The organism is Pseudomonas sp. LBUM1679 (genome assembly GCF_059695565.1).
The window spans coordinates 4420023-4535365 of sequence record NZ_CP166774.1; the positions used below are offsets into that span (position 1 = coordinate 4420023).

At 60.3% G+C, this 115343-nt stretch carries 106 protein-coding genes and 2 pseudogenes (1 of these 108 only partly in view); 51 read left to right on the forward strand and 57 right to left on the reverse strand.

Annotation, left to right across the window (positions count from 1 at the left end; translation table 11 throughout):
• Nucleotides 1–446: 446 nt before the first annotated feature.
• Complete coding sequence (locus ACA062_RS20100; RefSeq protein ID WP_497457459.1) at nucleotides 447–1697, reverse strand: MFS transporter; 1251 nt, start codon at nucleotides 1695–1697, stop codon at nucleotides 447–449.
• Nucleotides 1698–1796: 99 nt separating this feature from the next.
• Between ACA062_RS20100 and ACA062_RS20105 the strand changes: the two genes are divergently transcribed.
• The 3 genes and pseudogenes from ACA062_RS20105 to ACA062_RS20115 all read left to right on the forward strand — a co-directional run.
• A complete protein-coding gene (locus tag ACA062_RS20105; RefSeq protein WP_497457460.1) occupies nucleotides 1797–2768 on the forward strand; it encodes a cupin domain-containing protein in 972 nt (323 codons plus the stop codon).
• Nucleotides 2769–2879: 111 nt separating this feature from the next.
• Complete coding sequence (locus tag ACA062_RS20110) at nucleotides 2880–3185, forward strand: DUF6966 domain-containing protein (RefSeq protein ID WP_497452663.1); 306 nt, start codon at nucleotides 2880–2882, stop codon at nucleotides 3183–3185.
• Nucleotides 3186–3300: 115 nt separating this feature from the next.
• A pseudogene (locus tag ACA062_RS20115) lies at nucleotides 3301–3480 on the forward strand (nucleotidyltransferase domain-containing protein); the annotation flags it as partial.
• A gap of 71 nt (nucleotides 3481–3551) precedes the next feature.
• On the opposite strand, the gene ACA062_RS20120 reads toward ACA062_RS20115, so the two are convergent.
• From ACA062_RS20120 to ACA062_RS20140, 5 genes are all read right to left on the reverse strand, one after another.
• On the reverse strand, nucleotides 3552–4871 hold the full coding sequence (locus tag ACA062_RS20120; protein WP_497452664.1) for an outer membrane protein transport protein: 1320 nt from the start codon (nucleotides 4869–4871) through the stop codon (nucleotides 3552–3554).
• Between the two features lie 159 nt (nucleotides 4872–5030).
• Entirely contained in the window at nucleotides 5031–6932 is a 1902-nt protein-coding gene (locus ACA062_RS20125) for an acyl-CoA synthetase (RefSeq protein ID WP_497452665.1), read from the reverse strand.
• Nucleotides 6932–7888 carry a fumarylacetoacetate hydrolase family protein gene (locus ACA062_RS20130; protein WP_497457461.1) on the reverse strand — a complete coding sequence of 319 codons (957 nt, stop codon included), beginning with the start codon at nucleotides 7886–7888 and terminating at the stop codon, nucleotides 6932–6934. Before ACA062_RS20130 ends, ACA062_RS20125 begins: the two co-directional genes overlap by 1 nt.
• A 175-nt stretch (nucleotides 7889–8063) precedes the next feature.
• Nucleotides 8064–9155 (reverse strand): VOC family protein, encoded by a 1092-nt coding sequence (locus ACA062_RS20135; RefSeq protein ID WP_497452666.1) that lies wholly within the window; start codon nucleotides 9153–9155, stop codon nucleotides 8064–8066.
• Between the two features lie 85 nt (nucleotides 9156–9240).
• Complete coding sequence (locus tag ACA062_RS20140; protein WP_497452667.1) at nucleotides 9241–9855, reverse strand: TetR/AcrR family transcriptional regulator; 615 nt, start codon at nucleotides 9853–9855, stop codon at nucleotides 9241–9243.
• Between the two features lie 227 nt (nucleotides 9856–10082).
• Between ACA062_RS20140 and ACA062_RS20145 the strand changes: the two genes are divergently transcribed.
• On the forward strand, nucleotides 10083–11321 hold the full coding sequence (locus tag ACA062_RS20145; RefSeq protein ID WP_497452668.1) for an NADH:flavin oxidoreductase/NADH oxidase family protein: 1239 nt from the start codon (nucleotides 10083–10085) through the stop codon (nucleotides 11319–11321).
• Between the two features lie 4 nt (nucleotides 11322–11325).
• On the opposite strand, the gene ACA062_RS20150 is transcribed toward ACA062_RS20145, so the two are convergent.
• Together ACA062_RS20150 and mhpA are read right to left on the reverse strand one after the other, a co-directional pair.
• Complete coding sequence (locus ACA062_RS20150) at nucleotides 11326–11973, reverse strand: TetR/AcrR family transcriptional regulator (RefSeq protein ID WP_497452669.1); 648 nt, start codon at nucleotides 11971–11973, stop codon at nucleotides 11326–11328.
• Between the two features lie 2 nt (nucleotides 11974–11975).
• Nucleotides 11976–13634, reverse strand: coding sequence for a bifunctional 3-(3-hydroxy-phenyl)propionate/3-hydroxycinnamic acid hydroxylase MhpA (gene mhpA, locus ACA062_RS20155; RefSeq protein ID WP_497452670.1), 1659 nt, complete (start codon nucleotides 13632–13634; stop codon nucleotides 11976–11978).
• 455 nt (nucleotides 13635–14089) lie between these two features.
• Here mhpA and ACA062_RS20160 point away from each other — a divergent pair, with 455 nt between their 5' ends.
• The 5 genes from ACA062_RS20160 to ACA062_RS20180 all read left to right on the forward strand — a co-directional run bounded on the left by ACA062_RS20160 (nucleotide 14090) and on the right by ACA062_RS20180 (nucleotide 23258).
• Nucleotides 14090–16987, forward strand: a complete 2898-nt coding sequence (locus ACA062_RS20160) for an AAA family ATPase (protein ID WP_497452671.1) — start codon at nucleotides 14090–14092, stop codon at nucleotides 16985–16987.
• A gap of 183 nt (nucleotides 16988–17170) precedes the next feature.
• Entirely contained in the window at nucleotides 17171–17386 is a 216-nt protein-coding gene (locus tag ACA062_RS20165) for a hypothetical protein (RefSeq protein WP_497452672.1), read from the forward strand.
• 119 nt (nucleotides 17387–17505) lie between these two features.
• Nucleotides 17506–19023: an efflux transporter outer membrane subunit gene (locus ACA062_RS20170; protein ID WP_497457462.1), complete on the forward strand. Its 1518-nt coding sequence runs from the start codon at nucleotides 17506–17508 to the stop codon at nucleotides 19021–19023.
• Between the two features lie 30 nt (nucleotides 19024–19053).
• Nucleotides 19054–20166 carry an efflux RND transporter periplasmic adaptor subunit gene (locus ACA062_RS20175; protein WP_497452673.1) on the forward strand — a complete coding sequence of 371 codons (1113 nt, stop codon included), beginning with the start codon at nucleotides 19054–19056 and terminating at the stop codon, nucleotides 20164–20166.
• The gene (locus ACA062_RS20180) at nucleotides 20163–23258 is read left to right on the forward strand and encodes an efflux RND transporter permease subunit (RefSeq protein ID WP_497452674.1); all 3096 of its coding nucleotides are present in this window, start codon (nucleotides 20163–20165) and stop codon (nucleotides 23256–23258) included. The genes ACA062_RS20175 and ACA062_RS20180 overlap by 4 nt, the downstream gene beginning before the upstream one ends.
• A gap of 364 nt (nucleotides 23259–23622) precedes the next feature.
• Here the strand turns inward: ACA062_RS20180 and ACA062_RS20185 are convergent, their stop codons facing one another.
• From ACA062_RS20185 to ACA062_RS20225, 9 genes are all read right to left on the reverse strand, one after another.
• On the reverse strand, nucleotides 23623–23949 hold the full coding sequence (locus ACA062_RS20185; protein ID WP_497452675.1) for an AzlD domain-containing protein: 327 nt from the start codon (nucleotides 23947–23949) through the stop codon (nucleotides 23623–23625).
• Nucleotides 23946–24686 carry an AzlC family ABC transporter permease gene (locus ACA062_RS20190; protein ID WP_497452676.1) on the reverse strand — a complete coding sequence of 247 codons (741 nt, stop codon included), beginning with the start codon at nucleotides 24684–24686 and terminating at the stop codon, nucleotides 23946–23948. Before ACA062_RS20190 ends, ACA062_RS20185 begins: the two co-directional genes overlap by 4 nt.
• Before the next feature lie 286 nt (nucleotides 24687–24972).
• A complete protein-coding gene (locus ACA062_RS20195) occupies nucleotides 24973–25884 on the reverse strand; it encodes an ABC transporter permease subunit (RefSeq protein ID WP_497452677.1) in 912 nt (303 codons plus the stop codon).
• Nucleotides 25881–26762 carry an ABC transporter permease subunit gene (locus ACA062_RS20200; RefSeq protein ID WP_497457463.1) on the reverse strand — a complete coding sequence of 294 codons (882 nt, stop codon included), beginning with the start codon at nucleotides 26760–26762 and terminating at the stop codon, nucleotides 25881–25883. Before ACA062_RS20200 ends, ACA062_RS20195 begins: the two co-directional genes overlap by 4 nt.
• Nucleotides 26763–26797: 35 nt before the next feature.
• On the reverse strand, nucleotides 26798–27940 hold the full coding sequence (locus tag ACA062_RS20205; RefSeq protein WP_497452678.1) for an ABC transporter ATP-binding protein: 1143 nt from the start codon (nucleotides 27938–27940) through the stop codon (nucleotides 26798–26800).
• 81 nt (nucleotides 27941–28021) lie between these two features.
• Complete coding sequence (locus ACA062_RS20210; RefSeq protein ID WP_497452679.1) at nucleotides 28022–28873, reverse strand: helix-turn-helix transcriptional regulator; 852 nt, start codon at nucleotides 28871–28873, stop codon at nucleotides 28022–28024.
• A 53-nt stretch (nucleotides 28874–28926) separates the two neighbouring features.
• A complete protein-coding gene (locus ACA062_RS20215; RefSeq protein ID WP_497452680.1) occupies nucleotides 28927–30345 on the reverse strand; it encodes an aminotransferase in 1419 nt (472 codons plus the stop codon).
• 30 nt (nucleotides 30346–30375) lie between these two features.
• Complete coding sequence (locus tag ACA062_RS20220; RefSeq protein WP_497452681.1) at nucleotides 30376–31479, reverse strand: polyamine ABC transporter substrate-binding protein; 1104 nt, start codon at nucleotides 31477–31479, stop codon at nucleotides 30376–30378.
• A 162-nt stretch (nucleotides 31480–31641) separates the two neighbouring features.
• Nucleotides 31642–32427 carry a FadR/GntR family transcriptional regulator gene (locus ACA062_RS20225; protein ID WP_497452682.1) on the reverse strand — a complete coding sequence of 262 codons (786 nt, stop codon included), beginning with the start codon at nucleotides 32425–32427 and terminating at the stop codon, nucleotides 31642–31644.
• Nucleotides 32428–32588: 161 nt separating this feature from the next.
• On the opposite strand from ACA062_RS20225, the gene ACA062_RS20230 reads away from it, so the two are divergent.
• From ACA062_RS20230 to ACA062_RS20255, 6 genes and pseudogenes are all read left to right on the forward strand, one after another.
• A complete protein-coding gene (locus ACA062_RS20230) occupies nucleotides 32589–33899 on the forward strand; it encodes an MFS transporter (RefSeq protein ID WP_497452683.1) in 1311 nt (436 codons plus the stop codon).
• A gap of 15 nt (nucleotides 33900–33914) precedes the next feature.
• Nucleotides 33915–34889 (forward strand): D-erythronate dehydrogenase, encoded by a 975-nt coding sequence (gene denD, locus ACA062_RS20235; protein WP_497452684.1) that lies wholly within the window; start codon nucleotides 33915–33917, stop codon nucleotides 34887–34889.
• Between the two features lie 32 nt (nucleotides 34890–34921).
• Entirely contained in the window at nucleotides 34922–35719 is a 798-nt protein-coding gene (gene otnI, locus ACA062_RS20240) for a 2-oxo-tetronate isomerase (RefSeq protein ID WP_497452685.1), read from the forward strand.
• Between the two features lie 265 nt (nucleotides 35720–35984).
• Nucleotides 35985–36161, forward strand: a pseudogene (locus ACA062_RS20245) (isopenicillin N synthase family oxygenase); the annotation flags it as partial.
• Between the two features lie 45 nt (nucleotides 36162–36206).
• The gene (locus tag ACA062_RS20250) at nucleotides 36207–37001 is read left to right on the forward strand and encodes an ABC transporter substrate-binding protein (RefSeq protein ID WP_497452686.1); all 795 of its coding nucleotides are present in this window, start codon (nucleotides 36207–36209) and stop codon (nucleotides 36999–37001) included.
• A gap of 64 nt (nucleotides 37002–37065) precedes the next feature.
• Complete coding sequence (locus ACA062_RS20255; protein ID WP_497452687.1) at nucleotides 37066–38613, forward strand: amino acid ABC transporter permease/ATP-binding protein; 1548 nt, start codon at nucleotides 37066–37068, stop codon at nucleotides 38611–38613.
• Between the two features lie 63 nt (nucleotides 38614–38676).
• On the opposite strand, the gene ACA062_RS20260 is transcribed toward ACA062_RS20255, so the two are convergent.
• Together ACA062_RS20260 and ACA062_RS20265 are read right to left on the reverse strand one after the other, a co-directional pair.
• On the reverse strand, nucleotides 38677–39012 hold the full coding sequence (locus ACA062_RS20260) for a hypothetical protein (RefSeq protein ID WP_497452688.1): 336 nt from the start codon (nucleotides 39010–39012) through the stop codon (nucleotides 38677–38679).
• 71 nt (nucleotides 39013–39083) lie between these two features.
• Nucleotides 39084–39917, reverse strand: a complete 834-nt coding sequence (locus ACA062_RS20265; protein WP_497452689.1) for an SDR family NAD(P)-dependent oxidoreductase — start codon at nucleotides 39915–39917, stop codon at nucleotides 39084–39086.
• Nucleotides 39918–40311: 394 nt separating this feature from the next.
• Between ACA062_RS20265 and ACA062_RS20270 the strand changes: the two genes are divergently transcribed.
• From ACA062_RS20270 to ACA062_RS20300, 7 genes are all read left to right on the forward strand, one after another.
• Nucleotides 40312–41001 carry a GntR family transcriptional regulator gene (locus ACA062_RS20270; RefSeq protein WP_497452690.1) on the forward strand — a complete coding sequence of 230 codons (690 nt, stop codon included), beginning with the start codon at nucleotides 40312–40314 and terminating at the stop codon, nucleotides 40999–41001.
• Nucleotides 41002–41023: 22 nt separating this feature from the next.
• Nucleotides 41024–41701 (forward strand): DUF2848 domain-containing protein, encoded by a 678-nt coding sequence (locus ACA062_RS20275; protein ID WP_497452691.1) that lies wholly within the window; start codon nucleotides 41024–41026, stop codon nucleotides 41699–41701.
• Between the two features lie 7 nt (nucleotides 41702–41708).
• Nucleotides 41709–43049 (forward strand): amidase, encoded by a 1341-nt coding sequence (locus ACA062_RS20280; RefSeq protein ID WP_497452692.1) that lies wholly within the window; start codon nucleotides 41709–41711, stop codon nucleotides 43047–43049.
• A gap of 151 nt (nucleotides 43050–43200) precedes the next feature.
• Entirely contained in the window at nucleotides 43201–44535 is a 1335-nt protein-coding gene (locus ACA062_RS20285) for an MFS transporter (RefSeq protein ID WP_497452693.1), read from the forward strand.
• Between the two features lie 325 nt (nucleotides 44536–44860).
• The gene (locus tag ACA062_RS20290; protein WP_497452694.1) at nucleotides 44861–45421 is read left to right on the forward strand and encodes a lipid-binding SYLF domain-containing protein; all 561 of its coding nucleotides are present in this window, start codon (nucleotides 44861–44863) and stop codon (nucleotides 45419–45421) included.
• Between the two features lie 281 nt (nucleotides 45422–45702).
• A complete protein-coding gene (locus ACA062_RS20295; protein WP_497452695.1) occupies nucleotides 45703–46107 on the forward strand; it encodes a hypothetical protein in 405 nt (134 codons plus the stop codon).
• Nucleotides 46101–46820 (forward strand): RES family NAD+ phosphorylase, encoded by a 720-nt coding sequence (locus ACA062_RS20300; protein WP_497452696.1) that lies wholly within the window; start codon nucleotides 46101–46103, stop codon nucleotides 46818–46820. The genes ACA062_RS20295 and ACA062_RS20300 overlap by 7 nt, the downstream gene beginning before the upstream one ends.
• Before the next feature lie 97 nt (nucleotides 46821–46917).
• Here the strand turns inward: ACA062_RS20300 and ACA062_RS20305 are convergent, their stop codons facing one another.
• Nucleotides 46918–47394 carry a hypothetical protein gene (locus ACA062_RS20305; protein ID WP_497452697.1) on the reverse strand — a complete coding sequence of 159 codons (477 nt, stop codon included), beginning with the start codon at nucleotides 47392–47394 and terminating at the stop codon, nucleotides 46918–46920.
• Between the two features lie 64 nt (nucleotides 47395–47458).
• Between ACA062_RS20305 and ACA062_RS20310 the strand changes: the two genes are divergently transcribed.
• Nucleotides 47459–47983: a cupin gene (locus ACA062_RS20310; protein ID WP_497452698.1), complete on the forward strand. Its 525-nt coding sequence runs from the start codon at nucleotides 47459–47461 to the stop codon at nucleotides 47981–47983.
• Nucleotides 47984–48027: 44 nt separating this feature from the next.
• Here ACA062_RS20310 and ACA062_RS20315 read toward each other — a convergent pair whose 3' ends face one another.
• On the reverse strand, nucleotides 48028–48984 hold the full coding sequence (locus ACA062_RS20315; RefSeq protein ID WP_497452699.1) for a GlxA family transcriptional regulator: 957 nt from the start codon (nucleotides 48982–48984) through the stop codon (nucleotides 48028–48030).
• 192 nt (nucleotides 48985–49176) lie between these two features.
• On the opposite strand from ACA062_RS20315, the gene ACA062_RS20320 reads away from it, so the two are divergent.
• The 7 genes from ACA062_RS20320 to ACA062_RS20350 all read left to right on the forward strand — a co-directional run bounded on the left by ACA062_RS20320 (nucleotide 49177) and on the right by ACA062_RS20350 (nucleotide 55044).
• Nucleotides 49177–50229 (forward strand): ABC transporter substrate-binding protein, encoded by a 1053-nt coding sequence (locus tag ACA062_RS20320; RefSeq protein ID WP_497452700.1) that lies wholly within the window; start codon nucleotides 49177–49179, stop codon nucleotides 50227–50229.
• Between the two features lie 15 nt (nucleotides 50230–50244).
• Nucleotides 50245–51312, forward strand: coding sequence for an ABC transporter ATP-binding protein (locus ACA062_RS20325; protein WP_497452701.1), 1068 nt, complete (start codon nucleotides 50245–50247; stop codon nucleotides 51310–51312).
• Nucleotides 51309–52151, forward strand: coding sequence for an ABC transporter permease (locus tag ACA062_RS20330; RefSeq protein ID WP_497452702.1), 843 nt, complete (start codon nucleotides 51309–51311; stop codon nucleotides 52149–52151). Before ACA062_RS20325 ends, ACA062_RS20330 begins: the two co-directional genes overlap by 4 nt.
• Nucleotides 52148–52936: an ABC transporter permease gene (locus ACA062_RS20335; RefSeq protein WP_497452703.1), complete on the forward strand. Its 789-nt coding sequence runs from the start codon at nucleotides 52148–52150 to the stop codon at nucleotides 52934–52936. Before ACA062_RS20330 ends, ACA062_RS20335 begins: the two co-directional genes overlap by 4 nt.
• Before the next feature lie 37 nt (nucleotides 52937–52973).
• Nucleotides 52974–53987: a proline racemase family protein gene (locus ACA062_RS20340; RefSeq protein WP_497452704.1), complete on the forward strand. Its 1014-nt coding sequence runs from the start codon at nucleotides 52974–52976 to the stop codon at nucleotides 53985–53987.
• A gap of 164 nt (nucleotides 53988–54151) precedes the next feature.
• Nucleotides 54152–54601, forward strand: a complete 450-nt coding sequence (locus ACA062_RS20345) for an Xre family toxin-antitoxin system antitoxin (RefSeq protein ID WP_497452705.1) — start codon at nucleotides 54152–54154, stop codon at nucleotides 54599–54601.
• On the forward strand, nucleotides 54598–55044 hold the full coding sequence (locus ACA062_RS20350; RefSeq protein WP_497452706.1) for an RES family NAD+ phosphorylase: 447 nt from the start codon (nucleotides 54598–54600) through the stop codon (nucleotides 55042–55044). The genes ACA062_RS20345 and ACA062_RS20350 overlap by 4 nt, the downstream gene beginning before the upstream one ends.
• Before the next feature lie 207 nt (nucleotides 55045–55251).
• Here ACA062_RS20350 and ACA062_RS20355 read toward each other — a convergent pair whose 3' ends face one another.
• From ACA062_RS20355 to ACA062_RS20395, 9 genes are all read right to left on the reverse strand, one after another.
• Nucleotides 55252–55602, reverse strand: coding sequence for a RidA family protein (locus ACA062_RS20355; RefSeq protein ID WP_497457464.1), 351 nt, complete (start codon nucleotides 55600–55602; stop codon nucleotides 55252–55254).
• 12 nt (nucleotides 55603–55614) lie between these two features.
• Nucleotides 55615–56793, reverse strand: a complete 1179-nt coding sequence (locus tag ACA062_RS20360; protein ID WP_497452707.1) for an NAD(P)/FAD-dependent oxidoreductase — start codon at nucleotides 56791–56793, stop codon at nucleotides 55615–55617.
• Nucleotides 56786–58162: an FAD/NAD(P)-dependent oxidoreductase gene (locus ACA062_RS20365; RefSeq protein ID WP_497452708.1), complete on the reverse strand. Its 1377-nt coding sequence runs from the start codon at nucleotides 58160–58162 to the stop codon at nucleotides 56786–56788. Before ACA062_RS20365 ends, ACA062_RS20360 begins: the two co-directional genes overlap by 8 nt.
• On the reverse strand, nucleotides 58159–58512 hold the full coding sequence (locus tag ACA062_RS20370; RefSeq protein WP_497452709.1) for a (2Fe-2S)-binding protein: 354 nt from the start codon (nucleotides 58510–58512) through the stop codon (nucleotides 58159–58161). Before ACA062_RS20370 ends, ACA062_RS20365 begins: the two co-directional genes overlap by 4 nt.
• Nucleotides 58502–59644 carry an NAD(P)/FAD-dependent oxidoreductase gene (locus ACA062_RS20375; protein WP_497452710.1) on the reverse strand — a complete coding sequence of 381 codons (1143 nt, stop codon included), beginning with the start codon at nucleotides 59642–59644 and terminating at the stop codon, nucleotides 58502–58504. The genes ACA062_RS20370 and ACA062_RS20375 overlap by 11 nt, the downstream gene beginning before the upstream one ends.
• Nucleotides 59641–60438: an ABC transporter permease gene (locus ACA062_RS20380; protein WP_307333209.1), complete on the reverse strand. Its 798-nt coding sequence runs from the start codon at nucleotides 60436–60438 to the stop codon at nucleotides 59641–59643. The genes ACA062_RS20375 and ACA062_RS20380 overlap by 4 nt, the downstream gene beginning before the upstream one ends.
• A gap of 6 nt (nucleotides 60439–60444) precedes the next feature.
• On the reverse strand, nucleotides 60445–61317 hold the full coding sequence (locus ACA062_RS20385) for an ABC transporter permease (protein WP_497452711.1): 873 nt from the start codon (nucleotides 61315–61317) through the stop codon (nucleotides 60445–60447).
• Complete coding sequence (locus ACA062_RS20390; protein WP_497452712.1) at nucleotides 61304–62377, reverse strand: ABC transporter ATP-binding protein; 1074 nt, start codon at nucleotides 62375–62377, stop codon at nucleotides 61304–61306. Before ACA062_RS20390 ends, ACA062_RS20385 begins: the two co-directional genes overlap by 14 nt.
• Before the next feature lie 69 nt (nucleotides 62378–62446).
• Nucleotides 62447–63523: an ABC transporter substrate-binding protein gene (locus tag ACA062_RS20395; RefSeq protein ID WP_497452713.1), complete on the reverse strand. Its 1077-nt coding sequence runs from the start codon at nucleotides 63521–63523 to the stop codon at nucleotides 62447–62449.
• Between the two features lie 222 nt (nucleotides 63524–63745).
• On the opposite strand from ACA062_RS20395, the gene ACA062_RS20400 reads away from it, so the two are divergent.
• Nucleotides 63746–64642, forward strand: coding sequence for a LysR substrate-binding domain-containing protein (locus ACA062_RS20400; RefSeq protein ID WP_497452714.1), 897 nt, complete (start codon nucleotides 63746–63748; stop codon nucleotides 64640–64642).
• A 124-nt stretch (nucleotides 64643–64766) separates the two neighbouring features.
• Here the strand turns inward: ACA062_RS20400 and ACA062_RS20405 are convergent, their stop codons facing one another.
• Nucleotides 64767–65939 (reverse strand): AraC family transcriptional regulator, encoded by a 1173-nt coding sequence (locus ACA062_RS20405; protein WP_497452715.1) that lies wholly within the window; start codon nucleotides 65937–65939, stop codon nucleotides 64767–64769.
• Nucleotides 65940–66296: 357 nt separating this feature from the next.
• Nucleotides 66297–66986: a winged helix-turn-helix transcriptional regulator gene (locus ACA062_RS20410; protein ID WP_497452716.1), complete on the reverse strand. Its 690-nt coding sequence runs from the start codon at nucleotides 66984–66986 to the stop codon at nucleotides 66297–66299.
• A 104-nt stretch (nucleotides 66987–67090) separates the two neighbouring features.
• Between ACA062_RS20410 and ACA062_RS20415 the strand changes: the two genes are divergently transcribed.
• From ACA062_RS20415 to ACA062_RS20430, 4 genes are all read left to right on the forward strand, one after another.
• Nucleotides 67091–68032, forward strand: coding sequence for a carbon-nitrogen hydrolase family protein (locus tag ACA062_RS20415; RefSeq protein WP_497457465.1), 942 nt, complete (start codon nucleotides 67091–67093; stop codon nucleotides 68030–68032).
• Between the two features lie 72 nt (nucleotides 68033–68104).
• Nucleotides 68105–68539: a GFA family protein gene (locus ACA062_RS20420; protein ID WP_497452717.1), complete on the forward strand. Its 435-nt coding sequence runs from the start codon at nucleotides 68105–68107 to the stop codon at nucleotides 68537–68539.
• Nucleotides 68540–68709: 170 nt separating this feature from the next.
• Nucleotides 68710–70299 carry a DUF3300 domain-containing protein gene (locus tag ACA062_RS20425; RefSeq protein ID WP_497452718.1) on the forward strand — a complete coding sequence of 530 codons (1590 nt, stop codon included), beginning with the start codon at nucleotides 68710–68712 and terminating at the stop codon, nucleotides 70297–70299.
• Between the two features lie 13 nt (nucleotides 70300–70312).
• Entirely contained in the window at nucleotides 70313–71203 is an 891-nt protein-coding gene (locus tag ACA062_RS20430; protein WP_497452719.1) for a DUF2950 domain-containing protein, read from the forward strand.
• Between the two features lie 97 nt (nucleotides 71204–71300).
• On the opposite strand, the gene ACA062_RS20435 is transcribed toward ACA062_RS20430, so the two are convergent.
• The 5 genes from ACA062_RS20435 to ACA062_RS20455 all read right to left on the reverse strand — a co-directional run bounded on the left by ACA062_RS20435 (nucleotide 71301) and on the right by ACA062_RS20455 (nucleotide 74293).
• Complete coding sequence (locus ACA062_RS20435) at nucleotides 71301–71606, reverse strand: panthothenate synthetase (RefSeq protein WP_497452720.1); 306 nt, start codon at nucleotides 71604–71606, stop codon at nucleotides 71301–71303.
• A 343-nt stretch (nucleotides 71607–71949) separates the two neighbouring features.
• Nucleotides 71950–72165: a hypothetical protein gene (locus tag ACA062_RS20440; protein ID WP_497452721.1), complete on the reverse strand. Its 216-nt coding sequence runs from the start codon at nucleotides 72163–72165 to the stop codon at nucleotides 71950–71952.
• Between the two features lie 166 nt (nucleotides 72166–72331).
• A complete protein-coding gene (locus ACA062_RS20445; RefSeq protein WP_497452722.1) occupies nucleotides 72332–72724 on the reverse strand; it encodes a GFA family protein in 393 nt (130 codons plus the stop codon).
• A 101-nt stretch (nucleotides 72725–72825) separates the two neighbouring features.
• The gene (locus tag ACA062_RS20450; RefSeq protein ID WP_128873179.1) at nucleotides 72826–73305 is read right to left on the reverse strand and encodes a VOC family protein; all 480 of its coding nucleotides are present in this window, start codon (nucleotides 73303–73305) and stop codon (nucleotides 72826–72828) included.
• Between the two features lie 211 nt (nucleotides 73306–73516).
• Nucleotides 73517–74293, reverse strand: coding sequence for a DNA-binding transcriptional regulator (locus tag ACA062_RS20455; protein ID WP_497452723.1), 777 nt, complete (start codon nucleotides 74291–74293; stop codon nucleotides 73517–73519).
• A gap of 134 nt (nucleotides 74294–74427) precedes the next feature.
• On the opposite strand from ACA062_RS20455, the gene ACA062_RS20460 reads away from it, so the two are divergent.
• From ACA062_RS20460 to ACA062_RS20495, 8 genes are all read left to right on the forward strand, one after another.
• On the forward strand, nucleotides 74428–76086 hold the full coding sequence (locus ACA062_RS20460; RefSeq protein WP_497452724.1) for a bifunctional 3-(3-hydroxy-phenyl)propionate/3-hydroxycinnamic acid hydroxylase: 1659 nt from the start codon (nucleotides 74428–74430) through the stop codon (nucleotides 76084–76086).
• A 1-nt stretch (nucleotide 76087) separates the two neighbouring features.
• Nucleotides 76088–77041 (forward strand): 3-carboxyethylcatechol 2,3-dioxygenase, encoded by a 954-nt coding sequence (gene mhpB / locus ACA062_RS20465; RefSeq protein WP_497452725.1) that lies wholly within the window; start codon nucleotides 76088–76090, stop codon nucleotides 77039–77041.
• A gap of 17 nt (nucleotides 77042–77058) precedes the next feature.
• Entirely contained in the window at nucleotides 77059–77928 is an 870-nt protein-coding gene (locus ACA062_RS20470) for an alpha/beta fold hydrolase (RefSeq protein ID WP_497452726.1), read from the forward strand.
• A gap of 14 nt (nucleotides 77929–77942) precedes the next feature.
• A complete protein-coding gene (mhpD, locus tag ACA062_RS20475; RefSeq protein ID WP_497452727.1) occupies nucleotides 77943–78737 on the forward strand; it encodes a 2-keto-4-pentenoate hydratase in 795 nt (264 codons plus the stop codon).
• 32 nt (nucleotides 78738–78769) lie between these two features.
• Nucleotides 78770–79705 carry an acetaldehyde dehydrogenase (acetylating) gene (locus tag ACA062_RS20480; protein WP_497452728.1) on the forward strand — a complete coding sequence of 312 codons (936 nt, stop codon included), beginning with the start codon at nucleotides 78770–78772 and terminating at the stop codon, nucleotides 79703–79705.
• Between the two features lie 10 nt (nucleotides 79706–79715).
• Nucleotides 79716–80738: a 4-hydroxy-2-oxovalerate aldolase gene (gene dmpG, locus ACA062_RS20485; protein WP_150762896.1), complete on the forward strand. Its 1023-nt coding sequence runs from the start codon at nucleotides 79716–79718 to the stop codon at nucleotides 80736–80738.
• 182 nt (nucleotides 80739–80920) lie between these two features.
• Nucleotides 80921–82126 carry a 3-(3-hydroxy-phenyl)propionate transporter MhpT gene (gene mhpT / locus ACA062_RS20490; protein ID WP_497452729.1) on the forward strand — a complete coding sequence of 402 codons (1206 nt, stop codon included), beginning with the start codon at nucleotides 80921–80923 and terminating at the stop codon, nucleotides 82124–82126.
• A gap of 72 nt (nucleotides 82127–82198) precedes the next feature.
• On the forward strand, nucleotides 82199–83470 hold the full coding sequence (locus ACA062_RS20495) for an OprD family porin (RefSeq protein ID WP_497452730.1): 1272 nt from the start codon (nucleotides 82199–82201) through the stop codon (nucleotides 83468–83470).
• 74 nt (nucleotides 83471–83544) lie between these two features.
• Here ACA062_RS20495 and ACA062_RS20500 read toward each other — a convergent pair whose 3' ends face one another.
• The 7 genes from ACA062_RS20500 to ACA062_RS20530 all read right to left on the reverse strand — a co-directional run bounded on the left by ACA062_RS20500 (nucleotide 83545) and on the right by ACA062_RS20530 (nucleotide 91290).
• Nucleotides 83545–84312 carry a class II aldolase/adducin family protein gene (locus tag ACA062_RS20500; RefSeq protein ID WP_497452731.1) on the reverse strand — a complete coding sequence of 256 codons (768 nt, stop codon included), beginning with the start codon at nucleotides 84310–84312 and terminating at the stop codon, nucleotides 83545–83547.
• Nucleotides 84313–84426: 114 nt separating this feature from the next.
• A complete protein-coding gene (locus ACA062_RS20505) occupies nucleotides 84427–85137 on the reverse strand; it encodes a GntR family transcriptional regulator (protein WP_497452732.1) in 711 nt (236 codons plus the stop codon).
• 179 nt (nucleotides 85138–85316) lie between these two features.
• Nucleotides 85317–86654, reverse strand: a complete 1338-nt coding sequence (locus ACA062_RS20510; RefSeq protein ID WP_497452733.1) for a purine-cytosine permease family protein — start codon at nucleotides 86652–86654, stop codon at nucleotides 85317–85319.
• Between the two features lie 102 nt (nucleotides 86655–86756).
• Nucleotides 86757–87314: an HD domain-containing protein gene (locus tag ACA062_RS20515; protein WP_497452734.1), complete on the reverse strand. Its 558-nt coding sequence runs from the start codon at nucleotides 87312–87314 to the stop codon at nucleotides 86757–86759.
• Between the two features lie 51 nt (nucleotides 87315–87365).
• Entirely contained in the window at nucleotides 87366–87542 is a 177-nt protein-coding gene (locus tag ACA062_RS20520) for a hypothetical protein (protein WP_161599979.1), read from the reverse strand.
• Nucleotides 87543–87544: 2 nt separating this feature from the next.
• A complete protein-coding gene (locus tag ACA062_RS20525) occupies nucleotides 87545–89242 on the reverse strand; it encodes a hydantoinase B/oxoprolinase family protein (protein ID WP_497452735.1) in 1698 nt (565 codons plus the stop codon).
• Nucleotides 89242–91290, reverse strand: a complete 2049-nt coding sequence (locus ACA062_RS20530) for a hydantoinase/oxoprolinase family protein (RefSeq protein WP_497452736.1) — start codon at nucleotides 91288–91290, stop codon at nucleotides 89242–89244. Before ACA062_RS20530 ends, ACA062_RS20525 begins: the two co-directional genes overlap by 1 nt.
• A 450-nt stretch (nucleotides 91291–91740) precedes the next feature.
• Here ACA062_RS20530 and capB point away from each other — a divergent pair, with 450 nt between their 5' ends.
• The 5 genes from capB to ACA062_RS20555 all read left to right on the forward strand — a co-directional run bounded on the left by capB (nucleotide 91741) and on the right by ACA062_RS20555 (nucleotide 98059).
• The gene (gene capB / locus ACA062_RS20535; protein ID WP_497452737.1) at nucleotides 91741–93486 is read left to right on the forward strand and encodes a caprolactamase subunit beta; all 1746 of its coding nucleotides are present in this window, start codon (nucleotides 91741–91743) and stop codon (nucleotides 93484–93486) included.
• A 39-nt stretch (nucleotides 93487–93525) separates the two neighbouring features.
• The gene (gene capA, locus ACA062_RS20540; RefSeq protein ID WP_497452738.1) at nucleotides 93526–95616 is read left to right on the forward strand and encodes a caprolactamase subunit alpha; all 2091 of its coding nucleotides are present in this window, start codon (nucleotides 93526–93528) and stop codon (nucleotides 95614–95616) included.
• 96 nt (nucleotides 95617–95712) lie between these two features.
• Nucleotides 95713–96696, forward strand: coding sequence for an AraC-like ligand-binding domain-containing protein (locus ACA062_RS20545; RefSeq protein WP_497452739.1), 984 nt, complete (start codon nucleotides 95713–95715; stop codon nucleotides 96694–96696).
• A 73-nt stretch (nucleotides 96697–96769) separates the two neighbouring features.
• Nucleotides 96770–97441, forward strand: coding sequence for a class I SAM-dependent methyltransferase (locus ACA062_RS20550; protein WP_497452740.1), 672 nt, complete (start codon nucleotides 96770–96772; stop codon nucleotides 97439–97441).
• Nucleotides 97442–97606: 165 nt separating this feature from the next.
• Nucleotides 97607–98059 (forward strand): hypothetical protein, encoded by a 453-nt coding sequence (locus tag ACA062_RS20555; protein WP_497452741.1) that lies wholly within the window; start codon nucleotides 97607–97609, stop codon nucleotides 98057–98059.
• A gap of 93 nt (nucleotides 98060–98152) precedes the next feature.
• On the opposite strand, the gene ACA062_RS20560 is transcribed toward ACA062_RS20555, so the two are convergent.
• Nucleotides 98153–98515: a histone-like nucleoid-structuring protein, MvaT/MvaU family gene (locus ACA062_RS20560; protein WP_497452742.1), complete on the reverse strand. Its 363-nt coding sequence runs from the start codon at nucleotides 98513–98515 to the stop codon at nucleotides 98153–98155.
• 551 nt (nucleotides 98516–99066) lie between these two features.
• Here ACA062_RS20560 and ACA062_RS20565 point away from each other — a divergent pair.
• The 3 genes from ACA062_RS20565 (at nucleotide 99067) to ACA062_RS20575 (ending at nucleotide 102322) form a co-directional block, all read left to right on the forward strand.
• A complete protein-coding gene (locus ACA062_RS20565; RefSeq protein WP_497452743.1) occupies nucleotides 99067–99840 on the forward strand; it encodes a ParA family protein in 774 nt (257 codons plus the stop codon).
• A 194-nt stretch (nucleotides 99841–100034) separates the two neighbouring features.
• Entirely contained in the window at nucleotides 100035–101537 is a 1503-nt protein-coding gene (gene proP, locus ACA062_RS20570; RefSeq protein WP_497452744.1) for a glycine betaine/L-proline transporter ProP, read from the forward strand.
• A 113-nt stretch (nucleotides 101538–101650) separates the two neighbouring features.
• On the forward strand, nucleotides 101651–102322 hold the full coding sequence (locus ACA062_RS20575; protein ID WP_497452745.1) for an NADPH-dependent F420 reductase: 672 nt from the start codon (nucleotides 101651–101653) through the stop codon (nucleotides 102320–102322).
• Nucleotides 102323–102328: 6 nt separating this feature from the next.
• On the opposite strand, the gene tcuA is transcribed toward ACA062_RS20575, so the two are convergent.
• From tcuA to ACA062_RS20635, 12 genes are all read right to left on the reverse strand, one after another.
• On the reverse strand, nucleotides 102329–103798 hold the full coding sequence (tcuA, locus tag ACA062_RS20580) for an FAD-dependent tricarballylate dehydrogenase TcuA (RefSeq protein ID WP_497452746.1): 1470 nt from the start codon (nucleotides 103796–103798) through the stop codon (nucleotides 102329–102331).
• A 113-nt stretch (nucleotides 103799–103911) separates the two neighbouring features.
• On the reverse strand, nucleotides 103912–104988 hold the full coding sequence (locus tag ACA062_RS20585; protein ID WP_497452747.1) for an SMP-30/gluconolactonase/LRE family protein: 1077 nt from the start codon (nucleotides 104986–104988) through the stop codon (nucleotides 103912–103914).
• Nucleotides 104989–105088: 100 nt separating this feature from the next.
• Nucleotides 105089–105934 carry an alpha/beta fold hydrolase gene (locus tag ACA062_RS20590; RefSeq protein ID WP_497452748.1) on the reverse strand — a complete coding sequence of 282 codons (846 nt, stop codon included), beginning with the start codon at nucleotides 105932–105934 and terminating at the stop codon, nucleotides 105089–105091.
• Between the two features lie 15 nt (nucleotides 105935–105949).
• Nucleotides 105950–106105, reverse strand: a complete 156-nt coding sequence (locus ACA062_RS20595) for a hypothetical protein (protein ID WP_497452749.1) — start codon at nucleotides 106103–106105, stop codon at nucleotides 105950–105952.
• A 485-nt stretch (nucleotides 106106–106590) separates the two neighbouring features.
• Nucleotides 106591–107613 (reverse strand): 4-hydroxy-2-oxovalerate aldolase, encoded by a 1023-nt coding sequence (dmpG, locus tag ACA062_RS20600; RefSeq protein ID WP_497452750.1) that lies wholly within the window; start codon nucleotides 107611–107613, stop codon nucleotides 106591–106593.
• Between the two features lie 10 nt (nucleotides 107614–107623).
• Nucleotides 107624–108562 carry an acetaldehyde dehydrogenase (acetylating) gene (locus tag ACA062_RS20605; protein WP_497452751.1) on the reverse strand — a complete coding sequence of 313 codons (939 nt, stop codon included), beginning with the start codon at nucleotides 108560–108562 and terminating at the stop codon, nucleotides 107624–107626.
• Nucleotides 108563–108576: 14 nt separating this feature from the next.
• Nucleotides 108577–109365, reverse strand: coding sequence for a 2-oxopent-4-enoate hydratase (gene dmpE, locus ACA062_RS20610; RefSeq protein ID WP_497452752.1), 789 nt, complete (start codon nucleotides 109363–109365; stop codon nucleotides 108577–108579).
• Between the two features lie 27 nt (nucleotides 109366–109392).
• Nucleotides 109393–109848 (reverse strand): GlcG/HbpS family heme-binding protein, encoded by a 456-nt coding sequence (locus ACA062_RS20615; protein WP_497452753.1) that lies wholly within the window; start codon nucleotides 109846–109848, stop codon nucleotides 109393–109395.
• Nucleotides 109845–112265: an efflux RND transporter permease subunit gene (locus tag ACA062_RS20620; protein WP_497452754.1), complete on the reverse strand. Its 2421-nt coding sequence runs from the start codon at nucleotides 112263–112265 to the stop codon at nucleotides 109845–109847. The genes ACA062_RS20615 and ACA062_RS20620 overlap by 4 nt, the downstream gene beginning before the upstream one ends.
• A gap of 27 nt (nucleotides 112266–112292) precedes the next feature.
• A complete protein-coding gene (locus ACA062_RS20625; protein WP_497452755.1) occupies nucleotides 112293–113357 on the reverse strand; it encodes a WD40/YVTN/BNR-like repeat-containing protein in 1065 nt (354 codons plus the stop codon).
• A gap of 58 nt (nucleotides 113358–113415) precedes the next feature.
• The gene (locus ACA062_RS20630; protein ID WP_497452756.1) at nucleotides 113416–114783 is read right to left on the reverse strand and encodes a DUF1329 domain-containing protein; all 1368 of its coding nucleotides are present in this window, start codon (nucleotides 114781–114783) and stop codon (nucleotides 113416–113418) included.
• Between the two features lie 9 nt (nucleotides 114784–114792).
• On the reverse strand, nucleotides 114793–115343 hold the end of the coding sequence (locus tag ACA062_RS20635; protein WP_497452757.1) for a DUF1302 domain-containing protein. It continues 1126 nt past the right edge of the window; the window shows 551 of its 1677 coding nt (coding positions 1127–1677); its start codon lies off the right edge, out of view — the gene reads right to left on this strand; it ends in the stop codon at nucleotides 114793–114795.

Consider the following 115343-nt stretch of genomic DNA (forward strand, 5'->3'; position numbering starts at 1 on the left):
GCCTCAATGGGCGCCCGTTTTTCTGCAATTGCGATCTGTACGTAAACGCGGCTGACCGATCAAGTTGTGAACCCATTGACCAAAGCCACTTCACAAAAAAAATGTGAAATAAAATGTGCAGATAATTTGGTTTTTATGAGCCTACAAATCCTCTGAAGTCCAACAAATTAGCGCTTCTTCATCAAGTCAGCATGTGCAAAAAAAATGTGAAGACTTTCATACGGTACAGACCGGTATGTCGCCCGTTTTATTTTCGGTTGAGCTCTGCGGACTTGCGACACTTTCCCCCGGCAGCACGATAGACGCTTCACAAACCCTGCAGGGGTTGCTCTTAACTGAACCTGGTCGGTTAAACCCGTCGAACCCGTTTCCTCTTCATTGGCTACGACCGAGTCGTACCTGTCACCCATGTGGATCAAGCGGTAGCAATACAGCGACCATGCATCTTAAAGATGCAGCACCGGACCAGCCTCGGCGTCATGCCCTGGTGCTTCGACCTTGACCCGCATCCCGATCAGCAGCGCTGCGAGCAGCATCAGGATGCCGGCGGCGACAAATACGCCGGCGATGCCACTGAAACTGAACATGGCGCCCCCCGCAGCGGCACCCGCAGCGATCGCGGACTGCACCGAGGCCACCACCATTCCTCCCGCGCTTTCCGCCTGATCGGGCACGGCACGGGCTACCCAATTCGACCACGCCACTGGCACGCCGCCGAAAGCCATGCCCCAAAGTGCCAACAGCAACGCCTGACACGGCACAGAAGCAGGCAGCACCACCAGGGCTAATGCTGCAATGCCGACCAGCGCTGGCATCAGTACCATCGTCCCGCGCGGGCTTCGTTCAAGTAGCCAGCCGGCCAGCAGTGTGCCAACGAAGTTAGCCGCGCCGAACCCCAGCAGCATCAGCGCCAGTGCTTCGGCCCCCACTCCGGTTGTGCTTTCCAGAAACGGCCGGATGTAGGTGAACAGCGCGAAGTGCCCTGTGTGCACCAGCACGCAGCCCAGCATGCCCACGGCAATACCCGGACGCAGCAGCACTTCAAGCACCGTTCTCAACCGCGCCGTCCTGCGCGGTGCCAGAGGCGGCAGCGTGAAAAGCTGGAAAACCAGCGTCACTACCCCGACGGCAGCCGCCGCCACAAAAGCACTACGCCAGCCGTACAGCCCGCCCAAGTAGCTGCCGAGCGGCACCGCCACCACAGTGCCCACTGCAATACCGCTGAAAATAATCGACAGGGCCCGCGGCAGCAGCGCCGCCGGCACCAGACGCATCGCCACTGCCGCCGCCATGCTCCAGAAGCCGCCCAGTGCGATGCCTAACAGAATCCGCATGATCAGCAGCACCATCAGGCTGGAAGAGAAAGCCACCAGCAGGTTGGAGGCAATCATCAGTGTGGAAAAGCACAGCAATACCACTCGCCGGTCGATCCCTCGCGTCAAGCCTGGCACCAGTAACCCGGAGAACAGCGCCACCACTGCCGTCACGGTCACCGCCTGCCCTGCCAAGGCTTCCGACACCCCCAGCTCAACGGCCATCGGCGTCAGCAAGCTGGCCGGAAGGTACTCCGCCGTCAACAATCCAAACACGCCCATCGCCAGCGAAAATACCGCCATCCAGGCCGGCGTCGCCGGTTCTACATCAGCCTCGTTGCCAAAGCGCGCATCAGCTACAACGTCACACACCCCATTATTCATCATTAACCACCTCTGGAAATTATCTCAACCAGAAGTCTATGGACGCAGAGCAGGATGTTCTATGATGCAAAATCTTTAGTTTTTGACCGAAACCCCGAAATGACAGCTCTAGATCAGTTCGCCTTATCGTCCGATCTCATCAACGAACTGTTGCGCGGCATGCGCCTGCGGGGCGTCGAATACCGTCGCATCCAGGCCGGCCCCTCTTTCGGGCTGGGCTTCGCTGCCAAACCAGGACACGCCTACTTCCACTTCCTCGCCGTCGGCACCGCCGTCCTGCGTGCGAAGGACGGCACTTTGTACGAGTTGTCGGCCGGTAACGCTGTGTTCATCGCCCAGGGTGAAGCCCATCAGCTTCTCTCAAGCCTGGACGTACCCGCCCAAGACATCGGCAGCTTCGACGCGGCCCCTCTCGGCGACGCGGTCTGCGCCGTGGATGCCTCACCCGGTGCCGATGTCAGCCCCAGCACCATTATCTTCAGCGGTTGCATGGAATTTGAACTTGGAAGCATGCAGGGGCTCGGCGGGCTGATGCCGGATCTGATGCTGATTGATGTCAGGGGGCAGCGTTACCCTGGGTTGATGCCGATTCTCGCCTCGATGGAGCGCGAAGTTCGCTCCGCACGCGTCGGCTTCGCAGGCATCCTCGCTCGTCTCGCCGACGTAGTGGCGGCGATGATCGTGCGCGGCTGGGTTGAATGCGCCTGTGGCAATGCCTCTGGCTTGGTGGCCGCGTTACGCGACCCCAGGCTGGCCCGCGCGCTCCTGGCCTTGCACCGAGAGCCGGCGCGCGACTGGACCGTGGCGGAACTGGCGGCGCAATGTAATACCTCTCGCTCGGTCTTCGCGGAACGTTTCCAGGCCACTATTGGCATCCCCCCGCTGCGCTATGCAACGGAACTGCGGATGCGCCTCGCCAGTCAATGGCTGAGTCTCGAGCGACTGCCTATTGAGGCCGTGGCGCAGCGCCTGGGCTACACCTCGCAGGCGGCCTTCAGTCGCGCCTTCAAGCGCATCACCGGCCAGCCACCCGGCGCCAGCCGGCAAATGGCTCGTTCTATTGCGTCCTGAAGTACGAAGATGTGGAGTGTGGCGACCTGCAGGCCTCAGAATTCGTGGCAACCGCCAACTCTCCAGGCAAATCCATCGCGCCACAGTTTGGATGAATTCAAAATGGGTCAAATGACTGAACAATTGATCGACGTTCTGGATCAGCTCGCCACCGTGCTTGAAAGCGATGGCGATACCCACTGGAGCCAGTGGATGCGCAAGGCCAAGGCACACTTGATGAACTCTGATTACTACGGGGTTGAATACTTTCTGTCAGCCTTTGGCGGAATGGGCTCGCTCAATGACCTGATCCTTGGGCAGCACTGCGTCGAGGGTGTTTGGGCCTGGAAGCCCGGGCATATTGAGCTGAACAAAAAATTTGATGCGTTATGCAGCGAAGCCTCAGCGCTCGCCAGGGCCATAAAACGTATTCAGTAAAATGTATCTGAGAATCATCTGACCGGCTTCCGTGCTCATTGACACCCAGCCCCCACTCGACGTCCTACACGCCATGGCTGACCACCGCATTCGCCTGCGCACAGCTGCCACCCACTCCAAGCGTTTCGACCGGTTAAAGCCGTCGCGTGCGATCGCCATTGCCGTCAATGGTGACTTTAAATCCGTATTGACCCGGTACGCCGACCTTATCGATCAGGCGACCACACCGACACAATCGCTACGCCTGCAACGCGAAGCCTCGCGCAAACTCATCCGGTCAACTCAAGTACTTCGTCCGCGGGGCTGGCGATAGATGCCCGCCAGCCGGGCCGCTGGACTCGGTTGAGGATGCTGAGCGCGTGTCGATTAGTATCGATAAGTTGCCTGCACTGAAAGTCCATTCGCGCTATTTTGGTAGTTGGCACTGTATTCCGGTTGAAGACCGGAGTTGTTCGACTGTTTTACCGAGACTTTGGAATCCCAGAGATAACCATAAGCAAAGTCAATCGTCAGATCGGAACTCGGCGAATAAGCACCACCCAAGGTCACGGCCTGGCGATTCCCGACCGGAATGCGCACGCTGCGATCGGCATTCCTGATTGGCGACGGATCATAGGCGTAGCCTGCGCGCAGTAGCCATTGCTGGTTCAATTGATAGGAGGCGCCGACTGCGGTGCTCCAAGTGTCGCGCCAGTTCATTTCTTCGATCACACTTCCCAGGCCAGCCGCCTGGCCCACGGGGGAAAGACCGCTGTTGACCGCCTCGATCTTCTGGATCCGGCTCCAACGTTTCCAGGTGGTCCCCAAGTATCCCGTCCAGCGACTATTGAAGTGATGGGTGATAGACGTGTCCACCGATTCGGGCATAGTCAGGTCTATCTTGTTGTCATACTTGCCGTCCAGCGGGATAACGCTCGGGGAGCCGGTAACCTCAGTATGCCCTTTGAGTTCATAGTCCACCTTCGAGTGATAGTTAACCCCCCAACTGGTTGCCTCGGTAAAGTCAACCAAGATGCCTACGTTGTAGCCAAGTGCTGTGTCATCGCCTTTGATGGTGACCAGTGTGTCCTCGCCGTTGTTCAGGGCGCCGGTGGCCAGGTAATTCTGAAGCTTTGCATTGAAACGGTTTATGGTCGGTCCGCCACCAATGGACACGTAATCATTGATCCGCCAGGCAATGGTGGGCTGCAGGGTTATTTCCTTGGTCGTGCTATAGGAACCATGGTAACGACCCTGAAAACTGCTCTCGTAATCATTGATCAGGCCACTCGGAGCATAAAGTCCCAGACCAATCGAAAAACGATCGTCAAGCGGCGTCGACATATAGGCGAAGGGCACAACCCCCAAAGGGACCGAGTCCCCTTCATTCGTTCCTGGGGCACTGCTCTGCGCATCACTGATGTCATTGCTCACCGAGACGACCGCGGCTCCGCCGGAAATCTCAGTACGCTTCAACTTGGTCAAGCCCGCAGGGTTTCCAAAGATGGTGCTGGCGTCCAGTGCGGAAGATGACCTTCCCGCATAAGCAGTTCCCGCACTGCTTGCACTTTGTTCGTTAAGGGCAATGCCATTGGCGCCTGCAATTGTAGAGGTGCTGAGGAGTGCCATGGCGCTGGCGAACTTCATCCAGACAGTACACTTTCGCTGAGCAGAGAGACACGGGATCACACGGCTATTCAGTTTCATTTCCACCTCTTGTTTATTGTTTTTATTGATTGCACGCCGGCAAGGCTTCGCCATCCTGTGCACTTCTCAGTGCCGGCTGGAGTTGATCGAAGTTGTGTAAAACGCCCTGGCTGAACTGCGCCAGGGCATGATTGCTGGACTTACAGATGCATCAGGGACTCAATTAAGCCACTCGATTTGGAAGCTATGGCGCCCCAAGAGCGGAGCCAGTATTTCCTGATCAGTTCCAGCCCTGATGCAGGCGACATGCCCACGGCGATTGTCCTGCACGACCTCAACAGCAATATTCGAAAGCCCAAGGCGCTCTACTTCCTGCTGGACTACTTTGGCAATCTCCCGCTGTTGCAAAGCGGGCTTGAATATCTTGCCCACGGCAGTCAGTGGCAACGCTTCGAGGATTTCAATGCGCTTGGGAACGGCTGCCCGTTCGCTGATGTTGAGATGAGCGAACGCCTCAAGTTCTTCGACGTTGCAAACTTTCCCGGGGCGCAGTTGAACGTAGGCGACCGGCACCTCGCCCGAGTAGGCATCGGGGCTGCCGATTGCAGCGGCCAAGGCGACGGCGGGATGCGCCTGCAGAGCCTCCTCGATTTGCTTGGGATCGATGTTGTGGCCGCCGCGGATGATCAACTCCTTCTTGCGTCCGGTCAGCCAGAAGTAACCCTGCGCATCCTGACGACCCAAGTCGCCCGTATTCAGCCAGCGCTGCCCGTCGAAATCGATCCAAAGGCCCAGGTTATGACGCTCCTCCAGATAGCCATCGAAGAGGTTCGGACCACTGATCGTGATGAGGCCAATCTCATCCACGTTGGCGTCGCGCAAGTACTCTCCAGAATCGTTGAGCAAGACCGCGCGCATATTCTGGTACGCGATCCGTATCCCGATGGAGCCCATACGGCGCTCGCCATGGGGCGGATTGATTGAGGAAACGCAGGCGCCCTCGGTGAGGCCGTAACCTTCAAGGATCTTTACCCCGGTCCGGCGCTCGAACTCGCGGAAAAGCTCAGCCGGCATGGGTGCGGCGCCACACATTGCGAAGCGAAGACTGGATAGGTCGCGGCCCTGCCATTCATTTTGCAGAAGTGCGGCATAGACAGTCGGCACGCCGGAAAAGAGGTTGATACCGAAGTGCTCGACCATCTCCCAGAACCGTGGGATCACCCCCTCGCCACGATACCCATGAGGCGTCCCGAGGATCACATGGTCGCCTTGAGTCCAAGGCATCAGTCCAGTCACCAGTTGTCCATTGACATGAAACAGCGGCAGGCCACAAAAGATAACCTGGCCACCACTGCGTGGCTGCAAGTGAGCAGCCACGGCCCATGCATTGAACACTTCGGAGCCATGGGTACGCGCGGCGATCTTGGGAAGCCCGGTGGTGCCGCCCGTACAGATGTAGGAGGAACACTCATCCTGACGGATTTGCCGACCGCTCTTCAGGTGTGTGTGCGGCTGAGCATTCATCAACGATTGCCAATCGTGGATCGCAATATCGCTGTGTAAATCTCGTTCCTTCAGTGCCCCGGCTTTCAGTGCCCTACGTACTGATTCGTCAACATAAGGTGCCATGCTGACCCAAACGACAGACCTGATCCCGGGTAACTGTTCCAGCTGCGAAGCCAGTTTCGGCCATAGGTCGCTGCCTGGAGTTGGCGCGAGCGTCACCACCACGGATGCCTTCGCGGCATTGAGCAAGCCAGCCATCTGCGTGGCCTCGAGCAGAGGATTGATCGCCATGACGATGCCCGCCGCTTCCCCGCCCCATATCGTGAAATGGGTTTCTGGCAGATTGGGCAAAACAAAGGCAATCACCTCGCCCGGTTTTATGCCCAGGTCATCGAAGGCATTTGCCGCGCGGGTGATATCCGCGAAGAGCTGGGAGTAGCTCCACTCGTAGGAGCGCTTGAAATCGGCGGCATCGGCGAAGAAGCTCAGCGCCGGTGCCTGGGGGTTGCGCTCGGCCGCCCGACGCAGCGCGTCATAAGTGCTGCAAGCCAGACCACGCTCCGACAAGGGGACTCGTTCGAGACTTTCGATGTTATTCAGGCTCTGCACAACCATTAAACTTCTCCCACGACCCGGTTGCGTTGCACGCCAAGGTCGACCACACCATCGGCGCTGCGAATACGCGCCTCGACCACGTCACCGGCCTTGAGGTACTGCGTCCGGCCCTCTTGCGCCTTGAGGAAAAGCTTCCACTTGGTGGCTTCTGGCAAAAGGGCTGCAATGCGCATTTTGGCAGGCGAAGGGATCGTTAGAGCGCAGCCGGCAGGCGTACCGGTGGCGATCAGGTCTCCAACCGCGAGATCTTGCAAAGCGCAGAGTTCGGTCAGGGTTTCAGCGGGGCCGTAAACCAGGTTGGCCGTGCTGTCGTTCTGTCGCACCTGGTCGTTGACTGTCAGGCGCAGCTGCAGTGCTTTGAGGTAATGCATGCTCTTGGCATCCAGCAGGCACAGGTAGGGGCCGACCGGGCCGAAAGTGCGGTAGCTCTTGCCCTTGTAGAACTGCATCTGGGGAATCTGAATGTCACGCGCCGAGTAGTCATTGACAATGACGACGCCTGCAATGAACTCATGCAGATTGGCGTCGGTGACAGCAACAGCGCCGGTGATCGAGCGCTTCATCACAAGGCCCAGTTCGATCTCGTAGTCAAGGAAGCGCACGTGGCGCGGCTTGATCAGGTCGCTGTCAGCCGCCACCAGGCAACTCGTCGCCTTGGTGAAGATCATGTTGAATTTCTTCGCATCCGGGTCCATGCCCGACTCGATCATGTGCTGACGGTAATTGGCGCCTTGGCAAACGAACTGCTGGTTACGGGTCACCGGCGACAGCAGTTTCACTTCGCCCTCCGCAAGCTCCGTCCCTTTGATTTGAGCGAGGTCGTCGATACTGTTCTGGCGAATGAAGTCACCGGTGGTTTCAAAAACACCGGGGACAACCGTGATACGGCCCTGGCGAAGCACGCCCCAGTGGATACCGTTCTGAAATTCGAAGCGGACTACGTGTACAGCAGACATTGAAGGTACTCCTGGAGCGGCGTTTGTCCCGCGCTCGGTGGCGTGGGAACTGTGGTGTTGTTCTGAAAGGGGGCTGGCAACGCTGTAGACCAGCGAGCCACCGGCGATCAAGGCGCCGGCTTTAAGCACATCCCGCCGGCCATACTGGGTTGAATTGCCAGACATGGCGGCAGTCCTACCCGAACATCCGCATGAGCGTGATCAACTTGCGAACGGTCAGATCCGGGCTGCGCCGCAGGTTGCGGATCAGCGCACGCAGACTGGCCAGGCTCATCTTGGGTTTGGTAAAACTCTTGGGCATGCGCTGCCCCCACTGCGCCATTGCCTCGGGGCTCACCGGATGAATGCCCGTAGGCCGAGTGGCCGTGAAAATATCCCCGTCGCAGTAATGCTCGTGCTTGTCACCCCAAGGGTCTTGCCAGTAATCGAAGATCTGACTGCCCAGAATGTGCCGGCCGATGCCCCATGAGTGCTCCCAGCCCCGCTCCCGCAAGACGCGCTGCCCCATGCCCACGGCGTCTGCATCGACGACTTCATAGGCGCTATGGCTGTAGGTGGCCATGAATCCTTGCGCAATCGCCAGCGTATGGTGATCCGCGGGAATATCACCGAGATCAAGGCGCATGAAAGTGACGATAGGCGTGCCGTCGGGGAGTACCTGCACATCGCTGGGAATAAACCCGAAATGCTGCGTATACCAGGCACAGGTCGCTTGATAGTCAGCCACTTCAATGACGATGTGGCCAAGCTTGAGGACTTCAGGGGGAGCAATCGGCGGGCGCTGCGTGGCGTTGATTCGTGGCTGCTCCTGGGCCAGATTCCAGTGCAGAGGCGCTCTATGTGCCAGAGTCTTGCCTGGCGTCTGGTCACAGACGGCTTCCACAATGAAACCGGAAGGATCCGTCAGTCTGACGTAATACCCTTTGCCAGGGTGTTCCGATTTCTCGACCGAAGACGCACCCGGGATTCGAGTGAGCTTTTCCAGATCTTCCAGGGACTGCACGGCAAGTCCGAACCCGATAAAACGTGCCTGTTTGGCACGTTGGACACGGTAACAATAGGCAGTGGCGTCGGTGGCACGTAGATAGAGCGTCTCGGCGTCCTGTCGACTTACCGTCAGGCCGAAGTCGGTCAGGAAACGCGCCGCCTCATTCAAGTCCGGCCGCTGGAAAATCAGGTGAGTCAGATCCCGGGCTTTTACCGTCGGCTGCGGATGCCGGGCGGGTTGTTGTGTCGCCAACCGGTGCAATTCGATTTTTTTGTTCATTGTTGTTGTTTTCCGGTTTTTCAGGGCAAAGCTGTCCCGAACCCCTGAAAATCCAGGGGTTTAGCCAATTAAGTCAGTGACGAACTCAGTCGAGAGATGGAAGTGCCGGCAACTCTTTGGTCGCCAACGCACGAGCCTCCTCTGACGGCACACCCAATGCGCGCAATACCAGCTCGGCGGTATCAGAGCCCGACTCGCGCCACGTTCGATGCCCCTCCAGTACCAGGAAAATCGAGCCAAGCACGCTGCTCGATATCAGCGTCAGTACCGAAAGCAATTGCTCCTGCGCAAACGTGTAGCGCCCAGTGGTAAGCCCGCTCAGAAGATCCTTGGTCGCCTGGCTGCTGAACATTTCGCGCAACGCAGAATTGCTCATGGCGAATTTATGGATGAACGCGCCCCACTGGGAGTCTTCATGCGCTCGGCGAATGAAGAATCGAATGCCATTGGCAAGGCGATGAGCTGGATCCGAGAGGGAGTCAAAGCTCTTGTTGACGCGCTCATGCATCTCCTTCGCGAGATGGCTGGCGACCGCCTCGAACAGGCTTTCCATGCTGTCGATGTTGCTATAAACCGTTCCGCGCGCCACGCCTGCCTCTTGCGCGAGGTCAAGGATGTTCACCTGTGAGGTGCCTCTCTCGGCGAACAGGCGAAAGGCAGCTTGATGAATGCGACGCTGTGTTGGATTCAGGGATTCCACGGTTCTCTCTCCAGGATTACCTTATGGATCAATTGAACACTCGTGTTCATTCCGCGTCAACCATATTTTTTTGGTCTGTTGGTTTTTCTGTCTGAAACCGGCCTTAAACCTAATAATCTGGATGCCATGACCGAGGTCGCCAAATCAATAAAAGCACTGCACATTGACATAATTGAACACTCGTGTTCAATTATGCTGGCCGACTTTTATCAGCTGAAGGACAGAACATGACCGGCTCAAATCTCTTCAAACCGCTTCGATTGCCCAACGGCACGGTGATTCCAAACCGGATCGCCAAGGCTGCCATGGAGGAGAACCTTGCCAATGAGGATCACGCTCCAGGGGAAGCGTTGGTCAAGCTCTATCGGAGTTGGGCGGAGGGTGGTGCCGGTCTGATCATCACCGGCAACGTGATGGTTGACCGTCACGCCTTGACCGGACCCGCTGGCGTAGTGCTTGAGGATGATCGGAACCTGGGCCAATTCAGGCTATGGGCCGATGCTTGCCGCGGCCGTGGGGCTCAGGCCTGGATGCAAATCAATCATCCCGGACGGCAGCTGCTGGCTTCAATGGGGCAATCGGCAAGGGGCCCCTCCGCAGTGGCGGTCGATATCCCCGGCCTTTCAAAAGCGTTTGTGCCGCCCAGGGCTTTGGAGGAGCAGGAGATCGAAGAGCTGATCGGGCGCTATACCCAAGCGGCGGTGCTGGCCGAGCGTGCCGGATTCACCGGCGTGGAGATTCATGCAGCGCATGGCTACCTGTTCAGCCAATTCCTTTCGCCCTTGACCAATCGGCGCGACGACCGCTGGGGCGGTAGCCTCGAAAATCGTGCGCAAATTCTATTGAAAACCATCGACGCAATACGTCAGCGAGTGGCACCGATCTTTTGCGTCGCGGTGAAGCTTAATTCCGCGGACTTTCAGCGCGGCGGTTTCGATGCCGCGGATGCGGCTCGCGTAGTAGAAATGCTTAACACCAAGGCGGTCGACCTGGTCGAGTTGTCGGGTGGCAGCTACGAAAGCCCGGCCATGCAGGGACAGACCCGCGATGGCAGCAGCCTGGCTCGAGAAGCCTATTTTCTCGAGTTCGCAGAAAAAATAGGAGAAATAGCGCGCATGCCGCTGATGGTCACCGGCGGCGTGCGCAGAAAGGAGGTCGCGGAGCGAGTGGTGAGCGGCTCGGTGTCGATGGTCGGACTTGCCACTGCACTGGCAATCGAACCTGCCCTGCCGAGGCAGTGGATGGCAGGTCGGGACGTCAGAGTGGAGCCCATCGTCGTCCGCTGGAAGAACAAGACGCTGGCATCGCTGGCAGTGGCGTCGGTGATCAAGAAGCAGCTCGGCTTGCTGAGTCAAGGGAAACGGACAAAACCCGGGACGTCGCCGCTCATGGCATTGATCGGCAATCAACTGAAAGCTCGTCGCCAGGCGAAGAGCTATCGGCAATGGATTGATCAAGCCAGGTAGAGGATCAGGCCGGTAACGGCTTGCCGGCGATTTTCCTGGCTCTGGCAGGTGTGACGCCCAGAGCCAGGAGAATCATTTCGGCAACCCGCAGATCGTGCTCCGCCACCGCACGTCCCTCGACAACCGAGCGCATTGCTCCGGTTGTGCATGACAGGACGATATCCAGGGCGACCCCCTCGTCCGCGTAAGCAAACGTGCCCGCACGCAGTCCCTCACGCAGGTCGCCCAGTACATGGTCAGCCAGACGCGAGCGCATTGCCTGGTCGAAATGGATGATGCGCAGCAGCGCATTCGCCCATTGGTGATCGGCCGCAGCCCGGCACACAAACATGCGCACGCCGATCGAAAGCCGCTGTGCGCCGCAGTGCACGTCCCTGCTCATGGCGGAAATGGCATCGGAGAACTCGGCGGCCATGGCGATGCCAACCGCCTCCAGCACTTCGTCGCGAGTTCGAAAATAGTTGTAGATGGTGCCGTTGGATACTGCTGCTTCCGCAGCCACCTCGAGCAGTGCGATCTCCCCCACTTCCTTGCGTGCGATAAGGCGCAATGCCGCGTCCACCAGGCCGCGGCGGGTGCGCTCACGTTTCTTGTGGCCTCTCGTGAGAGGTTCCGGCGCATCAGCTTCTAAAGGAAGTGTGGGGGAATGCATTATCAAGCTCGCAATCTAATGGGCTCGTTGATGGTAACGGAAACGCTGTCCGGCGTGGCGTCTTCGCTGGCCAGCAGCCCCCTGCAGTCCCGAAGAAGATTGCCTGCCTCTGTGCCAGGGGCGTGGTGCATGATGATACGGTCGGGGCGAACCGCAACGAGCGTTCCCTTGGCAGCCAGCGGCAGGATCTCATGGTTCATGTCTTCGATGAAGTCACAGCTGCCGCTGGAGCGTTGGCCGCGTGCTCGGATCTCTAAAAAGTGGCCTCCCATTTTTTCCCAGGAAACGATCTGATCAGGAGTGAGCAGTGACAACGGGTCCACACCGAATCCAACCAGGGTCAGGCTATCTCCCAGAGCATCGTCGCTCAGTTTGATCTGCTTTTGCAGGTTGCGAGTCCAGGCCTGGGGAAACAGGCTGCCACGTACCAGCTTGTCGCCCCGGCGATGCTGCACGAACAGGCCGTGTTTGAAGGTGTTCTTCGGCTTGATGTCCAGCTGTTCGAAGTACTTCCTGGTCGCGGGAGTCAATGCCAGCATGCGCATCAGGCCGTGGATGAAGAAAGCGGCAATCTTGTTCTTGGGCATCACCAGACGGCCCATGAGTTTCGCCAGATTGATCATCGCCTGAGCATGGGGGCGGCGCTCTACATCATAGCTATCGAGTATTGCAGGCGTGGCATGGCCGCGAAGGACCCAAGCCAGTTTCCAGGCAAGGTTGGCGCCATCTCGAAGTCCCGCTACGAGGCCCTGCCCGACAAAAGGAGGGGTGATGTGCGCTGCGTCGCCGGCGAGAAAGACGCGCCCCTTGCTGAATTTGTTGCAGCACCGCGCGTGGAATCGATACACCGCCTTGCGCTCGATTTCCAGCTCCTGCGGGTTGATCCATGGCGCGATCAGCCGGGCGATGCTTTCCGGGCTTTCCAGCTCTTCCCGGGACTCGCCGGGTTGCAGCATGAACTCCCAACGCTCTCTACCGCCGGGTGCCGGCATGTGCGGCGTCGGGCGGCGCGGATCACAGAGAAACTCGATGTGATCAATCGCTGACTTATGACGGTTCTTGACATCGACAATCAGCCAATCTTCCGCATAGGTCTGCCCTTCGAATTCCTGGCCAATCAGCGCTCTGACCCTGGAGCTGGCGCCATCCGCTCCGATCAGGTACTGGGCGCGAACGGAATGCGACTGCCCATTTTGATCCCGTACGGAAGCGAAGACGCCATCCGACACTTCGACCAGGCTCTCAAGCTCGAAGCCACCCAGGCTGGTGACGGTTTTAAGCCGGGAAACCTGGCCGCGCATCGCGTGTTCGAGGTCGGGTTGATAGAACGTCACGAGTTTCGGATGGCCGTCGACGCACCCTTCGGTATTGGCTCGACCGAACTGCCCGAGTACCGGGGAGTGCATCCTCACTTCAGGGATAACGATCTTCTCGAAAGCGTCTTCCGACAAACCGGCTTGTTGCAGGATGCGCAGCGCCTCGTTGTCCAGAGCAATGGCACGAGGCATCAGTACGACGTCATGGACCTTGTCCAGAACCAGGGTCGTGACCCCATAGCGGCCGAGCAGCGACGCGATTGTCGCACCTACCGGACCATAACCGATAACCAGCACGTCGACGGCGGCGGGAGGCAATTGGCAAACTTTCTTGTTGTTGTTCATCTCGAGCCCTTGTTGTGATTGAAGTCGTGAGACGCACAGGTCTCATCGTTAGGCAGAATCAAGGTATGCAATATTGAGAGATATTTCAATATTGATGTTTTTGTCATTAATTTTTTGAGATCATTGAAAAAGCCGTGATGAGGCCGAACGGACGTTGAAATGCCAGGCCGTAACTGGCCACGTTAAGGGGAAGAAGGCTCGTGGCATGAAGTTGCGTATGTGCCAGTTTCCGACCGACGACGCTTGGCTTCAGAGCAGATCGGCGTTGTCATGGGAGCAACGACCCGGGACTGAAGTGAGTAACTGCTAGGGAGCCGAGCCAAGGTTGGAGAACAATCGGTGCAGGAAGGCAGGTCCACAGGACTAGGAATTCGGGCGCATCGTTTTCTAGCATCGAACCCCGTGCGAATCTTTCTTCAGCGCACCACCATGTTTTTAGCATTTAGGAATCAATCGTGGCGCGTCCGCAACCCCATCCGACCCCCGTACTGCTTGACTTTGGCGAGTTCGAACTCGACGAGGCCAACGCTTGGTTGTTGCGTGATGGGCAAGCGTTGGCGTTGGCGCCTACCCCTTTTCTGTTGTTGTGTGTGCTCGCACGCCAGCCGGGCTCGTTGGTATCCAAAGATGCCTTGCTGGATGCCGTGTGGGGGCATCGATACGTCAGCGAATCGGTCTTGAAAACGGCCATCAGCGATCTACGCAAGGTGTTGGGCGATGATCCCAAGCATCCTCGTTTTATCGAGACGGTGTCGCGGCGTGGCTATCGATTCATCGCCGTGTCGGCCTCTGCTTCTTCGATGCCGCCTGCATCCCCGGTGGCGGCGGCGGGTGACACGCATCCGTTGCCGTCATTCATCGGTCGCATCGACGAGATCACCAGGCTGCAACGGGCGTGGGAGCGAGCCGGTGACGGCCAGCGTGCCGTGGTTTGGCTTGCTGGAGAACCGGGGATAGGCAAGACCACGCTGATCGAACATTTTCTCGCCGGCCTTGGCGGCATCGCTTGCGCACGCGGCCATTGCATGGAGCACTTCGGCACCGGCGAACCGTACCTGCCGGTGCTGGAGGCGTTGGCCGATCTGTGCCGCAGCGACCCGACCCTGCCGCTGTTGTTGCGCGATGTGGCACCAACCTGGCTTCTGCAATTGCCGTGGCTGAGTAGCACGGAGGAGCGTGACGAATTGCGGCGCGAACTGGCCGGCGTCGGCCCGGAACGCATGCTGAGGGAATTCGGTGAGTTGTTGGACCGCTACACAGAGGTGCGCCCGATGTTGCTGGTGACCGAAGACCTGCACTGGAGTGATCGGGCGACGGTCCAGCTCATCAACTACATGGCCCGCCGACGTGGCCCCGCGCGGCTCATGTGGCTGTCGAGCTTCCGCCTTGCCGAAGTGGTGGCGCTCGACCATCCGCTCAGCTCATTGCGCCACGAACTGCGTCTGCAACGCTTGTGCGAGGAAGTGGTGCTCGATCCTTTTTCGGAAACTGAAGTCGCCGACTTTGTGGCGCTGCGTTCAGCCTCACTGGCACGCGATGAAGACTTCGTGCGCGCCCTGCACGAACGGACCGACGGCGTGCCATTGTTCGTTTCCTCAATCATCAGCGAAGTGATGGATGCAAAAGAAGACGAAACCACCATCGAAGCTCGACTGGCGGATCTGGCGGTTCCCGACAACTTAGCCGCCATCATTGATCACTACATCGCCAAGCTTGATCCGGCGCAACGTACACTCCTCTCGGCGGCTGCGGTGTGCGGGTCCGACTTCCGGATTGAGACGGTTTCGCTGGCCCTCGAGCGCAATCTCTCTTTGGTGATCGGCGCCTGTGAGGAACTGATGCGTGAGCAGGTATGGCTCACACAATCGCGGACTCCCGATGTTGACGAGGCGGTAGAGCCTCCTTACTCGTTCCGACACGCCCTTTTTCGCCAGGTGCTGTATGAGCGCACGCCGCGTTCGTTGCGCATCGATCTCCATGGCCAGGTTGGCAATGCCCTCGAACGCGAGCGCTCGGCCGGTGTGCCGGTTGCTGCCTCGGAACTGGCGATGCACTTCGACCGTGCTCGGCTGCCGATGAACGCGCTGCGCTACTACGCCGAGGCCGCAGAAGCCGCGCTACTGCACTTCAGCCCGGACTTGTGCATCGGCCTCACTGAGCGCGCCCTACTCCTTCTTATGCAGGCACCCGAAGGGACGGAGCGCGATACGCTCGAAATTACCTTGGCCACGTTGCAGGGAGTTTCGGCCTTCCACATGTTCGGTGTCGGCAACGAAACCAAGGGCGCTTTCGAACGTGCGTACTCGCTGCTCGCGGATGTACCCGAGCACCCCATGCGCGGTCGCCTCCTGCACGGGTTCGGCTATCTGCTCGGTCTGCGCGGAGACTATTTGCAGGCTTTGGAAGTGGCAGAGCGTGCTGAGGCTCTCTCCCTAAACGCAAACGATCAAGAGCTCATGCTGGCGGCGTGCATCGTTCAGGGCGAGGTGCATCACCTCCAGGGCCGCACAAAAACAACTCGCACTTGGCTAGAGCGCGCCCTCGCAATCGCCGAGTCGCTGGGCATAGGGACAAACGAGATCTTTGCGGCAGATCCCCAGGTCATGCTGCACGGTATGCTGGCCATCGAGCTGGTGCGGTCTGGCCTGATTGAGCAAGGGCGAATCCATATGCAGCAGGCACGAACCCGCGCGCATACGCTTCGACAACCTATGACCTGGCTGGTCGCCACTTGGCAGGAGGTGTTGATCGAGGTACGACTGGGAAACCCCGTGCGGGTGGCAGCGTTGGCTGACGACATGCAGATGCTCGTTGATGAATATTCGCTCGCACTCGGGCGCACAGCCTGCCGCTGGTGGCGCGGCTGGGCCGACGCGCGTAACGGTACCCCCCACGACGGCTACCTGCACATCCGTAAGGCCTACGAGGAACACACCGGACTCGGTATGCGCTCCGGTGCCAGCGAGGTACTCGGCTACGCCGCCGAGGCGCTGCTACTTGCAGGCCATTACGACGCAGCGCACGTTGAATTGCAGGAAGCCTTCCGGGTGGGAGAGGAACTGGGCGAACGCGTATACCTGCCGCAGTTGTTGCTGCTGGAGGCCGCGATCGCGCGAGCTCAGGGTCGGTCGGACGCCAGTAACGCGGCAGTACGGGCTGCGATTGAGGAGGCACGCGCCCAGGAAGCATCGTGGCTGGAGCTGCTAGCGCTGGTGGAGTTGTGTGAGCACCACGAGGTTACGGCCGAGGATCATCAGGCATTGTCGACTCTGACTGACCAATTGCCCGAAACTGCCGGAACCGAACTGGTGAAACGTGCGCACTCACTGCTTCTGGCTGCTAAGTCGACTTGAAGCGACCGCGTTCCCTTCATTGCCTGGTGAACTGATATCGCGCCCACTCAGCGTGGCTAAAACCGCTGGCCTCCGTCTCTGTTTTGCGGGTGCTGTCCCGACCAAACTCTGACCTTTCGCTTACGACTCGACCCAGGGGGCAGCCTACGCTGTCGTCGAACTTTCTTGATCCCTTGGTCCGTGATGAGCCTGAACCCTGAATCCAAATACCCGAGCCGCCGCGCATATGTAGTCAAGATGCGTAGTGATGCCGCGCCGGGGGCCCTCGTGGGCCGCCTCGAAAACCTGGTCACCGGACGTCAACGCGAGTTCTCGTCTGCCGAAGAGTTGCTGGAGTCGATTGACTCGGATCTAGCGTCGGCCGCCAGTGATCAGGTTGTAGACACTGACCGCGAGTGACTCCTTCCAACATAAACATAAATGAGCGCATGGCGACCGAACGGCGACGGTTCGCTGACGACTTCGCGCGCACCGGAACCTACGCTGATGCAACCTCGAATTTACACGAGCTCACTCTGATGTCGCGATTTTTCACTTCCCATCCGCTGTCCCACCACATCGGTCGGACAACCTTACAGCGCATCGAGCGCACGACTGGCTTAGTTATTGCGGTAGCCCTTGTCACTTCGATTTCCCTCGCCCTTTCCGGCTGCTCCACACCTGTCGCCAAGCCATCGGTCGAAGTCCCGAGCAACTTCGCCGCCAGTACGGCCTCCGAGATGGAACCCGAGGCGGCCTGGTGGGAGGTCTACCACGACCCATTGCTGACGGATCTGGTGCGCCGAGCCGCGCGTGAGAACCGCGACGTCAAGATAGCCGCCGAGCGCTTGCGTGCCGCGCGTGCCGGAGAAACGGTCAGCCAGTCCTGGCTGCTCCCGAGCGTCGGAGCCTCCGCCTCCGGCAGTGACCGAAGCAGCGGCTACAACTCCGCCACGAAACGGGGTTATCCGGATACCAAAACCACCAGTGTGGGTCTGGACGTCTCGTGGGAACTCGACCTGAGCGGCCGTCTGCGAGCCGGCGCAGCGGCGGCTGACGCCGATGCGCTAGCCGCTGAACACAGCATGCGTGGAGTGCGCCTGCTGGTGATGAGCGACGTCGTTAGCAACTACTTCACACTGGTCGGTGCGCAGCGCCAGGTCGCGACGCTTCGCGCAATCTCGGCGATGCAGGACGAGACGCTGCGCTTGGTCACCGCGCGTCAACAGGTGGGGCTGGCATCCGCCTTCGACGTCGAACGCGCGCAGACCGACGCATTGTCGGCGCGGGCGCAGATTCCGCCGCTGGAAACCCAAGTTGCGGTGTCACGTCACCGAATTGCGGTACTGATCGCAGACCAGTCTTTCAACACCAAGAACATCCAGCCTTCAACAGGTGATTTGACCGACGTGCCCGAGGCCAAGCCCGGCCAGCCCGCCGAGCTGCTGCAACGCCGCCCTGACGTACTGGCGTTGATGGCACAGCTCGACGCCGCCAATGCACGTCGCCAGCAAGCGAAAGCTGAATGGTTCCCCCAACTCTTCCTTGGTGCGTCCTTCGGCCGCCAGGGTCTCAACCTGAACGGTGCCGATCTCGGCGCTGCGCGCTTCACCAACGTCGCAGGCCTGCTGGCGATGCCGCTCTTCAACGCCGGGCGCACGCAAGCAATCAACGAAGCGGCTGAAAGTGCTCAACAAGAGGCGCTGCTGCGCGCCGAAGACGGCATCGTGCGGGCGCTTGAAGATGTGGAAAACGCCCTGGTCACGCTTGCGCAGGAACGCCGCCGCTCCGGGTCGCTTCAATTGGCCGCCGCTTCCGCAGAGACGGCACAAAGTCGCGCCCAGTCACTCTATAACCGCGGGCAAATTGACCTGTTGCCTCTGCTGGATTCGCAGCGTGCGCGCCTGGCGGCACGCCTGAGCGCCAACGACAGCAACACCCGTCTGCTGCTCAATAGCGTGCAGCTATACAAAGCACTGGGCGGGGGCTGGCAGGTGTTCGAACAACCCTCCAATCCAACCGCATCCGCAAAAGCCGACCGGCCACCACTTTCCTAAGAATCTGTCGTTTTCCAAAGAGGAACTGTCTTGAAGAATTCCCTTACTGCGGCGGGCACCTTGGCCGTAGCGGTCATGCTGTCCGCGTGTAGCCCCGACCAGCCCACCGTGCAGGCACCACGACCGGTGCGCACCGTTGCAATCAGCTACGACAATGCCCGCGACAGCAGTCGCTATGTGGGCACCGTACAGTCGCGACATGAAGTCGACCAAGCCTTCCGCGTGGGCGGCAAGGTAGCCCAGCGCAAGGTTGATGTAGGCCAGTTTGTGCGTGAAGGCGACATCCTGGCTGTGCTGGATGACGCCGACTACCGCCTCGCCGAGGAATCGTCGCGACAACAGTGGTCAGTTGCTGTCGAGCAGGCACGCCAAGCCGACTCGGACCGCCAGCGCCTGACCGCGTTGAAGGCTGACGGCTCGGTCAGTGCGGCCGACGCCGAGCGCGCGCAGACCAATGCCCAAACCGCGCATGCGACCGCCGAGGCCGAGGCTCGAAAGCTCGAACTCGCGCGCAACCGCCTCAAGTACACCGTGCTGCGCGCCTCGCGTAGCGGCGTCGTCACGGCTGTGCGCTTTGAGGCCGGGCAGGTCGTGCCGGAGGGTCAACCAGTTGTCTCGATCGCGAACCCGGATGAATCCGAGATCGTCATCGACGTGCCCGAGGATCAGCTAGCCGTCTTCAAGGACGCGCGTTTCAAGGCCTCGCTGGCCAGTGCGCCGAGCGAGGTCTTCGATGTCACGCTGCGCGAGCTGTCGCCGCAGGCGGCAGCGCAGACGCGCACCTATCGCGCGCGGCTCAAGCCGTTACAGGCGCTGCCGCTGGGCGCCACCGCCACGGTTAAGGCCGAGCGAGTCATGACAAGTGTCTCTGTGGCGGCAGTGCCAGCCACGGCATTGACGCAGAGTGACGGTCAGCCGGCGCTGTGGGTGGTCACGCCCACGGGCAATGATCCGGCAGGCATTGTCGATCTGGAGCGTGTGACAGTTTGGAGCTACCGCAATGATGAGGTGCTCGTCTCCGGGCCGCAGGCTGGCGTATTGGTTGTAACCGCCGGCGTCCAGAAGATGACGTCCGGACTGAAGGTCGCGCTCCCCGGTGCGGCGATCGTTGAGGCGAATACCACGCAGCAGGCCGCCCGATGAATAACCTCAACCTCACCGACTGGGCGTTGCGCCATCGCGCCATCGTCCTGTTCATGCTCCTGATTGTCGCGGTGGCCGGCGTCTTCAGCTTCACCAGGCTCGGTCAGCTCGAGGATCCGAACTTTTCCGTGCCCTCCATGACCGCCATGGTCATCTGGCCGGGCGCCACTGCCCAGCAGTTGCAGGACCAGGTCCTCAACCGCATGGAGAAGAAATTCGAGCAGATCGACAACTTCGAGAAGGTGGTCACCTACGCGCGGCAAGGCTACGCAGGCATGACACTCACCGTGCGCGGCGGCACTTCCAAGGCTGACCAGCGAGAAGCCTGGTACCAGGCGCGCAAGAAACTCAACGACCTGAGCCTCGAGATGCCTGACGGCGTGATCGGCCCGATCCTGAACGACGAATACGGCGACGTGTATGGCCTGATGTACGCGGTCAAGGGCGACGGTGTCGGTCACGCCGACCTGTCGGCCGCGGCTGAGGATATCAAGCGCCAGATGCTGAAGGTGCCGATGGTCAAGAAGATCGATCTCATCGGCAAGCAGGCCAAGCGTGTCTACGTCGAGTTCTCGCACGAGCGCCTGGCCGCACTGGGCATTACCCCGCTGACCATCGCCGACAGCCTCAAGAGCCAGAATGCAATGCTGCCCGCAGGCCAGATCGACACCCGCGGCGATCGCGTCATGGTGCGCGTGAGTGGCCAATTCGCCAGCGAAGAGGCTATCCGCAACGTGCCCATCTCTGCGGGCGGCCGGCTGATCAAGCTTGGCGACATCGCGACCGTTGCACGTGGCTTCGAGGATCCGCCGACCTACACGGTGCGTCACAACGGACAGCCGGTGCTGATGCTCGGCATCACAATGACCAGCGACGGCAACATCGTGGACCTTGGCAAGGCGATGGACACGGCAGTCGCCAAGATCCAGTCGGAACTGCCGCACGGCGTGGAGCTGGAGCTGGTGGCCGACCAGCCGACCACGGTAAAGGATGCAATCCTGGACTTCGGGCGTGCGCTGGCCGAGGCGCTGATCATTGTGATCGCGGTGAGCCTGGCCAGCCTGGGCTGGCGCGCAGGCCTCGTGGTCGCGGCCACGGTGCCGCTGGTGCTGGGCGGCGTGGCGCTGGTGATGCTGGCGATGGGCTGGAACCTCGAGCGCATCTCGCTCGGCTCACTGATTATCGCGTTGGGACTGCTGGTGGATGACGCCATCATCGCCATCGAGATGATGGTGGCGAAGATGGAAACCGGCATGGACCGCGTGAAGGCGGCCGCCTTTTCCTATCAGTCCACCGCCATGCCGCGCCTGACCGGCGCACTTATCACCGTCGTAGGCTTCCTGCCGATCGGCCTCTCGAAGTCCACCACCGGCGAGTACGCGGGTGGCATTTTCTGGATCGTTGGCGCCGCGGTGCTGTTCTCGTGGATCTGTTCCGGCATCTTCACACCGTACCTGGCGGTCAAGATGCTGCCCAACGACTTGGGCACGCACCAGCACGCAGATCCGCACGACACCAGGTTCTACCGCAGCCTGCGCCGCCTGATCGACGCCGCCATCGAGCGCCGCTGGGTGGTCATCGGTGCGACGGTTGGCGCTCTTGTGCTCGCTCTGGCCTGTATCAAGCTGGTGCCGCAGCAATTCTTCCCCAACAGTTCGCGTCCTGAACTGGTCATTGACCTGCGTGTCAAGGAAGGCTCCTCGTTCGCCGCGACGACCGAGCAGGTCAAGCACTTGGAGGAGATCCTGGCGAAAGACGAGGACGTGCGTTTCTATACCGCTTACACCGGCGCTGGCGCACCGCGTTTCTATCTCTCGCTCAACCCCGAGCTGCCCAATCCGGGTTTTGCCCAGTTCGTTGTGATGACCAAGGATCTGGATGCACGCGAGCGGGTACGTGCGCGGCTGGTGGCCTCGGCTGACCAACAATTCCCACAGGCGTGGGTACGCGTGACCCGGCTCGAGTTGGGGCCACCTGTCGGCTACCCGGTGCAGTTCCGCGTCGTCGGCCCCGATACCCAGGTGGTGCGCAAGATCGCCCGTGACGTGGAGAAGGTGGTGGCGTCCAACCAAAAGGTGCGCGACCTCCAGCTCGACTGGAACGACCCGGTGCGTACGCTGAAAGTGGAGCTTGATCAGGACAAGGCGAGCGCGCTTGGCCTCACCCCAGCCGACGTGTCATTGGCGACCCAGACCGTGATGAACGGCGCAACCCTGTCTCAGCTACGTGAACGCGAGGACCTGATCGACATCGTGGCCCGTGCCGTGCCAGGGGAACGCTTGAACCTCGACACACTGAAAGACATCAACCTCTACACACGTCAAGGCACGGTGGTGCCGCTGTCGCAAGTCGCACAGGTGCGCTCTGAACTGGAAGAGCCGGTACTGTGGCGTCGCAATCGCGACATGGCGATCACGGTGCGTGCCGACGTGAAGGATGGTGAGCAGGGTGTATCGGTGACGCAGGAAATCCAGCCGTTGCTTAAGGACATCGAAGCCAGGCTGCCGACCGGTTACCGCATCGATGTGGGAGGAGCGGTTGAGGAAAGTGACAAGGCGAACAAGGCGCTGCTCGCGGTGGCCCCGCTGATGCTGATCACCATCCTGTTACTGCTCATGCTGCAACTGCAGAACTTCTCCCGCATGTGGATGGTGATGCTGACTGCACCGCTGGGCTTGATCGGTGTGGTGCCCGCGCTGCTGGTGTTTCAGTCACCGCTGGGCTTCGTCGCGATCCTGGGCATCATCGCACTGGGTGGCATGATCATGCGGAACGCGGTGATCCTGATCGATCAAGTACAAATCGAGATCGCCGAGGGGCGCGACCCGTGGAACGCTGTGCTGGATGCCGCCATTCACCGAGCCCGTCCGGTAATGCTGACGGCGCTGGCCACTGTGCTTGCAATGATCCCGCTAACACGCAGTGTGTTCTGGGGACCGATGGCCATTGCGATCATGGGCGGCCTTACCGTGGCGACGCTGCTGACGATTTTCTTCGTCCCGGCGTTGTACGCCGCATGGTTCAAGGTGGGTCGCCAGACGGTCGCTGGCACCCAACCGGTGAGGGGTGACGCAGCGCTCGCTTCTGAGTGATGAGGGCCGTGGCGTTGGGCCCCCGGACCTCACCGCTATCAGGCTGCAGAGTTATCCGAACGCGGCCCGAGCCTGCGGCAGCTCCTACGGGATCGAGGTAGTTTCGCAAAATTGCGCCGGACGCGGTCAATGTAGGAGCTGCCGCAGGCTGCGATCTTTTGATCTTGATCTTCTCGAGATCGCTGAGAAGCAAGATCAAAAGATCGCAGCCTCGCTTCGCTCGACAGCTCCTACAGGGGTACGCGTGCGCTGAAGGATTGGCCGGCCGTTGGGCCGCCTCGCATTGGTGGTTGCGGTACACGCCCCGTCGAGAGACTCCGTTCCGGTTCTGCGCAGTGGGTCATAGCGACGGCATATGGCCGCCTTACATCCCCATAAACTTGAATAACCACAACCCTCCCATCCCAACCGCCAGTGTCAGCATCGTATTCCGAGTCTGCCAGGCAACCCACGCCGCAATAATGGCCGCGGGTATCTGGGGGTTACTCAACACGAATTCACCCTGCCCATTGGGGTACACCACGGCGGGCAGCACCAGGGCCGCCAGCACACTCGCCGGTACGTACAGCAAGGCCCGTCTCAGCACCGACGGGATGCGCAACCGGCCATACAGTTCGACAAAGGAAAGACGCATGGCGAAGGTTCCCAGGCCGACCGCCAGGAACAGTCCCCACATGGCTAGATCACTCATCGCGTCTCCCTCTCGACGTCAGGGGTCGACGCACCGCTCGATGGGCGTTTGCGAACACTCTCGATCAGCAGACCCGCCATGACACCGCCGATGGAAGCGGTGACCAGACCAAGGTTGTACGGCATATCGACTGCAATCGCGGCGAGCAGCCCACCGACCGTGGCGGCGCCCAGGGTTGCCGCGCTACGTAGGCCGGGAACCAGAAGCGCCAGGAAGGAAAGCGGTATGGCAAAGCCCAATGACCAGGTCTCGGGGATGCTTGCGCCCAGATAAATGCCCGCCAATACCGATAATTGCCAGGACAGCCACATGGCAACGGTGGTGCCGGCATAGTAGTAGTGAGCAAATGGCCCCAGTTCGCCTGAGGAAAGCTTGAGGCTGCACAGCGCGTAGGACTGGTCGGAAAGCATGTAGGACAACGGCCACGTCCAGCGCCGGGGCAAGTGATGCAGAGAGGGGGCCAGTGACGCGCTGTACATGATGAAGCGCAGGTTGATGACCAGCGCGGTGACCACGATCGCCAGCGGCACAATGCCCGTATGGAGCAGTTGCAGTGCGACCATCTGCGCGGATCCGGAGTAGAACAGCAGCGTCATGCCCATGGTCGTGCCCGGCGACAGGCCCATGTCGATCGCCATGACCCCCGTCAGCAAGCCGAAAGGCACGACGCCGGGGCTCAATGGAATCAGCGCCCGGACACCTTGCATGAACGCTTCCCTTCCTGTTCGGTACAGCATTTCGTCTCCTTGTATTTTTGTTCGCGCCGCCGATTCGGTTGACCGTACACCGGCTGCTCTGAAACTGGATACAGGATAAGCTGGAGTTATTGCAAGCCATCTACGCAGACCATTGCCTGGCCCATGGTCCGCCGCCCATCGTGCGGTAGAGTGTGGACCCGGAGCCCGATGGGTAGAACCGACTTTTTTCGCGAAAACAGGTAGTTTTTTGTTATGGCTAAAAGCGCAGGGCCTGATCAGGCCCTGCGCTTAATGCCGTCCGTCGCGTAATGACGTCGATCAGTGGTTAAGCCACTGGATCAGCTACAAGGCACTTAGAGACTTGGTGTGATGGGATGAAGTGCTGGGGCTTCCCTGAATCGGCAGCGCCTTCCTCGATCGCCTGCTGGATCGCACGCTTGCGACTTTCTTCGGCGCGGCGGCTGAAGAACCAGACCAGGAACGTCATCAACGATACCGCCAGCAGAATCAGGCTGGCCACGGCGTTGATCTCCGGTTTGACCCCCAGGCGCACCGCCGAGAACACTTCCATCGGCAGGGTGGTCGAACCGGGGCCCGAGACGAAACTGGCCAACACCAGGTCATCCAGGGACAGGGCGAAGGACATCATGCCGCCCGCCCCCAGGGATGGCGCGATCATCGGGATGGTGATCAGGAAGAACACCTTCCACGGCCGCGCACCGAGATCCATCGCCGCCTCTTCGATGGACAGGTCCAGCTCACGCAAGCGCGCCGACACCACCACCGCCACATACGCCGCACAGAACGTGGTGTGGGCGATCCAGATGGTGACGATGCCACGCTCCTGTGGCCAACCGATCATCTGCGCCATCGCCACGAACAGCAGCAACAGCGACAGACCGGTGATCACTTCCGGCATCACCAAAGGCGCGGTGACCAGGCCACCGAACAGCGTACGCCCCTTGAAATGGGTGATACGGGTCAGCACGAACGCCGCCAACGTACCCAGCGCCACCGCCGCCACCGCCGTGTAGCAGGCGATTTCCAGCGAGCGCACCACCGAGCCCATCAGTTGGGTGTTGTCCATCAACCCGACGTACCACTTGATCGACCAGCCCCCCCAAACCGTCACCAGCTTGGAGGCGTTGAACGAGTAGATCACCAGGATCAGCATCGGCGCGTAGATGAACAGCAAACCCGCTATCAGCATGAAACTTGAGAAACGGAAGCGCTTCATTCCTTGCCCTCCATTTCTTTGGCCTGGCTACGGTTGAACAGGATGATGGGCACGATCAGGATCGCCAGCATGACCACCGCCAAGGCAGACGCTACTGGCCAGTCACGGTTGTTGAAGAACTCTTGCCACAGCACTTTACCGATCATCAGGGTTTCCGGGCCACCGAGCAGTTCCGGGATCACGAACTCGCCCACGACCGGGATGAACACCAGCATTGCGCCTGCGACGATGCCATTCTTGGACAGCGGAATGGTGATCTTCCAGAAGCTGTTGAAGGTACTCGAACCCAGGTCGGACGCAGCCTCCAACAGGCTGTTGTCGTGTTTCACCAGGTTGGCGTAGAGCGGCAGGATCATGAACGGCAGGTACGAATACACCACCCCGATATACACAGCGAGGTTGGTGTTGAGGATCTGCAGCGGTTCATCGATCCAGCCCATGGTCATCAGGAAGCCGTTGAGCAGACCGTTGTTGCTGAGGATGCCCATCCACGCATAAACGCGGATCAGGATCGCGGTCCAGGTCGGCATCATGATCAACAGCACCAGCACCGTTTGCATCTCTTTGCGGGCACTGGCAATGGCGTAGGCCATCGGGTAACCGATCAGCAAACAGAGGACGGTACTGATCAGCGCCATCTTCAACGAGCCGAGGTAAGCGGCGATGTACAACTCGTCGTCGGCCAGCATCGCGTAGTTGCCCAGGTTAAGCAGCAACTGCACCTTTTGATCGAGGTAGCTGTAGATCTCGGTGTACGGCGGAATGGCCACGTCGGCTTCGGCAAAGCTGATCTTCAACACGATGAAGAACGGCAGCATGAAGAACAGGAACAGCCAGATGAATGGAACCCCGATGACCAACTGGCGGCCACCGGGAATTATTCGATTGAGGCGGCGTTTGAATTTGCGCATGTTCATGAGCGAAGTACCACGCCGCTGTCGTCTTCCCAATACACGTAAACCTGGTCACCCCAGGTCGGGCGCTGACCGCGGCGCTCGGCGTTGGCGACGAAAGACTGGACGATCTTGCCGCTCGGCAATTCGACGTGGAACACCGAGTGACCGCCCAGGTAGGCGATGTCGTGCACCTTGCCGCTGGACCAGTTGTATTCGCAGGTCGGCATGATCGGGGTCACCAGCAGTTTTTCCGGACGGATCGCGTAGGTGACCGACTTGTCCTGCACCGAGGTGCTGATGCCGTGACCGACGTAGATGTTGCGGTCCAGATCCTTGCAGGTGATCAGCGCATGGCCTTCGGCGTCGTCCACCACTTCACCGTCGAAGATATTGACGTTGCCGATGAATTCGCAGACCAGGCGGCTGGTCGGGGTTTCGTAAATGTCGATCGGACTGCCGATCTGGGCGATCCAGCCCAGGTGCATGATCGCGATGCGCTCGGCCATGGTCATGGCCTCTTCCTGATCGTGGGTCACCATCACGCAGGTCACGCCGACCCGCTCGATGATCTCGACCAGTTCAAGCTGCATTTGCGAGCGCAGCTTCTTGTCCAGCGCCCCCATCGGTTCGTCGAGCAGCAACAGCTTCGGTCGCTTGGCCAGGGAACGCGCCAGGGCCACACGCTGACGCTGGCCACCGGACAACTGATGCGGCTTGCGCTTGGCGTACTGCGTCATCTGAACCAGCTTGAGCATGTCCGCGACACGGGCATCGACTTCAGCTGCGGGGATTTTGTCCTGCTTGAGGCCGAAGGCGATGTTCTGCGCCACGGTCATGTGCGGGAACAAGGCGTAGGACTGGAACATCATGTTGATCGGCCGCTCGTACGGCGGCATGTCGGTGATGTCTACGCCATCGAGGAAAATGCGCCCCTCCGTGGGCCGTTCAAAGCCTGCGAGCATGCGCAGCAAGGTGGATTTGCCCGATCCCGAACCGCCGAGCAGGGCGAAAATTTCGCCTTTCTTGATTTCCAGGGACACATCGTCCACGGCAATCGTCTCGTCGAACTTCTTCGTGACCCGGTCGATTTTGACCAGCACCTGTTTAGGTGACTGGTCGCCCTCGAGGGCTTTCTTATAGGCGCCGGACGCAACTGCCATCTATTTATCACTCGCGCAGAGAGGTCGTTTGCCTGAACAAGGCAACCTTATTGTTATTAGGATACGCTGATGGGTAATAACTTAGTTCGTTCGTAACCACTCGAAAAACAGTGCAAATAACTCCGCCTGAGAATTAACTTTCAGCTTCAAATAAAGACCTTTGCGGTGCATGCGAACCGTTTCTGGCGAAATACCGAACTGGCTCGCGGTGGACTTCACGGAGTGCCCGCGGAGCACCATGTGCGCTACCTCGCGCTCGCGCTCGGTTAGCAGTTCGCGACCAAAGTTTTCAAAGGCGCCCTGCAAACGTTGTTTGAAATCATCATGCACCGTAGCTTCAACATCGGCCTGTATTGCGCCACTCTTCTGCAGGCCACGCGGGCCAAACTCACTAATGAATTCCCGCACCAGCGGTTCGACGGCTCGCAGTAAATTGAGTTGCTCCGCCTTGAGCGCCTCGCCACCGAAGCCTTGAAACAGGCTCACTGAAATCTGCGAGTCATTCACCGTATCGACAATATAAAAACTGTCTTCGGAGCTACCCGCTTTCAAGTAGTAAGTTTTGTAGTACTCACTCTCGAAGAAGTTGTCCGGGGCTATTTCCTCCAAGTGATAAAATCCTTCAGCCAATCCCTGCTCTACCGCCAGGCAAAACGGATCAAGCAAGTAGCCACCCGAAAAATAGCGGTCGATGATCGACTCACGATATTTTTCCGGAATGCCACGCTGATACAGCAACTGTGGTGCACGGTCCTTGTGTTCCAGGCTGATCAAAACCGATTCGATGGACACCAAATGCCCAAACGCCGACGCCAGATATTGCAGGGCATCGAGCGTGTCGATATGCGCGAATGCCTCGCGCATGTCGCGATGCCATTTATGTAATGCCCCGAAGGACAAAGCGATCAGTGCAGCGTCGTCTGGTTTGCTCATGCCGCGAAGTCTAGCGGGTGAACCGGCATTTGGTAACCGCAGCCTTGAAGCACTCATTGGCCGAAATACTGGCCGCTTTGCTCTAGCTCAGCCGCCACCTCAAGGATACAAGCGCGCAAGATCTCGACGATTTCATCAACCTGAGCGCAGGACAGAATCAGCGGCGGCGACATTACGTTGAGGTGCATGATCGGCCGCACCAGCAGGCCTCGGGCCTGCGCTCGAGAGTGAATCATTTCGCCAATGTTGATCTCGTCGGCAAACAGCGCCTTGGTGCGTTTGTCGGCCACGAACTCCACGCAAGCCATGAATTTCTGACAACGCACATCGCCCACCAATGGCAAGTCTCTGAGTGTCGACAGCCGCTCTTCAAGGTACGCGCCCACCACGTCGACATGTTCCAGCAGTTTTTCCCGCTCGATGATCTCGATATTTTTCAGCGCTGCGGTGCAGCACACCGGATGACCGCTGTAGGTGAAACCGTGGGTGAAGCAGCGGCCCTTGCCCGGCTCGGCAATGACTTTCCAGATGCGGTCGGAAAAAATGCAGGCGCCCAGCGGCAGATAAGCAGACGTCAGCCCCTTGGCCGTGGTGATGATGTCAGGCTGTACATCGAACACGTCATAGGACGCGAAGAACTTGCCCAACCGACCGAACGACGTCACCACTTCATCGGCGACAAACAGAATGTCGTAGCGCTGGCAGACTTCCCACATGCGTTTCAGATAACCCTGGGGCGGAATGATCACGCCGCCGGAGCCCATGATCGGCTCGGCAAAGAAGCCTGCGACCTTGTCCGCACCGATGGTCAGAATCTTGTCCTCGAACTCGTTGATCAGAAACTCAAGGAATTGCGCTTCATCCATGCCATCCGGGGCGCGGTACGGATTGGGGTTGGAGACGTGATGAATGTAGTCGTTGGCGTAATCGAATTCCGGCACGCGGTCGGCGGCCTTGTTGCCGATCGACATCGTCAGCGTAGTCGAGCCGTGATAGGCGTTGAAGCGAGCGATGATGTGCTTCTTGTCCGTTTTGCCACGGCAGTTCTGATAGTACTGAATCAGCCGGTACGCGGTGTCCACGGCCGTGGAGCCGCCGGTGGTCAGGAACACATGATCGAGATCGCCAGGGGCCAGGCTGGCGAGTTTTTCGCACAGTTCGATGGCGACGTTATTGGACATGTCGGAAAACGGATTCGAATAGGCCAGTTGGCGCACCTGCTCAGCAATCGATAGCGCCATTTCCTCACGGCCCAGTCCGATGTTCGTGCACCACATGCCACCGACCGCATCCAGGTAGCGGTTGCCCTGAGTGTCGTAAATATAGGCGCCGTCACCCGCCACGATGTTCAGGGAACCTTGTTCGCTGTGCTCATCGAACACGTGATAGCCGTGCATGTAATGGGCTTTGTCGGCTTTGACCAGACGGGATTCATCGGCCGCGGACAATACGTTCTTAGTAGGAGTAGCCATACCAAAACCTCAAACCAAAGGGTTGAATGATCAGATGCCGCTTTTTACCGTGCTCCAGACGCGCGTCATGGCGCGCATGTCTTTCGCGTCCTGGGTTTTTTGCGGAAACAGGCGCTGACGGGTTTCGTCATCGGGATAAATCGCCGGGTTATTGCGCACGTCGGCACTGAGCAACGGTGTCGCCGCCGCGTTGCTGTTGGCGTAGTGGATGTAGTTCGTCACGTCCGCCATGACCTGTGGCTGCATCAAGTAATCGAGAAACTTGTGGGCATTGACGACGTGAGGCGCATCGGCCGGGATGTACATGTTGTCGAACCAGATCAACGAGCCTTCCGTAGGGATGAAATAGGCCAGTTTGATTTTCAGTTTGGCTTCTTCGGCACGGGCCATGGCGGTCGCGTAATCGCCAGACCAGGTCATGGCCATGCACACATCACCATTGGGCAGGCTGGTCAGGTAATTGACCGAGTCGAATTTGCGGATGTACGGCCGCACCGACAACAGCAACTCTTGCGCGGCTTTCAGGTCTTCTGGCGCGGCACTTCGCGGGTCGCGTCCCAGATACTTCAGGGCCAGTGGAATGACTTCGGTGGGCGCATCGACCAGGGTGACGCCGCAATCGGCGAAGCGCGAAACGATTTTCGGATCGAAGATCATCGCCAGCGAACCGATCGGCGCGTCCGGCATGCGTTCCTTTATCTTGTCGACGTTATAAGTGATGCCGTTACTGCCCCAGGTATAGGGTGCGGAGTACACCGTGCCGGCGTCAAATCCTTGCAAATCCTGCAAGACTTTCGGGTCAAGGTTGGTCCAGCCTGGCAGTAACTTTTTATCCAGGGGCTGGAACACCTTGGCTTTGATCAGTGGAGGAACGAGGGAGGCGTTCAGTACCACCAGGTCGTAACCGGAATGGCCGGTGAGCAACTTCGCCTGCACCGTTTCATAGGCATCAAACGTGTCGTAAATCACTTTGATGCCGGAAGCCTTCTCAAAATCGGCAATGGTTTTTTCGCCGATGTAATCGGCCCAGTTATAAAGCCGCAGCGTTCTGCTGCCGTCCACTTCGGCGGCGTGAGCGTTCAGTGTCAGCGGTGCAAGTAATAGACTGGTAATCACCATGAGGGCCTTGCGCATAGCAAATTCACCTTAGCAAGCGAAGCCGGTTCTGGATGACCGGTTGAACCTACTATTGAGCGATCGGCCGAACGGCGCCATACCCCGAATGGGTGTGTGCGCCTTTTTACCGTCTCGGGCAGGGCGCAACATGGCAAGAACAGCAGCCGGGTGTGCACGACACTATGACGTCCTCGCCCCCGGATTCTGCCAGAACGAGGGATCGGCACTCTTGAGCCGCTCTACCGCGTTATTGATGTGATTGAGCGCCGCATGCCGTGCGCCTTCAGGGTCGCGTGCGGCGATGGCTGCGTACACGGCGCAGTGCTCGCCGCGTACCGTCTTGGCCAGGTCCCGGCGGCGTTCTTCGTTGGAACGCGTGATGCGGATCGCCTCTTTGATGAATTGAGCGATAAATTCGTGCAGTGACGGGTACAGCGGATTGCCCGTCGCCCGGGAAATGGAGTGATGGAACGCCAGGTCTTCCTCGACGCCATCGCGACCCGCCTGCTCGGCGGCATCGATGGCCTTCAGCGCCAGGTGGATGGCCTCCAGCTGCTCAGGCGTACGCCGCTGCGCCGCCAGTGCCGCGGCCTCCCCTTCGATACCGCGTCGTAACTCGGTGACGCGCAATACCGCCTCGATCGACCCGCAGACATCCAGATCGATGGTGAACGCCTTGATGTGCGCGCCTTCGCTGACCACGGTGCCGCTGCCTTGGCGGACCTCGACCAGACCGGCTGACTTCAGGCGCGAGATCGCCTCGCGGATGACCGTCCTGCTGACTCCGAAACGCTCCGCGAGCACCGGCTCCGTGGGCAGGCGCGCGCCCGGCAGCGCTTCGCCGTTGGCGATATAGGCCTTGAGGGCCGCAGTGACCTGATCGGACAGCGTGCCCTTGGCGGAATCCTTCAGCACAGCCAGCGCATCGGCGGGACAGGCAGATTTATCAGGCGTGGGCATAGGCATCTCTGGACTCAAATCGGTGAACGGTACTGCATTTTAGACCCGCCGTCCTCCCTGGCATTCCCTTCTTGAATTCGTATGACGTATTATGATAAAAAACCGCCGTTCATGTAATCCGATAAAAACAAAGTCACCCACTACAAAAATAAGGATGGGGGAAACACATGACTGAATCAGTGATTCAAACCGGTGCCAGCGTGCCCGCTGACCGCTTCGAGGACCTGGCGTACCGCAAAGTCGCCTGGCGTATCCTGCCGCTGTTGTTGCTGTGTTACCTCGTTGCCTATCTGGATCGGGTCAACGTGGGTTTTGCCAAACTACAGATGTCCGATGATTTGCAATTTTCCGAAGCCGTCTATGGGCTTGGCGCAGGGATTTTCTTCATTGCGTACTTTTTGGTGGAAATTCCCAGCAACCTGATCTTGCATCGCGTCGGCGCACGGTTGTGGATCGCGCGCATCATGATCAGTTGGGGAATCATCTCCTCCGCCATGGCACTGGTCAGTACGCCAATGTCCTTCTACATCATGCGCTTCCTGCTGGGGCTGGCCGAAGCCGGGTTCTACCCGGGTGTCATCCTCTACCTGTCCTACTGGTTCCCGACCCACCGCCGCGGCAAGATGTACGCCCTGTTCGCCACGGCAGTGCCGCTGTCCGGGCTGATTGGCGCGCCCTTGTCCGGCTGGATCATGAGCGCCTTTAACGGCACCCATGGGTTTGCCGGCTGGCAGTGGCTGTTTTTCCTCGAAGGGCTGCCCTCGATCGCCGTCGGGATCCTGGTGATCTTTTGCCTCAGCGACCGGATCTCCAAGGCCGGCTGGCTCACCCGCGAAGAGAAAACCCTGCTGCAGACCCGCATCGACGCCGAATCTGCGGGCCATCAAAAGCACAGCCTCAAAGAGGTGTTCCTGCAGCCGCGCATCTGGCTGCTGACGGCCATCTATTTCTGCATGATCGCCGGCTTCTACACCGTGGGCTTCTGGTTACCGACGCTGATTCGCCAGGCCGGGGTCAGCGATGTCTTGCAGGTCGGCATGCTCACCGCCATCCCTTATGCCGCAGCGGCACTGACCATGATCCTGGTGTCGCGCAGCGCCGATCGGCTGCGCGAGCGTCGCTGGCACCTGGCGTTGACCGCCGTGCTTGGCGGTATCGGCCTGTTCATCTCCGCCACCTGGAGCGACAACTTCACGGTGTCCATGATCGGCCTGACCCTTGGCTCCATGGGGGCCATGAGCACCCTGCCGCTGTTCTGGAGCCTGCCGACCGCCTTCCTCGGCGGCACCGCAGCGGCAGCCGGCATTGCCCTGATCAACTCCTGGGGCAACCTGGCGGGCTTTGCCTCTCCGTACTTGATGGGTTTCCTCAAAGACGCGACCCACAGCACCACGATCGGCATGTATGTGATGGCAAGCGCACTGTTCCTGGGCGCCCTGCTGGTCTTCAGAATCCCCGGAAAACTGGTTAACCACTGACGTTTGGAGTAACTCATGAATATTCTCGTGACCGGCGCAGCCGGGTTCCTCGGCCGCCGCCTGATCGAAGCCCTGCTGCTGCGTGGCTCGCTCACCGACCGTGCCGGCCAGACCCGACCCATCAGGCAAATCGTCGCCTTCGACATGATCGCGCTCCAGGGGATCGACGATCCTAGGGTCAAGGTGGTGTGTGGCGATATCGCTGACCCTGAAGTGCTGGACAGCCTGATCGATGCCAGCACTGACAGCATCTTTCATTTGGCGGCGGTGGTGTCCAGCCAGGCCGAAGCCGACTTCGAATTGGGCATGCGCATCAACTTCACCGCAACGCAGAACCTGCTCGAACGCATTCGCCTGCTCGGCACGTGCCCGAAATGGGTGATGACCAGCTCCGTCGCGGTATTTGGCGGGCAACTGCCGGAACACGTCGGGGATGATCACGTCTGGGCGCCGCAGAGTTCCTATGGCACGCAAAAAGCCATGAACGACCTGCTGCTCGCCGACTACAGCCGCCGCGCATTCGTCGATGGCCGCAGCCTGCGCATGCCGACCATCGTGGTGCGCCCGGGCAAACCGAACCTGGCCGCTTCCAGCTTTGCCAGCGGCATCATCCGCGAACCGCTCAACGGCCAGCACAGCGTGTGTCCGGTGCCCCTCGATACCCGGCTCTGGCTGATGTCGCCAGCGCTGGCGATTCGCAACCTGATCCATGGTCATGAGCTCTCCAGCGCGCAACTGACCCAGGGTCGTGTGATCAACATGCCCGGCCTGTCCATTACCGTCGAACGGATGATCGATGCCCTGCGCCAGACTGCGGGCGCAGAAGTGGCCGGACGGATTCGCCTGGAGCGCAATCCCGCGATCGAGCGTATCGTCGGCTCATGGCCAGGGGCCTTTAGCGCCACCTACTCCCGGGATCTGGGGTTCACCGCGGATGAGGATTTCACCGAGGTCATCCAGCAGTTCATCAATGAGTACCTGCCCGGATAAACCAGATTGATTGTTTGATTTCAGGAGTCTCCATGCCTCGTTTCGCTGCCAACCTCAGCATGCTCTACCCGGAACACGACTTTCTCGACCGCTTCGCCGCGGCCGCCGCCGATGGGTTTCAGGCGGTGGAATACATGTTCCCCTACGACTACAGCGCGCAACAATTGAAACAGCGGCTCGACGACAATGGCCTGGTCCAGGCCCTGTTCAACGCGCCGCCTGGCAATATGTCGACGGGCGAAAAAGGCACCGCGTCCCTGCCTGGCCGCGAATCCGAGTTTCGCGCCGGTTTCGCCCAGGCCCTGGAATATGCCGCGGTACTGGGCAATGACCGCATTCACGTCATGGCCGGACTCCTGAGCTGCGAAGCCGACCGCGCCAGGCACCACGAGACCTATCTTGAAAACCTCAGCCATGCGGCGACAGAAGCGGCCAAGGTGGGCGTCACCGTATTGCTGGAGCCGATCAACACCCGCGACATCCCGGGGTTTTTCCTTAACCACCAGCATGAGGCACAGGCGATCTGCAAAGCGGTCGGCAAGGCCAATCTCAAGGTCCAGTTCGACATCTACCATTGTCAGATCGTAGAAGGTGACGTGGCGACGAAGCTGCGGCGCGATTTCGCCGGCATCGGGCATATCCAGATCGCCGGAGTGCCGGATCGCCACGAACCGGACATGCACAATGAGTTGAATTATCCGTACCTGTTCAATCTGATTGATAAGCTGGGTTACAGCGGCTGGGTGGGTTGCGAGTACCGGCCACGCGGCAACACCACCGAAGGTTTGAAATGGTTGCGCGACTGGCAGGGCCGGTCGATCCGGGGCTAGTCACAGGTTCCAGGACAGCGACTGAATGTGACAAGCACTGTTCTGGATCCTGCTTCCACTGATGTCCGCCATGCGAAGTGGCCTTCTGACAGGCAGCTTCGCTACCGCATTGGGCGCCCCAGGGACAGCGCGATTAGACAGCTAGCTATCTGTTGAAGAAAGTCTGAAGTATTCATTTGAGCCTACAGATTCTTTCACCCCACCGCCTATGCTTAACATCAGTTCCACAGCGAACCCGCCACGGCAGCGCTTGGTGGCAACCAGTGCCCGGGCAGACAAGGACTACGAGGAGATCACGATCGGCGAACACAAGGATGGCCAAGCTCTGCAGACCTGTCAGTAGCTACGGCCGAAGGTGATCAATGGGGACGTTCCAATGCCAGAGAAGGCACGCAAAGCCGCCAGTCTCGGACATTTGAACAATCAGGCGCACCTGCCCTGATTGACGTTTCCAGCTTCACCCTTACCTACGCCGGAGTCAGTGATAATGAAAAATAACAAGAAAACCCTGTTGCCCGTGACCGTACTGGCAGCCGGCATGCTCGGCGCCTCGTTCAGCGTGGCCGCAGCAGACACGTTCAAGGTCGGCATGGAAGTCACCTACCCGCCCTTCGAATCCTATGACAAGGACAAGAACGTGGTGGGCTCGGACCCGGAACTGGCAACGGCCCTGGCCAAGCACATGAACGCCAGAGTGGAGTTCGTCGACACCAAGTTCCCGAGCCTGATCCTGGGCCTGAACTCCGGCAAGTACGACGCGGTCATTTCCGGCATGTACATCACACCGGAGCGCCAGACTCAGGCCCAGACCATCGCCTATGCCAACACCGGTGCCGCGGTCATGGTGCCCAAGGGCAGCGAGATCAATGCGAAAAAACCTGAAGACCTGTGCGGCTTGAAACTGGGCCTGGAACAGGGCACTACCTGGGTCAAGGAATTCAGGAAGCTGTCCGATGACTACTGCGTGCCGAACAACAAAGGCGCCATCACCGTCAGCGAGTACCCCTCGGCGCCCGAAGTGACCCAGGCCCTGTTGTCCAAAAACATTCAGGCCCAGGTGGAAATCGCCGGCGCCGCAAAAATGATCGCGGAAAAGACCAATGGCCGGGTAGTGATCACCACCGAACACCCGATCTATCAGCAAACCCTGGGCATCTTCGTCAAGAAAGGTAACGACGAAACCTTCCAGGCCGTGCAAAAGGCCTTCGAGGAGACGAAAAAGAGCGGTGAATACGCCGCTATTCTCAAGAAGTATGGCTTGGAAGAACCGACGGCTCACTAAGCGCATGTCCTTCTAGTCCGGTCATCTGCCGCCCCTGCACCGGGGCGCCAGATCGAGGTGCCCTATGCCATTCGATTGGTCGTATTTCTTCTCCCTGTTCTCCCTGCCAGACTTCTGGAAGGCCTGCGTCACGGTGGTCCAGCTCAGTGCCCTGGCCTGGTTTATCGGCATGCTGTTGGGGTTTGTCCTGGCCACGGCCAAGCTGTCCCAGTCGCCCTTGCTGCGTATTCCCGCGGCGGTCTACATCTGGTTCTTCCGCAGCATCCCGTTGCTGGTGCTGGTGGTCTTCGTCTACAACTTGCCGCAGTTGTTTCCCGGTAGCGGGCCGATTTTGTCCAACCCCTTCTACTCCGGCTTGCTGGCCCTGGTGGTCACCGAAGCGGCGTACATGGCGGAGATCCATCGGGGCGGGCTGATTTCCGTGGCCAAGGGCCAGAAGGAAGCCGGGCGCGCGCTGGGTGTCGGCCTGTTCGGCATGCAGCGCCTGATCGTGATCCCCCAGGCGTTCCGGATCTCGCTGCCGACGTTGATCAATGAATACATCACGGTGGTCAAGCTGACGTCGCTGGTCTCGGTCATCTCCCTGACGGAAATCCTCACGGTCGGCCAACGCCTCTATGCCACCAACTTCCTGGTCATGGAAACCCTGGCCGCGGTGGGTGTGTACTACGTGCTGATCGTCACCGTGTTCGGCTATTTCCTGCAGCGTCTGGAGCGTTACCTGGACCTGAACTTCCGCAAGCCACACACACTCGACGCCGCCGCCGTGGCCAAGCTCAAGGCCTGCGCCGAAGCCTTGCCCGACAGTGCGCGCAAAGCCGCGGGCAACAACGCGACACCCATCCTGCAATTGAAGAACATCCAGAAAAGCTATGGCACGCACCAGGTGCTGATGGGGATCGACCTGAATGTCGAATACGGCCAGGTGATCTCGATCATCGGCCCCTCCGGTTCCGGCAAGACTTCGCTGATCCGCACAGTCAACGGTCTGGAAAGCATCGATACCGGCGACATTCTGTTGTTCGGTGAAAAATTCATCGAAGCCTCGGACAAACCCGACAGTTCCCGCCTGCGCAAAGGCGTGCGGCACATCGGCATGGTGTTCCAGAACTTCAACCTGTTCCCGCACCGCACCCTTCTCGACAACGTCACGCTGGCGCCGCGTTACCACGGCCGTCCGGGCGAGCTGAGCGAACACCGTGCTTATGCGCTGCTGGACAAGGTCGGCCTGCTGGCCCATGCCCACAAGTACCCGCACCAGCTCTCCGGCGGGCAACAACAGCGCGTGGCGATCGCGCGTGCCTTGGCCATGGAGCCGGACATCATGCTGTTCGATGAACCTACGTCAGCGCTCGACCCGGAACTGGTGGGCGATGTGCTGAACGTCATACGCGACCTTGCCAACGAAGGCATGACCATGATTATCGTCACCCACGAAATGGACTTTGCCATGTCGATTTCCGACAGGGTCGTCTTCATGGAGAACGGCAATATCCAACTCGATGCCGCACCTGACACCATACGCTGCGATGCCGAAGGAGAGCGAGTGCGGCGCTTCATGGGCATCGGTACGCTGGCGCCAAACCTGTCTGCCACCGCGGACCCTGCGTAAGCAGGGTGGCGTAGCGAAGTTCCTCTGAACTTCGCACCGCGTTCCGATCGCAGCAGTCGACGATCAGGCCAACTCCGGCAGCTTGATCGCCAGGCGCCGTGCCAGCAATCCGGCAAAGGCCAACACCGGCAATATCGCTGTCGCAAAGGCCAGCCATAACAATGGCGAGAACCCGTCGCCGATGAGGGAGCCGGCCAGTGCCGGGCCGGTCATGGAACTCAGGGCGAATGCGGCGGGAATCAGCATGATCGAGCGTCCGCCAGGGTCCAGCCGGGGAATCGCCGCGGTTTGAAAAATACAGCCCCAGGTGAAACCGACTTCCCAGATCCAGGCACAAAATCGCTGCGCCGCGGTAATGCCAGGGCGCTCAGGCTCAACAACAGCATGACTGATGCTCATTACCCTCTCCTGTCCCTGGCGCTGTCAGCGCTGGTCGACCGTGGTGATTTGACTAGACGACGGGCAGAGGCTTATCGCCAGTCAGCGACAATCCCATGCTCCAGCGCAAAAGGCTGGCAGGCGATGGTGCGACGTTGATGGTCGACGGCCTGTTCAGCGGTGGCCAGCCAGAGCATGACCGCGGCGGGCACCTCAGGGGGCGCCGAGCCGGCACGCAGCGCAATCACACCGCGATCGCCGATGGTGGCCTTGAGCGCATCGGTGGTGACCACCCCCGGATTGACCGTAAAGCCACGAATGCCCGACTCGCCCAGTTCGACCGCGAGAATGCCCGACAGGCGTGACACCGCCGCTTTGCCAGCCCCGTAGGCGTAGCCCCAGCCGCCCTTGCCTGCGGCTACCGGAGGGTCGGTTTCACCCGCCCCGGAGGTCACATTGATGACCACCCCGCCACCCTGTTCGACCATTCCGGCCACCACCGCCCGGGTCAGCAGAAAAGGTGACATGACATAACCCTGAAATACCCGCTCCAGGGTGTCGGGCTGCAGTTGCATGAACGGCAGATTGAGGTCGCTGCCCTGGTAGATGGCGTTGTTGACCAGTACATCGACTCGACCGAACTCGGCGAACACCGCTGCGCTGGCGTCCAGTACCGAAGCGCTGTCGAGCAAGTCCATGCGCACCACCAGGGCCTGGCGGCCCATGGCCCGGATGTGCGCAGCGGTCGCATTGAGGCTGCCGGACAATGGCGAGCCATCGGCATTGCGCAAGGCATGGTCGTGGTTTTCGCCCTCGTCCAGGGTGCGCGCACTGATCGCCACATCGAACCCGGCACGGGCGAATGCCAGCGCCGTTTCACGGCCGATGCCGCGACTGGCGCCCGTGATGAATGCCACTTTGTTCATGATCGTTCCTTATGCTTGGAGAGCGCTTGGGTCAAAACTTCTGCGGGCGAACCATGGCATCCATGCCGCCATCGGGCTCAGTATCGGCAGACGACCGTGTCAACGACTACGTCCGCTTGGACTACAAGCGAATCACGCACGCAGCGGCCACCGCTTACGGCCATACGGCCGAGGTGCTCTGATCTGCACCTTACCCGCACAAAAATCGGCACGCGGGTACAAAATCGGGCACAAAAGTAACAAGTAACACTTCCCAAAGTGCGCCCTGCGCAGCGCAGGTTTGCCTACACCCCTTATAAACCGCAGCTCTCAGCCAGTTCATCAGAAATGGCATGACCTTTGCTCCCTCTACTGATAATCATCTGATATATCAGATGATTATCAGGAGTGAGACATGTCCGAACCTATCGATTTTTCCAGCCATCGCCAGCCCGCGATGGCCCCCGTGAAAGGCGCAGCCCAACTGCGCGAACTCGCCTATGCGCAAATCAAGCAGCGGATTATCAGCTGCGAGTTTCGCCCCGGTGATGCGATCAATGAAGCGCAATTGACGGCGACACTGGGGCTTGGCCGCACGCCGATCCATCAAGCGCTGCACCGCCTGGAAGTGGAAGGCATGGTCACGATCATGCCGCGCAAGGGCGTGATGGTGACTGCCCTGTCCCTCAACGATGTGCTGGACATGATCGAAGTGCGCGTGAGCAACGAACAGCTGTGCATCAAGCTGGCGGTTGAGCGCGCTCACGATTCCGACATCCAGGCCATGCGCGACATTCTCGAGCGCACGCCCGCCCTGCTGGCCAAACACGACGTGGCGGGGCTCATGTCGCTGGACCTGCAGTTCCACATGTCGATTTCCGCCGCCGCACACAATCGCGTGCTGGCCGAACTGCTGCGCAACCTTCACGAAAAACAGGCGCGCTTCTGGTACCTGACCCTGTCGGAAAACCACCATAGCGAACGCATCTACCACGAGCATCTGCACATCCTCGAGGCGTTGGAACAGCGTGACGGCGACGCTGCCGTCGCGGCTGTCCATCACCACATCGACGATTTCCGTCGCGCCATCATGCGCACCCTTTAATCACTGATCACGAGAGTTCTTCATGACCCAATTGACATTCCAGGTAGTCGGCCAGGGCGAACACCAGGCCAGCATCAAGCACCTGATTATCGCTGGCTGGGCGGGACGCAACAGCGAAGCGGTGGAGCACCACATTGCCGAACTGGAAGCGCTGGGCGTGCGCCGTCCGACGCAGATTCCGTGTTTCTACCGGGTCTCGGCCAGCCTGCTGAACAACGCCGACAGCATCCAGGTGCCGGGCAAGGACTCATCCGGGGAGACCGAATTCGTGCTGCTCCCCAGCGAGCAAGGGCTATTGATCGGTCTGGGTTCGGACCACACCGATCGCAAGGTCGAAAGCTATGACGTCACGGTGTCCAAGCAGATGTGCGACAAACCCATCGCCCGGCAGGTTTGGCGTTATGCCGAAGTTCAGGGGCATTGGGATCAATTGGTGATGCGCACCTGGCGGGTGCGTGACGGTGTGCGTGCGCTGTACCAACAGGGCCCGGTAACGAACCTGCTGGCGCCGGAAACGCTGCTGGCAAAACTCAACAGCGACGCTTCGCTGCCAGCGGACACTGCCATGTTCTGCGGTACGCAATCGGTGATCGGCGAACTGGGCTATGGCGAAGCCTTTGAAATGGAGCTGTTCGATCCCGTACTCAACCGCAGCCTGCGCCACCGGTACGGTGTCGAGCCACTGCCTGTCGCGGAGTAAATTGAAGATGAAGGATATTGCACAGTTCGCCCAGGCGCTGGCTGACGGCCGTACCACCAGTGTCGCCTTGGTCAAGGAAGCGTTGATCCGTATCGAAGCGCATCGTGCCGCGGGTGGGGTTGCCTACATCAGCGTCGATGCCGAAAGCGCCTTGCAGGCTGCGCAGGCCAGCGATCTGGCACGGGCTTCAGGTTACGTGCCCTCGCCATTGGCCGGGCTCCCGGTCTCTATCAAAGACCTGTTTGATGTGGCCGGCCAAGTCACTGCGGCCGGCTCCAGGCTGCTGGCCGATGCGCCGCCCGCCAGCAGCGATGCGCTAGTGGTCGAACGGCTGAGATCGGCCGGCGCCATTTTGCTGGGCCGCACCAATATGAGCGAGTTCGCCTTTTCCGGACTGGGGCTGAACCCACACCATGGCACGCCACTCACGCCGTCTGCGGCTGACCGCATCGCCGGTGGCTCCAGCTCCGGCGCCGCCGTGAGCGTGGCATTGGGCATGGCCGTCGCCGGGCTGGGCACCGACACCGGCGGATCCATCCGGATCCCCGCCGCGTTCTGCAGCCTGACCGGGTTCAAGCCCAGTGCCAGCCGAGTCCCCATGGCCGGCACATTCCCCTTGGCCGTCAGCCTGGACTCTGTCGGCGCCCTGTCACGCAGCGTCGCCGACTGCATTCTGCTCGACCGGATTCTCACCGGCGATCAGCTTGACACCCGCGCCGCGCCCCTGGCCGGGCTGCGCCTGGCGGTCACCCGGGATTTTGTTCTCGATCAGGTTGATGCCGGCGTCGCAGCAGCCTTCGAACGCGCCCTGGACCTGCTCGCCAAGGCAGGCGCCTGCATACGCTGGTTCGACTTTCCAGAACTGCATGAACTGCCCCGTATCAACGCGGCTGGCGGGCTGACGGCTGCCGAAGCCTGGCACGGCCATCGCCAGAGGCTCGAGGGCGACAACGCCCAGTGCTATGACGCGCGCGTCGCCCAACGCATCCGCCGCGGCGCGGCCATCAGTGCAGCCGATTACCTGGACATTCGCAGCGAACGCCAACGCCTGATCAGCGTGGCGGGTGAGCGTCTGGGCGACGCCGACGCCTGGTTGATGCCCACTGTCGCCGTGGTCCCGCCGAGGTTGGCAGACCTCACTGAAGACGCTGCATTTTTCGCCACCAATGGCCTGGTATTGCGCAACACCAGCGTGATCAATTTCCTCGACGGTTGCGCCCTGAGTTTGCCGTGCCAGCGCGGCGACGAGCTGCCGGTCGGGCTGTCGATCGCCGGCCTGCATGGGCAGGACGCTCGTGTCCTGCAAGTGTCTCGCGCTATCGAGGCACTGTTGCAAGAGCACACTTGATGCACTGCCGCTGAACCAGGGGCAGGCCCGGCCTGCCCTGTTTTACCTGACTGACTCATCGAAAAAATGACACGGCGGACCCTCGTGCGTCCTCACTCGCCTGCCAATCGGCTTGCGTGCCCAACTGCGCAACGAATTGACGAGATAACTTATGAACCGAAGTCACGCAAGTTCAACCATGGCGATCGACCTCGACCCGACGACGGTCGAAGTGGCGGCCGTCTATCGCAAGATCGCCTGGCGTCTTCTCCCGTTTCTGGTGTTTCTGTTCGTCCTGGCCTGGATCGACCGGGTCAACGTCGGTTTCGCCAAACTGGCCATGCTGCAGGACCTGGGTTTCAGCGAAGCCGTTTATGGCCTGGGCGCCGGGATATTCTTCATCGGTTACTTCATCTTCGAAGTGCCCAGCAATCTGCTGCTGGAAAAAATCGGCGCCCGCCGAACCCTGGCGCGCATCACCATCATGTGGGGCCTGACGTCCATCGCCATGGCGTACGTCGAAAGCGCCTGGTCGTTCTATGTGCTGCGGTTTCTGCTCGGGGCCTTTGAAGCAGGCTTCTTTCCCGGCGTCGTGCTGTATCTCACCTACTGGTTTCCCGCGGCGCAGCGGGCCAAGATCAACGGCATGTTCATGACCTCCTTCGCCATTGCCGGCGTCGTCGGCGGCCCACTGGCCGGGTTCATCATGAGTCGCATGGTCGGGGTCGGCAGCCTGGCCAACTGGCAATGGCTGTTCATCCTCGAAGGCATTCCTTCGGTGATCGCCGGGTTCCTGGTCCTGCGTTATCTCCCGGAGAAGCCGGCCAATGCCAAGTGGCTGAGCCCGGCACAACGCACTATGGTCAGCGACACCATTGCCCGCGAAGACAAGGCGCCAGGCAAACACAGCGACCTGCGCTCCTTGCTGCGTTACCCCAAGCTGTGGTTATGCGCGCTGGTGTATTTCTGCCTGGTCAGTGGCAACGCGACCATTGCGTTCTGGACGCCATCGGTCATCAAGTCGTTGGGTGTCGATGACACTATGAACATCGGACTGCTCTCCTCGATCCCCTTTATCCTGGGCACCGTGGCGATGCTGTGGAACGGCTTTCACTCCGACAAGACCGCTGAACGCCGTGTGCACTGCGCGATGGCAGCCCTGCTCGCCGGCCTCGGATTAATTTGCACCGGCCTGTTCATCGGCAATGCTGCGCTGGCGTTGATCTCCCTGACCGTGGCCGCCATGGGCATTCTTGCCGCTTTTCCGGTGTTCTGGTCGATTCCCGGTGCATTCCTGGCAGGCACCGCCGCCGCGGGGGGCATTGCGCTGATCAACTGCATCGGCAACCTCGCCGGCTTCGTCGCGCCCTACATGATCGGATGGCTGAAAACCCAGACCGGTAGCCTGTCCGCTGGCCTGTATATGGTCGCAGGCTTTGAAATACTGGCGGGTGTGTTGCTCCTGCTGTTATTCAAAGGGATCAAAGTGAGCAAGTCGCAGGTTTGAGCCGTGATCCATACCTGACCGTCGGAGCACAACGTCGTCCATCGAATCGGCGTTGTGTTTCCCTGATATCCATGAAAAATCTGAACCATGGCCCTCTACTCCTTTGCTGAATGTAGCTTTGAATGACGAACCCCGCCCCCGCGCAGAGGTCAAAGCCAGTGATGGCATCGCCAATGATCAAAGGCCTCTGGCCTGCTTCATTAAAGGGCGAAGCCAGAAGCTCACACACTTTAGGGTGCGCCGGATAACTTCAGCAGGCTCGGATTCTGCCCGGGCAGGTGTTGACTGCTGCTCACATCCAATGCTCCCGTTTCGGAGTACGAACATGACTCAGTCAATGCGGTTCTTCCTATCGATCGTCCTCGCGACAGCCTCACTGGCATCGGCGAGCTTCCTGAACACTGCAGGTGCGGCAACCGCCGAGGATCTGAATGCCGACTCTCGGCAAGCGTTACAAACGCTCTACAAGGCCACGCCCTTTGCCGAAACCATTTCGCACAAAGCCAAAGCGATTCTTGTCTTCCCGAAAATCATCAAGGCGGGCCTGGTGTTTGGTGGCAGCTATGGCGAAGGCACATTGATGAAGGGCAAGCAGGTAGAGGGCTATTACAACTCCGTCACCGGGTCATGGGGGCTGCAGGCAGGCGCCCAGTCGTATGGCTATGTGGTGTTCCTGATGACCGATAAAGCCGTGAACTACGTACGCGAATCCAAGGGCTGGGAAATCGGCGTAGGTCCGACTGTGGTGGTGGTGGATGCAGGGGTGGCGAAGAATCTGTCCAGCTCGACGTTGAAGGACGATGCCTACGCGTTCATTTTCGACCAGCAGGGGTTAATGGCCGGGGTGAGCATCGAAGGCACCAAGATTTCCCTGATCAAGCGCTAACGCCGGCTGTCTGGCGCAGGGATGCGCCAGACCCAAAATCGCCGGACTGTACAACCCCATACCTGCCCATAAGTGGGCCAAGACGCTCTGCACAGTACTCAATACGCTCAGTACCCAAGCGCGTGGATTCCAAGGCAACAATGTCTCCACCGCGACGCATTCGATTCCGTTTGGGGCTTTCGCGGCTGGATTCAAAACGCTGTCCACTGGTCGAGACTATTTGATCTATAGACTCAATAACACTATATTTGAATCTATAGATTACGCAGGAGCTATTAAATATGGCCGTCGCCCTCCAGGAACAGGCATTTACCAAGCGCCAGTGCGTAACGGGTCTGCGTGCAGCGGTTGGCATTCTCGAAAAATGGACCGCATCCGGCGATCAGGCCTGTCGCATCCTGCGCATTTCCCGCAGTACCTACACCCGCGCCAGGCAGCGCGATCCCGACTGGGCCGTGGCGCTGGATTCGGACCAGATGCAGCGCATCAGTTTTGTGCTCAACATCCACGCCGCGCTGCGCCTGGTCTTCGATAACCCGGAAAATATCTATGGTTTTCCATCGATGGCCAATGACAACGAGTTTTTCAATGGGCGTAGCCCGCTCGAGATCATGTCCCAGGGCGATATGATTTCCCTGTATGAAACCTTTCGGCGCATTGACGTGCTACGGGGCGCGCAATGGTGAGGCTCGGCGAACTGGCGACGCTTGCCGGCGAGCAATTACAGGCCTACCGCCTGGTCAATTCGAAGTTTCCGCCTATCGCGTTGTTTGATGATGTCGCCGATGCGGACGAGTTTGAGGTGCTGTACCAGATCCAGGCGTTGACCAATCCCAGGCTGAAAAACGAATTGGGTCACCTTGAGTTGATTCCACGAGCACAGATCCCGTTCGGCATTCCTGGCTGTTCCTACGCGACCGCACCTTTCACCCACGTCAACCCGGCGGGTTCGCGGTTCAGCGATGGCAGTTTTGGCGTGCTGTACCTGGCGGACTCCATGGAAACGGCGCTGGCCGAAGTCCGGCATCATCAGCGTCTGTATTGGTCGAACGTGCCGAGCCTCAACTATGAGCGGTTTGTTTTTCGCGGACTGTCCTGTTCCTTTGTCGAAGAAGCGATGAAAGATGCCGCGTCCATCCCGATGACCGATCCTGTCTATGATCCTGACGATTACACCGATTCCCGTCGCCTGGGCAGGTCCGTCAAGGAGGCCGGATGTCCCGGCATTCGCTACAACTCCGTGCGCATGCAGGGCAGTCATTGCTGGGCGCTGATGACGCCACGACCGGTTTTATCGGTTGTTCAAACAGCGCATTACGAAATGGTCTGGAATGGCCAGGTCACCAGTGTCAGCAAGATCGTAGGAGCTGACGAGCGAAGCGAGGCTGCGATCTTTTGATGTTGCCGTTGCCGTTGCCGTTGCCGTTGCCGTTGCCGTTGCCGTTGCCGAAGGTCTCAAGGGGCGACGCGTTTATTCAGAAATAAACGCGTTATCGTTAACGTCCATCGCGAGCAAGCTTGCTCCTACAGGGATTTGCGTAGACCTGCTGATTCCGGGCATCAGTTGCAACAACGCTCCCCAACCCGACAGAAACACGATGCGGTGATCTGCACATCAGTCCGAGCCATCGCCAGGTCGAGTGCGTCTGTGCAGCCGCCGCCTCTGCATCCCGGCCCAGCCGTTTCAGGCATTCCACATAACCGTGCAGGCTCCACACATTGTCCAGATGCCAGGCCGCGCACCTGAGGGTATTGTCCAGCCCCAGATCGGCGCGGTAGGCCTGCAAGGCTTCTTCCACCCTGCCCTGCTCCAGCAGCAGCGCGCCCAGCGCATGCCGCACCGGTTGCATCCAGCCCCACGGCTCGTCAGACGGTCTTGAATGACTGGTTTCATCACCAGGGTGGAAGTCAGTCGCTGGACCTTGGGTTAGCTGGACCGCACCTTTGCGAGTACAGAGAGTCATAGAAGACATGCCCATTCGTCATGACTTCACCACGCTGGACTCATTGGCATTGCCAGGTTCTGGAGGTTTCCCAATGACCAAGTCGCGAGCGATAGCGACTCCCGCACAAACCCTGCTGCTCGAACGCAACGGCTGGGTACCCAACAACCCGCGCCTGCCGGTACTCATTTACCCCAAGGCCATTGCCGTTCAGGGCAGCGATCCGGCGGCGTTGTTCGAAAAAACCTTCAACGCCAATGGCTGGCCAGCGCAATGGCGCTACGGCGTCTACAACTACCACCACTACCACACCGAAGGCCATGAAGTGCTTGGCATCGCCACCGGCCACGCCCGGCTGATGCTTGGCGGGCCCCAGGGTCATGTGCTGGAAGTCGGCCCGGGCGATGTGTTGCTGTTGCCAGTGGGCACCGGCCACTGCAACCTGGACTCCAGCGACGACTTTCTGGTGGTCGGCGCGTACCCGCCGGGGCAGCACGCCGATATCTGCCGCGAGGCGCCGAGCGCTGCGCAACTGGCGAGCATCGACGCGCTGCCGTTTCCCGACCGGGACCCGGTGCAGGGTGTGGACGGTGCGGTATGCCAGTATTGGCCAATCTGAATACAGGGTGACACCGCGCCAGACGACTCAGCCGGGCAACGCCATCAACCCGACCGCTCCTGACGCTGATACTGCCTTGGGCACACGCCAAACCGGGCGCGAAACTCGCGGGAGAAATGCGCGCCGTCGGAGAAGCCGCAGTCCATGGCAATCTGGGTGATGCTGCTGTGGCTGTTCACCAGCAGCCAGCCGCCGTACTCGACCCGCAGCGAGCGTTGGAACTCCATGGGTGAAAGCCCCAGCGACTGCTGGAAGGCCCGTGTCAGTTGGCGCCGGCCGAGCCCTACATAACGCGCGATGGCATCCAGGGTCGGCAGGCTGTCCATGCGCTGCTCGATATAGTGCGCGGCCTGGCGCACGCGCTCATCCTTGATGTCCGCCAGGTTGGCGTAGAAGTGTGCCTGGGGTTGCCGCCCCGGGCGCATGCCCTGCAGCATCATATGCCGCACGGCTTGCTGGGCTTTTTCCCGACCGCAATGCCGGGCCACCAGGTACAACCCGAGGTCGATGGCCGCGGTCGAGCCGGCACAGGTGATCAGGTCGCCCTCGTCGATGAACAGGTGATCCACCGCCGCCGGGGTCTTGGGGAAGCGTGCGCGGAATGCATCCAGTACGTTCCAGTGCACGCACACCGAACGATTGCCGACCACACCCGCCTGCGCCAGGGTGAAAGTCCCCGTGCAAATGCCCAGCAGGCGCGTACGACTCGCGGCGGCGCGCTGCAGCCAGTCACGCAGGTTGTGGGGCAAATGGGTATTGAGGTAATCGTTGCCGCCGCAGATGGCCACGTAATCGAAGGCATCAAGATCCTGCGCGAGCCCCCCGGACACCTCCAGCGTGATCCCGGCACTGGAGGTTCGCGGCAATCCGTCCACACTCATCACTCGCCAGGCCGTATGGATCTGCCGGCTGCCACCGCCGAGGTCGGCGGACAAGCGCAATACATCGACCAGGCCGGAAAACGCCGCCAGGGTGAACTGATCCAGAAGCACCAGCCCCACGGACAGCTGCGGGCGACCGCCTGCCCCGGGACCGGGTGAGTCAGGTTGAACGCAATCTCGATGCAGCGGCGTCATTTTTGTCATGACCTAACTATTCAACTTTAAGACCCCGAAGTGCAAGCGCTCGCAGCAAGGATACGAGCAAGATTCAGCCAAGGGGAACAGTCCAACAACGCCCCAAGAGGCCTCACGATGAAACTGAAGACAGGTAAGCAAATCACCGCTGCTCTTTTAGTTACCGGCTGCATCTCCTCATCGGCCGTCATGGCCGAACAGCAAAAGCTGACCGTTGCGTTGTATGGCGGCAACTGGGGTGAGGCGTTCCTCAAATGTGTTGCAGAACCTTTCACGCAAGCGACCGGGATTGCCGTCGCACAGGAGGTCGGCACCTCGACCACCACCCTGGCCAAACTCCAGCAACAGAAATCCAGCCCGATGATCGATGTGGCCTGGATGGACGGTGGCATCAGTGAATTGGCGTATGCCGCCGGGGTCGTCGCCGATCTCGATCCGGCGGCCATTCCCAACCTGAAGAACGTGCAGGAAAAAGCGGTCTACACCGATGCCGGCCATACCTTCGCCGTCAGCAGCGGTTTCTATTCCCTGGGCCTGACCTACAACACCAAGGAAATCAAGGAAGCACCCACCAGCTGGAAAGACCTGTGGAAACCGGAATACGCCGGTGCCATCGCCCTGCCCTCGCCCGCGAACTCTTCCGGGGTGCCCTTCGTGTTTTTCATGGCTGATGTCTGGGGCATCGACCGGGCCGACCTGGCGCCGGTCTACACCAAGCTGGGCGCGCTGGACACCGCCCTGTTCTTCGACAGCTCGGGTGCCGCCACCAATGCCTTCCAGAGTGGCGAAGCGATCATCGGCGCGCATTTCAACGTCGGCGCCTGGGACTTGATCGACAAGGGCGCGCCCATCGGTTTCACCATTCCCAAGGAAGGTGCCTGGGCCACCGATGCGCGCCTGCACCTGATCAAGGGGGCGAAGAACAGCAAGGCCGGCGAGCAGTTCATCAATACCGCACTGACCAAGGAAGCGGCGTCCTGCCTGGCCGGCAAGCTGTACCTGGGGCCGGCGGTGAAAGGAGTCGAGGTCGCCGATGACGTGGCCCGCAAGCTGCCATGGGGCGTGGGCGGTTCGATCGACAACCTGCGCCTGTTCGACTGGAGCCAGATCAACGCCCAGCGCGCCAGCGTCACCAACGACTGGAACCGCAAAGTCACCGCCAAAAACTAGCTCAAGAGGTCTGCAATGTCAGTTTTGTTGAGCATCGACAGTGTCTGTAAAAGCTTCGGGCCGTTCCAGGCGCTGGACAACATCCACCTGGACATCGAGCAGGGCGAATTCATCGTGCTGCTCGGCCCCAGCGGTTGCGGCAAGACCACCCTGCTGCGCTCGATCGCCGGCTTCATGCAGCCCGATTCCGGCAGCATCGCCATCGAGGGTCAGGATGTGAGTCGCCTGCCTCCCTACCGTCGGCCTCTCAATACCGTGTTCCAGAACTACGCGCTGTTCCCGCACATGACCGTCCTGGAAAACGTCGCCTACGGACCGCGGCGCCAGGGGGTCAATCGCGCCGAGGCACGGCTCAAGGCTCGAGAAGCCCTGGCGATGGTCGGCCTGGAAGCCCTGGAGGAGCGTTTTCCCCGCGGCTTGTCCGGTGGGCAGCAACAGCGGGTGGCCCTGGCTCGCGCCATCGTCAATCAACCGAAACTGCTGTTGCTCGACGAGCCGCTCTCGGCCCTGGACATGAAACTGCGCAAGCGCATGCAGCTGGAACTCAAGCATCTTCAGGCCAAGCTCGGCATCGCCTTCATTTTCGTCACCCACGACCAGGAAGAAGCGATGACCATCGCCGACCGTATCGTGGTGATGAATGCCGGACGCATCGAACAGGTGGGCGCCAGCAGCGAGATTTACAGCGCCCCGGCTTCGCGTTTCGTCGCCGACTTCATCGGCGAGGCCAACCTGATCGGCTATCAGGCCAGCGATAGCGGTGAGATTCGCCTGGGCATCGCGCATAGCCCGATTTCGAGCGGCGCCAAAGATCTCCTGCCCCGCGGCGTGGCAGTGCTGCGTCCCGAACACCTGCAGGTGCTGGAGGCATCGAGTCCGGCGAGCGCCAGTTGCTGTGAACTCAAGGGCACAGTGACCGATATTGTCACCGTGGGCAGTCATACCCTGGTGCACTCGCTGATCGACGGGCAATCGATCGTGGCGCGTACCATGGGTTTCCCCCGCGCCGACCTGATCACCGGAAGTGCCGTGCGCCTGGGCTTCAATCCGGCGCATCTGCACCTGATCGGGGAGCCGGTATGAAACGCCCGGTGCTCGCCCCGTCGTTGATGCTGTTCGGTGCCCTGGCCTTTTTCACCGCGTTCTTCCTCGCGCCGTTCGCCGTGGTGATCTTCGCCAGCCTGACCAAGGGCGCCGACCAGGCGTTCACCCTGGAGCACTACGTCAGGGTGCTGGGCGACCAGTACCACTGGGATGTGATTCTGGTGACCTTCCGCATCGCTGCGCTGACCACCCTGATTTCGTTGCTGCTCGGCTACCCGCTGGCCTGGTACCTGGTGCGGGTCGTGAAATGGCGTGCCTGGCGCCGCGCCTGCGTGATTCTGCTGGTGGTGCCGATGTTCACCAGCAACATCGTGCGCTCGTTCGGCTGGATGGTGCTGCTGGGGCGCAAGGGCCTGGTCAACCAGAGCCTGCTGGAAACCGGCCTGATCGATACGCCGGTGCGTTTCCTGGGTACCGAACTCGGCATCCTGATCGGCATGGTGTACATCCTGCTGCCGTTCATCGTGCTCGCGGCCGGCAATGCCCTGGCCCAGGTCGACCCCGCTTTCGAACAGGCCTCGGAGGATCTCGGCGCCAGCCCCCGTGCGACCTTTTTCCATGTGGTGCTGCCGCTGACCATGCCCGGCATCATCTCCGGCTCGATCATGGTCTTCACCCTGGCAGCGAGCGCCTACGTGACGCCGGCCCTGCTGTCCGGGGGCCGAATCTCTGTGCTGTCGATGCTGATTTTCCAGCAATACAGTTCGGTTTTCGACTTCAACTACGGCGGCGCGCTGAGCGTCGTGCTGCTGATCTTTACCCTGGTCATGGTCGGGCTGGCCGGGCGAGTTGGCAGTATCCGGGGGAGCAACTCATGATCACTAAAATACTGGTCAGACTGGTGGCCTGGGCCGTGCTGGGCTACATGCTGCTGCCACTGGTGGTCATCCTCGGCGTCTCGGTGACCGCCTCGTCATTCCTGGCCTTCCCGCCACAGGGCTGGACGCTGGACTGGTACGCCAAGATGCTCAGTGATCCAAGCTATGTGGCGTCCTTTGCCACCAGCACCGTCCTGGCCCTGGTCGCCACCTTTGTCGCGGTGCTGCTCAGCGTGCCGGCCGCCCTGGCGATGGCACGCTACGACTTCCCCGGCAAAGCCACGATCCTCGCCGCCCTGACCTCACCGCTGGTGTTTCCGCACATCGTGCTGGGGGCGGCGCTCTTGCAGTTTGGCGGCTACTTCGGCTTGACCCGCAGCTTCCTGGCGTTGTTGATCGGTCACACCATCATCATCTCGCCTTTCGTGCTGCGTTCGGTGCTGTCGATGCTGACGCCCGAGCAGCGCGCCCTGGAAGAAGCCTCGAGCGATCTGGGCGGTACGCCCTGGGCCACCTTCTTTCTGGTGGTGCTGCCGCAGATCCGGCCGGGGATCGTCACCGGGTCGATCTTTGCCTTCATCTCGTCATGGATCAACGTCGAGCTGTCGATCTTCAACACCACGCCGGACCTGAACACCATACCGGTGAAGCTTTTCAACTACGTGCAGTACACCGTCGACCCGACCATCGCCGCCGCTTCCGGCGCCACCATCATCGTCGTCGTAGTCGCCGTGATCGTGCTGGATCTGTGCATCGGTCTCGACCTGTTGTCAGAACGCAAATAACCACCCCACATACCCCCCGCAAGCCAGGAGTTCCGTCATGCGCATGCAAGACACGTTCGATGTCATCTATACCCATACCGAAGGCGAACCACTGTGCATCGTCCACAGCGGCATTCCCTACCCCGCCGGCTCCAGCATCCTGGCCAAGCGCGCCTTTCTCGAGCAGAACTATGACTGGCTGCGCAAGGCACTGATGCAGGAACCGCGCGGCCACAAGGACATGTTCGGGGTGTTCCTCACGCCTCCCTCCAGCAGCGAGTTCGACGCCGGGCTGATCTATATGGACGGCAGCGTGTATTCACACATGTGCGGCCACGGCACCATTGCCGTGAGCATGGCAATGGTCGCCCTGGGCCTGGTGCCGCGCGGCGCCGATGGCATCACCAAAATCCGTTTTGAAACCACGGCCGGCCTGGTGGTGGCCGAAGTGGCGTCGGAAGGTGACAACGTACTCTGGACCCGTTTCGAAAACGTGCCGGCCTACGTGGCCGCCCAGGACATCCCGATCAGCCTTCCCGGCTATGGCGACCTCAAGGCCGACCTGGTCTGGGGCGGCAACTACTTCGGCATCGTCGACCTGACCAATTGCGCCTTGCGCATCAGCCCGGACAACGGCAGCGAACTGTCGCGCCTGGGCCTGCTGGCGCGCGACCAGATCAACCGACAGATGAAGATCCAGCACCCCACCGAGGCGCATATCAACGACCTCAACTTCATCACATTCTGGCACCCGGCAACCATCGAAGGCGCCTTCTACAAGAACGTGCACGTGTTCAGCGCCGGCCAGCTCGACCGCTCTCCCGGCGGCACCGGCACCAGCGCGATGATGGCCATGTTCGAGGCCCGGGGCAAACTGAGCCTGAACCAACCCATCCTGTCCGAAGGACTGCTGGGCAGCGGCACCTTCGAAGGCTGCCTGCTCGGCGAAGTCGACCTCAACGGCACGCGCGCGGTGCGTCCGACCGTCAAGGGCACGGCCAGCATCCTGGGGACATCGCGCTGGGTGATCGAGCGCAATGACCCGGTGGGGGCAGGTTTCGTCATCAACTGACAGGCTGAAGTGGACACTCACACAGCCGCTATCGAACCGACACTGCCGGTCAACACCGGCAGTAACATACGCCTCTTCTCCAGGGTCATCTGGCAAAGACCGCTCGCAACATCGGCATTTGCCGGATATAATTCGGTAAATGCCGACCAGCCCAGGAGAAGGTCATGCTGGCAGAAATCATGCGTGAACCCGCCTACGGTGCTTACCGCACGCGGCTGTTCGCCTTGCTGCAAATTCCCACCGATGCGTCCGACCTCGAAATCCACGACATCATTCAGGTCGGGTTTGCTTCTGGCCGTCTGGTGGCGCTCTGCGAACAAGGTGAATTGACGCCGCTGGAACGCGACCAGATCATCCCCCTGAAAACCCTGAAGACCCGGGTCGCTAAAGACCAGAACCTCACGGTCGACGAGAGCGATCGCCTGTTCCGCGCCGCCCACATTACCGCCATGGCAGACGCCGTGTTTGGCAGCGATGAAAAAGCCAAGCGCTGGCTGTCGAAACCCAAAGACCGGTTTTCGGGGCGCAGCCCGATGGCAATGCTGTCGACGGTACAGGGCACACGCCAGGTCGAGGAAACACTGATCCAGTTGGCCGAAGGCTACGCGTTTTGATCTTTTGGCGGATCAGCGCATTTGCAGATCTGACCGGACGTGGCGGTATCCTCGCGGGTGGACGCTGGCACACGGCGGGGAGACCGGTGGTCTATCTGGCGGGGACACCTGCCGGCGCGATGCTGGAGATTCTGGTGCACCTCGAGATCGATCAGGAAGACCTTCCGGAAACACTGCAGTTGCTCAAGGTCGAAGTGCCCGACGATATCAGCCTCTGCCCTGCTCCGGCACTCAAGCCAGATTGGGAATTCGAGCTGAACCACACCAAGGGCATTGGCGATGCATTCCTCAAAGGAAGCCCTGCCCTGCTGTTGCCGGTACCGAGCGCCATCATGCCGCATTCGCTGAACTACCTGTTCAACCCGATGCACCTCGACTCGGTCAAGGCCGTCATCACCGCCGAGCCGTTCCGGCTCGACAACCGACTGTTCAAGAAATTGTAGGAGCGAGCTTGCTCCGGGCGGCGTTCCGACGATGGACTCAAGAGCGCCGCGTTTAACCAGCGAACACGCGTCATCGTTAACGACCATCGTCGGAACGCCGCCCGGAGCAAGCTCGCTCCTACAGGGGCCCCATTCGATCACGAGAAAGCGTTTTTTCGAACCTGGAATGGACCGGTGCTCCCGGCCCACTCCATTAATCACTGGCGATCAGCCCGCCGCAACCACGGTGATTTCCACCAGCAGGTCCGGCGCGGCCAGGCGCGATTCCACGGTGGCACGGGCCGGCGCGTGGCCTTCCGGTGCCCAGGCGTCCCACACCTCGTTCATGCCGGCGAAGTCGGCCTGGATGTCCGCCAGCCAGACCTGCGCCGTGAGGATACGGGTTTTGTCCAGGCCGGCCTGGGCCAGGAAATTATCGATCTTGGCCAGCACCTGGGCGGTCTGGCCCTTGATGTCCTGGGTGCGGTCGGTGGCCGTCTGGCCGCCGAGAAAGGTGAAGCCGTTGCATTGAACGACGCGGCTCATGCGTTGATTGGTTTCGATGCGTTTGATTTCCAGCATGTGAACTCCTTAAGGGTGCGCGATGGTTGAAGCGGATTGAACAGCACCAGGCGGCGTGCTGGCAGCCTGGTTGAAACGGTCGATGGCGAACGGTTCCAGGGAAATGTCCGACTGCTCGCCAAGAATGAGCTGGGCCAGGCGTTTACCGGTGCCGGGGCCCATCTGAAAGCCGCTGCCGCAAAACCCGAATGAATAACTCAGGTTACTGGCTTTGCGACTGGCGCCTATCACCGGCAGGTCATCGGCCGTGAAGGCTTCGACCCCGGCCCAGACGCGGTTGACGCCCAAGTGTCGCAAATGCGGAAACAAGTCGGTGACGGTGCGCGCGCTGCTGCCCAGACGCTCCATCTCGACCTCGCCATGGCGCGCCAGAAAATCCAGCGAGCCGACCAGCTTGCCGCCGATCACCACCGTACCATTGGCGAACTGTTTGAACGACAGTGCGCGTGTCGTGGCACCCAGTACCGGGACACAGAACGGCGCGACGCGATGGGTGACCATCAGCATCAGGCCTTCCGGATGCACCGGCACCGGCTCGCCGATCTGCGCCGCCAGGCCTGCGGCCCAGGCGCCCGCCGTGACCACCAGGTGCTCGGCGCTGAAATGGCCTGCAGGTGTGCTCACCCGCCACTGGGTACCGGTCTGCTCGATCTGTTGCGCCGGGGTGTTTTCGTGAATCCGCACCCCGCGCTTTTGCGCGGCCAGGCGGAACGCGGTGACGGTTTTGAACGGCACCGCATAACCATCGTCCTTGACCCAGATGCCGCCCGTCACATGCCGTGACAGGGTCGGCACTGTGTCGAACACCTGCTGCCGGTCGATCAACACTTCATGGCTGAAACCCAGCGCCTGCAACTGTTCGACCCGCAGCCGGCATTCCTCCAGATCGGCCTGGCTCTCCGCCAGCTTGAGCTGACCGCTGGGGACAAAACCGCCGTCGTCGCCCAAGGTATCTTTCAGGTCATGCCACAGATCCCGCGACGCCAGGGCCAAGGGAATTTCCGCGAGGTGGCGGCCCAGGGTGCGCACGCCACCGGCGTTGACGCCGGAGGCGTGGCGCCCGCAATACTCCGCTTCCAGGACGATCACCGTGACCCCGGCTTGCGCCAGATGCAAGGCGGTGCTCAGGCCATGGATGCCGCCGCCGATCACCAGCACGTCAGCCTGGGGGTTGCTCGACTCACTCACCGGCCAGTTCTCCCAGGGTGATGGGCTTGATCGGCGGACGAATGCGGTAATAACCCACCTCAGCCGCCGATACGCCGCGGGCCTTGGCGATGACTTCGGTCACGGTCAGCCCGCACATGCGCCCCTGGCACGGCCCCATGCCACAACGACCGAATGACTTGGCCTGATTCGGACCCGCGCACCCCAGGGCGACAAAGCTGCGCAGTTCACCCGCCGTCACTTCTTCGCAGCGGCAGACCATCACTTCATCAGCCGGAATACGGTTTTGTTCTTTGGGTTGATACAGCGCGTCGAGAAACGGCCGAATCCGCAGGTTGGCCTCCAGTTGCACGCGCAACGGTCGCGCCTGGTCATCCCGTTCCGCGGTGCCGAGGGTCTTGAGTCGGGCGGCAATCCCCAGCGCCGCCAGTTGTCCCTGCACCGCCGCTGCCTGGGCGCCACCGATGCCGGCACCGTCGCCGGCAACGTAGACCCCCGGCACATCGAGTTCGCCCCAGGTATCGGTGACCGGGCGGAAACACAGCTGATCCAGGTCCCATTCATGACGGGCGCGCAACGCCTGGCTGAACTGGATATTCGGCACCACGCCCTGGTGCAACAGCACGCAACGGCTGGCGATGCGCTGCGCCTTGCCGTAGGCGCTGAAGGTCAGCGCCCGGGCCGCCTCTTCGCCCTCCACCGCCAGGTGTTCGGCACCCGTGTAATGCGCGATCCCGGCACTGCGCAGGCTGCGCATCAGGTCCAGCCCCTTGCGCAAATAAGGCCAGGCGCGCAGCGCGGCAAACAGGTGACGGCGGGCACGCCAGTAATCTTCGGGCCGCGTGGTGTCGACCAGGGCCTCGATCGTCACACCGGCCCGCAGGTACTGCCAGCCAAGCAGATACAGCAGAGGGCCACAACCGGCCAGGACCACCGGTTCGCTCGGTGCCAGGCCCGAGCTTTTCAGCAGAATCTGCGCAGCGCCGGCGCTCATCACCCCGGGCAAGGTCCAGCCGGCAATCGGAAACGGCCGTTCCATGGCGCCGGTCGCCAGCAGCACGGCCTTGGCATCCAGGTTATACAGACGACCGTCGCGCAGGTAACTGACCTGATGATCCCGGGTCACCTGCCACACCGATGCGCCTTTTTCATAGCGCACCTTCGAGGAGGTCAGGGCCTGGGCCAGCTGATTGCCGTGGGCATAATCCGGCCCCAGCAGGTCCCGGCGGGACAGCGGCGCCAGGGTGATGCCCCGATAAATCTGGCCACCCGGACTGCCCTGCTCATCCAGCAACACCACCTGCAAGCCCAGCCCGGCCATCTGCGTCGCGGCCGCCATGCCGGCCGCGCCCGCGCCAATCACCACCACCTCCACGCTTTCACGGTTCATGACTGCACCTCCACGGCCTGGACATTCAGCGGTTGATAGATCAAATCCCGAGCCCCTTCCTGGGAACGGATGCGCATGCCGTCAGCCACTTCGATCAGGCAGCTTTGGCGGTTGGGAACGCCGTCTATGTCCACCAGACACTCGAAGCACACGCCCATCATGCAGTAGGGGGCCCGGGGCGACTCGCTGACCGGCGTGGCGCGAAAGCGGCTGATGCCGGACATCAGCAATGCAGCGGCGACGCTGATGCCAGCGGGCACATTCAGCGGTTGATCGTTGAAGGTCAGGCTCACGGTCCGCGTCGCCCTGACTTCACTGATGACGGGTTGAAACAGCGGATCAGTGCGCATGTGAAAACACCTTGTCAGTTAGAAAACGATCGCCGGTAAATACCTCCAGCTCATCGGGGGGAGCCCCGCCCATGATCCACGGCGCGATGCGCAAGGCATGGGCCGCCGCCAGGGTCACGCCGCTGTGGCAGGTGACCACGAAGGCACCGGGGTGCGCGCCGGATTGCTGGTAGATGGGCAAGCCGTCCGGGCTCAGCACCCGCAATGCGCCCCAGGCCCGGACCAGCCGCACATCACGCAGCAACGGAAAAGTCGAGACGCCGCGTTTGGCGATAGCGGCCAAGACTTCGGTGGAAGTGCCGTCATCGAAGCCCACCTCCTCCATGGAATCGCCAAGCTGCACGGTGCCTTCGTCGGTCTGTCGGACGTTGAGCGTCGGGTAATCGAGAAAGGGCCGGACCCGCTCGCTGATCAACACTTGCCCGCGATTCGGCGCCACCGGTGCATACAGACCCACCTGCCGCGCCAGCGCCGCATTGCCCAGCCCGGCAGCCAGCACGACCCGTGGCGCGACAAAGCAACGCTGGCCGGCTTTGACACGAAATTCTCCGGGGGCGCAATCGATGCGATCGACCTGCACGCCACCATGCAGTTGCGCGCCCTTGGCCTGCGCCGAAGTGTGCAAGGCCCGTAGCAGTTTCAATGGATTGACGTGGCCGTCCTGCGACGTGTAACTGGCGCCGATCACTTTAGGTCCGATCAGCGGCAACCGCGCTTTCACTTCGGCGGCGTCCAGCATCTCGAACGGGTAATCGCCCAGCGCATCTTGCAAAGCCTGCAAGCGTGACTGGCGTTCCAGCAGTTCTTCGTCGCTGAAGCACGGGTGAAAACCACCCGGCTGCTTGAGCTGGACGTCGACGCCGCTGTCGGCCATCAGCGCTTGCGCGAACGCCGGCCAGCGACTCGCCGAGGAACGGGTCCAGCGCGCGTAATCCGGCACGTCATGACCTTTGCCCTGGACCCAGACCAGGCCGAAATTGCCCCGCGAGGCACGAAACGCGTCGTCGCCCTGATCCAGCACCACGGTGTCGACACCACTGCGGGCCAAGCCATAGGCCACCGCCGTCCCCACCAGCCCGCCGCCGACCACAATCACGTCCGACTGCACGACCTTGAGTCTGTCCTGGCTCATTTGCCTTCTCCGATCAGTACCCGATCCAGCCCGACCATGCGATCCAGCACCAGCATCAACACCAGGGTGCCAACGATCAGCACCGTGGAGACGGCGGTGATCAACGGATCGATGGTCTGGGAAATCTGGTTGTACATGGCCACCGGCAAGGTGGTGGTGCCGGGGGTGGCGACGAACACGGTCATGGTCAGCTCGTCGAAGCTCTGGATGAAGGCCAGCATCCAGCCGCCGATCACGCCGGTACGAATCCGTGGCAGCACCACCCGGTGAAAGGCTGTCCAGCGCCGTGCCCCGAGCGACAGGGCGGCCTGTTCGATGTCGCGCTCCAGGCCGATGGTCGAGGCCAGCGTCAGCCGCAAGGCATAGGGCAGCACCACGATCACATGGGTGATGCTCAGCGCCCAGAAGGATCCGCCAATCTGCGCCATGGAGAAAAACCGCAGGAACGCAATGCCCAGCACCACGGAGGGAATCATCAGTGGCGACAGCAGGAAACCGGTCAATGTGCCGCGCCCCGGAAACTCGTAACGGCTGATCGCCAGTGCCGCCGGGACTGCCAGCAACGTGGCGACGGTGGCCGAGACCAGGCCCAGCTTGAGCGACAGGAAAAACGCATCGAGCATCTCCTGGTTCTCCAGCAACGCCCGGAACCAGCGCAACGACAGGCCGTCGGTGGGCAGCGACAGGTAACCCTTGTCGGTGAACGCCATCGCCATCACCACCAGCAGCGGCGCGACGATGAACGTGATGAACAGCAAATGGAACAGCAGCGAGAAAAATCCGTTCTTGTGCATGGCGGCTTACTCGAAGACTTGCTTGAAGCGGCGCTCGGCCAGCTTGCTGCAACCCAGAATGATGATCAGGTTGGCGACCAGCAGGAGCATCGCGATGGCGGCACCGAGGGGCCAGTTGAGGGTGCCGAGGAATTCGTCGTAGGCCGCCGTCGCCACCACTTTCAGACGTCGACCACCGATGATCGCAGGGGTCGCGAAGGCTGACGCCGCCAGGGCGAAGACAATGATCGAGCCGGAGAGAATGCCGGGCATGATCTGCGGCAGGATGATTCGGCGAAACACCGTCAGGCGCGACGCGCCGAGGGACAACCCGGCCCATTCCACCTGCAGGTCCAGGCGCTGCAAGGTGGCCCACACGGCAATCACCATGAACGGCACCAGCACGTGGGTCAGGGCGATGATCACGCCGACCTGGGTGAACAGCATCTTCACCGGCTGTTCGGTAATCCCCAACGCCTGCAAGGCATCGTTGATCAGGCCGTTGTTGCCCAGCAGGATCGCCCAGCCGAGCGTGCGCACCACCACCGAGATCAGCAGCGGCCCCAGCACCACCAGCAGAAACAACGAACGCCAGCGCGGCGCCATGCGCGCAATGATGATGGTTTCCGGTACCCCGAGCAGCACACAGAGCACCGTGACCGCCAGCGCCATGGCGCCGGTGCGCAGGAAGATTTCGTGGAAATAGCCGTCCTTGAACACTTCCAGGTAGTTGCCGAGGCTGTAGACCGGCAACACGCCTTCGGTGTCGCTGAACAGGTTGAGCGACAGCACCGCGGTCAACAGCAGCGGCACCAGCAACAGCGCGACGAACACCAGCATCGCCGGACCGCTGAGCAACCACGGCGCGGCACCGACGCGTTCGGCATCATACCTGGCCATGGGCGACCTCCCGATCCAGCAGGCGCAGATCGTCATCGGACCAGTCCAGGCCGATCTCGCTGTATTCATCGGGTGGTGGCAGGCCCAGGTTGGGCTGGGTCATGTGCACCACACCGAAGCTGGTTTCCACCGCGATCAGCCACAGGTTGCCGAGGAACACCCGCAAGCGGATGCGCCCATTCAAACGACCCATGCCCGACTGGGTCAGGCGGATTTTTTCCGGGCGGATGTAGACGTTGACGTCGTTGCCCAGCGAGCGATCTTCGTGGGGCACGTGCAACAGCGTGTCCTTGACCTGCACATGGCAGCACCGATCGTTGCGGGTTTGCACCGCGCCGGCGAAAGCGTTGGTCTTGCCCAGGAACGCCGAAGCGAATGGCGAGTGCGGGCGTTCGTACGCTTCGTACGGCGTATCGATCTGCACGATCCGGCCTTTTTGCATCACGGCGATGCGGTCGCTCATGGTCATGGCCTCGACCTGGTCGTGGGTCACCAGAATCGTGGTGATGCCCAGGTCGCGCTGGATCGCCCGCAACTCGATGTGCATCTCTTCGCGCAGCTTGGCGTCGAGGTTGGACATGGGCTCGTCGAGCAGCAACAGCTTCGGCCGGATCGCCAGGGCCCGGGCAATGGCCACCCGTTGCCGTTGCCCGCCGGACAGCGCCTTGGGGTAACGCTCGCCGAGGCCGCCGAGGCGCACCAGGTCCAGCGCTTCATCGATGCGTTTGCTGCGCTCGGCTTTGGGCACGCCGCGCATCTCCAGGCCGAAGCTGATGTTCTGCGCCACCGTCATGTGCGGGAACAACGCGTAGCTTTGAAAGACGATGCCCAGGCCGCGCTGTTCGGGACGCACATGGGTGATGTCGCGGCCATCGAGGACGATGCGCCCTTCGGTGGGCTGGACGAAGCCGGCAATGGATTGCAGGGTGGTGGTCTTGCCGCAGCCGGAAGGTCCGAGCAAGGCGATGAATTCGCCGTGGCGGACTTCCAGGTTCAAGCCGTCGATGGCCCTGAAACTGCCATAGGTCTTGACGATGCCTTCAAGGGTGAGAAATGCCATGGGCTTGCCACGCAGGCGCGGGCCTGCGTCTCCAGAATGAGGTCGGGAAGGATCGGAGCCAGTGCGCGGCTAGCGTTCGACCGTGCGGTTCCAGCGCGTCGTCCACTCGCTGCGCTGCTGGTTGATCGTGTCCCAATCGACCTTGATCAACGCGTTGACCTTCTCCGGGCCGTAGGGCATGCGCGCGGCGATGTCGGGCGTGAGCTTGACGGTCTGGTTGACCGGGGCGAAGCCGTTTTCCCGGGCCTGGATGGTCTGCACTTCAGGCGACAGCACGTACTGAATGAATTGCTGCGACAGTTCCGGCTGCGCGTTGGGGGTGATGCCACAGGCGGCGATCTGCAAGGCGATGCCGCCCTCTTTCGGGTAGATGAACTTGAGTGGAAAACCGGTGCCCTGCAACGCCACGGCACGACCGCTGCCATACACCGCCATGACCACGTCGCCGTTCTGCATCATGCCGTCCATCTCGCCCGGTGCCGAGACCCAGGCCAGGACGTTGGGGCCGATTTCGTCTTTCAGCGCCTTGAAGCCCGGGTCGATATTCTTTTCGCCACCGCCGCGCAAACGGGCCATTTCCACCAGGGTGTGCAAGCCGTAGGTGTTGGTCACTGGCGGCATGCCCAGCAGTTGCTTGTAGCGCGGGTCAGTGAGATTTTCCCAGGAATCCGGCGCTGCCCAGCCACGCTTCTTGAACGCCTCTTCGTTGTAGCCGATGCCCGTGGCGACCAAGCCGACCCCGGTCGCTTCAGGGCTGAGCCGCGCCAGCGGATAGAGGTCTTTGTAGACCGGTGCGTCGCTGAGTTTTTCGCACAGGCCCAGTTGCAGCGCCTGGTACATCGGCCCGTCGTCCATCATCGCGACGTTGATCTGCTGACGCCCCTTTTGCGCCTGCAATTTGGCCAGGGTTTCAGTGGAGTTGCCGGCGACGTACACCACTTTGACGTTGTGCTGCTTCTCGAATGCGGGGATGACTTTGGTCTTGTACATCTGCTCGGTGGAACCACCGACTCCGGCGACATACAGCGTCGGCTCGGCGCAGACGGCGCCACTGCCCAGCCCGACAAGGCCGACAGCGACAGCAGTGGCAATGCGGGTCAGGGGGCGAAACGACGGCGTGATCAAGGTCGATTTATAGTTATTCACAGACTATCTCCGAAGTGCGTGGGGCAGATCGAACAATGCGTCAGTTGCTTCGGCGTCAATCGAAGCCATGCAGCGCGCTGCATGTTCCCGGCGAATACATCGCGGGATGGCGCATCTTCATGTGCGCTATGGGTTGCTGGTCTGGAGTATTGCGATGCACTATCCATGTGGTCAAATCACAATATCCGGGTCAGTTATTCATATTTGATATGGAAGGTCGGCATGAACCTCAGGCAGATAGAAGCATTCCGCAGCGTCATGCGTTTGGGCTCCATGACCGCGGCGGCCGAAGTGCTGTACACCTCCCAGCCCAATGTCAGCCGGCTGATTGCGCAGCTGGAACTGAGCACCGGGCTGACCCTGTTCAAGCGCGCAGGCGTGCGGCTGATCCCGACCCAGGAGGGTCAGGCGTTCTTTCATGAAGTGGAACGCGCCTATGTCGGCCTCGACAGCCTCAAGCACTCGGCGAAGAACATCCGCAACCTGGGCACCGGACGCTTGCGCGTGGCAGCCGTGCCCTCGACCGGCATGAGCGTGCTGCCCGGGGTGATCAAGCACTTCACCGATACACGCCCGGAGCTCACGGTGTCGTTGCACGTGAACTCCTCGCCCACCGTGGAGCAATGGGTCAAATCGCAATTCTGCGACATCGGCATCGTGGTGCACCCCGGCGACGTCAATAGCCAGCAGGTCGAGTTGCTCGCCGAAATAGCGGCCGTGTGCGTGTTGCCTCGCTCACACGCGCTGGCTGAACGCTCGCAGATCACCTTCGCCGACCTCGAAGGGCAACCGTTCATTTCGCTCTGTCATGGCGATGGCACACGCTCATTGGTCGATGGTTTGTTCGAGCAGGCAGGCGTCGAGCGGCTGATGGCCGTCGAAGCGCAGTACAGCGCGATCAATTGCGAAATGGTCGCGCTCGGCATGGGCATCACCCTCGCCCACCCATTGGTGGCCAAGGACTATCGGCATCGGGACATCGTGATCAGACCGTTCAGGCCGGACATCCTGCTTCCGACCTACGTGATCTGGCCGAGCGCACCCACGCGCACGCGACTGGCCGAGGAATTTGTCGATACGCTGAAGGTGTATTACAGGGACGCGGTCGACGCCGTTTAAAAACACGCCGAACCTGCGCATTCAACCAAGGAAATCCGAACATCAGGTTGTGTGACGTGGCGAGGCATATGACCGGGATGGACGCAGGCAAGAGCAATCGAACCTGCGCCTCATGCCGGTCATTTCACATTGTTGCGACCATGGCCATGAGTCGACTCGCACCTGCCGCTCGCCGGGTGTCGGTAAAAGGTGTCCGCTTATGACCACCTTCTATCGCTAACGGCTGGCCGACCAGACGGAGCTTGGCGTCCCTGGCCTTTTGCACGGAGCCATCGACTCGATACTGACCGGGCGTCATGCCGAACCAGCGGATGCACGCTTTGTGGAAACTGCTATGGTCGTGGAACCCGAGCGCGTGGGTCACGTGCTTCATATTGAAATGGGAATACCGCAGGTAGAAGTCGGCCAACTGGCGACGCACATCGTTGAGCACGTCCTTGAACTGGGCGCCATCCTTCTCCAGTGCTCGTTGCAACGTTCGCTTGCTGATGTTCAGCGCGGTGGCTATCGATTCCATATCACACTGCCCTTGCCCCTGACTCAGGCGTTCGGTGATCAGTGCCCGAATCCTGCACACAATGGTGAAGCCGTACACCTGGTCCAGCTGAGCTTCGGCAAAACTGTCATGCAGTACAGCCAACGACTCGTTGGCCATGCTCAACGGACGCAGAAGCTCCCGGCCATCGAACAGGATGCTGTCATAGGCCGCCCCGAAACGCAGCTCATTGCCAAACAGCCGCTGATGCTCCGAGATGTCTTCGGGTTCCGGATAGGTGAACTCCACACGTAACGGTTTCGGCAATCTGCCCCCGGTCAGCCAACCACAGAACCCCAGCAGCGACGCGAGTCCGGCATCGGTGAACTGCCGTGGCTTGACCGAGTCGCATTGATGATCCAGCCCGGCCAGTCTGAAATTTTGCCCTTCCTGACCCAAAAACAGGCTAAGGCCAGAGCTGATCAATGGGCTGAAACGCACAAGGCGTTCGAGCGCCCGTTTCAGATTCATGCTGGACATCATCGAGTACCCCACGATCTGGAAGTTACCCGGATGTACATGGTCGTAGGCTTTCAGACCAATATTCGCATCTCCGGACGCCTGCGCGGCCAACGCCCAAAGACGGTAGATAACACTTCGTTCATAGAAGGCTTGCTGCTGACTCAGAATCGCCAGATTCAGCCCCGCTTCCCGGGATAATTCGATCACATCCAAGCCTTCAGCCGAGAGCGTATTCACCAACACATTGGTATAGCCTGTACCCACTCTATACATGACGACCTCAAAAACCTGTTGAACCACGCTTTCTTATTTGTGAGCCATTGAATTTGCTCTGAAATTCATCCTAATGGCCATTCATTACAGGGCCGTTATGCTTGCTGTAGAAGACGACCCACGGCCAGCGTAGACCCGAAATCCCGATGTCGCCAAAATAAGCCACAATCCGCGAGCCAGACGGCTTTTGTGGGAGCGAGCCTGCTCGCGAAAACGTTCGATGATCGGCGGATTTGTTTGATTGACTGTGTACAAATCCGACCTGACTTCACGTGAACGCATCCCTGGCTCCACGTGAACGCATCCCCCTGTAGGAGCTGTCGAGCGAAGCGAGGCTGCGATCTTTTGATCTCGCCTCTCAGCGATCTCCAGAGGATCAAAAGATCAGGGCTGGCGCGCAGCGCTGCGGGTACCGGCGAACGCACTCGTGCCCAGCCAGCGCCACAGGTTTTGCGCATCCTGCGCGGCGCCGTCTACCCGCAGGTCTCGCGACTTAAGCACCTCCTGCGGTGTGCGGTCACCGGTCCAAACCTCCGTCAACGCGCGCACACTGGAGTCCACGACGAGGGTCAGTTCGCGGCCGGGGTCGTCGCGGCACAGGTCTGCCACGCCCTCTTCGACCACGAGCCACCACACTTGCTCGCCGGGCCGCGCGTCGCGGAATCTGAAATGAATCACCACCGGTCGGGACGGGAACGTTTCGATGCGCACGAACCGGCGCACGTCCCACATCAGCAGACCCGCGTCGAGTTCGTCATCGCGAAGGCGACTGCCGATCCACCGAGCGCCCCAATGCCCCAGCGCCATGATGATGGGACGCAATTCCTCGCCCGCCTCGGTCAGGCTGTACTCCCAGACTTTGCCGGCGGCCTTGCGATGCACAACACCGATATCTTCCAGGTGGCGCAGCCGCTGGGCCAGCAGACCGGTGGACATCCGGGGTACGCCGCGGTGCAGTTCATTGAAGCGCTTGCTGCCGCACAACAACTCGCGCACGACCAAGGGTGTCCAGCGCTCGCACAGGGCTTCGGCACCGCGCGCGACCGTGCAGAACTGACCGTAGCTTTCTTCCATCGCCTGGACTCCGCCACTGCAACGCTTCAGATTCTGAACTGGCCCCGGGACTTTCCCACGCGCACGCTGAAGCCTTCGAAAGCCAATTGCCAAAGGAGAACGCCATGACCAAGGTAGCCATCATCCAGCGCCCACCCGTGCTGCTCGATCGCAGCGCGACGATCGCCCGCGCCGTGCAATCGGTCGCAGAAGCTGCGGCGGCAGGCGCCTCGCTGATCGTTTTGCCCGAATCCTTCATTCCGGGTTACCCGTCATGGATCTGGCGGCTGGCGGCGGGAAAGGACGGGGCTGTCATGGGCCAGTTGCACACGCGACTGCTGGCCAACGCCGTCGATATCGCGAACGGTGACCTCAACCCATTGTGCGAGGCCGCCAGCGTCCACGCCGTGACGATCGTGTGCGGCATCGATGAATGCGACCGGCGCAATGGCGGCGGTACGCTCTACAACAGCGTAGTCGTAATCGGCCCCGCCGGCGAAGTGCTCAACCGCCACCGCAAGCTGATGCCAACCAATCCCGAGCGCATGGTGCATGGCTTCGGTGATGCGTCCGGGTTGCGCACGGTCGACACGCCGGTCGGTCGCGTGGGTACGCTCATCTGCTGGGAAAACTACATGCCGCTGGCCCGCTATTCCCTGTATGCCCAAGGCGTCGAAATCTACATCGCCCCCACCTACGATACGGGCGACGGCTGGATCAGCACGATGCGTCACATCGCACTCGAAGGCCGCTGTTGGGTACTCGGCAGCGGCACGGTGCTGCGCGGCAGCGACATCCCCGACGACTTCCCGGCCCGTGCGCAGCTGTTTGCCGATCCGGACGAATGGATCAACGACGGCGACTCGGTGGTGGTCAGTCCTCAAGGCCGGGTCGTGGCCGGGCCGTTACACCGCGAGGCAGGCATTCTGTATGCGGACATCGACGTCGCACTCGTGGCACCGGCACGGCGAGCGCTCGATGTCACCGGGCACTACGCGCGCCCGGATATTTTCGAACTGCAGGTGCGGCGTACGCCGGCGACAGCGGTGCGCTACATCGATGAATGAAGTCGGGCAAAATTCAGGCGATCCATGCCCTCTGCAGCGGTATCGCCTGACCAGTGATCGAGGAGTCATGCGATGAACAATGAACGGTCGTACCAGGGCAGTTGTTTTTGCGGCGCAGTCGAATTCACCGTCAGCGGCGAGCCCGCCGCGATGGGCTATTGCCATTGCGAATCCTGTCGGCACTGGTCGGCAGGACCGGTCAATGCCTTCACCCTGTGGAAACCCGAGGCGCTGCAAGTGACTCGGGGTACCGACAACATCGGCACCTACAACAAGACAACGCAGAGTTACCGCAAGTGGTGCAAGACGTGCGGCGGGCATCTCTTCACCGAACACCCGGGGATGGGGCTGATCGACGTGTACGCCGCGCTCATCCCGGAACTCGCGTACTCGCCAGGCGTTCACGTGCACTATCAGGAGACCGTGCTGCGCATCAAGGATGGATTGCCCAAGCTGAAGGATGTCCCCGGGGAATTGGGGGGATCGGGCATCAGCCTGGACGAATAGCGCGGGCAAGGCAGGCGTCCGGCGACGCCTGCCTTGTTTGACTACAATCAGCATGCAGCCGAATAAACCGCTACGCCCCTCTTCGCCCGGCGTATGATTTATAACATTCAGCCCCGCCGACGGCAGTCGCTGCGACCCGTCCCGCTTTTTCTTCCCCCGGGAGAAGCGTCATGCGTGTTTGCTATTGCTTCAGTGCAATCCTGCTCGCCGTGCTGTCTTTGTCCGGCGGTTCGGACGAGGACGGGTTCTTCATCACGAAGGCGTTGGCCGCCACCCCCGAGGCCGGTGTCGCGGGCGCGGTGCCCGCACCCGAACCGACTGCACCGGTCGAGACGGTCTTTACGCCGGAGGAACTCGACCAGATGCTGGCGCCGCTGGCCTTGTATCCGGATTCGTTACTGGCCCAGGTCTTGATGGCGGCGACCTATCCGGGCGATGTCGCCGACGCGGTGGCCTGGTCCAAGGCGCATCCGGACAGCAGCGGTGACGCCGCGGTGCGTCAAGTGGCGAATGAACCCTGGGATCCGAGCGTGCAATCGCTGGTCGCCTTCCCGGCAGCGCTGGTGATCCTGGGTCAGGATCCGGCCTGGGTGCAGCGCGTGGGCGACGCCTTCCTCGCGCAGCCCAACGCCGTGATGGATTCGGTGCAACGCCTGCGTCGCCAGGCGCAAGCCGCCGGCCACCTCGAATCCAACGCGCAACAGCGCATCACCGTGCAGCCGGCCGCGCCAGCGTCGGCACCGGCACCGACCAATTCGACCGTGGTGGTGCAGCAGCCTGCGGCCACCCAGACCATCATCATCGAGCCGGCCCAGCCACAAACCGTCTACGTGCCGAGCTACAACCCGAGCGTGGTCTATGGCACCTGGGCCTATCCGTCCTACCCGCCGGCGTACTACCCGCCACCGCCGGGTTACTACCTCGGCACCGCGCTCGCCACCGGCCTCGCCTTCGGCGCAGGCGTGGCAATCGTCGACTCGCTCTGGGGCGACTGCGACTGGGGCCGCGGCGACATCGACATCGACGTCAACCGCTACAACAACATCAACACTAACCGCCAGATCAACGCCAACCAGAACAATTGGCGCCACAACTCGATCAACCGCGACGGCGTGCCATACCGCGATCGTGCCAACCGCGAGCAGAATAGCCGGCGTCTGGCCGGCAGCGAACAGCGCGACGCCTTCCGCGGCCGCGATCCGGTGCGGGCCTCTGACCGCGAACGCGCCAGCCAGGCGCTGGCGCAACGCGGTATCGAACCTGCGGCGACCAGCAATCGCCAGGCGCGCGAGCGGGCCCAGGCCGCGAGCCGCGATCTGGACAAACAACCGCAAGTGCGCGAGCGCGCACAGGCCAGTGCGCAGGCGCGCCAAAATACCCAGGCCAACGCCCAGAAGCGCGAGCAGGCGCAAGACAATGTACAGGCGCGTCAAAATACTCAAGCCAGTGCGCAGAAGCGCGAGCAGGCGCAAGCCGGTGCACAGGCGCGCCAGAAGACTCAGGCCAGTGCGCAGCAGCGTCAGGGCACGCCAGACAATCCAAAGGTCCGTCAGCAAGCGCGTCAGCAGCAGGCCAGCACCCAGGGGCCGCGCAACAATGCCTTTGCCGGCGCCAGCAATCCCTCGCAGGCGCGAATGCAAGCCAGCCGCGGCCAGGCCAGTCACGTTTCCGCCAGTCGGCCGAGCGCGGAGCGCGGCAGCGGTCATACTGTACAACGCCCGTCCCGGGCACCGTCCCGGGGTGGCGGCAATCGGCGCTGACAGGAGACTCGCCATGAAGGCTGCATTGCGTATTTTCCCGGTTGCGCTGCTGGCGATTCTGGCCCTGGACGCGCATGCACAGCAGGCCTTTCCCAGTCCGGATGCCGCCGCCGAGGCCCTGGTCGCCGCGCTCGGCACCCGGCAGGCCGATCACGCACGCCTCGCGGCCCTGCTCGGTGCGAACTGGCGCTCCTATATACCGCTCGAAGGCATCGACCGCGACGATGTCGATGCCTTCCTCGCCCACTACAGGGAACAACACAGCATCCGGCCCGACGGGCAAGGCCAGGCGCATCTGGTGGTCGGCACCGACCCCTGGACCTTGCCGCTGCCGATCATGCAGGGCAAGCATGGCTGGGCCTTCAACGCCAAGGCGGGTGGCGAGGAGATACGTGAGCGACGCATCGGTCGCAACGAACTGGCCACCGTGCAATCGGCGCTGGCCTACTACGATGCCCAGATGGACTACGCCGCGGTCGATCGCGACGGCGACGGCGTGCTCGAGTACGCGCAAAAGTTCGTCAGCAGCAACGGCAAGCATGATGGTCTGTACTGGGCCGAGGAGCCCGGGATGGAACAAAGTCCGCTCGGCCCTTTGTTCGGCGACGCCAAACCCGGCGACGACTGGCATGGCTATCAGTACCGTATCCTCGACGCGCAGGGACCCTCGGCGCCAGGCGGCGCCTACAGCTACAAACTCGGCGACAACATGAGCCGCGGCTTTGCCCTGATCGCCTGGCCGGCGAAGTACGGCGACAGCGGCGTGATGAGCTTCATGATCAGCCACGAGGGCGAGCTGTTCGAGAAAGACCAGGGCCCGGACAGCGCGAAACTGTCGACGTCGATGCGCCGCTTCGATCCCGACAGCAGCTGGAGCGATGTCGATGAGCAACCTGGGCTATAAGCGCGGTGGCAGGAATGCCCCTGACGTCGTTCTCGAACATCGCCTGGTAGCCTGCCAGGCCCACCGGGCTCAAGTACCGCGTCCCGTTTGGCCACTCTCATCCCCAGGTTTGCCCGAGCCTCTCCAGACCGGCCTTTTGCAGGTCCTGCGGACTCATCACAATACGGAACTTGCAGCTGGCGTTGAAGTTGAGAAAAAAGGGTTCCGCTAAAGCCGGGATATCGGAAGGGTCCTGGACGTCGACCAGAAAGATCCCGCCGCGCATTCCATCCTGCTCGGTAAAGTACGCCGCCTCCGGTTTGATGCTTTGCAGAATACGCTCGATAACCTTACCCAACTCCCCGGCTCTGACAAGGGCGTTGAAGGGTTCATTAGGGCACTCGACCATAAGTAACATCTTCATCGTTCGATCCTCTGTTCAACGTGCAACCCTATCGCCAGGTCGCTGCTTCTGGCGCTCATGCCGCCGGCGTCGCGGTACCTGTGGTCAAGAATAGCCAAGCGCGAGCCAACCCTGGTGCAGGGTTACGGGCGGTCATCGGCCATGGTCGGGGAAAACTGCGCGAGGGAAAACGGGATCAGCACCGGGGGAGCACCGGATTATCCGGATTGGCAAATGGAATTGCCCCTGTAGGAGCGAGCTTGCTCGCGATGGACGTCAACTATAACGCGTTCATTCTGGATAAACGCGTTGCCCTCGAGACCATCGCGAGCGAGCTCGCTCCTACGGAAAAGCGGTAGGCCGATCACGCGAACTTGATGGTGCCGCCCTGGATATCGTCTCGAGCTGATCGCAAGTCGCAGGCGTCCTGATTGAGCTGGTGAATCAGGTTGAGCAACCGCTGGCGTAACAGCTCGTCCTTCAGTTGCTCAGTTGCGCGCATGACATCCAGCGCGGCGCTCTCATTGTTGGTGGCGATGGAGTCGAGCAGTTTGCGCATGCTCCTTGATGGCCGATTCATCTGTAGCCTCCCTGGTTTCGATAGACGCGAATCATAGGACGCGAATGTTTCGGCAATATTTCAGGTGTCGACCGGCCTACCGCACCGGCTTCGAGTGGTCGCTCAAAGGCGGTTCGAGCTATCGATTCGGGCATACCTCCCGGGGCCTTCGCACCGTTCGTGCCCCCTACTCCTCAGAGCGCCCGGTGGCGTCACGATCGCGCTCGTAGCGGCGGGTGAGCGGAAACGGCGGCAACCAGGACTCGCGACGCACGGTCCAGCTTTCGTAGGTGGGCATCAGTTGGTCAGGGGTATCCAGGGATCCCAGGTTCACTTCGACTTCGTCGGCGGTGCGGGCGAAAACGGATGAGCCGCAGCGGGGGCAGAAATACCGCCCGGCGTAGTCACGTGTTTCGCCCTCGATCGTTACCGCGTCCTGCGGGAATATCGCCGACGCGTGAAAAAGCGCCCCATGGTGCTTGCGGCAATCGAGACAGTGACACAGGCCGACCCGGTAGGGGCGCCCTGTCGCCTCGATCCGGACGTTGCCGCACAGGCAACCGCCGGTGAATCGGTCCATGCTGCGTCCCCTCTGAAATCAAGCGATCAACCAACCCCACCGGCCCATGAAAAAGGCTGCCCACCTGCCCTGGCCCAGGCCCAGGCCCAGGCAAACGCTGATTAACCTTTTACAGCCGCTTCGATCGCAGCGATGTCGATCTTGCGCATCTGCATCATGGCGTCGAATGCGCGCTTGGCCACGGCTTGATCTGGGTTGGTCACCGCGCTCGTCAGCACCCGTGGTGAGATCTGCCATGACAGTCCCCACTTGTCCTTGCACCAGCCGCAGGCACTTTCCTGGCCGCCGTTGCCGACAATCGCGTTCCACAAGCGGTCGGTTTCGGCCTGGTCATCGGTCGCCACCTGGAACGAAAACGCCTCGTTGTGCTTGAACGCCGAGCCCCCGTTGAGCCCGACGCAAGGGATGCCCATCACCGTGAAATCGACTGTCAACACATCGCCCTGCTTGCCCGCCGGATAGTCGCCGGGCGCGCGATGGACGGCGCCCACGGCGCTGTCGGGAAACGTCTTCGCATAGAACGTCGCAGCGTCCAGTGCGGTGCCGTCGTACCAGAGACAAATCGTATTCTTGCTGAGCATCTTGGTTCTCCAGAATCGGGAGCGAGATATGCATTCTAGCAGCGCAGGTCGCGGGGACTGCCTTGGCAGCTTGCGATGCTGCTATTCACCTGGCGCATGATTGGAGCGCTGATCCCGGCGCCCGCCATTGCGTCCCGGCTGCTCGCCCACTGGAAAGTCAGCCGCTCGCAGCGCATTGAGCATCAGCGCCAGCGCGCATTGCTGGCAAAAACTACCCCAACTGAGCCTGAATCTTTTGCACGACGCCCTGCATCGCCGGTAAATACCGGCGAGCGGCTTCCTCAATGGGCATCGCCTTGGCGATGTAGACCAGATTCAGGCAGCCCATCACCTGCTCCCCATGCATCACCGGGATCGCAATGGCGGCGATCTTGCGCTCCTCTCCCCAATGCGCATTATTTTCGCCGTAACCCTTGCTGAGCGTGTGCTCCACCAGCCGGTCGACGAATCGGCGATCCGCGGCGAATGCCGATTGTTCGTCTTCGCGACTGACCATCAACTCAATCAGTTCTTCTCGCTCCGCCGGTCGGCAGTAGGCGAAATACGCGCGCCCGGTCGCCGTCATCAGCAAGGGTAGGCGGCGGCCAACCATGGATCGGTGAAACGACAGGCGACTGAACCGGTGAGTGGTCTCACGAATGACCATGGCATCGCCATCCAGGGTGCACAGGTCGGTGGGCCAGACGACCTCCTGCAGCAACTCGCCGAGCAAGGGTGCGGCGATCGAGGAGATCCATTGCTCATCGCGAAACCCTTCACTGAGTTCGCGCACTTTCAACGTCAATCGATAGCTGTCATCCGACTCGCTACGCCGTACATAACCCTCAGCCTGCAAGGTTTCCAGCAGCCTGCGCACGGTAGTGCGGTGCAGCCCGCTTTGCTCGGCCAGTTGCGCGGTACTGGCGCCGCCGTCGAAGCGGTTCAAGCCATTGATCAATGCCAGACCTCGCATCAGGCCACGCACGGCTTTGTATTCGGTCTCGCTCATGGCTGGGTCCTTTATTGTTGTAAATCAATCATGTGCACTCAGTGCACACTAACAAGGGTTGTCGTTGTCGACCAGCCCTGTGATTTCCATACTGCGCCCAACAAGAAATCCAAAAGCGCTGTACGGAGATACCCATGAGTCCTGCTCCCACTCCTTCCACATTGGACCTGATCACCGACGTCGCCATCGTTGGTGCCGGCCCGGTCGGCCTGATGATCGCCAATTACCTGGGCCAGTGCGGTGTGAACGTCACCTTGGTGGAAAAGCTCGACAGCCTGATCGACTACCCTCGCGCCATCGGACTGGACGACGAAAGCCTGCGTACGTTCCAGGCCGTCGGCCTGGCCGACAAGGTGCTGCCGCATACCACGCCTTGGCACGCCATGCGCTTCCTGACCCCCAAGGGTCGCTGCTTCGCCGATATCCAGCCCAAGACCGATGAGTTCGGCTGGTCGCGACGTAACGCCTTCATCCAGCCGTTGGCCGACCGCGTACTGTTCGAAGGCTTGCAGCGCTTTGATAACGTCAAGGTGCTGTTCGGCCGCGAGCTCGAAGGCTTTGTGCAGAGTGACAGCGCGGTGGTGCTCAACCTCAAGGACCACAACGGTCGCAGCGAACGCCTGCAGGCCAAGTACCTGATCGGCTGTGACGGTGGCAACAGCCTGGTGCGACGCAGCCTGAACATCAGTTTCGAAGGCAAGACCGCGCCGAATCAGTGGATCGTCGTCGACATCGCCAACGACCCGCTGAGCACGCCCCATGTGTACCTGTGCTGCGACCCGGTGCGCCCGTACGTTTCCGCCGCCCTGCCCCATGGCGTGCGTCGCTTTGAGTTCATGGTGATGCCCGGCGAGACCGAAGCCGAGCTGGGCAAACCGGAGAACATGCGCAAACTTCTCGGCAAGGTGCTGCCGAACCCGGACAACATCGAACTGATCCGCAGCCGCGTCTACACCCACAACGCTCGCCTGGCCGGCAAGTTCCGCGAGGGCCGGGTGCTGCTGGCCGGCGATGCTGCGCACATCATGCCGGTATGGCAAGGCCAGGGTTACAACAGCGGCATGCGTGACGCCTCCAACCTCGCCTGGAAACTGTCGCTGGTGATCAAAGGCCTCGCCGCCGACAGCTTGCTCGACAGCTATGAACAGGAACGTCGTGACCACGCCAAGGCGATGATCGACCTTTCCGTGCTGGCCGGCCATGTGTTGGCACCGCCCAAGCGCTGGCAAGGCACCCTGCGTGATGGCGTGTCGTGGCTGCTCAACTACCTGCCGCCAGTCAAACGCTACTTCGTGGAAATGCGCTTCAAGCCGATGCCGCAATACGCTAAGGGCGCCTTGATCGTACCGAAAGAAAAGTCCTCACCCGTGGGCAAGATGTTCATTCAACCGCAGGTACTGACCGAAGCCGGCGAGCGTGTGTTGCTCGACGAAGTGATCGGTGAGAACTTCGCGATCATCGCCTGGGGCTGCGACCCGACCTGGGGCTTGAGCGCCGAGCAGATCGCACAATGGCAAGCGCTGGGTACGCGCTTTATTCAGGTGTTGCCCGACGTCCAGCTCAAGGCTGCCAGCGACGTCAGCCCAGGCGTGATCCGCATCGGCGACAGCACCGGCCGCCTCAAGGAATGGTTCGCCCGTGGTTCGGCGTCCATCGCCCTGGTGCGTCCGGACCGCTTCCTTGCCGGGTTGGCTATTCCGCAAACCGTCGGCCAGGCCTGTGATGAATTGGCCTTGGCGCTCAAGGCGCTGCCGCAACCCGAAGTGGCGATCCGCGCCAGCAAGGTGGCCTGACATGAGCGCTTATCTGCAGTGCCTGTCTCATACGCCATTGGTCGGCTACGTCGATCCCGCGCCTGATGTGCTGGCCGAAGTCGACGGCATGATCGCCGACGCCCGAGAGCGTATTGCCCGCTTCAACCCGGAGCTGATCGTGCTCTTCGGCCCCGACCACTACAACGGCTTTTTCTACGACGTGATGCCGGCTTTCTGCATCGGCATGGCGGCGGACGCCATCGGCGATTTCGATACCGCCGCCGGCCCGTTGAACGTGCCCAAAGCGCTGGCCGAATCTTGCGCCCAGGCTGTATTGGATGCAGGCATCGACACCGCCGTGTCCTACCGCATGCAGGTCGACCACGCGTTCGCCCAGCCGCTGGAGTTGTTGCTGGGTGGTTTGCAAAGCTGCCCGGTGATTCCGGTGTTCATCAACTCGGTCGCCGTGCCATTGCCCGGCTTCAAGCGTGCTCGCTTGCTCGGTGAAGCCATCGGCCAGTGGGCGCTGTCGCTGAACAAACGAGTGCTGTTCCTGGCTTCCGGTGGCTTGTCCCATCAACCCCCCGTACCGGAACTGGCCAAGGTCGATGCGCGCATGGCCGATCGTCTGATGGGCAGCGGTCGCCAGTTACCCGCCGATGAGCGACAGGCACGCCAGAATCGAGTCATCCAGGCCGCCCGTGACTTCGTCGAAGACCAACACTGCCTGCACCCGCTCAACCCAACGTGGGACCGGCAGTTTCTCGACACCCTCGAACAGGGCCGCCTGAGCGACCTCGATGCCTTGGGCAATGACGAGCTGTCGGCACTGGCCGGCAAATCCACTCACGAAGTGAAAACCTGGGTCGCCGCGTTCGCCGCCCTTTGCGCCTTCGGCCCTTATCAGACCGAAGGGCGCTATTACCGTCCTATTCCCGAATGGATCGCAGGCTTCGCCGCCCTTGGCGCCCAGCCGCTGAACAACAACCACTGATTCCGAGGAACACTGCCATGACTGCCATTGCGCCAGCTTTCACCGAAGCCTCTACCAGCCGTTTTGTCGACATCAGCGAAGGCGAGTTGAAACTGCGGCTGCATTACAACGACATCGGTCAGGGTGCCGAAACCGTGGTCATGCTCCACGGTTCCGGACCCGGCGCCAGCGGTTGGGCCAACTTCCATCGCAACATCGAACCGTTGGTGAACGCCGGTTATCGCGTGATCCTCATGGACTGCCCGGGCTGGAGCAAAAGCGACCCGATCGTTTGCGACGGCTCGCGCTCGGACCTCAACGCTCGTGCCCTCAAGGGGCTGGTCGATGCGCTGGATCTGGACCGCGTGCACATCATCGGCAACTCCATGGGCGGCCACAGCACCGTGGCGTTTGCCCTCGCTTACCCGGAGCGCATCGGCAAACTGGTCTTGATGGGCGGCGGCACCGGTGGCCCTAGCGCCTTCGTCCCGCAACCCACCGAAGGCATCAAGCTGATCGGCGCGCTGTACCGCGAGCCGACCATCGAAAACCTGAAGAAAATGATGAACGTCTTCGTTTTCGACGCCAGCAGCATGACCGACGAACTGTTCCAGACCCGCCTGGACAACATCCTCGCGCGCCGCGATCACCTGGAAAACTTCGTCAAGAGCAGCACCCTCAACCCCAAGCAATTTCCGGATTTCAGCCACCGTCTGCACGAAATCAAGGCCCAGACGCTGCTCGTCTGGGGCCGCGAGGACCGCTTCGTGCCCATGGACACCGGTCTGCGCCTGCTGGCCGGCCTGCCCGACGCACAGTTGCACGTATTCAACCGCTGCGGTCACTGGGCCCAGTGGGAACACGCCGAGACCTTCAACCGCATGGTCCTGGACTTCCTGACCCATTGATCACCGAGGCTGACATGACCCTTATTCAAGACACGCTGGAACAACTGGCCGCCGACCTGCGCCAGGCCGAAGCCTGCAACGAGGCCATCGCACCGCTGCGCGAGCAGATCGGCGAAGACAACGCCGAAGCCGCTTACACCATCCAGCGGCTCAACGTCGCCCACGGCGTGGCCAGCGGACGGCGCGTGGTCGGGCGCAAGATCGGCCTGACCAACCCCAAGGTGCAACAGCAACTTGGCGTCGATCAGCCGGACTTCGGCACCCTGTTCGCCGACATGTGCTACGGCGATAACGAAAGCGTGCCGGTGGGCCGCGTACTGCAACCGAAGATCGAGGCAGAAATCGCCTTGATCCTCGAACGCGATCTGCCCCGCGCCGACACCACGTTTGCCGAGGTGATGGCGGCCACCGGCTGGGTCGTCCCGGCACTGGAAATCGTTGGCAGCCGGGTCCAGGGCTGGAACATCCGCTTCGTCGACACCGTGGCGGACAACGCCTCCAGTGGTTGCTTCGTGCTGGGTGGCCCGACTCGCCGCCTCGATGGTCTGGACCTGCGTCAGGCCGGTATGCGCATGACCCGCAACGGTGAAGAAGTGTCCAGCGGCAGCGGTGCCGAATGCCTTGGTCATCCGCTCAATGCGGCCGTTTGGCTGGCCCGGACCATGGCCCGCCTGGGCGATCCGCTACGGGCGGGCGACATCATTCTCACCGGTGCGCTGGGGCCGATGGTGGCGGTAGCCGCCGGTGACCGTTTCGAAGCCGAGATCGAAGGCATCGGTCGGGTTGGTGTGGAGTTCACTGCCGAGTGATCGGCAACTTGCGTGCAATAGAGGCCATAACAATGAACAAACTCAAAGTCGCCATCGTCGGTTCCGGCAACATCGGCACCGACCTGATGATCAAGATCCTGCGTAACGCCAAGCACCTGGAAATGGCGGTGATGGTCGGCATCGACCCAGCCTCCGACGGCCTGGCGCGTGCCCAGCGTATGGGCGTGGCCGTGACCCATGAAGGTGTTGAAGGCCTGACCCGCATGGACGTGTTCAAGGACATCGACTTCGTCTTCGATGCCACCTCGGCCGGTGCCCACGTCAAGAACGACGCCTTCCTGCGCTCGATCAAACCCGGCATCCGCCTGATCGACCTGACCCCCGCAGCCATCGGTCCGTACTGTGTGCCGGTGGTGAACCTGGAGCAGAATCTGGATCAGCTCAACGTCAACATGGTCACCTGCGGTGGCCAGGCCACGATCCCGATGGTCGCGGCGGTGTCGCGCGTGGCCAAGGTGCACTACGCCGAAATCGTCGCCTCGATCGCCAGTAAATCTGCCGGCCCCGGCACCCGCGCCAACATCGACGAATTCACCGAAACGACCTCAAAAGCCATCGAAGTGATCGGTGGTGCGGCCAAGGGCAAGGCGATCATCGTGATGAACCCGGCCGAGCCGCCGCTGATGATGCGCGACACAGTGTTTGTGTTGTCCGAAGCGGCCGACCAAGCGCTGGTCGAGGCCTCCATCGTCGAGATGGCGGCCGCCGTGCAGGCCTATGTGCCGGGCTATCGCCTGAAGCAGAAGGTGCAGTTCGACGTCATCCCTGAAGACGCACCGCTGAACATCCCCGGCCTGGGCATATTCTCCGGACTCAAAACGTCGGTGTTCCTCGAAGTCGAAGGCGCCGCCCATTACCTGCCGGCGTACGCCGGTAATCTCGACATCATGACCTCCGCTGCCTTGGCCACCGCCGAGCGTATGGCGCAGTCGATGCTCAACGCCTGAGGAGACCGACATGACTTTTAATCCCGGCAAAAAACTCTACATTTCCGACGTGACCCTGCGCGACGGCAGCCACGCGGTGCGTCACCAGTATTCCCTGCAAAACGTGCAGGACATCGCCCGCGCCCTGGACAAGGCCAAGGTCGACTCGATCGAGGTCGCTCACGGCGACGGTCTGCAAGGCTCGAGCTTCAACTACGGCTTCGCGGCGCACACCGATCTGGAATGGATCGAAGCGGCGGCCGACGTCATCAGCCACGCCAAGATCACCACGTTGCTGTTGCCCGGCATCGGTACCGTGCATGACCTCAAGGCGGCGTACAACGCCGGAGCGCGGGTGGTGCGCATCGCCACCCATTGCACCGAAGCCGACGTGTCGAAACAGCACATCGAATACGCCCGCGAGCTGGGCATGGACACCGTCGGTTTCCTGATGATGAGCCACATGATCCCGGCCGAACAGTTGGCGGCGCAGGCCAAGCTGATGGAAAGCTACGGCGCCACCTGCGTGTACATGGCCGACTCCGGCGGGGCGATGAACATGCAGGACATTCGCGAGCGTTTCCGTGCCTTTAAAGCTGTGCTCAAACCGGACACCGAAACCGGCATGCACGCCCACCACAACCTGTCGCTCGGCGTGGCCAACTCGATCACCGCCGTCGAGGAGGGCTGCGATCGCATCGACGCCAGCCTCGCCGGCATGGGCGCCGGCGCCGGTAACGCGCCGCTGGAAGTGTTCATCGCTGCGGCGGAACGCCTGGGCTGGAACCACGGCACCGACCTGTACACGCTGATGGATGCGGCCGATGACATCGTGCGTCCGCTGCAGGATCGTCCGGTGCGGGTCGACCGCGAGACCCTGGCCCTGGGTTATGCCGGCGTCTACTCCAGCTTCCTGCGCCACGCCGAAATCGCTGCCGCGAAATACGGCCTGAAGACCCTGGACATCCTGGTTGAACTGGGCAAACGCCGGATGGTTGGCGGTCAGGAAGACATGATCGTCGACGTCGCGCTGGACCTGCTCAAAAACCGATAACACCGCCACCCCTGTAGGAGCCAGGCTTGCCGGCGAAAGCGGTCTGTCAGCTAGCACCTCTACTGAATGTGCCACCGCCTTCGCCAGCAAGCCGGCTCCTACACGGGATCGGCGTCGTAAACCAATTTTGTATTTGCCGAATCCCCCTGACTGCCATTACAACAATAAAACGGGTACTGCCCATGACTTCGCTAAACCTGACAACACCGCTGCACCTGACACGGACCATCGGTCTGTGCTTTCTCGTCGCACTGATGGAGGGCCTGGACCTGCAGGCCTCGGGCATCGCTGCCCAAGGCATGGCGGCCGCGTTCGAACTGGATAAATTGCACATGAGCTGGGTGTTCAGTGCCGGGATTTTCGGTCTGCTGCCCGGTGCGTTCGCCGGCGGCTGGCTGGCCGACCGAATAGGTCGCAAGCGCGTGCTGATGGCGTCAGTGACGCTGTTCGGCCTGTTTTCCCTCGTCACCGCCCTGGCCTGGGATTTCAACAGCCTGCTCGCGGCCCGTTGCCTGACCGGCGTCGGGCTGGGCGCCGCCCTGCCCAACCTGATTGCCTTGACCAGTGAAGTGGCCGGCCCGCGCTTGCGTAGCAGCGCGGTGAGCCTGATGTACTGCGGTGTGCCGTTGGGCGCTGCGCTGGCGGCGATTATTGGTATTAACGGGGCTTCCGGCGATTGGCAGACAGTGTTCTACATCGGCGGCCTGGTACCCCTGTTGATCGTGCCGCTGCTGGGGCGTTACCTGCCGGAGTCGCTGCAGCTTCGCACAGGCGCGGACGCGGCACCGATCGGCGTGGTCCAGGGCCTGTTCCGCGAGGGCGCGGCCCTGCCGACCGGCCTGATCTGGGTCAGCTATTTCTTTACCCTCATGGTGGTCTACATCCTGATCAACTGGCTTCCCAGCTTGCTGATCGGCCAGGGTTTCAGTGGCCGCCAGGCCAGCTGGGTCATGCTGGCCCTGCAGATTGGCGCAGCGGTCGGTACGTTGATGTTGGGCTGGGTGATGGACCGTCTGCCCGCTTGGGCACTGTCCGCACTGATCTATCTGGGCATCCTGGCCTCGCTGACGGCCCTGGGGCTGGCCAGCCGGCTGGAAAGCATGCTGGTGGCAGGCTTCGTCGCCGGCTTTTTCGCCACCGGTGGGCAGGGCGTGCTGTATGCCCTGGCACCGCATTTCTATCGTCCGTCGATACGCGCCACAGGCGTGGGCAGCGCCGTCGCCATTGGGCGGCTGGGCGCGATGAGCGGCCCGCTGGTGGCCGGCAAGATGCTCGCCCTGGGCACAGGCACAGCCGGGGTAATGCTGGTTTCGGCACCGGGGATCGTCATCGCTGCGGTGGCGATGTTTTACCTGACGGTTCGGCGCAACGGCGCTCGGTCCGACTGACAGCCCACTCGAAATATCCCGCGTCGAAACGATGCGGGTTTCACTCCAACAACAATAAAAGTGAACACTGGCATGCTCAAGACTTCTCTTCGGGCGCTCAGCGCCTGCACCTGCGTTTTATCCCTTGGCCAGGCACTGGCCAACGGTTTTGTCGATGACAGCCACGCCGATCTGACGATGCGCAACTATTACTTCGATCGTAATTACGTGAACGCAACGCCCCAGGCCGCCGCCCGCGAGTGGGCCCAGGGTTTCATTCTCAATGTACGTTCCGGTTTTACCCAAGGGCCGGTGGGGTTCGGCCTGGATGCTCAAGGTTTGCTGGGTGTGCGCCTGGATTCCTCACGCGCTCGCACCGGCACCGGCCTGCTGCCGTATAGCGCCACCACCCGTGAGCCGGCCGATGACTATTCGGAGCTGGGTCTGACGGCCAAAGTCAGGGCCTCGAAAAGCGAGCTGCAATTGGGCACCATCAGCACGTTCCTGCCGATCGCTTTCGCCAGCCCTACCCGCCTGCTGCCACAGACGTTTCGCGGCGCGTACCTCAAGTCCCAGGAAATCGACAAGCTGACCCTGCACCTCGGTTGGCTGGATCGCATCAACCTGCGCGACTCCACCGACTACCAGAAAATGTCGGTGGGTTCACCCAATGGACGCTTCAATGGTGCCGCCGAGTCGGACCGTTTTACTTTCCTCGGCGGTGACTATGCCTGGTCGCCGCACCTGACGCTGAAGTACTACCATGCAGAACTCGCTGACCTGTACCGCAAGGACTTCTACGGCTTTGTCGATAATCGCCCGCTTGGCCCCGGCAGCCTGAAAAGCGATTTCCGCCTGTTCATCACCGGCGAGGATGGCGCGGCCAAAGCCGGCCCGGTGGACAACCGTAACGCGGCACTGATGCTGACCTATGCCTGGGGCGCCCACAAATTCGGCGCTGGCTACATGCAACTGACGGGCAAGACGGCCATGCCCTACCTCTTCGGTACCGAACCATTGGTAATCACCGAGGGCACGCTGAGCTCCGAATTCCTCAACCCCAAGGAGCGCAGTTGGCAGGTACGGTATGACTACAATTTTGCCGGCCTTGGCGTGCCAGGGCTTAATGGCATGCTGCGCTACGTGAGGGGCGACAATATCGAGCTGGCCAAACTGGGAGGCTCCAACCTGACAGAGAGCGAAAAGGACATCGAACTGTCCTACGTGCTGCAGGGCACTGCATTCAAAGGCCTGGCCTTGCGCGTGCGCAACGCCTGGTACCGCAACGATTTCAGCACTCAGGCCAGCCATAGGGATGACAATGAACTACGGGTGAATGTCGATTACACATGGAAGCTATGGTGAGTGGGCAGAAACACTGCGCGGCACTTCTGCGGTAGATCCAGATTTGCGAAGCACCGCGCAGACGCAAAGGTTATTCAGGAACAGTACTCGGATTTTTGATCGTCGATCAGACGCAACGCGGCTTCCCAAGCCAGGAGATGAAGATTATCTCGAATCTCATCGGCTGACTGCCTGGCGGTGAGCTCACAGACCTCTTTTGCGGGGAAGCGCAGACGTTGCCCGCCAGTCAAGGCAGCTACCTGAGCTTGACAAGCTCGCTCGAGAAAATAGATCTGATTGAAGGCCTCGGCAATAGAGCCTCCTACAGCCAACAACCCATGGTTTCTCAGAATCATTGCCATGTTTGAACCCAGATCAGCGACAAGTCTCGGGCACTCAGCAGGGTTGAGCGCGATGCCTTCATAATCATGATAACTGAGGCAGCCATAGAACTTTAATGCATGCTGTGTAATCGGCAGCAGACCTTCCTCTTGAGCGGCTACTGCCATGCCCGCCGAGGTATGAGTATGCACGATGCAAACAGCATCATGGCGAGCGCCGTGAATGGCTGAATGGATGTTGAAACCAGCCTTGTTGACCGCCCCTGCAGCATGGAGTTGATCTACGATATCGCCGCCGATATCAATCCTGACCAGATCAGATGCTTTCATCTCGTGAAACAGAACACCATAGCGATTGATGAGAAACAGCCCTTCATCGCCTGGCGCGCGCACCGAAATGTGGGTGTCGATCAGGTCCGTCATTCGAAAATGAGCGAGCAGTCGATAAAGGGCTGCCAGTTCGCATCGAACATTCCATTCAGCATTGGATATGAAAGCATGGGGACTTGCGACATTAAACATAAGTTCCACCTGAGCAAACAAACAGAATATGTAACAAAAATAAAGAAAACAAACTCAAGACAAAAAAATCCCTGCACTCTCACTTAAGATTGCCAGGTGTTGCTGCCGATAAAACTAGAAGTTGTAAGCTTCCTTGATTCTTTTCCAGGAATCGCCTATATGAAACCGTAGCGCTTCAATGATTGTTTGCTCATCCTTGGTGCGAAACGCCTCGACAATAGGCCAATGATCCGCTGCCGCATCTTCCAGACTTGCAAATCGATGTTCAACCAGGCTGATCGAAATCTGGATTTCTGCATAGATATTTGAAAAAGCCCGAATGGTCTGTGTGTTTCTCGACAACTCACAAATTCGCTGATGGAACGCGATGTCGCGTTCGACAAGGTCCATTTCACGCCCTGTTTTTGCCGCTGATTCCATCTGGCCGACGATTGCAGCCAAGCCCTCGATGTCCTCATCGGTGAGATAGGGAAATGCCTGACGAACCGCAAACTCCTCCAACGCCAACCGGAATGAGAAAATATCCTGGATGTCCGACTCCGAAAACGAACGGACAAAAGTGCCTCGCCGTGGGCTGGAGATAAGCAAGCCTCGCTCTTCCAGCTTGCGGATCGCCTCCCGGATCGGGTTACGGCTGATCTTCAACGTCCGCGCCAATTCAGCCTCATTAACACGCTGCCCCCCTTTCAGCTGGCCGCTGACCAGCAGCTTGTACAGATACTCGGTCACCTGCTCCGACAAGCTTTTACTGTCGACAACCGGTGCCGGGAACGATCCTGGCTCGCTCGTAGGGACGTTTGAAACTGAGGATGGAAACTGATTCATCTGAAGTTGATCCGCTATGTCTTCGATGTAGATAACGATCGTGGTCGAACTGCATCGCTTTACAGATTGCGCACTGTCGACTGTGGACAATTAGCTTGCCTTTTTATCCCACCCCTGTCAATTCAAGTAGTCGGTGTCACGTAGGCCCCTTAAATAGTAAGAAGCCTACGCAACAACCATCAATTTACTTTGCTGATACTTGGGCTATTTACCACTTGGCGTTTTGATAGTAGACGCATTACCGCGTAGGCAACAATGGCTGTGGCGGGCGCTGATAATGTTGCCAACAGGCCTGTGCAGTTCATAAGGATTATGCCCACGACTGAGGCAACCAACCACGCAGTCAACCCGCAATAGTTTACCGTTTTGCACGGAACATTCGAGATACCGCCGTCCGCTAACCGGCGAACCTCAATGATTCTCGACAGGGCGACACCCACCCAGGCGACAACGATAATCCCTTGGTACGCGAGCGCTTCCAACAGATACTTGAAGACATCGGCGAGCATGAGGACAAACACCAATACACCGACAACGACAGCCCACCAGCCCCATTTCCAGCCAATGCCAAAGAACTGCCCGATAGTTTTCAGATTGCTGGTAGCGACGAAGTAGTTAGCTGAGTTGATTCGGGTCTGCGTGGCCCATACGAACACCAGTCCCCAGAACCCAAGTAAACTCAGTATCGCCAGCACTACAGAAATCTCACTGATCTTCTCGATGCTTGGCACAGAGCTGACCAGATAAATACCACACGCCCCATTGACCACTATCGTCACAAAGTAAAATAAAAAGCCGAAATTCCATTTACTGTGAAATTCCTCGTCGGACGGCTTGCCAAACTTCGCATACTCATAGGCGAAGAGCATGAGGACCCAGATGCCCATGTAGTAAACAAAGCAATTCCACCAGCCGTAAGGGGATGGGTTAGAGGGTCCAAATGTCATCCAATTGGTTGAATAGCCATATTCGGATATAGAGATGCAAACGGCGGCTACAAGGCCTATGACGTAGACCGGCAGTAGCACACCATTGAGCTTGTCAAGCCAGACCTGGATTTTCCCCAATACCAACGGGATGCTATAGGCCACGACGATCAAAGCGGCGACAGTGTGATTGATCGAGGGAAAGAGATGGTTGATCGCAAGCGCGATGACAGACCCTTCGAATACAGCGTAATAAATTGCGGTAGCCCCGAGGATGATCGCAGCGAGCACGGCCCCTTTTGAGCCGAAAAGCTCTACCGAGAAGGAGGTCACCGAGTGACCTGTTTTAATGGCATGCCGGGCCATCAGGGAGGTGATGACGCCATAGGAAATGACCGAAAGGAGCATTCCCGTAATCGCATTGAACGTTCCGTACTCTAAAGCAAGTGCGCCGCCTACAATAATGTAGAACATTGCACTACACACTGCCCACCACGCCATGGACAGCGATACTTTATTGATACGCTCGTCAAATCCCACCACGGCCACAGGTTGCCCTGCGCCGCCGTTGCTTTTAATTGGGCCCGCCATTTTTTATGACTCCAGTGATAGAAGGAGGTGTTTAAAACACGTTTTTTGGGCAGAACGACTACTTGAATGTTTTTTCAGGAATGCTCAAGCGTTTATTTATTGTTATCTGTGAGAGTACGGCGTTCGAGAGAATATCGTTTCGATCAAGGGGGTAAAGCTTTCAAGACTCAAGGTATCGTACTCCGGGTCGAACGAAGGACAATCCCATTCACGACAGAATTTGTCACACTCATCAAACCAGGGATGCCCACGAAATTTCTCGCGAGTATTTTTGTCCCATCCCAGGTTCTCCCAGTAATAAAACCCTTGGAAGACGTCGTGATTAAGTACAATCCAATGGGCTTTTTCGGACACATAAGGCTTGATCAGCGCACCCGCCAATTCGGCATGGTTGTACAGTGCGAGTGTGTCACCAATATCATGGACTAGCGCAGCCAGAACCATTTCATCATCGGCGCCATCACGCTTCGCCCGAGTGGCCGTCTGCAGCGAATGCTGAAGTCGGTCAATCTGGTAGGGCTGCTCACCCTGCCCCAGGAGTTGCAGGTGTTTGATCACCAGCGCAGGCATATGTTTATGTTCGTCGGTTTCGAAAGAGGAAATCAGCTTCCAATCTTCGGGTTTCATCTGGTCAATACTTTTGAAGTTAGCCTTTTCCATCTTTTTTCCTATCCATCGGACTGGGGCTGTCACAGCCCCGCCGAGTATTTTTTACTTCGAAGCGCGCCGCTGCTGACGCTCAGCGCTCCATTTAACACACCAGTCGGAACAGAATTCCTTGCCGTCGACTTTCACCTTTGTCGGCGCATCCTGTTCGTAGATCAGGACGCCGCAGTTAGCGCATTTAACGTAACGTTCGATGTAGAGCCCGTTTTCTGAGAATTTCATCTTCAGTTCCCCGTGTATCCGTAATTCGACCTTGCAGATTCGAGTGAGATATAGCCATCGCGTAGATCACGCTCGACGGACTCCGGCGCTCGTTTTTTCGGGCTGCCGAAGCCGCCGCCTCCCGGTGTGATCAACTTGACCCGGTCCCCTTCATGGATGTCGACGTTCGAATAACGGCTCGTGGAAATCTTCCCGTACGCTTCGCACATCGTTTCCCACTTGTGTGCACCATTTTTCTGGACAAGGGTGGCACCACAGCCACCTTCCAGACCACCGTCCAAGCCCCAGGGCTTGGTGAAATGACGGTCGGTCATTTGCGAAACGGTGATGGTTTCATTCAGGCAAAGCATTTGTTTGGTGTAACCCAAACCCCCTCGGAATTCGCCTGCACCGCCGGAGTCCGCATCCAGAGCGAGACACTCGACACGCCATGGGAACCGGGTCTCGAAGACTTCGACTGGCGTGGTACGACAGTTGCCGTTGATCGAGTCGACAGCGTCGTTCCCATCTGCGAAAGCGCGCCCACCCCAGCCCACGGTTTCCAGGTCATAACAGGCGAAGTATTCGCCGCTGGCTGCATCCACGCCGCCAAATACGAAGTTGCAATGGGTTGCGCCTTCGGCAGCCATGACTCGATTGGGAACCGCGGTTGCCATGGCGCCCAGAATTGCACCGGTGATGCGTGGATGTGTCTCCGTGTTACCCCCGACCGAAGGCGCCGGGAAATCCACGTTCACGATAGTGCCGGGAGGCGAAAGCACTTTGATCGGACGGAAACATCCACTATTGCGCGGTATCGATGGGTCCGTCATATGCAGGACTGCGTTATAGGCAGCTGACGTCGATACCCCCAGTGTTGCATTGATCGGACCACGTGCCTGTGGCGAAGAACCTGTGTAGTCGATGATGATTTGATCGCCACGAACGTGAACTTCCACAGCGATGCGGTAGGTCTTGTTCGGGGTTACACCATCACTTTCCACAGAATCTTCGAAGGAGTAGATACCGTCGGGAATGGCCTCGATTTCGGCTTTCATGCGACGTTCTGCGTAATCGAGCAGGTCACCAATGATCTGCTGGACATCGCTGACGCCGTATTTCTCAAGCACATCGCGCATCTGGCGTTCGCCCAGATCTACAGCTGCAATCAAGGCGCGTAGATCGCCATAGTTGGTCCGGGGCGTACGCACGTTGGCCAGCAACAGCTTCCAGATATCGTTGTTATCGACGCCGGCGGATTTGATCTTCACCGGAGGAACACGCACACCTTCATGGAAGATTTCCGTGGCCTCGCCAGGGAAACCGCCCGGCGCCATGCCACCGACCTCAGCGATATGACCAATAGCGATTGCCCAGCCTTGCAGCTCGCCATGGAAGAAAATTGGCTTGAAGAAGGTGTGTTCAGGCGTGTGGAGGCCGCCACGGTAGGGGTCGTTGTGGAGGATGATGTCGCCTTCCTTGAGTGACACCACGTCGATTTCCTTCAAGCACGACTTCACCAGGAGCGGTATCCCACCAATCATGGCTGGGCAAAAATCGGCGACCGCAATCAGGTTGCCCTGCTTGTCGGCCAGGCCGCAGGTGAAGTCCAGCGCTTCGTTGAAGATCGTGGAGTAGGAGGTCTTCTGGAGGGTAATCCCCATTTCTCGACAGATCGATACCATCGTCGAGTCGAGAATACTCATCGCTACCATATCCATTATTTGCCCTCCGCGGATTTTGCAGTTACGAGCATGTAGCCGTATTCGTTTACGCGAATTTGCTGATCGGGTCGCAGGATCGTGACCGAGGCACTTTCTTCGATGATCGCCGGTCCTGTGATCACATGGTTCTGCAGCAACGTTTCGCGGTCATACACCGGCGTATCGATCCAACCACCCTCATAGCGAACCTTGCGACTGGAAGTAGCTTTGGCGGGCTTTTCGGCAAGCGCCAGTGTCGCAATGTGCGGTTTCTCGCAAGACGCGATTGCCACCGCCTTGATGGTCACCAGCTCAATGGTTTCGCCAGGCGTGGAGAAGCCAAACCGGGCCTTGTGAATCTCATGGAATTTCTGCCACAACCGGGCTGCAGACTCGGTATCGATCGATGCCGCGTCCACCGGCAGTTCCAGTCCATGATTCTGACCGAGGTAACGCGCTTCGATGGAGCGTTGAACATGGATGTTGTCAACGTAACCCTGCTCGGTGAGCTCACTGACCGCACTGTTCACCAGATGGGTCATCGCTTCATCGACCGCGAGCGCGTCGAACCGCGTGGAGACCTGTTGGATAGTCCGCTGCTTGTCGACACGAGCATTGGTCATGATGAAACCGAATGCCGAGAACTGGCCGGGATAGTTAGGCACCAGGCCTTGAGGGATGCCGCTGATTTCCAGCAGGTCGCAGATGTGAACCGGACCTGCGCCACCGGATGACAACAGGGTGAAGTCGCGAGGGTCCAGACCGCGTTGCAACAGCACCGTGCGCAGCGCACCCAGCATGTTGTTGTTGGCGATCTGGAGCATCGCCATGGCCGCTTCATCAACGGCCATATTGAGCTTGTCGGCAATCCGCGCAACCGCACGATGGGCGGCGCGGGCATCGAGCTTCATCCGTCCGCCGAGGAAGAAATCAGGGTTGATACGACCCAAAACAACGTTCGCATCGGTAACGGTTGCTTCAAGGCCACCACGGCCATAGCAGGCAGGACCAGGAACGGAGGTCGCAGACTGCGGCCCCATTCGCAACAGGCCACCTTTATCAATCCACGCCAGGGAGCCGCCACCAGCACCAATGGTGTGGACGTCGATCATTGGCACCTGAATCGGAATCCCCCACTCGATTTCAAAGTCGGTGGTGATGTTTTCCTGGCCGTTGACCACGGTTGCACAGTCGGTTGACGTACCGCCCATGTCGAACACAACCAGGTTTTTGATCCCGGTGAGTTCAGCGACTGTACGGGTGGCGACTACGGCACCCGTGGGTCCGGACAAGGCCATCTGGACGGGAGTAGCCGCTGCGCCCCGGATGCTGGATTCGCCGCCATTGGACTTGATGACGCCGACTTTATCGCCGATACCCAGATCATCGAGACAAGTCTTTATACGTGCGAAGCTTTCTTGAACGATCGGCTTGAGAAAAGCATCCGCGATAGTCGTGGAGGCCCGGTCGTATTCCTTCCACTTCGGAAGTACGTGAAACGAAGACGAAATGGGAATATCAGGCAGCTCTTCAGCCAGAATCTGCGCAATGCGGTCCTCATGCTTTGGATTGACGTAAGAGAACAAGGTACATACGGCGATAGCTTCGATGGTGCCATCGTTGCGAATGGCCTGCGCGACCTTACGCACTGAGGTCTCATCCAGGGGAAGTACTACCTCACCCAGGGCGCTGATGCGTTCGGCAACTTCATAGCAATCGGCTCGACTAACGAATGCCTTGGTCTTGATCCAAGTGATGTCGTAATGGCTGCGACGGTCGCCACGCTGGATAAACGGCACATCTTTAAAGCCGTTAGTGGTGACATACGCAACCTTCGCGCCTTTTCGCGTTAACAGTGCGTTCGTCGCAATCGTGGTGCCCAGACGAATCTTGTTAACGGTTGCCATCGACTCGATGTTGGATAGCCCTTCCAAAACCCCATCGATAGGATTGGCTGGAGTCGTTAGATTTTTCCAGTTTTCAATCTTGCCAGTTGTGGCGTCGTATGACACGAAGTCGGTAAAAGTACCGCCAATGTCGACACCTACAATATTGTCCTCACGCATAAGGCGCTCCGCTTTATTATAGATCTAAAGTTTTCGGGGGCAGTTCTTAAATACTTTTTATGCGGTGGTTACCGTGTGCATCGCGAGGGATGCGAATAACTGAATTATCACGGTAAGTGCATTTTTCTTATTCATGTTTTTTTCTACATTCGTACCTCGCACAGCGGGTGCTTTTGCCCGCTTTCGGTCGGCTGTCCTTGCAGGAGAAGCATGATTCAATCTGTGGACTGAAGACTGTGGACAGTTTGCCCTTGAGGAAATTGGCTGTCAACCGGTTCGAGCCCTGTCACAGCGAACGCCCAGAACAATGCCCGGCAACCCGTGCACTGGGGATCAACAAACAGTGCACTTTGCGCCAAGCCAGACACTGGTCCGAGCGCGTAATTTTGTGCCGTGGGTTAGACGTTCGTCCTGACCTCCACCTGATAACAACAAGATTTCTGGTGACCCATGAGCACAGTAGATCCGATCACCCTGGCCGTCGTGCGAGGCGCGCTCGAAACCGCGCAGCGCGAAATGACCATCACCCTGGAGAAAACCGGTCGTTCGAGCGTTTTCAACCTGGCTCACGACTACTCGAATGCCCTCTTCGACCACTTTCCGGAAATGATCCTGCAAGGTCAGGACATCCCGATTCATCTCGGCTCGCTGATTCCGGCGATGAAATGCGTCGCCGGTTTCTTCGGCGATGACGTCCAGGAAGGCGATGTGATTTATCACAACGACCCCGCCTACATGGGCAGCCATATTCTCGACTGCTGCATGTACAAACCGGTGTTCTACAAAGGCGAACTGGTGTTCTGGGCCGTGTGCAAAGGCCACCTGACCGACATCGGCGGCCCGGTGCCCGCCGGCTACAACCCGGATGCCAGGGAAATCTACGCCGAGGGTTTGCGCATCCCGCCAGTGAAGCTCTGGTCACAAGGCAAGCGCCGTGAAGACGTGATCAACCTGCTGCTGACCAACATGCGCGCCCGCGCCTATCAGGAAGGCGATCTCAACGCCCAATACGGCGCGTGCAACGTCGGTGAACGGCACTTGCTCGAACTGCTCGATCGCTATGGCGTGGAACAGGTGCGCGCGTGCATCGCCGAATTGAAAGACATGGCTGACCGTCACATGCGTGCCTTGCTGCGTGACGTCCCGGATGGGTGCTACACGGGCACCGCGGTGCTTGAAGACTCGGGCCACGGGCTGGGCGAATTGTCGATCACGGCGCAGGTGGAAATCCGGGGTGACGAGGCTCACATCCTGATCCAGAGCCCACCGCAAGTGCCTTACTTCATCAACTCTTACGCCGGTAACTCGGTGTCCGGGGTCTACCTGGGGCTGATGATGTTTGCCCAGGTGCCGCCGCCGTACAACGAAGGCTTGTACCGCTGCGTATCCGTCGACCTCGGCCCACCGGGCACCTTGTGCAATGCGCAGGAACCCGCGCCGCACGTCAACAGCACCACCACACCGATGGAAACCCTGGCCGACGCGGTGCGTCAGGCACTGGAGCAAGCCGCACCGGAACGCGTCACCGCCTCCTGGGGCCACGCCAGCGGAATCAACATTGCAGGCCATGATCCGCGCAATGGCAACGACGAGTACGTGACCATGGTCCTCGCCTCGATCATTTCCGGCGCCGGCGCCAACAAGGCCATGGATGGCTGGCCGGCATGCGGTCCGTTGTGTTGTTTCGGCGCACTGATGTCCGGCGATATCGAGTTGCTGGAGCACGCCTACCCCATCCTGATTCACCGCTACAGCCTGATGACCGACAGCGGCGGCGCTGGTGAATTTCGTGGTGGTTCGGGGACCCGCATCGAGATCGAACCACTGAATCACCCGATGACCGTGGTCGGCTTCGGTGAGGGTCGGCAACTGCCGACGTCGGGTGCCGCGGGCGCCAACAACATCATGCTCGAACCCAAGTTGGGCCGGCTGATTCACCGCAAGGTCGACGGCGAAGAACAGCAGTTTATCTACAACGCGCAACTCACTGCTCAGCCTGGCGAACGGGTGATCAACATCAACCCTGGGGGCGGTGGCTACGGTAATCCCCTGCGGCGCCCGATCGCCAGTGTATTGAACGACGTGCGTAACGGCCTGGTGTCCCGTGAAGGCGCGCGCCTGGAGTATGGCGTGGTGATCGAAAGCGATGGCCTGGTCGACGAAGCCGCGACCCACGCCTGCCGTGCCACGCATTAATCGAACCCGGCCCCTTTGAGCCATCTGGAAACCCTCATCATGACCAAGCAACAATATCGTCTGGGCATCGACGCCGGCGGCACCTTCACCGATTTCATCCTGGCTGATCGCAGTGGCAACGTGCAGCTGTTCAAGGCACCGTCAACACCCCAGGATGGCACCCTCGCCATCCGTAACGGCCTGGCGCAAATCGCCGACGCCATCGGTCGCACGCCCGCTGAAATCATTGGCGACTGCGACCTGTGCATCAACGGCACCACCGTGGCCCTCAACGCCCTGATTGAAAAAACCGGGGTGAAGGTGGGTCTGCTGTGTACCGACGGGCACGAAGACAGCCTGGAAATTCGCTTGGGCCACAAGGAAGACGGACACCGCTACGATGCCAGTTATCCGCCGGCCTATATGTTGGTGCCGCGGCACCTGCGTCGGCCCATTCGCGGCCGGATCATCAGCGACGGCAGCGAATACGCTGCGCTCGATGAACAGGCGATTCTTCAAGCGATCGAGTATTTCCGCGAGCAGGACGTCAAAGCCGTGGCCATTTCGTTCGTCTGGTCGGTGCGCAACCCGAGCCACGAACAACGCGCTGCCGAGATGGTGCGAGCAGCCTTGCCAGGCGTATTCGTCTGCACCGGCAATGAAGTGTTCCCGCAAATCCGTGAATACACCCGCACGTCGACGACCGTGGTCAACGCCTACCTGAGCCCGGTCATGGGCCGCTACATCGAACGGATCGACGCCTTGTTCGAAGAGCTCGGCGCGCAGCAGCCGACTCGCTACTTCCAATCCAACGGTGGCCTGGCGCCCGGCGTGGTGATGCGCGAACGTGCGGTCAACGCGATCAACTCGGGCCCGGCGTCCGCGCCGCAAGCCGGCTTATGCGTTGCACAGCCGTTCGGCATCGACAACGTGATCACCGTGGACATGGGCGGCACCTCGTTCGACATCACCTTGAGCAAGTCAGGGCGCACCAACTTCAGCAAGGACACTGATTTCCTGCGATACCGCATCGGTGTGCCGATGATTCAAGTGGAAACCCTGGGTGCCGGCGGCGGCTCGATTGCCTTTCTCGACGACTTCGGCATGCTCCAGGTCGGCCCGCGCAGTGCCGGTGCCAACCCTGGACCGGTGTGCTACGGCAAGGGTGGCACCGAGCCAACCGTCACCGACGCCAATCTGGTGCTCGGCTACCTGGCCGACGGCGCGCTGCTGGGCGGTAGCATCCGGCTCGATCGCAAGGCCGCGATCGAGGCCATCCAGCGCAAGATTGCCGAGCCTTTAGGCATCAGCGTTGAACGTGCGGCCATTGGCATCATCACCTTGGTGAACCTGAACATGGTCAGTGGCATCCGGCGGGTGTCGGTCGAGCGTGGTTATGATCCGCGGGACTTCGCCCTGATCGGCGCGGGCGGGGCTGCGGGCATGCATGTCATGCGTCTGGCCGAGGAAATCGGCAGCCGGGTGGTGCTCATCCCGAAAGTCGCTTCCGGACTGTGCGCCTACGGGCAGATTCTTTCAGACATCCGCTATGACCAGCTGACCACGCTTGCAATGCGCCTTGACGACGACCTGGTCGACCTGCCCCTGCTCAACCGGACCTTGCGTGACCTGCGCGAACGCGGCATGAACAATCTGCGCGACGATGGATTCGACGCCGGGGACAACGTTGAGTGCCTGTACAACCTGGAGATCCGCTACCTCGGCCAGATCCACGAATGCAGCGTTGAGTTGACCTGCGATCAACTGGATCACGCCGGCCTGCTCACCCTGCGCGAGGCGTTCCATACGCGACACAAGGCCCTGTTCTCCTACAGCGAGCCTGAGAGTCCGGCAGAACTGGTGAACCTCGAGTGCTCCGTGATTGCACGTCTGCAACGCCCGCCCATGCCGGAACTGCCGCCACCTGCCGAAGATGTCCCACCTGCCGCGAGCGGTTACCGGTCGATGCTGTTCAGCGCGCAATCGTCCTGGCAGGAAACGCCGGTGTACAACGGTGATCGGCTGCAATCCGGGCAAACGGTACAAGGCCCTTGCGTGATCGAAGAGGCAACGACCAACATCGTCGTGCCACCTGGCTGGCTGGCAACGCTTGCCCCCTCGGCCACCTACCGACTGACACCTGGTGATTGACCGTCCGTAAGCATTGGCAAATGATGGCAACCCACGGTGCCGACGGTTTTTTTACCTCGGCACCGTCCTCAGAACAAAAATCATACGAGGGCAGCCATGGCGACCAAACTCTCCACCCGTTCCTGGTCCGACAGTCAACGCCAGCCACTGTGGGCGGACGCGATCGCCTGTGCTTATTTTCCACTTTCGCTGGAGTTCGCGCCCAACGCCACCTTCAGCGGCAGCCTGCAAATCTGGGAAACCGGCAGTACCCCCCTGACGCTGTCACGCTTGCGCTCCAGTCAGCTTGGCTATTCGCGCAGCAAGGCCCAAGTCAGTGAAGATCACGACGCCTGCTACCTCGTCACCGTTCCGCGTCGCAGCGAAGTGCATTTCGAGCAGGACGGCCGGGAATTGCATTGCCAGCCTGGAGGATTCATCTTCGAACGTGGCGATGCCCCCTACCGCTTCCACTATGCCAGCGACAACGATTTGTGGGTGTTCAAGCTCCCGGAGCGCGCGCTCCATGGCCAACTGCGCGGTGCCGAGCGCTACACGCGCTTGTGCTTCGATGCCAAGCGCGCGCTCGGTCGGATCTTTGTCGACCAGTTGGCCATGTGCGCCGCTCGTTTCGATGAATGTAACGAGGCGGCCCGCCACATGCTGCTGGAGCAAGCTCTTTCAACGTTATTGATGGCGCTGCGCGATGATGAGCGGGTACTTAGCAGTGAAAGCTCCAACCTGAGCGCCTTGCACTTGCAGCGCATCGAGCAATACGTCGAAAGACATCTGGGCAACCCCGACCTGGCGCCGCCCATGATCGCTGACGCCTGCGGTCTGTCAGTGCGCTATCTGCACAAACTGTTCAACAGTACGCCCTACAGCGTCGGGGAATGGATTCGCCTGAGGCGTCTTGAGGCGGTCCATCGAGGCCTACACGACCCCAACTGCCATCTGTCGATCGGTGAGTTGGCCATGCGCTGGGGCTTCATTGATCAGGCTCAATTTACTCGAAGTTTCCGTCAACACTTCGGCTGCACCGCCAGAGAGGTGCGTACCGGCACGACTCGTTCACGGGTCGCGTCGCAGCTTGGTGTATGAGTCGGGGCTTATCCTTTCGGTATAGTTTCAAACATCGCTTTACCAGGTGAACAACTACATGCCGGACAGCAAAATGCCCGCCCCCGAATCCACCCTCCTCCAAAGCTGGCACCACAACGCCCGGCTCTGGATCGAAGCCGTGCGCACCGGCACCATCGAAAGCCGCCTGAAGGTCACCGACCAGGCCATCCTGTTGGCGGTGCTGGGTCGCCAGCCGGAGCGCGTGCTCGACCTGGGCTGCGGCGAGGGTTGGCTGTTGCGGGCGCTGGCTGAACGGGGCATCACGGCAGTCGGTGTCGATGGCGACGCGACGCTGGTCGAGGCGGCGCGAGCGGCGGGCGCTTCGCCGGTACACCTGGCGAGCTATGAAGCGTTGGTGGAGGCGAAGGTGGACATCGGCAGCGGCTACGACCTGATCTGCGCCAACTTCGCGCTGTTGCACCAGGACATCATCCCTCTGCTCGCCGCCATGAACGCCCTGCTCGCCCCTGGCGGCGCGCTGGTGATCCAGACGCTGCATCCATGGACCGCGGCGACGGGCGACTATCAGGACGGTTGGCGGGAAGAAACCTTTGCCGGGTTCGAGGGGCAGTGGCAACCCATGCCGTGGTACCTGCGCACTTTGTCCAGTTGGTTCAATGCGCTGGACATGGCCGGTTTTCGCCTGGTCGGCCTGCAGGAACCGCAGCACCCGCAAAGTCCGGTGCCGCAGTCGTTGCTCTTGGTGGCCGAGCCGCGGGGGTGAGTGCTATCGATGGCAGGAGCAAAAGCGATCAAAAAATCGATGCTGCAATGTCCGTAATGGGTCGGTAGAACCATCACCAGCGTGTGAGCCATGGGGTTTAATGTAAAAATAGAGTGCTGAACATCACTTGCCAGGTACAAGCCATAAGGATCGAAAGAGTGGTACATGACTGAACCGAAACTATCTCCGACCAGAAGGAAAAAGTACCTTGCCTGGGCTTTACTGTTTGGCTTTGTAGCGGTGGTGTTCTACGCCTACCTGAATGTCCCGGAGCACCCGAAGGAAATAGTCATGAAGCAGAACTTCGTACCGGGGCAGTGGATTTACGTCGTTCAGAACCCCAGAAACACCTCAGAACCCAAGACGCTCAACTTTTATGTCGATGATTACGATTCAAGTAACGAGGTGATGAAAGTACGCCTGGGCAAGAAGCGTCCGTTTCTGATTTCGGACACAGACTTGAAGGATGTTGTCATACGTCGTGTTGCCAACGGCTTGAAAGTGCAGATCAAAGGCGCGGTCGAGGCCTACCACAGCGACCTCTATCTGGCGGACGGAGAGACTTACACGACTTTTCGTGTGAGTCTTGAACAGGTCGAGACCCGACCGCCCCTGTAGGAGCGAGCTTGCTCGCGATGGACGTTAACGATAACGCGTATTTTCTGGATATACGCGTCGCCCTTGAGACCATCGCGAGCAAGCTTGCTCCTACTACGACAGCCAGGACTCAACCGTGTCGGAACCGTATTTCGCTTTCCACTCTTTCAATATCTTGTGGTTGCCGCCCTTGGTTTCCACGACTTCGCCAGACTCCGGGTTTTTATAGACTTTCACTTGGCGAGGCTTGCGATTGCCTGTTTTAGACTCGGCAGCAGGCGCACGGCGACCGGCGTGTGGATCAAGCAGATTGACGATGTCTTTCAAGCTGTAGCCATACTTGGCGAGCAGTGCGCGCAGCTTTGTTTCGAATTCGATTTCCTGCTTCAGGCCAGCGTCACCCTTCAAGGTTTCAAGCGCTTGAAGCTGCTCGGCAAGGTGTTTTTCAAGCTGGCGAAATTCTGCGAGTTTGGACATGGGAACGCTCTCCGTGACTGTTATCCTAACGTTACACTAAAAACGCCGATTTGCATGAAGTCAGCGTGTTTACTTTTGCTCATCAAGTCGCATCCATTGCAGATTCGCACTTGAGCAGAGTCCATCAATCGACAGTTAGCAACGCGAGAAGGTTCGTAAAATCGCCAACGGAACATTGATTTGATGGGGCCGCCACTAAAATCGGTTTGCGGAACGGAACCGGCAGGCACGGTGTCATTTGTATTAGACACCCTGGTGTCGTCCATCCAGTCGAGATAGAGAGGTCGTCATGAACAATATCATCTACATCGTTGGGGCCGTTGTGATCGTCCTGGTTATTCTGTCGTTTGTCGGTCTTGTATAGCCCGCCACTCGAGACCCTTTTCCGGTGGCTGTAGCGGGGTAGCGTTTGGGGAGCGAGGACGCCCGTGCCAGCCATTTTCACGCTGATTCAACAACTTGTCTTAAAACTGAAACCTAATGGTCATATATTGCACTCATCCGCTTACATAATCCTGGCTTCAGGCCTCTTTCACGGATGAACTGCTCTCATGCGTCGTGTTGTCTTCAATCAAAAAGGTGGTGTTGGAAAATCCAGCATCGCCTGCAATCTTGCCGCTGTGAGTGCAGCGCAAGGCTACCGGACACTGCTGGTTGATCTCGATCCCCAGGCGAATTCGACCCACTACCTCACGGGCCTGCTCAACGACGACATTCCCACGGGTATCGCCGACTTCTTCAGACAGACACTGTCTGGAGGTTTTGCCAGCAAAAAATGTCGAGTGGCCATAACCGAGACGCCCTACGAGAACCTCCATCTCGTGACCGCCAGTCCGGATCTTGCAGATCTCCAGTCAAAACTTGAGCGCAAGTTCAAGATCAACAAGCTGCGTAAATTGCTGGTAGAGCTTTCCGAGGATTACGAGCGTATTTATATCGACACCCCTCCCGCGCTGAATTTCTTCACCTTCAGCGCCCTGGTCGCTGCCGATCGGTTGTTGATCCCCTATGATTGCGACAGCTTTTCCCGGCAGGCTGTGAACAGTGTCATCGCTCAAGTAGAAGAGCTGCGCATGGATCACAACGAATCGCTGCAGATAGAGGGGGTGGTGGTTAATCAATTTATCGCACACACCGGCTTGCACCAGACGCTCGTAAACGAAATGCTCGTAGAGGGTCTTCCTGTGCTACCGGTTTATTTGAGTAGCTCAGTTAAAATGCGCGAGTCCCACCAGGCTTCCATACCCCTTATCCATTTGGCACCACGCCATAAGCTCTCGATGGAGTTCGTTGATTTGCTGGATGCACTGGAGCGAGCAGCTTAAGTTGGTTATCGGTGGAGCTGTTGCCGCGAGCAAAAAATAACGACGAGAAGTGAATTTTTTCCTATCCTCTTGTATCTGATCTTGAATAAGCCATGCCATTAAAAGATGGCATCGGCCATTGCAGATCCGTCTAACCTGCGCCGCACCGGGCTCAGCGGTTTGCGGCAAGACAGATCAGTGACGGAGTGGCTCGCATGGTATCTCGTGAGAAAAACGTCAAACCGATCGGATTGAAAGACATCACCATTGTCGACGACGTCAAGATGCGCAAGGCGATCACCGCCGCAGCACTCGGCAACGCAATGGAATGGTTCGACTTCGGCGTCTATGGTTTTGTCGCCTATGTTCTCGGCAAAGTATTTTTCCCCGGTGCTGATCCCGACCTGCAGATGATCGCCGCGTTGGCGACCTTCTCGGTTCCCTTCCTGATCCGCCCCCTGGGCGGTTTGTTCTTCGGTACGCTGGGGGATAAGTACGGTCGGCAGAAAGTCCTGGCGGCCACCATCGTGATCATGTCGCTCAGCACCTTCGCCATCGGGCTGATACCGTCCTATGCCTCGATCGGCATCTGGGCGCCCATCCTCCTGCTGCTGGCCAAGATGGCTCAAGGGTTTTCGGTGGGCGGTGAATACACCGGTGCCTCGATCTTCGTCGCCGAATATGCCCCGGATCGCAAGCGCGGTTTCCTCGGCAGCTGGCTGGACTTCGGCTCGATCGCCGGCTTCGTCTTCGGCGCAGGTGTGGTCGTGCTGATTTCCACCATTCTGGGCGAAGAGCAGTTTCAGGAATGGGGCTGGCGACTGCCCTTCTTCCTCGCCCTGCCCTTGGGCATGATCGGGCTCTACCTGCGTCACGCACTCGAAGAGACGCCGGCATTCCAGCAACATGTCGAGAAACTGGAACAGGGCGATCGCGAAGGCCTGGCCACTGGCCCGAAAGTGTCGTTCAAGGAAGTGGCCACCCAGCACTGGCGCAGCCTGATGACGTGCGTTGGTGTGGTGGTGGCCACCAACGTCACCTATTACATGCTGCTTACCTACATGCCGAGTTACCTGGTGCACAACTTGCACTACAGCGAAAGTCACGGCGTGTTGATCATCATCGCGATCATGGTCGGCATGTTATTCGTCCAGCCGATGATCGGTTTGATCAGCGACAAGATTGGCCGCCGCCCCTTCATTATTGTCGGTAGCGTCGGTCTGTTCTTCCTCGCCATCCCGGCCTTCATGTTGATCACCAGCGGCAAGCTCGGCCTGATCTTCTCCGGATTGCTGATGCTGGCGGTGCTGCTCAACTTTTTCATCGGCGTGATGGCGTCCACCCTGCCGGCGATGTTTCCCACCCACATCCGCTACAGCGCATTGGCCAGCGCCTTCAACATCTCGGTATTAATCGCGGGCCTGACCCCTACCATCGTCGCCTGGCTGGTGGAAAGTACCCACAACCTGTACATGCCGGCCTACTACCTGATGGTGGTTGCCGTGGTGGGGCTGATTACCGGCGTGACGATGAAAGAAACGGCGAACAAACCCTTGCGTGGTGCAGCCCCGGCGGCTTCCGACATCGAGGAAGCGCACGAACTGCTGCAGGAACATCACGACAACATCGAGCAGAAGATCGAGGACATCGACGCACAAATCGCCGAGTTGGAAGCTAAACGCGAGCATCTCGTGCAGCAGCATCCGCGAATCGAATAACGGGGACACTATCGTCAAGCCAGGATTCGCCGAACCTGCAAGCGCCTTTCGTTTATGAACAGTCTCTACTACCGTAGTTGCAAATCCCCTTGTCCCATCCGGGAGCGCAGCGCATGTCCAGAAGCCTGTTTCTAACGTTCGCCGCCCTGCTCCTGAGCAGCCAGGCGCTGGCGGACACCCTGAAGATCAGCGTGATCGGCGCCGGCAACGTCGGCGGTACGCTGGGCACGTTATGGGTGAAGGCTGGGCACTCGGTGATGTTTTCGTCCCGCCACCCCGAAGCGCTCCAGGACCTCGTCAAGGCCGCCGGCCCCAACGCGCGTGCGGGCACGGTCAGCGACGCCGCGTCCTGGGGCGATGTGATCGTACTGAGTGTTCCCTACGGCGCAATGCCGGCGCTGTCCGAACAGCTGAAGGGCAAGCTGGTTGGCAAGGTGGTGTTCAGCACCAGCAACCCGTTCAGCGGCCGCGACGGAGACATCGGGCGCAAGGCGCTGGATCAGGGCGTCGCCCTGGCGGACCAGCAGTACCTGCCCGGTGTGCACCTGGTGCGGGCGTTCAACGCCATCGGCTATGCCTCCATGAAAAGCCAGTCCGGCAAAGGCAAGGCGATTCCAACCTTCGCCGACGACGCCCAGGCCCGCGACCTGGGCGCCCGGCTGGTGCGCGACGCCGGATTCATACCGGTGCTTCTGCCACTGGCGCGGGCTGATGAAGGATTGCCGGGCGGCCCGGCCAGCGGCGTGTTGAGCGAGGCCGAACTCAAGCAAAGGCTCGGCTTGTAGCTGCGTTCAGTGCGCCTTTCGCGTAGAGGCCCCTGCGCCGGCAATGCGCCCCAGTACGGAACCTGATGTCAGCCCCGCTCCACCGGCGTACTTGACGTAGTAGAGGTTGCCCACCAACTCACCCGCGGCGTAGAGACCGTCAATCGGTTGATCCTCTTCGTCGAGCACCTGGGCCTGGCTGTTGACCTTCAAGCCACCGAACGTAAAGGTGATGCCGCACGTCACCGCGTAGGCCACGAAGGGCGGACGATCCAGGGGGTTGGCCCAGTTTGACTTGGGCAACTCCAGCCCTTGAGTCGAGCGTCCGTCGCGGATGGCGGGGTTGAATGGCACGTTGAGTTGCACAGCGTTGTTGTAGGCCTCGAGGGTGTGTAGCAGAGCGGGACCGTTGACCCCTTCCATCTGCTCAATCAATCCTTGCAGGGTCGCCGCCTGGATCCGCGTCACCTGGCGTCCCCGGTACTCATCGGGGAGCAATTCGTGGCTGTGCTGATCGAAGATCTGCCAAGCGACACCCTCCGGTTGCGCCATGACTTTGGCGCCCATGCTGGAGTAGGTGTAGTTGCGAAAATCCTGGCCTTCATCGATAAAACGTTTGCCGTCGGCATTGACCACTACGCCGAGATGGAAGTAGTTCTTTTGCTGGTTAAGCTGGTTCAGGTCGCCCATTTGCGGGGCATTGACGTCATAAAACACCGCATGGCAACCGGACCAGTTGCCATGCGCCACGGCGCCCACATCCAGGGCCATGCGGATGCCGTCGCCGGTGTTGTAGCGTGAACCCCGGACTTTGGCCAAGTCCCATCCCGGCCCCAGGTATTGGGTACGCCATTGCAGATTGGCGTGGAAGCCACCCGTTGCAAGGACCAGTGCCCGAGCGGAAAACTGACGACCGTCCGCACAGTACAGCTGCCACAAACCGTCAGGATCGCGGCTGATGCGTTGGGTCCGACAGCCGTAGAACACGTCCACGGCGTCTTTTTCCACACGGCGAAACAAGGCATCGACCAAGCCCAGGCCGCCACCGGAAACCTCGATGGTCAGGCCGCCCCAGAAGCGGAATTTGCCATCCACCTTGAAGGCCTGGCGACCATAGATGGGCATGAAGCGCACGCCCTTCGTGGTCATCCACTGCAAAGTAGCCAGGCTTTGCGACACGACCGTGTCCAACACGTGCGGGTCGGTGCGGTATTGGCTCATGGCCGCCAACTCACCGAAAAAATCGTCCTGGGTGTAGGCGCCGAAATCGCTGCTTTCAACTTCACTGTCCAGCAGGTCCGGCATCAGGCTGCGCAAGTCGTCAACGCCCCGGTAAGCCACGCGAAAAGCGCCTCCGGTGTGCGCCGAGTTGCCGCCCCGCTGCTCTTTCGGCGCGCGTTCCAGCAAGGCCACCCGCGCCCCTTGTTCGCGGGCTGAAAGGGCTGCGCAAAGCCCGGCATTACCGCTGCCCAGCACGATGACGTCGTAAGGTTGCATACCCGCTCCTGATCTGTGGACTTCTCTGTCCGATTATCAACAGGACCGCGCGGGGGACTTAGCCTGCGCGGTCGAATAGGCTTTTCAACTAATGCGCAAAGCGATGCGCTGGCCTACAGAGAGGGGATTGCGTCGGGTATGAGCAACATGCGATCTCCGGCGAACGCGCCGACGTACACGTCGTGACCGACCTGCAAGGCCGTTGAGGCGCCATACAACGCCCCTTCTCTGGCGCGCATCAGTTCACGACGGGTGCCCTTGAGCGGATCGATCAATGCCACCACCGAGGTGCTGGGGCAGAATTCGTTGTGGCTGAGGAAACACCTGCGGAAGGTCTGTGCATCAGGCACGCCGGCCGTGAGCAGTTGCCCATCAGCCGTCCAGCTGAGGTTGTCCGGCAAGAAGTCGAGGGCGATCTTGCTGACGACTTTTTGCTGTTTGAAATCGTACTGCCAGACGCCGCTGCCCGGCCACGCGGCGAACCAGACTGACTGACCGTCCTGGCTCACTTGAATGCCATTCGGCGCAGGGGCCTGGCTGTCGGGCAGACGGTACAGTCCCCCGCTGGCGTGCCAGGCAAGCAAATGTCCGGTGGCACGGCCATCGAGCAACTTTTCCAGGCGAGGATCGTCTTTCATTGCATTGAAGCTGAACATGGCCGTAACCACGAAGCCGCCGTCAGGTGTCGCGACAACATCGTTCAGCATCGTACCGTCCTGGCTTTCCACGCAACCACGCCAGATGGCTTTCCAGCTTTTGCCATCGCTGATCGGCTCGAAGAATTCCACAGCCTCTCGACCGTTGTGGTTGACCACCAACAACTGCGATTTACCATCGGCACGCTTGGATAGATGGATGCCGTGGGCACCTATGGCGCCTTGCGGCTGCGCGCAAGAAGATTCGCCCCAACCCGGTGTTGCCTGCCGCTCGATGACCATATCGGTCACTTCATGGGAGGCCAGCTCCATGACTCGCAATCGGCTTTGATGGCTGGCGGCCAGTCCCGGCGTGGTACTCAGGAACAGGAAGCCGGAGTCGGGCGAAAGCTCCAGATCCTCGGGCGGCGCCATGCCGCAGATCGGCGTGTAACCGCTTTGCGCCACACACGCTGGCACCTGTGGTTGAGCGGCATAAACAGCGGTGCTGATAGCCAGCGCCAAGGCAGCGCTGGCCAAATGTAAATGGTTCATGATCCAACCCCGGTTTTATTGTAGTTATGCGTTCGTGTGCGGGGGCACAAGCCAGCCGCAAGCCCCTCGCGCCATGGCGACGAGAGGGATGCGCCGGGGCTTAGTGGTTCAGGAAGTCGATGACCAGGCGGTTGAACGCGTCCGCGTGCTCCCACTGAGCCCAGTGGCCACACTGGCTGAACACGTGCAGGCGCGAGTTCGGCAGGCCATTGAGCAGCTTCAGGCTCCAGTCGATCGGTACGAAACGGTCATCGCGGCCCCAGGTGATCAGGGTCGGATGCTTGATGTCCGGGAGGTTGGCAGAGAAATCGCCCATCTGGAATTTGCTCAGATCGACGCTCTTGATGAAGTTTTCCAGGTGCTGAGGGTTTGCCAGGATGCTCTTGTGACGCAGGCTGATCAGTTCTTCGGTCAGTGCGCTGGAGTCGTAGACAAACACATCCAGCATTTTCTTCAGGTTTTCCATGCTCGGGTCACGGTACACGCCAAAGAGCAACTTGATGCCTTCCATCGGCAACGGCGTGAACAGACTGGTACGCCCTACCCCGCCCGAACCCATCAGGATCATTTTGTCCAGGCGCTCTGGATAGGCCACGGCAAAGCCCAGCGCGCTGCCGCCACCCATGGAGTTGCCGACCAGGTGTGCCTTGTCGATGTCCAGTGCATCCATCAATGCCTTGATCGCACGAGCGTTGATCACGAAACGCGGCTCGGCGGTAACCAGAGGGTCCGACTTGCCGAAGCCTGGGCAGTCCATGAGGATGACGCGGTAGCCGGCGTCTACGAACGCATCGACGTTGCGGTGAAAGTTGGCCCAACCCGTTGCACCTGCCCCCGAGCCGTGGACCATGATCACCACCGGGCCTTCTCCGGCATCGTTGTAATGCATTTTCCACTCAGGGGTCTGCACGAATTTGCTGGTGTTTTCTTGGGTGAATCGACTCATGTGAATCAGTCCTTATTATGGTTGTGAAGCAGGAGCGAACAGCGCGTTGAAAACGCGAGTGTGAGGAAAAGAAAGCGTCAGGGTGATGCGCACCACTTCCGCCAGCCGCTGGCCGTAAACGTTAGCGGCGGCGCCTTCTTTGTTGAGGAGAGCAATGACTGTGCCAGTCATGGGAACGGAACTGCACGCTTGGTATATCTCTTTATTTAACAAGTAGTTATGCGTGGTTTTCGAGATATTGAAGAGACTCGCTTTGGAGCTGATCGATAGTTCTTATTCAGAAGTTTTCAAAGATTCATGAAAATCGAGATGAAAAAGATGAAGACGTCAGATGCGCTTCCCACAGGGGATCTTCAGTGAATAGCGCATCGGTGAACGACGCCGATCAAAATGTGGGAGCGAGCTTGTTCCGGGCGGCGTTCCGACGAAGGCGGCGGGTCAGCCAACATCGATGTCGACTGACAGACCGCTTTCGCTGGCAAGCCAGCTCCTACAGGGGGGATTCGGCAAATGCAAAATTGGTTTACGACGCCGATCCCGTGTAGGAGCCGGCTTGCTGGCGAAGACGGTGGCACATTCAACAAGGGTGTTGACTGACAGATCGCTTTCGCTGCGGTGCGGCGATCCGACAAGCCAGCTCCTACAGGGTGGCGGTGTTATTGCTTTTTGAGCAAGTCCAGCGCGACGTCGACGATCATGTCTTCCTGGCCGCCGACCATCCGGCGTTTGCCCAGCTCGACCAGGATGTCCAGGGTCTTCAGGCCGTATTTCGCGGCAGCGATTTCGGCGTGGCGCAGGAAGCTGGAGTAGACGCCGGCATAACCCAGGGCCAGGGTCTCGCGGTCGACCCGCACCGGACGATCCTGCAGCGGACGCACGATGTCATCGGCCGCATCCATCAGCGTGTACAGGTCGGTGCCGTGGTTCCAGCCCAGGCGTTCCGCCGCAGCGATGAACACTTCCAGCGGCGCGTTACCGGCGCCGGCGCCCATGCCGGCGAGGCTGGCGTCGATGCGATCGCAGCCCTCCTCGACGGCGGTGATCGAGTTGGCCACGCCGAGCGACAGGTTGTGGTGGGCGTGCATGCCGGTTTCGGTGTCCGGTTTGAGCACAGCTTTAAAGGCACGGAAACGCTCGCGAATGTCCTGCATGTTCATCGCCCCGCCGGAGTCGGCCATGTACACGCAGGTGGCGCCGTAGCTTTCCATCAGCTTGGCCTGCGCCGCCAACTGTTCGGCCGGGATCATGTGGCTCATCATCAGGAAACCGACGGTGTCCATGCCCAGCTCGCGGGCGTATTCGATGTGCTGTTTCGACACGTCGGCTTCGGTGCAATGGGTGGCGATGCGCACCACCCGGGCCCCGGCGTTGTAGGCGGCTTTCAGGTCATGCACGGTGCCGATGCCCGGCAACAGCAAGGTGGTGATCTTGGCGTGGCTGATGACGTCGGCCGCAGCCTCGATCCATTCCAGATCGGTGTGCGCGGCAAAGCCATAGTTGAAGCTCGAGCCTTGCAGGCCGTCACCATGGGCGACTTCGATCGAATCGACCTTGGCCTTGTCCAGAGCGCGGGCGATGTCCTGCACGTTTTGCAGGGAATACTGGTGACGCACCGCGTGGCTGCCGTCGCGCAGGGTCACGTCGGAGATGTAGAGTTTTTTGCCGGGATTGAAAGTCATGTCGGTCTCCTCAGGCGTTGAGCATCGACTGCGCCATGCGCTCGGCGGTGGCCAAGGCTGCGGAGGTCATGATGTCGAGGTTGCCGGCGTAAGCAGGCAAGTAATGGGCGGCGCCTTCGACTTCAAGGAACACCGAGGTCTTGAGCCCGGAGAATGTGCCAAGGCCGGGGATGTGCAGCGGCGCGTCTTCGGGGATCACGTCGAACTGCACTTTCTGCTTGAGGCGATAGCCCGGCACATAGGCCTGCACCGCGGCCGCCATCTCGACGATGGAGGCTTCGACCAGCGCCTGGTCCGCCGCTTCGGACAACACGAACACGGTGTCGCGCATCATCAACGGCGGCTCGGCCGGGTTCATCACGATGATCGCCTTGCCCTTGGCCGCACCACCGATTACTTCGATGGCCTTGGAAGTGGTTTCGGTGAACTCGTCGATGTTGGCACGGGTGCCGGGACCGGCGGATTTGCTGGCGATCGACGCGACGATTTCGGCGTAGTGCACCTTGGCCACGCGCGACACCGCCGCGACCATCGGGATGGTGGCCTGGCCACCGCAGGTGACCATGTTGACGTTGAGCTGATCCAGGTTCTGCTCCAGATTCACCACCGGCACGCAGTACGGGCCGATGGCTGCCGGGGTCAGATCGATGAGGCGGATGCCGGGTTTGATCGAGCGCAGAAACGCATCGTTCTTGACGTGGGCGCCGGCCGAGGTGGCATCGAAGACGAAGTCGATGTCCTTGAACACGTCCAGGCGGGTCAGGCCTTCGACGCCTTCATGGGTCACCGCTACCCCCATGCGCTGGGCGCGTGCCAGGCCATCGGAGGCCGGGTCGATGCCGACCATGACCGCCATTTCCAGGTGCCTGGCGTTACGCAGGATCTTGATCATCAGGTCGGTGCCGATATTGCCGGAACCGATGATGGCGACTTTCAATTTGTTGTTCATGATGTTGTGCAACCTCAGTCGAAACGCACCGAGCAACTGCCGATACCGGCAATGCTCACCCGCAAATTGTCCCCGGCGACCACTGGCACCATCGCCGACAGCGCACCGGACAGAATCACTTCACCGGCCTTGAGGCTCATCCCCAGTCGGCCCAGAGTATTGGCTAGCCACGCCACGGCGATGACGGGCGAACCCATGGTCGCCGCCCCGGCGCCGGTGCCGACGATCCGGCCGTTTTTCTCCAGCACCATGCCTGTGGTGTACAGGTCCAGGTCCCGTGGGCTGACCAGGCGATCACTGAGCACGAACACGCCGCACGAAGCGTTATCCGCCACCGTGTCCTGGATCTTGATTTTCCAGTCGCGGATGCGCGAATCGACGATTTCGAAACACGCCATCACCCCCTCCGTCGCCCGTAACACGTCGGCTGCGGTGATGCCAGGTCCTGACAGATCGTGCTTGAGGACGAAGGCGATTTCGCCCTCGGCCTTGGGCTGGATCAGCCCGGCCATGGCCACGCTGCCGCCCTGGTCGACGACCATGGCATCGGTCAACTGACCGAAATCCGGCTGACGCACGCCGAGCATGTCCATCACTGCCTGACTGGTGACGCCGATTTTTTTGCCGATGATCCGCTCACCGCCAGCCAGGCGGCGGCCGATCAGGTGTTGCTGGATCTGGTAGGCCTGTTCCATGGTCAAGTCTGGATGGCTTTCGGTCAGCGGCGCGATGGCCTGCGCTTCGACCAGTGCATTGAATAGCTTGTCGCCCAGCTGTTGGGTGTCGACGCTTGAATGGTTCACTTGATAACTCCTGTCCCTTGATGAAAATCAGCGCTGCAGGTTGTCGGTGATGGCTTCATAGCCCGCCGCCGCACAGTCGCAATCCTGCTCCTCACTGGCGCCGGATACGCCGATGGCGCCGACCAGGCGATCCCCCATGTGCAAGGGCAATGCCCCGCCCATGGGCACCAGCCGTGGCCGCAGGATCAGACACTGGCGGACATGGTCGGGGGCGTCACGCAAGCGCTTGCCGACATCGGCGGTGGGCAAGGCGAAGGACACGGCGGTCAACGCCTTGTCCTGGGCCAGGTCGATGGTATGCAGTGGCGCCCCGGCACTTCGACCGAAGGCCAGCAGATGACCGCCCCCGTCCAGTACCGCAACGCTGACCCGCCAACCGTGGTTGCAGGCGTATTGCAACGCCGTGTCCAGCGCCAACCGGGCCGTCGCCATGCTCAGCGGATCGCTCAACCGGGTGTCGGCCAATGGAATGCCCGAATTCATACAGAGATTTCCTTCAGTGAGGTGGCCGGCTGCGCAGCAGGTATTGCCGGACGTAGCAGATAGCAGGCCAATGCGGGGACCAGGACCAGCGCCACCAGCATGTTGCACAGGAACATGAAGGTGAGCAGAACGCCCATGTCGGCCTGGAACTTGATCGGAGAGAACACCCAGGTAACGACACCCAGGGACAGCGTCAGGCCGGTGAACACCACCACCCGGCCGGTAAACATCAGCGCCTGCCGATAGGCCATCGCCAGGCTTTCGCCACGGCGCAGCCAGAACAGCGTCACACTGAGGATGTACAGCGCGTAGTCGACGCCGATGCCCACGCCCAGCGCCACCACCGGCAAGGTCGCCACTTTCAGTCCCATGTTCAGTTGCACCATCAAGGCCTCGGCCACCAACGACGTGAGGATCAACGGCAGCACCGCGCACAGCACCGCACGCCACGAACGAAAGGCAATGAAGCACAGCAGCGACACCACCAGGTACACCCCCAGCAACATCCGCGTGTTGGCGCTTTTCACCACGATGTTGGTCGCGCTTTCAATCCCGGCGTTGCCAGCGGCCATCAGGAATGTGGCCTGTTCGTCGTTGTATTTTTCCGCGAAGGCAGCCGTGGTCCGGACCACCGACTCAAGCGTGTCGGCCTTGTGATCCTTGAGGTAGGCGTAGACCGACAGCAGGCTGCAGGTGCCGTTGAACAGCTCGCGGGGCGAGCGCATGGCCGCGGCATTGATCATCGATTGGTTGGGCGGCAACTCGTCCCATTTGAAGTTGCCCTCGTTCATCCCGACGTTGATCTTGCGTGACAACCCTGCGATGGATTTGGTGGTTTCCACCCCGGGCAATTCCCGCAGGCGCCATTCCAGTTCTTCAACCTTGCGCAAAATCGGATAGTCGACGCATTGCCCGGCCGGGGTCTCGACCATGATCACGAACACATCGCTGCTGGCCTGGTAATGCTCGATGATGAAGCGGTTATCCAGGTTGTAGCGCGAATCGGCGCGCAGCTCCGGCGCGCCCGGGTCGAGGTCACCGACCTTCAAGTCCTTGGCCATCCACAACGCGCCAAGACCGACCGCCACTGCCACGCCAATCGCCAGGCGTGCCGCACGGCGACCGGTGAAGTGCTCGAACAGCCGCACCAGCACGGGCAGCGATTGCCCTTCAAGCAGGGTTTCATGCTTGAGGCTACGGGCCGCCGCGCTCGGTGAGACACCGGTGAACGAGAGCATGATCGGCAACAAGGCCAGGTTGGTGAACACCAGGATGCCCACACCCAGGCTGGCGATCAGTGCCAGCTCCTGGATGACCGGCACGTCGACGATGGTCAACACCGCGAAGCCCACGACATCCGCCAGCAGTGCGGTGATGCCCGCGGCAAACAAACGACGAAAGGTGTAACGGGCGGCGATCAACCGGTGAGTGCCGCGCCCGACATCCTGCATGATGCCGTTCATTTTCTGCGCGCCGTGGCTCACGCCGATGGCATAGACCAGAAACGGTACCAGGATCGAATAGGGGTTGAGCTCATAATCGAGCAGCGGCAACAGACCCAGCAGCCAGATCACGCCAATCAAGGTGCAACCCTGCACCACCAGCGTACTGCGCACGCAGCGGGTGAATTGGTAGAGGATCGCGCTGGTGATCAACACCGCCACCGCAAAAAACCCCAACACCGCGTACAGGCCATCGATCAGGTCGCCCATCACTTTGGCGAAACCGATGATGTGGACGTCTACGCCACGTTGCGAATAAGTACTGCGCAAGGTTTCCAGGTTATCGGACAGTTGTTTGTAGTCCAGCGTCTGACCGGTTTTAGGGTCGATTTCCAACAGGGGCAAATAGATGATGCTCGAGCGCAGATCACGCGCCACCAGTTGGCCTGTTTCTCCCGAACGCTCGACGTTGTCACGCAGGTTGTCCAGGCTTTGTGCACCACCATCAAAGCCATCCGGGACTACCGGGCCACCATCGAAGCCTTCTTCAGTCACACCCTGCCAGCGAGTCGCCGGGGTCCAGAGCGACCGCATGAAAGCGCGGTCGACACCGTTGACCAGGTACAACTCGTCGTTGAGCTGACGCAGTGTTTCCATGTAGTGGGCGTTGAAAATATCGCCCTCTTCACGCATCGACACCGCCACCCTTATCGCGTTGCCCGCCCCCTTGAGGTCGCGGGCATGTTCCAGATAATTGAGGGTGAAGGGATGATGCGCGGGAATGGTTTTCAGGTAGCTGGCATTGAGCCGTACCTGGCTGGCCGCCATCGCGAGCAGCACCGTGACGATCAGGCAGAAGCCGACCACCAGGAAGCGGTGATTGAACAACACGCGCTCCAGACGATTACCTGAATACTTATCGAAATCCGCCAGGGAGGCGATAGCGGTAAAGCCATCGCAATTGCTGATAGCCATCGTGAGTAACCTTCTATGCAGGCCGACTTAGCGCAAAGCGCTCGGCGGGAAACGAGTGATGCCATGGGTGCCGACAGCCAGGCTGCCGCCATCGGGCAGCGCCAGCAGTGCGATCAATGGGAAGCGTTCTTCAGGCAATACCGCACGGAAGCTGCGACCGTCATCACGGCTGAGCCAGCCCTGCCCCGACTCATCCGCCAACAGCAGCGAGCCGTCGCGCAATTCGGTGGTCGCCGTCAGGCTCTTGCCCGATGCCACGCTCACAGGCTGCCAACTGGCCCCTTGATCGACTGAGCGGAACACATGCCCGCGCAAGCCCACTGCAATCAGGCTGTTATTGCGCGTGGCCAACAGGCCAAAGAAGCTGCCTTCGTAGGGGCTCGCAAAACGGGTGAACCCCTGCAAGTCATTGTTCACTCGCATCAACGCGCCCTGCTCCCCGGCCACATACACCCGACCGCCCAGGACCTGCACCGCGTTGAGGTGTTGTGAGTCACTGCCATCGAGCAACGTGAGCACCGGCTGCCAGCTCTGGCCGGCGTTTTGCGTACTGAATGCCAACCCGTAAGCGCCCAGGGCCAACACCCGTCCATCGCCCATGCACTGCACGGCCAAGAACGGTTTATCAGCGCCTTCAGCCACCAGGCGGCGCGCCTCGTCGATCCGGTCAGGACCCTGACGCACCTGCAAAATCGACCTGGCGGCTTGCACGCCTTCCATTTGCCGGGCCCAGTGGGCACCGCCATCGCGGGTGGCGAGAATCACCCCGCGATGGCCAACGGCCCAACCATTGGCGGCATCGGCAAAGCACACACCGGTCAGGCTGACCGTGACCGGAACACTGGCTTGCTGCCAGTGCTGACCCTGGTCGTCAGAGTAAAGAATGGTGCCGCGCATGCCGGCGACCACCAACCGCTCGCCCGCCATCGCGGCGGCATTGAGCGAGGAACGGCTGGCCAACGCTGAAACCACGGCGCTCTGTTCCAGCGTATCGGCCACGCTGCTGGACCCGGCGTTGCTGCCGGTGGACACCAGCCCGGCGGTCAAGCCCACGCAGAGCATCCACGCCAACCTGTATTTATTTTTATTCACCACATACCTCCGATAAGACAGGCGAACCCTTCGGGAAAGGAAGGACCCGCCACAAACATCAGCGTGCGCTCATCTTGGTCAGCGACTCCGGCGAGAAGAAACTTTCACGTCGACGCTCGGTGATTGCGAATTGCTCATTGCCCGCGTCGCCCATCGCACAGTTGTACATCCAGGCCTTGGTCCGGTGATCGTGGAAAAATCCGGTGCAATAGTTCGCGGTTGCCGGGATATCCGGGGCCACGAATGGCGTGCTCAACGAGGTGCGCCACAACGTGCCTTCGGCGTCCCAGCCATCGATGATCGCGTTACCCCAGTTGTCTTCGTCGTAGTAGTACTTGCGCTTGGGCACGGCATGTCGTTTGCCGGCCTTGAGGGTCGCCTCGACTTCCCAGACGCGGTGCAGCTCCCAGCGCATGTAATCCGGATTGACATGACGCCGGGCCATGACTTTTTCATCGGCGTTGGCCAGCAACTTGTTGTTGTTGTAAGGAATGATCATTTCCTTCTTGCCGATCAGCTTCCAGTCGTAACGCTCCGGCGAGCCGGTGCCACCGTAGTTTTCATCGACGAAGTTGACGCCCGACGCCACCGGGTTGGGCGTATCGAAGTTGATGCTCGGCGCGCGACGCACCCGGCGCTGGCCCGACAGGTATTGCCACAGGGTGCGGCCCTGCACGTAGTCCGTCACGTTGTGCACCATCAAGGCCTCGCCCGCGCGAAATGCCGGAGCGTAGGTCAGCTGAATGGCCATCATGAAGTTCGGCCCGGCGGTTTCCACCGAACCTTCCTTGTAGTAATACGGATATTGCGCATCGTCCTCGGCGGCCGTGGCCAGGACTCGCTGACCGTCCGCCGTAGTGGTCCAGACCTTGTACTTGGTTTTGGTGGCTTCGCCACGCCACAGCAGCTGATGGTTCCACTGCACTTCGATACCGGACTTGGGTATCGGGAATGGCACCCCTCCGTAAGCGCCCTTGACCACCAGGCCGTCACTTTCCAGGGTGGCGCGAGTGGCGTTTTTCAGGGTGTTGTCGTACACCCACTGCGGTGCCGATGCGGTGCGGCGTGTAGGGAACACATCGATGCGGAAGGTCTGCGGGTTGTCCTTGAACAGTTGGATCACGCCGTCGCTGAGTTTGTCCTGATACTGAGCCAGGTTGGCGGCGGTGATGGTGTACAGGGGTTTGTCCTGGGCGAACGGGTCGAACGCTCGATGGCCCTGCTGATAGCCCGCCGGTACGGTGGAGTAACCGCCGCTCCAGGCCGGGATACTGCCGTCGGCATTGCCGGCACGCATGGCACCCATGGGTGTCAGCGTCGTGTTCAGCGTCTGGGCGTCAGCAGCGCCGACGGCCCCGTAGGCGGACATGACAGACATGGACAGGGTGAAACAGGTCAACAGCTGAGTGAGCTTATTGTTTTGCATGGCTATTACTCAGAATGTATGAGAGACGCTGAAGGACACGAAATCCCGATCAGCATTGGTCTGTTTGAAGGTTTTGATCCCGTTGATATTGATCGGCGCCGAGGGGCCGTAATAGCCGGTGTAGGCCAGGGTGAAGGTGACCGATTTCAGATAGTCCGCCGTCAGGCCGATGTTGTAGTCGCCGCCCTTGGCCTGGCTGAAACCGCCGACCGCCGATGAGCGTCCGTCAATGCCGTAGCTCAAACCCATGGGCACAGAGAGGTCGACACCATCCATGACCTGGAAATAGGTCGGGGAAAAGGCGACACGAATCGCCGTCGCATCGCGTGTGCCATTGGGGTCAAGGTTGTCGAGGTTTTTCTCGACGCTGAGGGTGCGGTTCCAGGCCAGTTCACCGAGCAGACTGGCGGTATCCCAGAACGCACTGGTGGGCATGATGTAGATCATGTTGACCTGGGCGTGGGCGGTGCGGCCCACGGCATAGAGCGGGTTGCCATCGTTATCGCCGTTGCCCGCCAGATCGAGCATGGTCAGGCTGACCAGCGGAGCGTTGTCGCGCA

Coding starts and splice junctions, on each gene's coding strand:
- ACA062_RS20435 (WP_497452720.1), bottom strand. CDS start 71,606: ATGAAGATGTTACTTATGGTCGAGTGCCCTAATGAACCCTTCAACGCC.
- ACA062_RS20180 (WP_497452674.1), top strand. CDS start 20,163: ATGAATAACCTCAACCTCACCGACTGGGCGTTGCGCCATCGCGCCATC.
- ACA062_RS20605 (WP_497452751.1), bottom strand. CDS start 108,562: ATGAACAACAAATTGAAAGTCGCCATCATCGGTTCCGGCAATATCGGC.
- ACA062_RS20385 (WP_497452711.1), bottom strand. CDS start 61,317: ATGGCCAGGTATGATGCCGAACGCGTCGGTGCCGCGCCGTGGTTGCTC.
- ACA062_RS20560 (WP_497452742.1), bottom strand. CDS start 98,515: ATGTCCAAACTCGCAGAATTTCGCCAGCTTGAAAAACACCTTGCCGAG.
- ACA062_RS20455 (WP_497452723.1), bottom strand. CDS start 74,293: ATGAGCGAGACCGAATACAAAGCCGTGCGTGGCCTGATGCGAGGTCTG.
- ACA062_RS20165 (WP_497452672.1), top strand. CDS start 17,171: ATGAGCCTGAACCCTGAATCCAAATACCCGAGCCGCCGCGCATATGTA.
- ACA062_RS20550 (WP_497452740.1), top strand. CDS start 96,770: ATGCCCGCCCCCGAATCCACCCTCCTCCAAAGCTGGCACCACAACGCC.
- ACA062_RS20440 (WP_497452721.1), bottom strand. CDS start 72,165: ATGAATCGGCCATCAAGGAGCATGCGCAAACTGCTCGACTCCATCGCC.
- ACA062_RS20415 (WP_497457465.1), top strand. CDS start 67,091: ATGACCAAGGTAGCCATCATCCAGCGCCCACCCGTGCTGCTCGATCGC.
- ACA062_RS20530 (WP_497452736.1), bottom strand. CDS start 91,290: ATGCGTGAGGACAATATTGTAGGTGTCGACATTGGCGGTACTTTTACC.
- ACA062_RS20230 (WP_497452683.1), top strand. CDS start 32,589: ATGACTGAATCAGTGATTCAAACCGGTGCCAGCGTGCCCGCTGACCGC.
- denD (WP_497452684.1), top strand. CDS start 33,915: ATGAATATTCTCGTGACCGGCGCAGCCGGGTTCCTCGGCCGCCGCCTG.
- ACA062_RS20125 (WP_497452665.1), bottom strand. CDS start 6,932: ATGGTTGTGCAGAGCCTGAATAACATCGAAAGTCTCGAACGAGTCCCC.
- ACA062_RS20250 (WP_497452686.1), top strand. CDS start 36,207: ATGAAAAATAACAAGAAAACCCTGTTGCCCGTGACCGTACTGGCAGCC.
- ACA062_RS20310 (WP_497452698.1), top strand. CDS start 47,459: ATGACCAAGTCGCGAGCGATAGCGACTCCCGCACAAACCCTGCTGCTC.
- ACA062_RS20505 (WP_497452732.1), bottom strand. CDS start 85,137: ATGAATCAGTTTCCATCCTCAGTTTCAAACGTCCCTACGAGCGAGCCA.
- ACA062_RS20210 (WP_497452679.1), bottom strand. CDS start 28,873: ATGAGCAAACCAGACGACGCTGCACTGATCGCTTTGTCCTTCGGGGCA.
- ACA062_RS20185 (WP_497452675.1), bottom strand. CDS start 23,949: ATGAGTGATCTAGCCATGTGGGGACTGTTCCTGGCGGTCGGCCTGGGA.
- ACA062_RS20585 (WP_497452747.1), bottom strand. CDS start 104,988: ATGAACCATTTACATTTGGCCAGCGCTGCCTTGGCGCTGGCTATCAGC.
- ACA062_RS20280 (WP_497452692.1), top strand. CDS start 41,709: ATGAAGGATATTGCACAGTTCGCCCAGGCGCTGGCTGACGGCCGTACC.
- ACA062_RS20470 (WP_497452726.1), top strand. CDS start 77,059: ATGACTGCCATTGCGCCAGCTTTCACCGAAGCCTCTACCAGCCGTTTT.
- ACA062_RS20460 (WP_497452724.1), top strand. CDS start 74,428: ATGAGTCCTGCTCCCACTCCTTCCACATTGGACCTGATCACCGACGTC.
- capA (WP_497452738.1), top strand. CDS start 93,526: ATGACCAAGCAACAATATCGTCTGGGCATCGACGCCGGCGGCACCTTC.
- ACA062_RS20260 (WP_497452688.1), bottom strand. CDS start 39,012: ATGAGCATCAGTCATGCTGTTGTTGAGCCTGAGCGCCCTGGCATTACC.
- ACA062_RS20275 (WP_497452691.1), top strand. CDS start 41,024: ATGACCCAATTGACATTCCAGGTAGTCGGCCAGGGCGAACACCAGGCC.
- tcuA (WP_497452746.1), bottom strand. CDS start 103,798: ATGCAACCTTACGACGTCATCGTGCTGGGCAGCGGTAATGCCGGGCTT.
- ACA062_RS20380 (WP_307333209.1), bottom strand. CDS start 60,438: ATGCACAAGAACGGATTTTTCTCGCTGCTGTTCCATTTGCTGTTCATC.
- ACA062_RS20615 (WP_497452753.1), bottom strand. CDS start 109,848: ATGAATTCGGGCATTCCATTGGCCGACACCCGGTTGAGCGATCCGCTG.
- ACA062_RS20445 (WP_497452722.1), bottom strand. CDS start 72,724: ATGGACCGATTCACCGGCGGTTGCCTGTGCGGCAACGTCCGGATCGAG.
- ACA062_RS20400 (WP_497452714.1), top strand. CDS start 63,746: ATGAACCTCAGGCAGATAGAAGCATTCCGCAGCGTCATGCGTTTGGGC.
- ACA062_RS20370 (WP_497452709.1), bottom strand. CDS start 58,512: ATGCGCACTGATCCGCTGTTTCAACCCGTCATCAGTGAAGTCAGGGCG.
- ACA062_RS20270 (WP_497452690.1), top strand. CDS start 40,312: ATGTCCGAACCTATCGATTTTTCCAGCCATCGCCAGCCCGCGATGGCC.
- ACA062_RS20515 (WP_497452734.1), bottom strand. CDS start 87,314: ATGGAAAAGGCTAACTTCAAAAGTATTGACCAGATGAAACCCGAAGAT.
- ACA062_RS20105 (WP_497457460.1), top strand. CDS start 1,797: ATGACAGCTCTAGATCAGTTCGCCTTATCGTCCGATCTCATCAACGAA.
- ACA062_RS20480 (WP_497452728.1), top strand. CDS start 78,770: ATGAACAAACTCAAAGTCGCCATCGTCGGTTCCGGCAACATCGGCACC.
- ACA062_RS20290 (WP_497452694.1), top strand. CDS start 44,861: ATGACTCAGTCAATGCGGTTCTTCCTATCGATCGTCCTCGCGACAGCC.
- ACA062_RS20145 (WP_497452668.1), top strand. CDS start 10,083: ATGACCGGCTCAAATCTCTTCAAACCGCTTCGATTGCCCAACGGCACG.
- ACA062_RS20545 (WP_497452739.1), top strand. CDS start 95,713: ATGGCGACCAAACTCTCCACCCGTTCCTGGTCCGACAGTCAACGCCAG.
- ACA062_RS20295 (WP_497452695.1), top strand. CDS start 45,703: ATGGCCGTCGCCCTCCAGGAACAGGCATTTACCAAGCGCCAGTGCGTA.
- ACA062_RS20205 (WP_497452678.1), bottom strand. CDS start 27,940: ATGGCAGTTGCGTCCGGCGCCTATAAGAAAGCCCTCGAGGGCGACCAG.
- ACA062_RS20630 (WP_497452756.1), bottom strand. CDS start 114,783: ATGCAAAACAATAAGCTCACTCAGCTGTTGACCTGTTTCACCCTGTCC.
- ACA062_RS20620 (WP_497452754.1), bottom strand. CDS start 112,265: ATGGCTATCAGCAATTGCGATGGCTTTACCGCTATCGCCTCCCTGGCG.
- ACA062_RS20255 (WP_497452687.1), top strand. CDS start 37,066: ATGCCATTCGATTGGTCGTATTTCTTCTCCCTGTTCTCCCTGCCAGAC.
- ACA062_RS20555 (WP_497452741.1), top strand. CDS start 97,607: ATGACTGAACCGAAACTATCTCCGACCAGAAGGAAAAAGTACCTTGCC.
- ACA062_RS20215 (WP_497452680.1), bottom strand. CDS start 30,345: ATGGCTACTCCTACTAAGAACGTATTGTCCGCGGCCGATGAATCCCGT.
- otnI (WP_497452685.1), top strand. CDS start 34,922: ATGCCTCGTTTCGCTGCCAACCTCAGCATGCTCTACCCGGAACACGAC.
- ACA062_RS20300 (WP_497452696.1), top strand. CDS start 46,101: ATGGTGAGGCTCGGCGAACTGGCGACGCTTGCCGGCGAGCAATTACAG.
- ACA062_RS20430 (WP_497452719.1), top strand. CDS start 70,313: ATGAAGGCTGCATTGCGTATTTTCCCGGTTGCGCTGCTGGCGATTCTG.
- ACA062_RS20330 (WP_497452702.1), top strand. CDS start 51,309: ATGAAACGCCCGGTGCTCGCCCCGTCGTTGATGCTGTTCGGTGCCCTG.
- ACA062_RS20595 (WP_497452749.1), bottom strand. CDS start 106,105: ATGACTGGCACAGTCATTGCTCTCCTCAACAAAGAAGGCGCCGCCGCT.
- ACA062_RS20565 (WP_497452743.1), top strand. CDS start 99,067: ATGCGTCGTGTTGTCTTCAATCAAAAAGGTGGTGTTGGAAAATCCAGC.
- ACA062_RS20575 (WP_497452745.1), top strand. CDS start 101,651: ATGTCCAGAAGCCTGTTTCTAACGTTCGCCGCCCTGCTCCTGAGCAGC.
- mhpT (WP_497452729.1), top strand. CDS start 80,921: ATGACTTCGCTAAACCTGACAACACCGCTGCACCTGACACGGACCATC.
- ACA062_RS20170 (WP_497457462.1), top strand. CDS start 17,506: ATGTCGCGATTTTTCACTTCCCATCCGCTGTCCCACCACATCGGTCGG.
- ACA062_RS20410 (WP_497452716.1), bottom strand. CDS start 66,986: ATGGAAGAAAGCTACGGTCAGTTCTGCACGGTCGCGCGCGGTGCCGAA.
- ACA062_RS20495 (WP_497452730.1), top strand. CDS start 82,199: ATGCTCAAGACTTCTCTTCGGGCGCTCAGCGCCTGCACCTGCGTTTTA.
- ACA062_RS20345 (WP_497452705.1), top strand. CDS start 54,152: ATGCTGGCAGAAATCATGCGTGAACCCGCCTACGGTGCTTACCGCACG.
- ACA062_RS20390 (WP_497452712.1), bottom strand. CDS start 62,377: ATGGCATTTCTCACCCTTGAAGGCATCGTCAAGACCTATGGCAGTTTC.
- ACA062_RS20120 (WP_497452664.1), bottom strand. CDS start 4,871: ATGAAACTGAATAGCCGTGTGATCCCGTGTCTCTCTGCTCAGCGAAAG.
- ACA062_RS20285 (WP_497452693.1), top strand. CDS start 43,201: ATGAACCGAAGTCACGCAAGTTCAACCATGGCGATCGACCTCGACCCG.
- ACA062_RS20500 (WP_497452731.1), bottom strand. CDS start 84,312: ATGTTTAATGTCGCAAGTCCCCATGCTTTCATATCCAATGCTGAATGG.
- ACA062_RS20520 (WP_161599979.1), bottom strand. CDS start 87,542: ATGAAATTCTCAGAAAACGGGCTCTACATCGAACGTTACGTTAAATGC.
- ACA062_RS20375 (WP_497452710.1), bottom strand. CDS start 59,644: ATGAGCCAGGACAGACTCAAGGTCGTGCAGTCGGACGTGATTGTGGTC.
- ACA062_RS20110 (WP_497452663.1), top strand. CDS start 2,880: ATGACTGAACAATTGATCGACGTTCTGGATCAGCTCGCCACCGTGCTT.
- ACA062_RS20365 (WP_497452708.1), bottom strand. CDS start 58,162: ATGAACCGTGAAAGCGTGGAGGTGGTGGTGATTGGCGCGGGCGCGGCC.
- mhpB (WP_497452725.1), top strand. CDS start 76,088: ATGAGCGCTTATCTGCAGTGCCTGTCTCATACGCCATTGGTCGGCTAC.
- ACA062_RS20220 (WP_497452681.1), bottom strand. CDS start 31,479: ATGCGCAAGGCCCTCATGGTGATTACCAGTCTATTACTTGCACCGCTG.
- ACA062_RS20590 (WP_497452748.1), bottom strand. CDS start 105,934: ATGAGTCGATTCACCCAAGAAAACACCAGCAAATTCGTGCAGACCCCT.
- capB (WP_497452737.1), top strand. CDS start 91,741: ATGAGCACAGTAGATCCGATCACCCTGGCCGTCGTGCGAGGCGCGCTC.
- ACA062_RS20265 (WP_497452689.1), bottom strand. CDS start 39,917: ATGAACAAAGTGGCATTCATCACGGGCGCCAGTCGCGGCATCGGCCGT.
- dmpG (WP_150762896.1), top strand. CDS start 79,716: ATGACTTTTAATCCCGGCAAAAAACTCTACATTTCCGACGTGACCCTG.
- ACA062_RS20320 (WP_497452700.1), top strand. CDS start 49,177: ATGAAACTGAAGACAGGTAAGCAAATCACCGCTGCTCTTTTAGTTACC.
- ACA062_RS20335 (WP_497452703.1), top strand. CDS start 52,148: ATGATCACTAAAATACTGGTCAGACTGGTGGCCTGGGCCGTGCTGGGC.
- ACA062_RS20450 (WP_128873179.1), bottom strand. CDS start 73,305: ATGCTCAGCAAGAATACGATTTGTCTCTGGTACGACGGCACCGCACTG.
- ACA062_RS20190 (WP_497452676.1), bottom strand. CDS start 24,686: ATGCTGTACCGAACAGGAAGGGAAGCGTTCATGCAAGGTGTCCGGGCG.
- ACA062_RS20420 (WP_497452717.1), top strand. CDS start 68,105: ATGAACAATGAACGGTCGTACCAGGGCAGTTGTTTTTGCGGCGCAGTC.
- ACA062_RS20135 (WP_497452666.1), bottom strand. CDS start 9,155: ATGAACAAAAAAATCGAATTGCACCGGTTGGCGACACAACAACCCGCC.
- mhpA (WP_497452670.1), bottom strand. CDS start 13,634: ATGAACAACAACAAGAAAGTTTGCCAATTGCCTCCCGCCGCCGTCGAC.
- ACA062_RS20325 (WP_497452701.1), top strand. CDS start 50,245: ATGTCAGTTTTGTTGAGCATCGACAGTGTCTGTAAAAGCTTCGGGCCG.
- ACA062_RS20305 (WP_497452697.1), bottom strand. CDS start 47,394: ATGTCTTCTATGACTCTCTGTACTCGCAAAGGTGCGGTCCAGCTAACC.
- ACA062_RS20195 (WP_497452677.1), bottom strand. CDS start 25,884: ATGAAGCGCTTCCGTTTCTCAAGTTTCATGCTGATAGCGGGTTTGCTG.
- ACA062_RS20100 (WP_497457459.1), bottom strand. CDS start 1,697: ATGAATAATGGGGTGTGTGACGTTGTAGCTGATGCGCGCTTTGGCAAC.
- dmpG (WP_497452750.1), bottom strand. CDS start 107,613: ATGACTTTCAATCCCGGCAAAAAACTCTACATCTCCGACGTGACCCTG.
- ACA062_RS20130 (WP_497457461.1), bottom strand. CDS start 7,888: ATGTCTGCTGTACACGTAGTCCGCTTCGAATTTCAGAACGGTATCCAC.
- ACA062_RS20340 (WP_497452704.1), top strand. CDS start 52,974: ATGCGCATGCAAGACACGTTCGATGTCATCTATACCCATACCGAAGGC.
- proP (WP_497452744.1), top strand. CDS start 100,035: ATGGTATCTCGTGAGAAAAACGTCAAACCGATCGGATTGAAAGACATC.
- ACA062_RS20425 (WP_497452718.1), top strand. CDS start 68,710: ATGCGTGTTTGCTATTGCTTCAGTGCAATCCTGCTCGCCGTGCTGTCT.
- ACA062_RS20150 (WP_497452669.1), bottom strand. CDS start 11,973: ATGCATTCCCCCACACTTCCTTTAGAAGCTGATGCGCCGGAACCTCTC.
- ACA062_RS20510 (WP_497452733.1), bottom strand. CDS start 86,654: ATGGCGGGCCCAATTAAAAGCAACGGCGGCGCAGGGCAACCTGTGGCC.
- ACA062_RS20225 (WP_497452682.1), bottom strand. CDS start 32,427: ATGCCTATGCCCACGCCTGATAAATCTGCCTGTCCCGCCGATGCGCTG.
- ACA062_RS20525 (WP_497452735.1), bottom strand. CDS start 89,242: ATGGATATGGTAGCGATGAGTATTCTCGACTCGACGATGGTATCGATC.
- mhpD (WP_497452727.1), top strand. CDS start 77,943: ATGACCCTTATTCAAGACACGCTGGAACAACTGGCCGCCGACCTGCGC.